This window comes from Streptomyces sp. NPDC005728, from assembly GCF_040630895.1.
Classification (GTDB): Bacteria; Actinomycetota; Actinomycetes; order Streptomycetales; family Streptomycetaceae; genus Streptomyces.
This window is the reverse complement of record NZ_JBEXYL010000007.1, coordinates 1-114,431: the sequence shown is the minus strand read 5'-3', so window position 1 is coordinate 114,431 and position 114,431 is coordinate 1. Positions and strand designations below refer to the sequence as shown.

Annotated in this window: 99 protein-coding genes, 4 tRNA genes and 1 pseudogene; 64 read left to right on the top strand and 40 right to left on the bottom strand. The window is 71.3% G+C overall.

What is annotated here, in order from left to right; all coding sequences use genetic code 11:
- Positions 1-557: 557 nt before the first annotated feature.
- Together ABZ471_RS07770 and ABZ471_RS07765 are read right to left on the bottom strand one after the other, a co-directional pair.
- A complete protein-coding gene (locus tag ABZ471_RS07770) occupies positions 558-1,847 on the bottom strand; it encodes a citrate synthase (RefSeq protein ID WP_359063565.1) in 1,290 nt (429 codons plus the stop codon).
- A gap of 241 nt (positions 1,848-2,088) precedes the next feature.
- A complete protein-coding gene (locus ABZ471_RS07765; protein WP_359063563.1) occupies positions 2,089-4,344 on the bottom strand; it encodes an ATP-dependent RecD-like DNA helicase in 2,256 nt (751 codons plus the stop codon).
- A gap of 139 nt (positions 4,345-4,483) precedes the next feature.
- Between ABZ471_RS07765 and ABZ471_RS07760 the strand changes: the two genes are divergently transcribed.
- From ABZ471_RS07760 to rbsD, 5 genes are all read left to right on the top strand, one after another.
- Positions 4,484-5,524, top strand: coding sequence for a LacI family DNA-binding transcriptional regulator (locus ABZ471_RS07760; protein WP_359063561.1), 1,041 nt, complete (start codon positions 4,484-4,486; stop codon positions 5,522-5,524).
- Positions 5,521-7,041, top strand: a complete 1,521-nt coding sequence (locus tag ABZ471_RS07755; RefSeq protein ID WP_359063559.1) for a sugar ABC transporter ATP-binding protein — start codon at positions 5,521-5,523, stop codon at positions 7,039-7,041. The genes ABZ471_RS07760 and ABZ471_RS07755 overlap by 4 nt, the downstream gene beginning before the upstream one ends.
- Positions 7,031-8,980: a substrate-binding domain-containing protein gene (locus ABZ471_RS07750; protein ID WP_359063558.1), complete on the top strand. Its 1,950-nt coding sequence runs from the start codon at positions 7,031-7,033 to the stop codon at positions 8,978-8,980. The genes ABZ471_RS07755 and ABZ471_RS07750 overlap by 11 nt, the downstream gene beginning before the upstream one ends.
- A 73-nt stretch (positions 8,981-9,053) precedes the next feature.
- On the top strand, positions 9,054-9,956 hold the full coding sequence (locus tag ABZ471_RS07745; protein ID WP_359063556.1) for a ribokinase: 903 nt from the start codon (positions 9,054-9,056) through the stop codon (positions 9,954-9,956).
- Positions 9,953-10,333: a D-ribose pyranase gene (gene rbsD, locus ABZ471_RS07740; protein WP_359063554.1), complete on the top strand. Its 381-nt coding sequence runs from the start codon at positions 9,953-9,955 to the stop codon at positions 10,331-10,333. Before ABZ471_RS07745 ends, rbsD begins: the two co-directional genes overlap by 4 nt.
- A gap of 47 nt (positions 10,334-10,380) precedes the next feature.
- Here rbsD and ABZ471_RS07735 read toward each other — a convergent pair whose 3' ends face one another.
- The 3 genes from ABZ471_RS07735 to ABZ471_RS07725 are packed head-to-tail and all read right to left on the bottom strand — an operon-like array spanning position 10,381 to position 13,513.
- Positions 10,381-11,181: a sugar phosphate isomerase/epimerase family protein gene (locus ABZ471_RS07735; RefSeq protein WP_359063713.1), complete on the bottom strand. Its 801-nt coding sequence runs from the start codon at positions 11,179-11,181 to the stop codon at positions 10,381-10,383.
- 32 nt (positions 11,182-11,213) lie between these two features.
- Positions 11,214-12,365 (bottom strand): dihydrodipicolinate synthase family protein, encoded by a 1,152-nt coding sequence (locus ABZ471_RS07730; protein WP_359063552.1) that lies wholly within the window; start codon positions 12,363-12,365, stop codon positions 11,214-11,216.
- On the bottom strand, positions 12,362-13,513 hold the full coding sequence (locus tag ABZ471_RS07725) for a Gfo/Idh/MocA family oxidoreductase (RefSeq protein WP_359063550.1): 1,152 nt from the start codon (positions 13,511-13,513) through the stop codon (positions 12,362-12,364). The genes ABZ471_RS07730 and ABZ471_RS07725 overlap by 4 nt, the downstream gene beginning before the upstream one ends.
- A 233-nt stretch (positions 13,514-13,746) precedes the next feature.
- Between ABZ471_RS07725 and ABZ471_RS07720 the strand changes: the two genes are divergently transcribed.
- Both ABZ471_RS07720 and ABZ471_RS07715 read left to right on the top strand, forming a co-directional pair.
- Positions 13,747-14,793, top strand: coding sequence for a LacI family DNA-binding transcriptional regulator (locus tag ABZ471_RS07720; protein ID WP_359063548.1), 1,047 nt, complete (start codon positions 13,747-13,749; stop codon positions 14,791-14,793).
- A gap of 90 nt (positions 14,794-14,883) precedes the next feature.
- Positions 14,884-15,273, top strand: a complete 390-nt coding sequence (locus ABZ471_RS07715) for a hypothetical protein (protein WP_359063546.1) — start codon at positions 14,884-14,886, stop codon at positions 15,271-15,273.
- Between the two features lie 124 nt (positions 15,274-15,397).
- Here the strand turns inward: ABZ471_RS07715 and ABZ471_RS07710 are convergent, their stop codons facing one another.
- Positions 15,398-16,822 carry an alkaline phosphatase family protein gene (locus tag ABZ471_RS07710; RefSeq protein ID WP_359063544.1) on the bottom strand — a complete coding sequence of 475 codons (1,425 nt, stop codon included), beginning with the start codon at positions 16,820-16,822 and terminating at the stop codon, positions 15,398-15,400.
- 237 nt (positions 16,823-17,059) lie between these two features.
- On the opposite strand from ABZ471_RS07710, the gene ABZ471_RS07705 reads away from it, so the two are divergent.
- The 4 genes from ABZ471_RS07705 (at position 17,060) to ABZ471_RS07690 (ending at position 21,056) form a co-directional block, all read left to right on the top strand.
- Complete coding sequence (locus ABZ471_RS07705; RefSeq protein WP_359063542.1) at positions 17,060-18,031, top strand: bifunctional helix-turn-helix transcriptional regulator/GNAT family N-acetyltransferase; 972 nt, start codon at positions 17,060-17,062, stop codon at positions 18,029-18,031.
- A gap of 16 nt (positions 18,032-18,047) precedes the next feature.
- Positions 18,048-18,848: a sugar phosphate isomerase/epimerase family protein gene (locus ABZ471_RS07700; RefSeq protein WP_359063540.1), complete on the top strand. Its 801-nt coding sequence runs from the start codon at positions 18,048-18,050 to the stop codon at positions 18,846-18,848.
- Between the two features lie 163 nt (positions 18,849-19,011).
- Positions 19,012-19,587 carry a lamin tail domain-containing protein gene (locus tag ABZ471_RS07695; RefSeq protein ID WP_359063538.1) on the top strand — a complete coding sequence of 192 codons (576 nt, stop codon included), beginning with the start codon at positions 19,012-19,014 and terminating at the stop codon, positions 19,585-19,587.
- Between the two features lie 191 nt (positions 19,588-19,778).
- Complete coding sequence (locus tag ABZ471_RS07690; RefSeq protein WP_359063536.1) at positions 19,779-21,056, top strand: MFS transporter; 1,278 nt, start codon at positions 19,779-19,781, stop codon at positions 21,054-21,056.
- A gap of 37 nt (positions 21,057-21,093) precedes the next feature.
- Here the strand turns inward: ABZ471_RS07690 and ABZ471_RS07685 are convergent, their stop codons facing one another.
- Positions 21,094-21,726 (bottom strand): hypothetical protein, encoded by a 633-nt coding sequence (locus tag ABZ471_RS07685; RefSeq protein ID WP_359063534.1) that lies wholly within the window; start codon positions 21,724-21,726, stop codon positions 21,094-21,096.
- Positions 21,727-21,838: 112 nt separating this feature from the next.
- The gene (locus ABZ471_RS07680) at positions 21,839-23,674 is read right to left on the bottom strand and encodes a glycoside hydrolase family 3 protein (protein ID WP_359063532.1); all 1,836 of its coding nucleotides are present in this window, start codon (positions 23,672-23,674) and stop codon (positions 21,839-21,841) included.
- A gap of 337 nt (positions 23,675-24,011) precedes the next feature.
- Here ABZ471_RS07680 and aroA point away from each other — a divergent pair, with 337 nt between their 5' ends.
- The gene (gene aroA, locus ABZ471_RS07675; RefSeq protein ID WP_359063530.1) at positions 24,012-25,247 is read left to right on the top strand and encodes a 3-phosphoshikimate 1-carboxyvinyltransferase; all 1,236 of its coding nucleotides are present in this window, start codon (positions 24,012-24,014) and stop codon (positions 25,245-25,247) included.
- Positions 25,248-25,308: 61 nt separating this feature from the next.
- Here aroA and ABZ471_RS07670 read toward each other — a convergent pair whose 3' ends face one another.
- From ABZ471_RS07670 to ABZ471_RS07650, 5 genes are all read right to left on the bottom strand, one after another.
- Positions 25,309-26,742 (bottom strand): S28 family serine protease, encoded by a 1,434-nt coding sequence (locus ABZ471_RS07670; RefSeq protein ID WP_359063528.1) that lies wholly within the window; start codon positions 26,740-26,742, stop codon positions 25,309-25,311.
- 87 nt (positions 26,743-26,829) lie between these two features.
- Positions 26,830-27,222: a hypothetical protein gene (locus ABZ471_RS07665; RefSeq protein WP_359063526.1), complete on the bottom strand. Its 393-nt coding sequence runs from the start codon at positions 27,220-27,222 to the stop codon at positions 26,830-26,832.
- Positions 27,223-27,333: 111 nt separating this feature from the next.
- Positions 27,334-31,092 (bottom strand): ABC transporter ATP-binding protein, encoded by a 3,759-nt coding sequence (locus tag ABZ471_RS07660; protein WP_359063524.1) that lies wholly within the window; start codon positions 31,090-31,092, stop codon positions 27,334-27,336.
- 91 nt (positions 31,093-31,183) lie between these two features.
- On the bottom strand, positions 31,184-32,209 hold the full coding sequence (locus tag ABZ471_RS07655) for an esterase-like activity of phytase family protein (protein WP_359063522.1): 1,026 nt from the start codon (positions 32,207-32,209) through the stop codon (positions 31,184-31,186).
- Between the two features lie 53 nt (positions 32,210-32,262).
- The gene (locus tag ABZ471_RS07650) at positions 32,263-33,186 is read right to left on the bottom strand and encodes a serine hydrolase (RefSeq protein WP_359063520.1); all 924 of its coding nucleotides are present in this window, start codon (positions 33,184-33,186) and stop codon (positions 32,263-32,265) included.
- A 160-nt stretch (positions 33,187-33,346) separates the two neighbouring features.
- Between ABZ471_RS07650 and ABZ471_RS07645 the strand changes: the two genes are divergently transcribed.
- From ABZ471_RS07645 to ABZ471_RS07620, 6 genes are all read left to right on the top strand, one after another.
- The gene (locus tag ABZ471_RS07645) at positions 33,347-35,629 is read left to right on the top strand and encodes a glycosyltransferase family 39 protein (RefSeq protein WP_359063518.1); all 2,283 of its coding nucleotides are present in this window, start codon (positions 33,347-33,349) and stop codon (positions 35,627-35,629) included.
- A gap of 159 nt (positions 35,630-35,788) precedes the next feature.
- A complete protein-coding gene (locus ABZ471_RS07640) occupies positions 35,789-36,595 on the top strand; it encodes an endonuclease (RefSeq protein WP_359063711.1) in 807 nt (268 codons plus the stop codon).
- A gap of 179 nt (positions 36,596-36,774) precedes the next feature.
- Complete coding sequence (locus ABZ471_RS07635) at positions 36,775-37,128, top strand: peptidase inhibitor family I36 protein (protein WP_359063516.1); 354 nt, start codon at positions 36,775-36,777, stop codon at positions 37,126-37,128.
- A 39-nt stretch (positions 37,129-37,167) separates the two neighbouring features.
- A complete protein-coding gene (locus tag ABZ471_RS07630) occupies positions 37,168-37,326 on the top strand; it encodes a hypothetical protein (RefSeq protein WP_359063514.1) in 159 nt (52 codons plus the stop codon).
- Positions 37,290-37,481 (top strand): hypothetical protein, encoded by a 192-nt coding sequence (locus tag ABZ471_RS07625; protein ID WP_359063512.1) that lies wholly within the window; start codon positions 37,290-37,292, stop codon positions 37,479-37,481. Before ABZ471_RS07630 ends, ABZ471_RS07625 begins: the two co-directional genes overlap by 37 nt.
- Positions 37,482-37,509: 28 nt before the next feature.
- On the top strand, positions 37,510-37,830 hold the full coding sequence (locus tag ABZ471_RS07620; RefSeq protein WP_359063709.1) for a DUF6210 family protein: 321 nt from the start codon (positions 37,510-37,512) through the stop codon (positions 37,828-37,830).
- Here the strand turns inward: ABZ471_RS07620 and ABZ471_RS07615 are convergent.
- Genes ABZ471_RS07615 through ABZ471_RS07605 form a run of 3 tightly spaced genes read right to left on the bottom strand, consistent with a single transcriptional unit; the run spans position 37,762 to position 41,941 of the window.
- Positions 37,762-39,447, bottom strand: a complete 1,686-nt coding sequence (locus ABZ471_RS07615) for a thiamine pyrophosphate-binding protein (protein WP_359063510.1) — start codon at positions 39,445-39,447, stop codon at positions 37,762-37,764. The genes ABZ471_RS07620 and ABZ471_RS07615 overlap by 69 nt on opposite strands.
- Complete coding sequence (gene speB / locus ABZ471_RS07610; protein ID WP_359063508.1) at positions 39,444-40,424, bottom strand: agmatinase; 981 nt, start codon at positions 40,422-40,424, stop codon at positions 39,444-39,446. The genes ABZ471_RS07615 and speB overlap by 4 nt, the downstream gene beginning before the upstream one ends.
- A 56-nt stretch (positions 40,425-40,480) precedes the next feature.
- Complete coding sequence (locus tag ABZ471_RS07605) at positions 40,481-41,941, bottom strand: sodium:solute symporter (protein ID WP_359063506.1); 1,461 nt, start codon at positions 41,939-41,941, stop codon at positions 40,481-40,483.
- A gap of 186 nt (positions 41,942-42,127) precedes the next feature.
- On the opposite strand from ABZ471_RS07605, the gene ABZ471_RS07600 reads away from it, so the two are divergent.
- The 3 genes from ABZ471_RS07600 (at position 42,128) to ABZ471_RS07590 (ending at position 44,970) form a co-directional block, all read left to right on the top strand.
- Positions 42,128-43,663, top strand: a complete 1,536-nt coding sequence (locus ABZ471_RS07600; RefSeq protein ID WP_359063504.1) for a PucR family transcriptional regulator ligand-binding domain-containing protein — start codon at positions 42,128-42,130, stop codon at positions 43,661-43,663.
- A 67-nt stretch (positions 43,664-43,730) separates the two neighbouring features.
- A complete protein-coding gene (locus ABZ471_RS07595) occupies positions 43,731-44,519 on the top strand; it encodes a phosphatase (RefSeq protein ID WP_359063502.1) in 789 nt (262 codons plus the stop codon).
- Between the two features lie 64 nt (positions 44,520-44,583).
- Positions 44,584-44,970 (top strand): hypothetical protein, encoded by a 387-nt coding sequence (locus ABZ471_RS07590; RefSeq protein WP_359063500.1) that lies wholly within the window; start codon positions 44,584-44,586, stop codon positions 44,968-44,970.
- Positions 44,971-45,323: 353 nt separating this feature from the next.
- Here ABZ471_RS07590 and tesB read toward each other — a convergent pair whose 3' ends face one another.
- The 3 genes from tesB to ABZ471_RS07575 all read right to left on the bottom strand — a co-directional run bounded on the left by tesB (position 45,324) and on the right by ABZ471_RS07575 (position 48,129).
- Positions 45,324-46,196, bottom strand: coding sequence for an acyl-CoA thioesterase II (gene tesB / locus ABZ471_RS07585; RefSeq protein ID WP_359063498.1), 873 nt, complete (start codon positions 46,194-46,196; stop codon positions 45,324-45,326).
- Between the two features lie 35 nt (positions 46,197-46,231).
- Entirely contained in the window at positions 46,232-47,389 is a 1,158-nt protein-coding gene (locus ABZ471_RS07580; RefSeq protein ID WP_359063707.1) for an acyl-CoA dehydrogenase family protein, read from the bottom strand.
- A gap of 137 nt (positions 47,390-47,526) precedes the next feature.
- Complete coding sequence (locus ABZ471_RS07575) at positions 47,527-48,129, bottom strand: TetR/AcrR family transcriptional regulator (protein ID WP_359063496.1); 603 nt, start codon at positions 48,127-48,129, stop codon at positions 47,527-47,529.
- 96 nt (positions 48,130-48,225) lie between these two features.
- On the opposite strand from ABZ471_RS07575, the gene ABZ471_RS07570 reads away from it, so the two are divergent.
- From ABZ471_RS07570 to ABZ471_RS07525, 10 genes are all read left to right on the top strand, one after another.
- Entirely contained in the window at positions 48,226-49,842 is a 1,617-nt protein-coding gene (locus ABZ471_RS07570) for a carboxyl transferase domain-containing protein (RefSeq protein ID WP_359063494.1), read from the top strand.
- 11 nt (positions 49,843-49,853) lie between these two features.
- Positions 49,854-51,809 carry a biotin carboxylase N-terminal domain-containing protein gene (locus tag ABZ471_RS07565; RefSeq protein WP_359063492.1) on the top strand — a complete coding sequence of 652 codons (1,956 nt, stop codon included), beginning with the start codon at positions 49,854-49,856 and terminating at the stop codon, positions 51,807-51,809.
- Positions 51,806-52,747: a hydroxymethylglutaryl-CoA lyase gene (locus tag ABZ471_RS07560; protein WP_359063490.1), complete on the top strand. Its 942-nt coding sequence runs from the start codon at positions 51,806-51,808 to the stop codon at positions 52,745-52,747. Before ABZ471_RS07565 ends, ABZ471_RS07560 begins: the two co-directional genes overlap by 4 nt.
- 5 nt (positions 52,748-52,752) lie before the next feature.
- Positions 52,753-53,913: an acyl-CoA dehydrogenase family protein gene (locus ABZ471_RS07555; RefSeq protein ID WP_359063488.1), complete on the top strand. Its 1,161-nt coding sequence runs from the start codon at positions 52,753-52,755 to the stop codon at positions 53,911-53,913.
- Between the two features lie 161 nt (positions 53,914-54,074).
- Positions 54,075-55,121 (top strand): ABC transporter substrate-binding protein, encoded by a 1,047-nt coding sequence (locus tag ABZ471_RS07550; protein ID WP_359063486.1) that lies wholly within the window; start codon positions 54,075-54,077, stop codon positions 55,119-55,121.
- Between the two features lie 44 nt (positions 55,122-55,165).
- Positions 55,166-56,008, top strand: a complete 843-nt coding sequence (locus tag ABZ471_RS07545; RefSeq protein WP_359063484.1) for a siderophore-interacting protein — start codon at positions 55,166-55,168, stop codon at positions 56,006-56,008.
- A gap of 155 nt (positions 56,009-56,163) precedes the next feature.
- Positions 56,164-57,630, top strand: coding sequence for a lysine decarboxylase DesA (gene desA, locus ABZ471_RS07540; RefSeq protein WP_359063482.1), 1,467 nt, complete (start codon positions 56,164-56,166; stop codon positions 57,628-57,630).
- A complete protein-coding gene (locus ABZ471_RS07535; RefSeq protein ID WP_359063480.1) occupies positions 57,614-58,900 on the top strand; it encodes a lysine N(6)-hydroxylase/L-ornithine N(5)-oxygenase family protein in 1,287 nt (428 codons plus the stop codon). The genes desA and ABZ471_RS07535 overlap by 17 nt, the downstream gene beginning before the upstream one ends.
- Entirely contained in the window at positions 58,897-59,427 is a 531-nt protein-coding gene (locus tag ABZ471_RS07530) for a GNAT family N-acetyltransferase (RefSeq protein ID WP_359063478.1), read from the top strand. Before ABZ471_RS07535 ends, ABZ471_RS07530 begins: the two co-directional genes overlap by 4 nt.
- On the top strand, positions 59,424-61,193 hold the full coding sequence (locus ABZ471_RS07525) for an IucA/IucC family siderophore biosynthesis protein (protein ID WP_359063476.1): 1,770 nt from the start codon (positions 59,424-59,426) through the stop codon (positions 61,191-61,193). Before ABZ471_RS07530 ends, ABZ471_RS07525 begins: the two co-directional genes overlap by 4 nt.
- Positions 61,194-61,256: 63 nt before the next feature.
- On the opposite strand, the gene ABZ471_RS07520 is transcribed toward ABZ471_RS07525, so the two are convergent.
- The gene (locus ABZ471_RS07520) at positions 61,257-62,858 is read right to left on the bottom strand and encodes a beta-N-acetylhexosaminidase (protein ID WP_359063474.1); all 1,602 of its coding nucleotides are present in this window, start codon (positions 62,856-62,858) and stop codon (positions 61,257-61,259) included.
- A 62-nt stretch (positions 62,859-62,920) separates the two neighbouring features.
- Here ABZ471_RS07520 and ABZ471_RS07515 point away from each other — a divergent pair, with 62 nt between their 5' ends.
- Entirely contained in the window at positions 62,921-63,802 is an 882-nt protein-coding gene (locus tag ABZ471_RS07515; protein ID WP_359063472.1) for a DUF4429 domain-containing protein, read from the top strand.
- A gap of 22 nt (positions 63,803-63,824) precedes the next feature.
- On the opposite strand, the gene ABZ471_RS07510 is transcribed toward ABZ471_RS07515, so the two are convergent.
- Complete coding sequence (locus ABZ471_RS07510) at positions 63,825-65,390, bottom strand: metallophosphoesterase family protein (protein WP_359063470.1); 1,566 nt, start codon at positions 65,388-65,390, stop codon at positions 63,825-63,827.
- 165 nt (positions 65,391-65,555) lie between these two features.
- Between ABZ471_RS07510 and ABZ471_RS07505 the strand changes: the two genes are divergently transcribed.
- A complete protein-coding gene (locus ABZ471_RS07505) occupies positions 65,556-65,813 on the top strand; it encodes a hypothetical protein (RefSeq protein ID WP_359063468.1) in 258 nt (85 codons plus the stop codon).
- 37 nt (positions 65,814-65,850) lie between these two features.
- A complete protein-coding gene (gene glmS / locus ABZ471_RS07500) occupies positions 65,851-67,668 on the top strand; it encodes a glutamine--fructose-6-phosphate transaminase (isomerizing) (protein ID WP_359063466.1) in 1,818 nt (605 codons plus the stop codon).
- Positions 67,669-67,737: 69 nt separating this feature from the next.
- Here glmS and ABZ471_RS07495 read toward each other — a convergent pair whose 3' ends face one another.
- Positions 67,738-68,298, bottom strand: coding sequence for a GPR1/FUN34/YaaH family transporter (locus ABZ471_RS07495; RefSeq protein ID WP_359063464.1), 561 nt, complete (start codon positions 68,296-68,298; stop codon positions 67,738-67,740).
- Positions 68,299-68,464: 166 nt separating this feature from the next.
- Positions 68,465-68,992, bottom strand: coding sequence for a universal stress protein (locus ABZ471_RS07490; RefSeq protein WP_359063462.1), 528 nt, complete (start codon positions 68,990-68,992; stop codon positions 68,465-68,467).
- A 313-nt stretch (positions 68,993-69,305) separates the two neighbouring features.
- On the opposite strand from ABZ471_RS07490, the pseudogene ABZ471_RS07485 reads away from it, so the two are divergent.
- From ABZ471_RS07485 to ABZ471_RS07465, 5 genes and pseudogenes are all read left to right on the top strand, one after another.
- A pseudogene (locus ABZ471_RS07485) lies at positions 69,306-69,509 on the top strand (hypothetical protein); the annotation flags it as partial.
- 432 nt (positions 69,510-69,941) lie between these two features.
- Entirely contained in the window at positions 69,942-71,162 is a 1,221-nt protein-coding gene (locus ABZ471_RS07480) for a helix-turn-helix domain-containing protein (RefSeq protein ID WP_359063460.1), read from the top strand.
- A gap of 133 nt (positions 71,163-71,295) precedes the next feature.
- A complete protein-coding gene (gene orn / locus ABZ471_RS07475) occupies positions 71,296-71,898 on the top strand; it encodes an oligoribonuclease (RefSeq protein WP_359063458.1) in 603 nt (200 codons plus the stop codon).
- 108 nt (positions 71,899-72,006) lie between these two features.
- Positions 72,007-72,079: transfer RNA gene (locus ABZ471_RS07470), tRNA-His, on the top strand.
- Positions 72,080-72,231: 152 nt separating this feature from the next.
- On the top strand, positions 72,232-72,819 hold the full coding sequence (locus ABZ471_RS07465; protein ID WP_359063456.1) for a TetR family transcriptional regulator: 588 nt from the start codon (positions 72,232-72,234) through the stop codon (positions 72,817-72,819).
- 6 nt (positions 72,820-72,825) lie between these two features.
- Here the strand turns inward: ABZ471_RS07465 and ABZ471_RS07460 are convergent, their stop codons facing one another.
- Entirely contained in the window at positions 72,826-73,881 is a 1,056-nt protein-coding gene (locus tag ABZ471_RS07460; RefSeq protein ID WP_359063454.1) for a LacI family DNA-binding transcriptional regulator, read from the bottom strand.
- Positions 73,882-74,176: 295 nt separating this feature from the next.
- Between ABZ471_RS07460 and ABZ471_RS07455 the strand changes: the two genes are divergently transcribed.
- The 4 genes from ABZ471_RS07455 to ABZ471_RS07440 all read left to right on the top strand — a co-directional run bounded on the left by ABZ471_RS07455 (position 74,177) and on the right by ABZ471_RS07440 (position 78,945).
- The gene (locus tag ABZ471_RS07455; RefSeq protein ID WP_359063451.1) at positions 74,177-75,505 is read left to right on the top strand and encodes an ABC transporter substrate-binding protein; all 1,329 of its coding nucleotides are present in this window, start codon (positions 74,177-74,179) and stop codon (positions 75,503-75,505) included.
- Complete coding sequence (locus ABZ471_RS07450) at positions 75,502-76,527, top strand: sugar ABC transporter permease (protein WP_359063449.1); 1,026 nt, start codon at positions 75,502-75,504, stop codon at positions 76,525-76,527. Before ABZ471_RS07455 ends, ABZ471_RS07450 begins: the two co-directional genes overlap by 4 nt.
- Positions 76,524-77,408, top strand: a complete 885-nt coding sequence (locus tag ABZ471_RS07445; protein WP_359063447.1) for a carbohydrate ABC transporter permease — start codon at positions 76,524-76,526, stop codon at positions 77,406-77,408. The genes ABZ471_RS07450 and ABZ471_RS07445 overlap by 4 nt, the downstream gene beginning before the upstream one ends.
- Positions 77,409-77,508: 100 nt before the next feature.
- Positions 77,509-78,945: a GH1 family beta-glucosidase gene (locus ABZ471_RS07440; protein WP_359063445.1), complete on the top strand. Its 1,437-nt coding sequence runs from the start codon at positions 77,509-77,511 to the stop codon at positions 78,943-78,945.
- Positions 78,946-79,007: 62 nt separating this feature from the next.
- Here ABZ471_RS07440 and ABZ471_RS07435 read toward each other — a convergent pair whose 3' ends face one another.
- The 3 genes from ABZ471_RS07435 to ABZ471_RS07425 all read right to left on the bottom strand — a co-directional run bounded on the left by ABZ471_RS07435 (position 79,008) and on the right by ABZ471_RS07425 (position 82,741).
- Positions 79,008-80,474 (bottom strand): cellulose binding domain-containing protein, encoded by a 1,467-nt coding sequence (locus ABZ471_RS07435; RefSeq protein ID WP_359063443.1) that lies wholly within the window; start codon positions 80,472-80,474, stop codon positions 79,008-79,010.
- A 186-nt stretch (positions 80,475-80,660) separates the two neighbouring features.
- Positions 80,661-82,037, bottom strand: coding sequence for a HAMP domain-containing sensor histidine kinase (locus ABZ471_RS07430; RefSeq protein WP_359063441.1), 1,377 nt, complete (start codon positions 82,035-82,037; stop codon positions 80,661-80,663).
- Positions 82,034-82,741, bottom strand: a complete 708-nt coding sequence (locus ABZ471_RS07425; protein ID WP_359063439.1) for a response regulator transcription factor — start codon at positions 82,739-82,741, stop codon at positions 82,034-82,036. Before ABZ471_RS07425 ends, ABZ471_RS07430 begins: the two co-directional genes overlap by 4 nt.
- A gap of 99 nt (positions 82,742-82,840) precedes the next feature.
- On the opposite strand from ABZ471_RS07425, the gene ABZ471_RS07420 reads away from it, so the two are divergent.
- A complete protein-coding gene (locus ABZ471_RS07420) occupies positions 82,841-83,347 on the top strand; it encodes a hypothetical protein (protein ID WP_359063437.1) in 507 nt (168 codons plus the stop codon).
- A 31-nt stretch (positions 83,348-83,378) separates the two neighbouring features.
- On the opposite strand, the gene ABZ471_RS07415 is transcribed toward ABZ471_RS07420, so the two are convergent.
- Both ABZ471_RS07415 and ABZ471_RS07410 read right to left on the bottom strand, forming a co-directional pair.
- Complete coding sequence (locus tag ABZ471_RS07415) at positions 83,379-84,248, bottom strand: fused MFS/spermidine synthase (protein WP_359063435.1); 870 nt, start codon at positions 84,246-84,248, stop codon at positions 83,379-83,381.
- Between the two features lie 34 nt (positions 84,249-84,282).
- Positions 84,283-84,696 carry a hypothetical protein gene (locus ABZ471_RS07410; protein WP_359063433.1) on the bottom strand — a complete coding sequence of 138 codons (414 nt, stop codon included), beginning with the start codon at positions 84,694-84,696 and terminating at the stop codon, positions 84,283-84,285.
- 266 nt (positions 84,697-84,962) lie between these two features.
- On the opposite strand from ABZ471_RS07410, the gene ABZ471_RS07405 reads away from it, so the two are divergent.
- The gene (locus ABZ471_RS07405; protein WP_359063431.1) at positions 84,963-86,432 is read left to right on the top strand and encodes a hypothetical protein; all 1,470 of its coding nucleotides are present in this window, start codon (positions 84,963-84,965) and stop codon (positions 86,430-86,432) included.
- 57 nt (positions 86,433-86,489) lie between these two features.
- Here ABZ471_RS07405 and ABZ471_RS07400 read toward each other — a convergent pair whose 3' ends face one another.
- A complete protein-coding gene (locus ABZ471_RS07400) occupies positions 86,490-87,086 on the bottom strand; it encodes a histidine phosphatase family protein (RefSeq protein WP_359063429.1) in 597 nt (198 codons plus the stop codon).
- Between the two features lie 213 nt (positions 87,087-87,299).
- Here ABZ471_RS07400 and ABZ471_RS07395 point away from each other — a divergent pair, with 213 nt between their 5' ends.
- The 7 genes from ABZ471_RS07395 to ABZ471_RS07365 all read left to right on the top strand — a co-directional run bounded on the left by ABZ471_RS07395 (position 87,300) and on the right by ABZ471_RS07365 (position 93,683).
- On the top strand, positions 87,300-88,244 hold the full coding sequence (locus ABZ471_RS07395) for a phosphatase PAP2 family protein (protein WP_359063427.1): 945 nt from the start codon (positions 87,300-87,302) through the stop codon (positions 88,242-88,244).
- Position 88,245: 1 nt separating this feature from the next.
- Complete coding sequence (locus tag ABZ471_RS07390) at positions 88,246-89,343, top strand: hypothetical protein (protein WP_359063705.1); 1,098 nt, start codon at positions 88,246-88,248, stop codon at positions 89,341-89,343.
- Entirely contained in the window at positions 89,334-90,932 is a 1,599-nt protein-coding gene (locus ABZ471_RS07385; protein WP_359063425.1) for a hypothetical protein, read from the top strand. Before ABZ471_RS07390 ends, ABZ471_RS07385 begins: the two co-directional genes overlap by 10 nt.
- Positions 90,929-92,266, top strand: a complete 1,338-nt coding sequence (locus ABZ471_RS07380) for an AAA domain-containing protein (protein ID WP_359063423.1) — start codon at positions 90,929-90,931, stop codon at positions 92,264-92,266. Before ABZ471_RS07385 ends, ABZ471_RS07380 begins: the two co-directional genes overlap by 4 nt.
- 292 nt (positions 92,267-92,558) lie before the next feature.
- Positions 92,559-92,930 carry a hypothetical protein gene (locus tag ABZ471_RS07375; RefSeq protein ID WP_359063421.1) on the top strand — a complete coding sequence of 124 codons (372 nt, stop codon included), beginning with the start codon at positions 92,559-92,561 and terminating at the stop codon, positions 92,928-92,930.
- A gap of 113 nt (positions 92,931-93,043) precedes the next feature.
- A complete protein-coding gene (locus tag ABZ471_RS07370; RefSeq protein ID WP_359063419.1) occupies positions 93,044-93,619 on the top strand; it encodes a bifunctional DNA primase/polymerase in 576 nt (191 codons plus the stop codon).
- Positions 93,610-93,683 (top strand) — tRNA-Lys (locus ABZ471_RS07365). The genes ABZ471_RS07370 and ABZ471_RS07365 overlap by 10 nt, the downstream gene beginning before the upstream one ends.
- Positions 93,684-93,757: 74 nt before the next feature.
- On the opposite strand, the gene ABZ471_RS07360 is transcribed toward ABZ471_RS07365, so the two are convergent.
- Positions 93,758-95,011 carry a M6 family metalloprotease domain-containing protein gene (locus tag ABZ471_RS07360; protein WP_359063417.1) on the bottom strand — a complete coding sequence of 418 codons (1,254 nt, stop codon included), beginning with the start codon at positions 95,009-95,011 and terminating at the stop codon, positions 93,758-93,760.
- Between the two features lie 325 nt (positions 95,012-95,336).
- Between ABZ471_RS07360 and ABZ471_RS07355 the strand changes: the two genes are divergently transcribed.
- On the top strand, positions 95,337-97,151 hold the full coding sequence (locus tag ABZ471_RS07355; protein WP_359063414.1) for a bifunctional diguanylate cyclase/phosphodiesterase: 1,815 nt from the start codon (positions 95,337-95,339) through the stop codon (positions 97,149-97,151).
- On the opposite strand, the gene ABZ471_RS07350 is transcribed toward ABZ471_RS07355, so the two are convergent.
- The 3 genes from ABZ471_RS07350 to ABZ471_RS07340 form a co-directional block, all read right to left on the bottom strand.
- On the bottom strand, positions 97,130-98,218 hold the full coding sequence (locus ABZ471_RS07350; protein ID WP_359063412.1) for an LLM class flavin-dependent oxidoreductase: 1,089 nt from the start codon (positions 98,216-98,218) through the stop codon (positions 97,130-97,132). The genes ABZ471_RS07355 and ABZ471_RS07350 overlap by 22 nt on opposite strands.
- A 98-nt stretch (positions 98,219-98,316) precedes the next feature.
- On the bottom strand, positions 98,317-99,048 hold the full coding sequence (locus tag ABZ471_RS07345) for a decarboxylase (protein WP_359063410.1): 732 nt from the start codon (positions 99,046-99,048) through the stop codon (positions 98,317-98,319).
- Positions 99,045-99,839 carry an aspartate/glutamate racemase family protein gene (locus tag ABZ471_RS07340; protein WP_359063408.1) on the bottom strand — a complete coding sequence of 265 codons (795 nt, stop codon included), beginning with the start codon at positions 99,837-99,839 and terminating at the stop codon, positions 99,045-99,047. Before ABZ471_RS07340 ends, ABZ471_RS07345 begins: the two co-directional genes overlap by 4 nt.
- 131 nt (positions 99,840-99,970) lie before the next feature.
- On the opposite strand from ABZ471_RS07340, the gene ABZ471_RS07335 reads away from it, so the two are divergent.
- Positions 99,971-100,924: a D-2-hydroxyacid dehydrogenase gene (locus tag ABZ471_RS07335; RefSeq protein WP_359063406.1), complete on the top strand. Its 954-nt coding sequence runs from the start codon at positions 99,971-99,973 to the stop codon at positions 100,922-100,924.
- A 16-nt stretch (positions 100,925-100,940) separates the two neighbouring features.
- Positions 100,941-102,329: an amidase gene (locus ABZ471_RS07330; RefSeq protein ID WP_359063404.1), complete on the top strand. Its 1,389-nt coding sequence runs from the start codon at positions 100,941-100,943 to the stop codon at positions 102,327-102,329.
- Here the strand turns inward: ABZ471_RS07330 and ABZ471_RS07325 are convergent.
- The gene (locus tag ABZ471_RS07325; RefSeq protein ID WP_359063402.1) at positions 102,310-102,804 is read right to left on the bottom strand and encodes a DUF3830 family protein; all 495 of its coding nucleotides are present in this window, start codon (positions 102,802-102,804) and stop codon (positions 102,310-102,312) included. The two genes, ABZ471_RS07330 and ABZ471_RS07325, sit on opposite strands and share 20 nt — an antisense overlap.
- A gap of 47 nt (positions 102,805-102,851) precedes the next feature.
- Between ABZ471_RS07325 and ehuB the strand changes: the two genes are divergently transcribed.
- The 6 genes from ehuB (at position 102,852) to ABZ471_RS07295 (ending at position 107,032) form a co-directional block, all read left to right on the top strand.
- Complete coding sequence (ehuB, locus tag ABZ471_RS07320) at positions 102,852-103,778, top strand: ectoine/hydroxyectoine ABC transporter substrate-binding protein EhuB (protein WP_359063400.1); 927 nt, start codon at positions 102,852-102,854, stop codon at positions 103,776-103,778.
- On the top strand, positions 103,775-104,494 hold the full coding sequence (ehuC, locus tag ABZ471_RS07315) for an ectoine/hydroxyectoine ABC transporter permease subunit EhuC (RefSeq protein ID WP_359063398.1): 720 nt from the start codon (positions 103,775-103,777) through the stop codon (positions 104,492-104,494). Before ehuB ends, ehuC begins: the two co-directional genes overlap by 4 nt.
- Positions 104,491-105,141, top strand: a complete 651-nt coding sequence (gene ehuD, locus ABZ471_RS07310) for an ectoine/hydroxyectoine ABC transporter permease subunit EhuD (RefSeq protein ID WP_359063396.1) — start codon at positions 104,491-104,493, stop codon at positions 105,139-105,141. The genes ehuC and ehuD overlap by 4 nt, the downstream gene beginning before the upstream one ends.
- Positions 105,131-105,913, top strand: a complete 783-nt coding sequence (gene ehuA / locus ABZ471_RS07305) for an ectoine/hydroxyectoine ABC transporter ATP-binding protein EhuA (protein ID WP_359063395.1) — start codon at positions 105,131-105,133, stop codon at positions 105,911-105,913. The genes ehuD and ehuA overlap by 11 nt, the downstream gene beginning before the upstream one ends.
- Before the next feature lie 210 nt (positions 105,914-106,123).
- Positions 106,124-106,882 carry an IclR family transcriptional regulator C-terminal domain-containing protein gene (locus ABZ471_RS07300; RefSeq protein ID WP_359063393.1) on the top strand — a complete coding sequence of 253 codons (759 nt, stop codon included), beginning with the start codon at positions 106,124-106,126 and terminating at the stop codon, positions 106,880-106,882.
- Between the two features lie 76 nt (positions 106,883-106,958).
- A tRNA-Lys gene (locus ABZ471_RS07295) sits at positions 106,959-107,032 on the top strand.
- A gap of 59 nt (positions 107,033-107,091) precedes the next feature.
- Here the strand turns inward: ABZ471_RS07295 and ABZ471_RS07290 are convergent.
- The 5 genes from ABZ471_RS07290 to ABZ471_RS07270 form a co-directional block, all read right to left on the bottom strand.
- On the bottom strand, positions 107,092-108,759 hold the full coding sequence (locus tag ABZ471_RS07290; RefSeq protein ID WP_359063391.1) for an AMP-binding protein: 1,668 nt from the start codon (positions 108,757-108,759) through the stop codon (positions 107,092-107,094).
- Positions 108,760-108,840: 81 nt separating this feature from the next.
- Complete coding sequence (locus ABZ471_RS07285) at positions 108,841-109,305, bottom strand: DUF3592 domain-containing protein (RefSeq protein WP_359063703.1); 465 nt, start codon at positions 109,303-109,305, stop codon at positions 108,841-108,843.
- A 153-nt stretch (positions 109,306-109,458) separates the two neighbouring features.
- Positions 109,459-110,073, bottom strand: a complete 615-nt coding sequence (locus ABZ471_RS07280; protein ID WP_359063389.1) for a lytic polysaccharide monooxygenase — start codon at positions 110,071-110,073, stop codon at positions 109,459-109,461.
- Between the two features lie 154 nt (positions 110,074-110,227).
- Positions 110,228-111,406, bottom strand: coding sequence for an SPFH domain-containing protein (locus ABZ471_RS07275; RefSeq protein ID WP_359063387.1), 1,179 nt, complete (start codon positions 111,404-111,406; stop codon positions 110,228-110,230).
- 125 nt (positions 111,407-111,531) lie between these two features.
- Positions 111,532-112,857, bottom strand: a complete 1,326-nt coding sequence (locus ABZ471_RS07270) for a peptidoglycan-binding protein (RefSeq protein WP_359063385.1) — start codon at positions 112,855-112,857, stop codon at positions 111,532-111,534.
- Positions 112,858-113,043: 186 nt separating this feature from the next.
- Here ABZ471_RS07270 and ABZ471_RS07265 point away from each other — a divergent pair.
- From ABZ471_RS07265 to ABZ471_RS07255, 3 genes are all read left to right on the top strand, one after another.
- Positions 113,044-113,117: transfer RNA gene (locus tag ABZ471_RS07265), tRNA-Lys, on the top strand.
- 171 nt (positions 113,118-113,288) lie between these two features.
- Positions 113,289-113,978 (top strand): FadR/GntR family transcriptional regulator, encoded by a 690-nt coding sequence (locus ABZ471_RS07260; protein WP_359063383.1) that lies wholly within the window; start codon positions 113,289-113,291, stop codon positions 113,976-113,978.
- Positions 113,979-114,242: 264 nt separating this feature from the next.
- The coding region (locus ABZ471_RS07255; protein ID WP_359063381.1) for a hypothetical protein at positions 114,243-114,431 on the top strand (189 nt) is incomplete at its 3' end.

Here is a 114,431-nt window from a genome sequence, read left to right as displayed (position 1 = left end):
GCGTCTTGGGGGGCGCTGACTGGCATCTGGGGATGTCTTGGGGGACTTCCTCAGAGATGCGTTGCCGGGGCACGTACACCGGGGAGCTTTGAGCGGCCCTCCCAGCGTGCGTTGTCCCGGCAGACCGCACCGCATCACTGGAGTACGACGGGTTTTGCTCGTTGTGCTCAGACAGCGATTCAGGCGCTGTCCTCTCCGAGCGCCCGGCCGGATCCCGTGGGGGGAATCCGTACCGGGACATGGGAAGGCGCCCTGGTCGTCGGCCCGTGGGGGGACTGGCGACTCAGGGCGCCTTCTGCTGTGCGCCTCGGCCACTGATTCAGGGCCCGCCGAACCGGCAGGCCCTGGCACTCAGCGTGTTCCGCACTCCTCGACCGGAACGAAGTCCCGCTCCACCACACCGGCGGCCGTGCTGCCCCGGAAGACAACCCCCGGACCCCCGGCCAAAGGCCCGGAGCCACCGCACTCCCAGACCGACAGACCCCGGCAGGCGTCCGCCGCAGGAGACCGCCCCAGTGACGGGGCACCAGGAAATCGGCGCCCCTCACCGGCAGGTGTCAGCGCTCCTCGACCGGAACGAAGTCCCGCTCCACCACACCGGTGTAGATCTGGCGCGGGCGGCCGATGCGGGAGCCGGGCTCCTTGATCATCTCGGTCCACTGGGCGATCCAGCCCGGGAGCCGGCCGAGGGCGAACAGGACCGTGAACATCTCGGTCGGGAAGCCCATGGCGCGGTAGATCAGGCCGGTGTAGAAGTCGACGTTCGGGTAGAGGTTGCGCGAGACGAAGTAGTCGTCGGAGAGCGCGTGCTCCTCCAGCTTGAGCGCGATGTCCAGCAGGTCGTCGGACTTGCCGAGGGCGGAGAGGACGTCGTGCGCGGCGGCCTTGATGATCTTGGCGCGCGGGTCGAAGCTCTTGTAGACCCGGTGGCCGAAGCCCATCAGGCGGACGCCGTCCTCCTTGTTCTTCACCTTGCGGATGAAGGCGTCGACATCGCCGCCGTTCTCCTGGATGCCCTCCAGCATCTCCAGGACGGACTGGTTGGCGCCGCCGTGCAGCGGGCCCCACAGGGCGGAGATGCCGGCCGAGATCGACGCGAACATGTTGGCCTGGGACGAGCCGACCAGGCGGACCGTCGAGGTCGAACAGTTCTGCTCGTGGTCCGCGTGCAGGATCAGCAGCTTGTCGAGCGCGGAGACGACGACCGGGTCCAGCTCGTACTCGTCGGCCGGCACCGAGAACGTCATGCGCAGGAAGTTCTCGACGTAGCCGAGGTCGTTGCGCGGGTAGACGAACGGGTGACCGATCGACTTCTTGTACGCGTACGCCGCGATCGTCGGGAGCTTCGCGAGCAGGCGGATGGTGGAGAGGTTGCGCTGCTTCTCGTCGAACGGGTTGTGGCTGTCCTGGTAGAAGGTGGACAGCGCCGAGACGACCGAGGACAGCATGGCCATCGGGTGGGCGTCGCGCGGGAAGCCCTTGTAGAAGTTCTTGACGTCCTCGTGCAGCAGGGTGTGCCGCGTGATGTCGTTCTTGAACGTGGTCAGCTCGTCGACGGTCGGCAGCTCACCGTTGATCAGCAGGTACGCCACCTCGAGGAAGGTGGAGCGCTCCGCCAGCTGCTCGATGGGGTAACCGCGGTAGCGGAGGATGCCCGCCTCGCCGTCGAGGTAGGTGACAGAGGATTTATAGGCGGCCGTGTTGCCGTAACCGCTGTCCAGAGTCACCAGACCGGTCTGGGCGCGGAGCTTCCCGATGTCGAAGCCCGTGTCACCGACGGTGCTGTCGACCACCGGGTAGGTGTACTCGCCGTCGCCGTACCGCAGTACTACAGAGTTGTCGCTCACGTCTTCCCTCACCCGACGTAGTGCCTCATCTTCGAGGTGCCCTGACTGTCTCTACCATCCCCCATTTGGCTCAGGAGAGTGCACTCGGGGTCGACCATTGGGCCTATTGGCGGCACTCAGTGCCGCCAACCTGCTCATCCTGCCCCCTCCGACCGGCATCTGGAAGTGCTCTGTGACCTTTGCGACTCGTTTGATCGATCATTTTTTGTGATGCAGGTCGCCGTCCCCTGGTCAGGGGCGGTCAGGAGCCGCGCAGTCTGAAGTCCAGTGCCGTACCGCGCCGCCCCGCCGACACCGTGCGCACCGCCTGTCCGATCGCCTTGCGTGAACCGACGAGGACGACCAGACGTTTGGCCCGTGTCACCGCCGTGTACAGCAGGTTCCGCTGGAGCATCATCCATGCACCGGTGGTGACGGGGATCACCACGGCGGGATATTCACTGCCCTGCGAACGGTGGATCGTCACCGCGTACGCGTGCGCCAGTTCGTCCAGTTCATCGAATTCGTACGGAACCTCCTCGTCCTCGTCCGTCAGCACCGTCAGACGCTGGTCGACCGGATCGAGCGAGGTGACAACGCCCACGGTGCCGTTGAAGACGCCGTTCTTGCCCTTCTCGTAATTGTTGCGGATCTGGGTGACCTTGTCGCCGACGCGGAAGACGCGGCCGCCGAACCGCTTCTCCGGCAGGTCGGGCCGGCCGGGCGTGATGGCCTGCTGGAGCAGGCCGTTGAGGGCGCCTGCGCCGGCCGGGCCGCGGTGCATGGGTGCGAGCACCTGCACGTCCCGGCGCGGGTCGAGCCCGAACTTGGCCGGAATCCGACGGGCGGCCACGTCCACGGTGAGCCGGCCGGCCTCCTCGGTGTCGTCCTCCACGAAGAGGAAGAAGTCCTTCATGCCGTCGGTGAGCGGATGCTGCCCGGCGTTGATCCGGTGCGCGTTGGCGACCACACCGGACTGCTGGGCCTGCCGGAAGACCCGGGTGAGCCGCACGGCCGGGATCGGGCCGCCCTCGGCCAGCAGGTCGCGCAGCACCTCCCCCGCGCCGACGCTGGGCAGCTGGTCCACGTCCCCCACGAAGAGCAGGTGGGCCCCCGGCGGCACCGCCTTCACCAGCTTGTTGGCGAGCAGCAGGTCCAGCATGGACGCCTCGTCCACGACCACCAGGTCGGCGTCCAGCGGGCGGTCCCGGTCGTAGGCCGCGTCGCCGCCGGGCTTCAGCTCCAGGAGCCGGTGGACCGTGGAGGCCTCGGCGCCCGTCAGCTCGGCGAGCCGCTTGGCGGCGCGCCCGGTGGGGGCGGCGAGCAGCACCTTGGCGCGCCGGGCGCGGGCCAGCTCCACGATCGAGCGGACCGTGAAGGACTTGCCGCAGCCGGGTCCCCCGGTGAGCACGGCGACCTTCTCGGTCAGCGCGAGTCTGACCGCCGCCTCCTGCTCGGGGGCGAGGTCGGCACCGGTGCGGGATCTCAGCCAGCCGAGCGCCTTGTCCCAGTTCACGTCCCGGAACGCCGGCATCCGGTCCTCCTCCGTGCGCAGCAGGCGCAGCAGCTGGGCGGAGAGGGCGAGTTCGGCGCGGTGGAAGGGCACGAGGTAGACGGCGGTGACGGGCTCCGCATCGCCGTCGGGCCCGGGCACCTTCTCGCGTACGACCCCGGGATCCTCGCCGTCCTCCGGTGTCCGGGCCAGCTCGGCGAGGCACTCGATGACCAGTCCGGTGTCGACCTGGAGCAGCTTGACCGCGTCCGCGATCAGCCGCTCCTCCGGCAGGAAGCAATGGCCCTGGTCGGCGGACTGCGAGAGCGCGTACTGGAGGCCCGCCTTCACGCGCTCCGGGCTGTCGTGCGGGATGCCGACGGACTGGGCGATCTTGTCGGCGGTGAGGAAGCCGATGCCCCAGACGTCGGCGGCCAGCCGGTAGGGGTGGTTCCTGACGACGGAGACCGACGCGTCCCCGTACTTCTTGTAGATCCGCACGGCGATGGAGGTCGACACCTCGACGGTCTGGAGGAAGAGCATGACCTCCTTGATCGCCTTCTGCTCCTCCCAGGCGTCGGCGATCTTCCTGGTGCGCTTGGGGCCGAGGCCCGGGACCTCGACGAGCCGCTTGGGCTCCTCCTCGATGATCTTGAGGGTGTCCAGGCCGAAGTGCTGGGTGATGCGGTCGGCGAAGACCGGGCCGATGCCCTTGACCAGCCCGGATCCCAGGTAGCGGCGGATGCCCTGGACGGTGGCCGGCAGGACCGTCGTGTAGTTCTCGACCAGGAACTGCTTGCCGTACTGCGGATGCGAGCCCCAGCGGCCCTCCATCCGCAGGGACTCGCCGACCTGGGCCCCGAGCAGCGCGCCGACCACCGTCAGGAGGTCGCCGGCGCCTCTGCCGGTGTCGACCCGGGCGACCGTGTAGCCGTTCTCCTCGTTGGCGTACGTGATGCGCTCCAGCACGCCTTCGAGCACGGCGAGCCGCCGTTCGCCCGTGGAGTTCCCCGCCTGTTGAGCCATGATCCGACGGTACCGGCGGGGTCTGACATCACGATCCGGTCTCAGCAAGTCGTTGAGGGCTTGATTAACAGCCGTGTAATCGATTCCAATCCTCCGTACATGGTGATGTAAACGATTCCACGAGGAGGTGGAGCGGCGCATGGCGAGCATCAAGGACGTCGCCGCCGCGGCGGGCGTCTCCGTCGCCACGGTCTCGCGCGTCCTGAACGAGCACCCGTCGGTCAGCGCGGACGCACGCGCACGCGTACTGGCCGCCGTCGAGGCGCTGGGCTACCGCCCGAACGCCGTCGCCCGTTCCCTGCGCACCGACCAGACCCACACGCTCGGCCTGGTCATCAGCGACGTACTCAACCCGTACTTCACCGAGCTGGCCCGCTCCGTCGAGGAAGAAGCCCGCGCCCTCGGCTACAGCGTGATCATCGGCAACGCCGACGAGCGGCCGGACCTCCAGGACCACCACGTACGGACCCTGCTGGACCGCCGCATCGACGGTCTCCTCGTCTCCCCCACCGACGGCGGCTCCCCGCTGATGCTGGACGCCGCGCGCGCGGGGACGCCGATGGTGTTCGTGGACCGGTGGATCCCGGGGGTCGAGGTGCCGGTCGTACGGGCCGACGGGCGCGAGGCCGTACGGGATCTCGTCGCGCATCTCCACGGCCTCGGGCACCGGCGCCTCGCGATCATCGCGGGGCCGGCGGCGACCACGACCGGCAGCGAGCGCGTCGAGGCCTTCCGGGAGGCGATGGCCGAGTACGGGCTTCCCCTCCCGGACGCCCACATCGGCCAGGGCGACTTCCAGGCCGAGAGCGGACGGCGGGTCACCGAGGGCTTCCTCGACCTGCCCGAGCCGCCCGAGGTCGTCTTCGCCGCGGACAACCTGATGGCACTCGGTGCCCTGGACGCGATCCGCGCGCGCGGGCTGCGCGTCCCGGACGACATCGCGCTGGCCGCGTTCGACGACATCCCGTGGTTCGTGCACACCGATCCGCCGATCACCGCGATCGCCCAGCCCACGGGCGAGCTGGGCCGGGCCGCCGTACGGGCCCTGGTGGACCGCATCGAGGGACGGGACGTCCCCTCGTCCGTCACCTTCGCCGCCCGTCTCGTCGTACGCCGCTCGTGCGGCGAGCCGGCTCCTCAGGAGCCGTCCCCCTCCCCCGTGCAAAGGAGCGCGTCGTGAGCGACCCGGACGAGTTGCTGCGCATCGAGGGCATCCGGAAGACCTTCCCGGGCGTGGTGGCGCTGGACGGCGTCGACTTCGACCTGCGCCGCGGCGAGGTGCATGTGCTGCTCGGTGAGAACGGCGCGGGCAAGAGCACGCTCATCAAGATGCTCTCCGGTGCCTACACGCCCGACGCCGGGCGGATCCTGGCCGGCGGCGAGGAGGTGCGCATCCACGGCGCGCCGGACTCCGAGCGCCTCGGGATCGCCACCATCTACCAGGAGTTCAACCTCGTACCCGACCTGACGGTCGCCGAGAACATCTTCCTGGGCCGCCAGCCGCGCCGGTTCGGGATGATCGACAGGAAGCGGATGGAGGCCGAGGCGGACGTCCTGCTCGCGCGCGTGGGCGTGGACGTGTCGCCACGCGCGCGTGTCCGTGAACTCGGCATCGCACGCCTGCAGATGGTCGAGATCGCCAAGGCGCTCAGCCTGGACGCGCGCGTGCTGATCATGGACGAGCCGACCGCCGTGCTCACCTCGGAGGAGGTCGAGAAGCTCTTCTCGATCGTGCGCGCGCTGCGCGAGGACGGCGTCGGGATCGTCTTCATCACCCACCACCTGGAGGAGATCGCCGCCCTCGGCGACCGGGTCACCGTCATCCGGGACGGCAAGAGCGTCGGGCAGGTCCCCGCGGCCACGCCCGAGGACGAACTCGTCCGGCTCATGGTGGGCCGTTCCATCGAGCAGCAGTACCCGCGGGAACGGGCCGAGCGGGGCGCCGCGCTGCTGTCCGTCGAGGGTCTCACCCGCGACGGTGTCTTCCACGACGTCGGCTTCGAGGTGCACGCCGGCGAGGTCGTCGGCATCGCGGGACTCGTCGGGGCGGGCCGTACCGAGGTCGTACGGGCCGTGTTCGGCGCGGACCCGTACGACGAGGGGGCCGTGCGGGTCTCGGGCACCGAGCTGAGGCGCCACGACGTGAACGCGGCCATGGCGGCCGGGATCGGGCTCGTGCCCGAGGACCGCAAGGGCCAGGGGCTGCTGCTGGACGCCTCCGTCGAGGAGAACCTGGGTCTGGTGACCATGCGGGCGGCGACCCGGGCCGGGCTGGTGGACCGCCGGGCGCAGCACACGGCGGCCGAGCGGATCGCGGGGCGGCTGGGCGTGCGGATGGCCGGGCTCGGCCAGCACGTGCGGACCCTGTCCGGCGGCAACCAGCAGAAGGTCGTCATCGGCAAGTGGCTGCTGGCCGACACCAAGGTGCTGATCCTCGACGAGCCGACGCGCGGCATCGACGTCGGCGCCAAGGTCGAGATCTACCAGCTGATCAACGAACTGACGGCCGCCGGCGCCGCCGTCCTGATGATCTCCAGCGACCTGCCCGAGGTGCTCGGCATGAGCGACCGGGTGCTGGTGATGGCCCAGGGCCGGATCGCGGGCGAACTCTCCGCCGACGAGGCCACGCAGGACGCGGTGATGTCCCTCGCCGTGAGCACCCCTACTACCGAACTGGAGGCTCCCCGTGGCCGCTGACACGCTCAAGAGCACGACGGGCGCGGGTGGCGCCCCGGGCGGCCTGCGCCGCCTCCTGCTCGACAACGGCGCGCTGACCGCGCTGATCGTCCTGGTCGTCGCCCTGTCGGCGCTGTCCGGTGACTTCCTGACGGCGGACAACCTGCTCAACGTCGGCGTCCAGGCGGCCGTGACGGCGATCCTGGCCTTCGGTGTGACCTTCGTGATCGTCTCGGCGGGCATCGACCTGTCGGTCGGCTCGGTGGCCGCGCTGTCGGCGACCGTGCTGGCCTGGAGCGCCACGCAGCACGGCGTGCCGGTCGCGCTCGCGGTCGTCCTGGCCGTCGCCACGGGCATCGCCGCGGGCCTGGTGAACGGTTTCCTCATCGCCTACGGCAAGCTGCCGCCGTTCATCGCGACGCTCGCCATGCTGTCGGTGGCGCGCGGACTGTCGCTGGTGATCTCCGGGGGCATCCCCATCCCCTTCCCGGACTCGGTCTCCCACCTCGGGGACACCCTCGGGGACTGGCTGCCGGTGCCGGTGCTGGTCATGGTCGTGATGGGTCTGATCGCCGCGCTCGTGCTCGGCCGGACCTACATCGGCCGGTCGATGTACGCGATCGGCGGCAACGAGGAGGCCGCCCGCCTCTCGGGCCTGCGCGTCAAGAAGCAGAAGCTCGCGATCTACGCCCTGTCCGGCGTGTTCGCAGCCGTCGCGGGCATCGTGCTCGCCTCCCGGCTGTCCTCCGCGCAGCCGCAGGCCGCCGACGGCTACGAGCTGGACGCGATCGCCGCGGTCGTCATCGGCGGCGCCTCGCTGGCCGGCGGCACCGGCAAGGCGTCCGGCACGCTGATCGGCGCGCTGATCCTCGCGGTCCTCCGCAACGGCCTCAACCTCCTGAACGTGTCCGCCTTCTGGCAGCAGGTCGTCATCGGTGTCGTCATCGCGCTGGCGGTGCTGCTGGACACCGCGCGCCGCAAGGCGGGGGCGACCGCGGTGACCACCGGCGGCGGGGGCGACAAGCGCAAGCAGGCGACGACGTACGCGCTCGCGGCCGTGGTCACCGTCGCGATCGTCGGCGCGACCTCCTTCCTGCACGGCGGCTCCGCGTCCTCGACGACCCCGAGGATGGGTCTGTCGCTGTCCACCCTCAACAACCCCTTCTTCGTGCAGATCCGGGCCGGTGCCCAGGCCGAGGCGAAGAAGCTGGGCGTGGACCTGACCGTCACGGACGCCCAGAACGACGCCTCCCAGCAGGCCAACCAGCTGCAGAACTTCACCAGCTCGAACCTCGGCGCGATCATCGTCAACCCGGTGGACTCGGACGCGGCGGGCAACGCGGTGAAGGCGGCCGACAAGGCGCGGATCCCGGTCGTCGCGGTCGACCGGGGCGTCAACAAGGCCTCGGTGGACGCCCTGGTGGCCTCCGACAACGTGGCCGGTGGCGAGCTGGCCGCCAAGGCGATCGCCGAGAAGCTGGGCGGCCGGGGCAGGATCGTGATCCTGCAGGGCCAGGCGGGCACGTCCGCCGCCCGCGAGCGCGCGCAGGGCTTCGCCGCCGGACTCAAGGCCTACCCGGGCATCCAGGTCCTGGCCCAGCAGCCCGCCGACTTCGATCGCACCAAGGGCCTCGACGTGATGTCGAACCTGCTCCAGGCCCACCCGGACGTCCAGGGCGTCATCGCCGCCAACGACGAGATGGCACTCGGCGCCGTCAAGGCGCTGGGTTCAAAGGCCGGCAGCTCGGTCCAGGTCGTCGGGTTCGACGGCACCCCGGACGGCCTGACCGCGGTCGAGGACGGCACGCTGTACGCGTCGGTGGCACAGCAGCCCACCCAGCTGGGCAGGATCGCCGTGGACAACGCGCTGAAGGCGGTACAGGGCAAGAAGGTGGAGCCGACGGTGAAGGTGCCGGTGAAGGTGGTCACGAAGGAGAACGTCGCCGGGTTCACCGGCTGAGGTACCCCGGAGGCGGCCGGTGGCTCATGGCGAGCCCCGGCCGCCCCAACTCGTTTCCCTAGGGAGTCCTTTCATGTACGACTACGACCTCCTGGTCGTGGGTTCGGCCAACGCCGACCTGGTGATCGGTGTCGAGCGGCGGCCGGCCGCCGGCGAGACGGTGCTCGGCGGCGACCTGGCCGTCCACCCGGGCGGCAAGGGCGCGAACCAGGCGGTCGCGGCCGCCCGGCTCGGCGCCCGTACGGTGCTGCTGGCCCGGGTCGGCGACGACGCGCACGGCCGGCTGCTGCTGGACTCGCAGCGGGCGGCCGGGGTGGACACGGTGGGCGTGCTGGTGGGCGGGGCGCCGACGGGCGTCGCGCTCATCACCGTCGACCCCTCCGGGGACAACAGCATCGTGGTCTCGCCCGGTGCCAACGCCCGGCTCACGCCCGCGGACGTCGGGGCCGCCGTCAGTCTCTTCCTCGCCTCGCGGGTGGTGTCGGCGCAGCTGGAGATCCCGCTGGAGACGGTCGTGGAGGTCGTACGGAACCTGTCCCCGGACAGCCGCTTCGTCCTGAACCCGTCCCCGCCGCGCCCGCTGCCCACGGAGGTGCTGGCCGCCTGCGACCCGCTGATCGTGAACGAGCACGAGGCGAAGGTGATCCTCGGCGACGCGTGCGTGAGCGGGGAACCGGCGGACTGGGCACGGCTGCTGCTGGCCAAGGGCCCGCGCTCGGTGGTGGTGACGCTCGGCGCCGAGGGGGCGCTGGTGTGCGACTCCTCCGGTGTGACGCGGGTGCCGTCGGTGAAGGTGGACGCGGTCGACACCACGGGCGCGGGCGACGCGTTCACGGCAGCCCTGGCCTGGCAGCTGGGCGCGGGTTCCGGCTTGCCCGAGGCGGCGGCCTACGCGGCCCGGGTCGGGGCGGCGGCGGTGACGAAGCGCGGGGCGCAGGAGTCGTACCCGACGGCCGCGGAGGTCGACGCGCTGTGAAGAAGGCGGGCATTCTCAACCGTCACCTGTCCGGCGCGCTGGCCGAGTTGGGCCACGGCGACGGGGTACTGGTGTGCGACGCGGGCATGCCGATACCGGACGGGCCGCGGGTGGTGGACCTCGCCTTCCGCGCCGGCGTCCCGTCCTTCACCGAGGTGCTGGACGGACTGCTGGCCGAGCTGGTGGTGGAGGGGGCCACGGCGGCGGAGGAACTGCGCGGTCCGAACCGCACCCTGCTGGAGGGCCGCTTCCCCGGCCTGGCCCTGGTCCCGCACGCGCGGCTGAAGGAGCTGGCGGCGGGGGCACGGCTCGTCGTACGCACCGGGGAGGCCCGGCCGTACGCGAACGTGCTGCTGCGGTGCGGGGTGTTCTTCTGACGCCGTGACGTTTCGGGCCGCCTGACGAACCACGCAGCACGCCTCCGTCACGGAGCGACGTGCGCCACGAAACGCTCCGCCGTCTCCGCCAGCACCTCCCGCCCGTCCCGCGCCCACAGCCCCTCGTTGAACAGCTCGACCTCGATCGGCCCGGTGTAGCCGGCCGCTTCCACGTACCCCTTCCACTCCCGCATGTCGATCGAGCCGTCCCCGATCTGGCCGCGGCCGTTGAGGACGCCCTCGGGCAGGGGGGTGGTCCAGTCGGCCAGCTGGAAGGTGTGGATACGGCCGCCCGCACCCGCCCGGGCGATCTGCGCCGGGGCCTGGTCGTCCCACCAGATGTGGTACGTGTCCACGGTCACGCCCACCTGGTGCGCGGGGAACCGCTCGGCCAGGTCCAGGGCCTGGGCGAGGGTGGAGACCACGCAGCGGTCGGACGCGTACATCGGGTGCAGGGGTTCGATGGCGAGGCGCACGCCGTGGGCCTCGGCGTACGGGCCCAGTTCCGCGAGCGCGTCCGCGATGCGTTCGCGGGCCGCCCGCAGGTCCTTCGAGCCGGGCGGGAGGCCGCCCGAGACCAGGACCAGAACCTCCGTGCCGAGCGCGGCCGCCTCGTCGACCGCGCGGCGGTTGTCGGCCAGCGCCGCCGTCCGCTCCTCGGGGTCGATCGCCGTGAGGAAGCCCCCGCGGCACAGGGTCGTCACCGTCAGACCCGCGTCGCGGACCAGCTTGGCGGTCGCCTCCAGGCCGTACGAGTGGACGGGCGCGCGCCACAGGCCCACCCCGGGCACGCCCAGCTGCACGCAGTTGTCGACCAGTTCGGGCAGCGACAGCTGCCTGACCGTCATCTGGTTGATGGAGAAGCGTTCGAGTCCGGTGCTCACTGGTCCACCCCGTACAGCGACAGCAGGTTCTTCATGCGTTCCTCGGCCAGTTTCGGGTCCGGGAACAGGCCGAGGCCGTCGGCGAGTTCGTAGGCACGGGCGAAATGAGGCAGGGAGCGGGCCGACTGGAGGCCGCCGACCATCGTGAAGTGGGACTGGTGGCCCGCGAGCCAGGCCAGGAAGACCACTCCCGTCTTGTAGAAGCGGGTGGGGGCCTGGAAGAGGTGGCGGGACAGTTCGACCGTCGGGTCCAGCAACCGGCGGAAGCCGTCCGTGTCGCCCGTGTCCAGGACCCGTACCGCCTCGGCCGCGAGCGGCCCCAGTGGGTCGAAGATGCCGAGCAGGGCGTGGCTGAAGCCCTTCTCGTCGCCCGCGATCAGCTCGGGGTAGTGGAAGTCGTCGCCCGTGTAGCAGCGCACGCCTTGTGGGAGGCGGCGGCGCAGGTCGATCTCGCGCTGGGCGTCCAGGAGGGAGACCTTGATGCCGTCGACCTTGTCGGGGTGGGCGGCGATGACCTCCAGGAAGGTGTCCGTGGCCGCGTCGAGGTCGCTCGACCCCCAGTAGCCCTCCAGCGCCGGGTCGAACATCGGGCCCAGCCAGTGCAGGACCACCGGCTCGGCGGCCTGGCGGAGGAGGTGGCCGTAGATCTCCAGGTAGTCCTCGGGGCCGGAGGCCGCGGCGGCCAGCGCCCGGGAGGCCATGAGGATCGCCTGCGCGCCCGCCTCCTCGACGACCGCCGACTGCTCCTCGTAGGCCGCGCGGATCTCGGCCGGGGTGCCGCCGGTGATCTGATCGGTGCCGACACCGCAGGCGATCCGGCCACCCACGCTGTGAGCCTCCGCCGCCGACCGGCGGATCAGCTCGGCCGCGCCCGCCCAGTCCAGGCCCATTCCGCGCTGGGCGGTGTCCATCGCCTCGGCGACACCGAGCCCGTGGGACCACAGGTGGCGGCGGAAGGCGAGGGTGGCGTCCCAGTCGACGGCGGCGGGCGAGTCGGGGGTCGTGTCCGCGAACGGGTCGGCGACGACGTGGGCCGCCGAGAAGACGGTGCGGGAGGTGAAGGGGGTGCCGGGTGTGACGGCGAGGGGCTCGGGGCGGGGCTCGTACGCTCTCAGCCCGCCCTTGAGGCCGGGGAGTCGGACGGTCACAGCGCGATCTCCGGTACGTCGATGCGGCGGCCCTCGGCCGAGGACTTCAGGCCCAGCTCGGCGAGCTGGACGCCGCGGGCGCCGGCCAGCAGGTCCCAGTGGTACGGGGCGTCGGCGTAGACGTGCTTCAGGAACAGCTCCCACTGGGCCTTGAAGCCGTTGTCGAACTCGGCGTTGTCCGGGACCTCCTGCCACTGGCCGCGGAAGATCTCGGTGGCGGGGATGTCCGGGTTCCAGACGGGCTTGGGGGTGGCGCTGCGGTGCTGGACCCGGCAGTTGCGCAGGCCGGCGACGGCGGATCCCTCGGTGCCGTCGACCTGGAACTCGACGAGTTCGTCGCGGTTGACCCGGACCGCCCAGGAGGAGTTGATCTGGGCGATCGCGCCGCCTTCGAGTTCGAAGACGCCGTAGGCGGCGTCGTCGGCGGTCGCGTCGTAGGGCTTGCCGTTCTCGTCCCAGCGCTGCGGGATGTGGGTGGTGGCCAGGGCCTGGACGGAGGTCACCCGGCCGAACAGCTCGTGGAGCACGTACTCCCAGTGCGGGAACATGTCGACGACGATGCCGCCGCCGTCCTCGGCGCGGTAGTTCCAGGAGGGCCGCTGGGCGGGCTGCCAGTCGCCCTCGAAGACCCAGTAGCCGAACTCGCCGCGGACGGACAGGATCCGGCCGAAGAAGCCGCCGTCGATGAGCCGCTTCAGCTTGAGGAGGCCGGGGAGGAAGATCTTGTCCTGGACGACGCCGTGCTTGATGCCCTTCGCGTGGGCCAGCCGGGCGAGTTCGAGGGCGCCCTGCAGGCCGGTGGCGGTGGGCTTCTCGGTGTAGACGTGCTTGCCGGCCGCGATCGCCTTCTTGATCGACTCTTCACGGGCCGAGGTGACCTGGGAGTCGAAGTAGAGGTCGACGGTCGGGTCGGCGAGGACGGCGTCCACGTCGGTGGCGACGTGCTCCAGGCCGTGCCGGTCGGCGATCTCCCTCAGGGCGTGCTCGCGGCGGCCGAGCAGGATCGGCTCGGGCCACAGCACTGTGCCGTCGCCGAGGTCGAGGCCGCCCTGCTCGCGCAGGGCGAGGATCGACCGGACGAGGTGCTGGCGGTAGCCCATGCGCCCGGTCACGCCGTTCATGGCGATACGCACCGTCTTGCGTGTCACGTCAGTCCCCTTCACAACTACAGCAGCAAGCGCTTTCTATCTGGAGAAGCTAGCCTCTGACAGAGGTCTGTACAAGACCGTGTCCTCTTCGAGTTGTTCGAGGAGGCGAACAACCGGGGGCGTTGGCCTTAAGGTCTGCACGACACCGCACGGAACCGTGACCCGGCCCTGCCTGTCTACGACGAAGTACGAGCACTTATGCGCGAGCAGATGCGCGACCGGAGGACGACGAGATGACGGTGACCCTGGCGGACGTGGCGGCCCGCGCGCAGGTCTCCCCCGCGACGGTGTCGCGCGTGCTGAACGGCAACTACCCGGTGGCCGCCTCCACGCGTGAGCGGGTGCTACGGGCGGTGGACGAGCTGGACTACGTCCTCAACGGTCCGGCCAGCGCGCTCGCCGCGGCCACCTCCGACCTCGTCGGCATCCTCGTCAACGACATCGCCGACCCGTTCTTCGGGATCATGGCGAGCGCGATCCAGGCCGAGATCGGCGGGCCGGGCGGCCGGGCGGGCGGCGAACGGCTGGCCGTGGTGTGCAACACGGGGGGCTCGCCGGAGCGCGAGCTGACGTACCTCACCCTGCTCCAGCGGCAGCGGGCGGCGGCCGTGGTGCTGACCGGCGGGGCCGTGGAGGACGCGCCGCACGCGGCGGCGGTGGCGGCGAAGCTGCGGAAGCTGGCGGACGCCGGGACCCGGGTGGTGCTGTGCGGGCGGCCGCCGGCGCCGGACACCGAGACCATAGCGCTGACCTTCGACAACCGCGGTGGCGCCCGCGCCCTGACCGACCACCTCATCGGCCTCGGCCACCGCCGGCTCGGCTACATCGCGGGCCCCGAGGAGCGCACCACGACCCGGCACCGCCTGGAGGGCCACCGCGCCGCGCTCCGGCAGGCCGGCATCGAGGAGGACCCGGGCTGGACGGTGTACGGCCGCTACGACCGCCGGTCCGGCTACGAGGCCACGCTGGAGCTGCTGCGCCGGGACCCGACCCTGACGGCGATCGTGGCCGCGAACGACTCCGTCGCCCTCGGCGCCTGCGCCGCCCTGCGCGAGTCCGGCCTGCGCATCCCCGAGGACGTCTCGGTGGCGGGCTTCGACGACCTGCCGTTCAGCATCGACGCGGTGCCTGCCCTGACGACTGTGCGGTTGCCGCTGTCGGAGGCGGGGGCTCGGGCGGGCCGCATCGCGATGGGGCGGGAGGAGCCGCCGCCCGGGGGGATCGCCTCGGTGCGAGGAGAGTTGATGGTGCGGGGGTCGACGGGGGTGCCGCGGGGCTGAGGTCCGGGGGTGGGGACGATCCTCGCATCGATCGGTGACGCGGTCCCCTGCCCGGACTGCGGAGCCCCGGCCCGGTGGCACGGTGTCCAAGTGCTGCGGGACGACGATTCCCTGCGCTGGGACACCGAGACGGTGTGCCCCGCATGCGGGGGCGCCACGGCCGAGTGCGGGACCGAGCTTCCCGGCGGGATGCGGGAACGGCTGCTCGCCGAACACGGGTGGGCGACGGTGCGGCTGGGCCCGGCGGCCGAGGGGGTGACCGTCCTGCGGGTGCTGCGTCACGAACTCGGCGTCGGCCTGGGCGAGGTGCGGGCCGTGCTGGACCGGGGATACCGCGGGACCCTGCCCGAGGCCGAGTCGCTCGCGCGCCGGCTGCGGGCCGCGGGCGTCGACGCCGTCGCCGTACGCGAGACGCCGGCCGGCATCCGGCCTGTCGGCGTCGACGGACTCCCGGAGCAGGACCGGTCTTCACGGCCGTGAGCCACAGGCACTGTCGGCAGCGCCGTGAGTCACGGGCACTGCCGGCAGACCGCGCACTGGGCCGCGGTACCGGACGGCTGCACTGCTGCCGCAGTACCTCGACGGCGATTCTGCCCCCGCTGTCCTACACGTGCGGCCTGTGTCCGCGCTCCTGGTGCGGGAACACCTGGTCCGCGCCCGGCAGCGTCGGCTTCGGGAGCGTGGCGACCTCCTCCTTCGCCTTCTCCAGCTGCTCCGCCGTGTCGTCCGGCAGGCGGGGCGGGCGGGGCCGGCCGTGGGAGAAGCGGAAGGCGCTGGTGAAGTCGCCGAACGCGGCACGCCGCCAGTCACTGACGTTCGGCTCCTCGACGCCCGTGAAGCTCTCCAGGAACTGCAGGGCCGAGGTGTGGTCGAAGGCCTCCGACGCGACCCAGCCGCCCACCGTCCACGGGGAGATGATGATCGCGGGCACCCGGAAGCCACCGCCGATCGGGAGGCCGCCGATGAACTCGTCCGGCGTCCCGGCGGGGGGCACCGGCGGGGCCACGTGGTCGAACAGGCCGTCGTTCTCGTCGTAGTTGAGGATGAAGGCCGTCTTCCTCCACACCTTCGGGTTGGACGCGATCGCCTCGATCTTCGACGCCACGAAGTCGGCACCGGCGGCCGGCAGGTAGTCCGGGTGCTCCGACTGGTAGCTGGTCGGCATGATCCAGCTCACCGCCGGGAGGCGGTCGCCTCGGGCGTCGTCCTCGAAGGTGCCCTCGGGCTGCGGGCGTACGCCGCGCTCGTAGAGGTCGGAACCCGGCCGGGCGTTCTTGAACGGGGCGAACTGCTCCAGCATGTTGCAGCCGTAGTCGTCGTCCTGCTGGTAGACCTTCCAGCTGATCCCGGCCGCCTGGAGGCGCTCGGCGTACGTCGTCCACCGGTACGGTGTCGGGGCCCTGTTGCTGATGACCGGGCCGCCCCGGGTGCCGCCGGGGTCGATCGAGCCGGTCATCCACATCAGCCGGTTGGGCCAGGTGGGGCCGAAGACCGAGCAGAAGTAGTGGTCGCAGATGGTGAACGTCTCGGCGAGCGCGAACTGGAACGGAATGTCCTCGCGCGTGTAGTAGCCCATCACGTAGGGGCCGTTGACGCCGTCGGCCTTGCGGTGGGCCGGCAGCCACCGGTCCATCCTGCCGCCGTTCCACGCCTCGTGCTGCACCGACCAGGCGTGGCTGGTGGACGGGATGGCCTGGGCACTGGACGTGTGGGTGTCGAGGTGGAAGGGGAGCAGGTACCCCTTCGGGTTCTGGGCGTCGGGCTGGTAGAAGACGCTGCGCCCGTTGTCGAGCTCCAGCGCGTGCGGGTCGGCGAAGCCGCGTACGCCGGACAGGGTGCCGAAGTAGTGGTCGAACGACCGGTTCTCCTGCATCAGCAGGACGACGTGCTCGATGTCGCGCAGCGAACGATGCGTGGGCGGATCGGCGGCGACCGCCTTCTGGACGCTCGGCGGGAGGAGGGAGAGGGCCGTCGCACCACCCAGCGCGGCGGCCGAACCCAGGAGTCTACGGCGCGTCAACTCTGCCATGGTTGCCCCTTCTTGAGCGTGCTCGCGAGGTGGACCATGGGCCACTGTCCGCCCGGGCGGCAAGCGCCATCAGGGGGAGGTCGGTGAACTTGTGGTCAACGTGCGGCATGAGCTTGGCCAAGCCATGACAGTCGTGACCGGCCGGCCGCCCGCACGTTGCCGTGTCTTCACGCGGGGCCGGGCGGCGGCGTAGGCTCGAAGCACATCTCTGACTCGGTCAAGTATCCGGAGGCGATCATGACCGTCGAGGACGTCCGCGCCTTCAACCGCTTCTACACCGGCGTCATCGGCGCCCTCGACTACGGCCGCCACCTGTACGCGCCGTACACCCTCACCGAGTCCCGCGTCCTGTACGAACTCGCGCACGCCCGGCAGCTGGACGCGGCCGACCTGCGCACCCGGCTCGCGCTGGACGCGGGCTACCTGAGCCGCATCCTGAACAGGTTCGAGGAGGCGGGGCTGATCGAGCGCGGGCCGTCCGAGGCGGATCCGCGCCGCAGGAGCGTCACGCTCACCGCGCGCGGACGCGAGGCCGCCGGGCTGCTGGACGAGCGGGCACGGGAGACGGTCGGGGCGCTGCTGGACACCGTGGCACCGCAGGAGCGGCCGCGGCTGGCGGAGGCGATGCGGGCCATCCGCGACATCCTCGGGGACGAGGAGCGGGCGACGGGTGCCGGGGAACTCGCCCTGCGTGAGCCCCGGCCCGGCGACCTCGGCTGGATCGTGCAGCGCAACGCCGCCCTGTACGCGGCCGAGTACGGCTGGAACACCGGCTACGAGGGGCTGGTGGCACGGATCGTCGCCGACTTCGCCGAGGACCACGACCCGCATCTGGAGCGGGTCTGGATCGCGGAGCGACGGGAATCCCCCCGATCGAGCGAAGCCGAGAGTGGGGGAGGGCGGCCGGTGGGGTGCGTCATGTGTGTGCGGGACGACGTTCCGGCCACGGCGCGGCTGCGGCTGCTCCTCGTGGAACCCGACGCGCGCGGGCACGGCGTCGGCGACCGGCTGGTGCAGGCGGTGGTCGACTTCGCGCGCGGGGTCGGCTACCGCGATCTGGTCCTGTGGACGAACGACGTGCTCAGCAGCGCCCGCCGCCTCTACCAGCGGCACGGCTTCGTCCTGGTCGCCGAGAAGCCGCACCGCTCCTTCGGCCAGGATCTTGTGGGCCAGGACTGGCGGTTGGATCTGCGCGGATCGGGCGTGTGACGAGTAGGGTCCGAGCATGAAGCTGGCGTTCTCCACTCTCGGTGTCCCCGGCCTGCCCGTCCCTGAGGTCCTCGCGCTCGCGACCGCGCACGGCTACCACGGCGTCGAACTGCGCGCCCATCCGGAGGAGCCGGTGCACCCGGGCCTCACCCCCGCCGAACGGGCCGAGACGGCCGCGCTGTTCAAGGCCGCCGGGGTCGAGGTGCTGGGCCTCGCCGGATACGCGCGGGTCGCCGCACCCGGCGACGACACCCCCGTCCTCGACGAGATGCGCGCACTCCTCCAGCTGGCCCACGACCTGGGTGCCCCCTTCGTGCGGGTCTTCCCCGGGGCCGACCCGGACCGGCCCCGCGAGGAGTCCGACGCCGTCGCCGCCCGGCGGCTGGGCGCCGCCGCCGAGGACGCCTCCGCGCTCGGTGTCCGGGTCCTGCTGGAGACCCACGACTCGCACCGCACCGGCGCCGACGCGATCCGCGTCCTGGGCCCGGTCGGCCACCGGCAGGTGGGCGCCCTGTGGGACGTGATGCACACCTGGCTGGGCGGCGAGCAGCCCTCGGACAGCTACGCGGCACTCGCCCCGCACCTCGGCTACGTCCAGGTCAAGGACATCGCCTCGGCCGAGGACACCACCCCGGTCCCGCTCGGCGCCGGCGTCCTCCCGCTCACCGAGTGCGTGGACGTCCTCTGCCGGCACGGCTGGGACGGCTGGCTGTGCTGGGAGTACGAGAAGCGGTGGTACGAGTCGGTCGCTCCGCTCCCGGACCTGCTGAGCGCGGGCCGCGACCACCTGGTACGCCTGCTCGGCGAGGCGGCCTGACGATTGCCACACGCCATATAAGTGGACATTTCTGCCAAGAGTCACAGAAAAGTACGGGAACCGTAACAAGCTGCGCGCTTCCGTCATCGATTTCGCGCGTGGCGACAAGGTGCGGGTGTGCGGCCGTCCGGTCGCGCACCCCCACCTCGTAGAGGGAGACCTCGTGTCCGCTTCCGTTCTTCTGACCGCGCGCCGTGTCGCCGCAACCGCCGCAGCGGCGGCCGCCATCGTGGGCGCGGTGGCACTGCCGGCGTCGGCCGACGACCACGACCGCGACCACGGCCGCTCGTACCGCCCGCAGGTGGCGATCGGCGCCGTGCAGACCAGCCCCCTGGAGCGCCACAACCCTTCCAACCGATTCCTGAACCAGGAGTGGGTGGAGGTCACCAACGGCGGCCGCCGTGCCGTCGACCTGGACGGCTGGACGCTGTCGGACAAGGACGGCAACGCCTACACCTTCCACCACTACCGGCTCGACGGCCGCTCCAGCGTCCGCGTCCACACAGGGGCAGGCCGGGACAGCGCCACGGATCTGTACCAGGACCGCCGCCGGCACGTGTGGGACACCCGCGACACCGCGACCCTGCGCAACGACCACGGCGGGTTCGTCGCCGACGCGTCCTGGGGCGGCGACCGGGACCGCAGGGACGGCGACCGCTGGGGCGGTGACCGCGACCAGCGCGGCGACCGCTGGGGCGGCGACCGCGGCATGAGGCACCACGGCGAGTACCGCCACTGACCCGCACCCTCCCTTCGGTCCGGCCCGTCACCCCCCGTGGTGGCGGGCCGGACCGCACCACGTACCGGTCGCGAGAACGGGGCACCGGTGGTGCGGCCGCAGGGTAATTCGCTGGCCGGGCCGCCCCTGCGCGGATAGCCTCCCCCGGTGATTCCGCAGCCCGCACCGTGCACCCTCCCCCGTCCCCGCTCATGAGTCTCACCCGCTCGCTCATCGACGTACGGCCGTTGCGCGCCTCGCCGGTCTTCCGGCGGCTGCTGATCGGCAGGACCGTGTCCGTGCTCGGCGGGTTCATGACCATGGTGACGGTCATGTACCAGGTGTGGGACATGACCCGCAGCACGGCCTGGACCGGCGCGGTCGGGCTGGCGCAGGCGCTGCCGCTGATGGCGTTCGGGCTGTTCGCGGGCGCCTGGGTGGACCGGGCGGACCGGCGCCGGATCTACCTGACGGCCACCGTGGGCCAGGCCGTCTGCTCCCTGCTGCTGGCCGTGCAGGGCTTCACGGGGCACGTCCCGGTGGCGGGCGTTCTCGCACTGGTCGCCGTGCAGTCGGCGTTCGGCGCGCTCGGCGCCCCGGCGGCCGGGGTGTTCGTCCCGCGGCTGCTCCCCAAGGACCAGGTGGCCGCCGGTCTCGCCCTGAACCAGGTCACCGGCCAGGCGATGATGCTGCTCGGCCCCGCCCTGGCCGGTGTGCTGCTGGGCCGGCTGGGCATCGGCGCCTGCTATCTGCTGGACGCCCTCAGTTTCGCTGTCGCCTTCTACGGCGCCTTCGGACTGCCCGCACTGCCGCCGGAGGGCGAGCCGTCGCGGGCCGGCGTGCACGGGGTCCTCGACGGGCTGCGGTTCCTTGCCGGGCACCGGGTGGTGCGGGGCGCGCTGATCACCGACCTCGCCGCCACCGTGCTGTCGTTCCCGGTCAGTCTGTTCCCGCTGGTCAACGCGGAGCGGTTCGGCGACGACCCGCGCACCCTCGGCCTGTTCCTGTCGGCCCTGGCGGTGGGCGGCGTCGCGGCGACGGTCCTGTCCGGAGCGCTGACCCGGCTCGGCCGGCCGGGCACGGTGATGCTGTGCGCCTCCGCCTCCTGGGGCGCGGCCCTGGTCTTCTTCGGCCTGTCGGCCAGCCCGTGGATCGGCCTCGCCCTGCTCGCGGTCGCGGGGGCGGCGGACGCCACCTCGGTCGTCTCCCGCTCCACGATCGTGCAGACCCGTACCCCGGACGCCTTGCTCGGCCGGGTCACGGCGGCCGAGCAGATCGTCGGCCAGGCGGGCCCCAGCCTCGGCAACGTACGCGGCGGCCTGCTCGCCGGCTGGACCTCGGGCACGACCGCCCTGGTCACGGGCGGCCTGATGTGCGCCCTGGCAGTGGGGGCGGTGGCGGCGACGACGCCGGAGCTGAGGGACAGGGGCGCGGGCGGAGACGGAGGGCGACCCGGGCCTGCAGCCGGTGAGCCGGCCGGGGGCGGCTGAGGGGAGCAAGGGGAGCAAAGGGGAGCAAGGGGACCCCTCACAGCCGCCGGGCGCAGCCCACCGGGTTCTGGCCGCCCAGTTGGACGTAGAGGACCGTCGACGCGGGGCAGGCGTTGCGGACGTCCACCGCCTCGGTGACCTTGTACCGGGGTTGGTGGCGGCCGCTGCCGTCGCACGCCGTCTCGCGCACCTGGCCGTCGCCCGAGTCGTACACGCAGTCGCCGGGGATCGTGCGCGGGCCGCCTCCGCCGCCCGGGTCGCCGGGATGCGGGGGTTCCAGGTTGCGCATGCAGGCGTAGCCCTGGGGAACCGTGCCGTCGCCGTCCTCGTCGTCCTGCGGCCGCTGTTCGCTGATGTGCAGGACGAAGTCGGCGGCGGGCGGGCACGGCGGGCCGTCGGTCACCGTGCCGTCGTAGCGGGCCGCGACCCGGGCGGCGGCCCGCTCGCTCGTACAGGGCACCTCGGTGAAGCTGACGGCGCCGAAGGAGCTGCACTCGCCGACCGCCAGGAACTGGGCACCGTAGCCGGAGGGGCGGGTGGAAGCCGGCCGGGCGTCGCCCACCGGGGCGTCCGCCGGGCCCTGGCAGCCGGTGAGCAGGGCGGTCAGGGCGAGGGCAGGGACGGTCGGCAGCAGCCGGTACGCCCTCTTCACGGCACCTTTCCCGCGCATCCCACTCCCCCAGACACCCCCGTCCAGCGTGGCCCCCGGCGACGGGGCCACGCCAGACACGCGGGAGGGTTTCCGCCCTTTGGGTGCATTGTGTCCGGAGTGTGACGTACGTCTAGTACGTCAGCCCATGACCGACGGGATACAGCACCTGCGCCGGATCGTCCGCCCGCTGCACCGGCACCGGGAGCCGCCCGCGCGGGGCCACCCGGCCGGCGATCACCCGTGCGGCGGCGCGCAGTTCGACGTCGGTCCAGGAGTAGGCCGCCAGGCAGGCCTTCACCGAGGGGAGCTGGGCCACGTCGTAGGGGTTGCGGACGGCGACGGCCACCACCGGCCTGCCGGTGGCGAGCAGCCGCTCGACCAGGGTCCGCTGGGTGCTGCCCGCCGTCACGTTGTACGTCCCGACGACCACCGCGTCCGCGTCCCGGGCCGCCGCCACCGCCTGGTCGATGACCGTCGCGGAGGGCGCGGTCCCGGTGGACAGAGCGGTGGCCGTGAAGCCCAGTTCGGTGAGGGCGCCGGCCAGGACCCCGGTGGGCGGTCCGGTGGTGCCGGACGGGGAGGCCGGGTCGGCGCCGACGACGAGGATCCTGGGCCGGGTGCGGCGGTCGAGCGGGAGGAGGCCGTCCTCGTTGACCAGCAGGGTCGTGGTCCGCTCGGCGATCCGGTCGGCGGCGGCCAGATGAGCCCTGGTGCCCACCGTGCGGTCGACGCCGGACCGGGTGACGTGGGCCCGGTCGAGGAGCCCGAGCCGGGCTTTGAGCCGCAGGATCCGCAGGATCGATTCGTCCAGGCGGGCCTCGGTCAGCTCGCCGCCGCGCACGGCCTCCAGGACCGCGTGCCACGCCACGTCGACCGACGGCGGGTTGAGCAGCTGGTCGACGCCGGCCTTCAGGGCCAGCACGGGCACCCGGTCGTCGCCGTACTTGGTGCGCACGCCCTCCATGCCGAGGGAGTCGGTGACCACGACCCCGTCGTAGCCGAGTTCGCCGCGCAGGATGCCGGTGAGGATCGGACGGGAGAGGGTGGCCGGGTCGCCGGAGTCGTCGAGGGCCGGGAACTGGATGTGGGCCGTCATGATCGAGTCGATGCCCGCTGCGACCGCGGCCCGGAAGGGCACCGCGTCCAGTTTCTCCCAGAGTTCCCGGCTGTGCGTGATGACCGGGAAGCCGGTGTGGCTGTCGACGGCGGTGTCGCCGTGCCCCGGGAAGTGCTTGGCGGTCGCCGCGACCCGGGAGGCCTGATAGCCCGACACCTCGGCCGCCACCAGGCCCGCCACCGCCTCCGGGTCGGCCCCGAAGGACCGTACGCCGATGACCGGGTTGGCCGGGTTGACGTTCACGTCGGCGTCCGGGGAGTAGTCCTGGTTGATGCCCATCGCACGCAGTTCGGCGCCGGAGATGCGGCCGAGGGCGCGGGCGTCGGACCGGGAGCGGCCCGCGCCGATCGCCATCGCGCCCGGGAACAGCGTGGCCGGCTTGCCCACCCTGCACACTATGCCGTGCTCCTGGTCGGTGGCGATGAGCACCGGCAGACCGCGGGGCTGTTCCAGGGAGGCCTTCTGGATGCCGTTGGACAGCTCGGCGATCTGGTGGGGATCGCGGGCGTTGTGGGCCCAGGTGAAGTAGATGATCCCGCCGACCCGGTACTTCTCGATCAGCTCGGCGGCCGTGCGGACCCCGATCTCCTTGAGGTTGGCGTCGATGTCGGCCTGGTCGGGGGCGGTGGCGGAGTGGCCGTAGACCCGCATCACGAAGAGCTGGCCGACCTTCTCCTCCAGGGTCATGCGGGAGACGAGGGCGCGGAGCCCGCGGTCGTCGGGGGTGGCGGCATGGGCGGCGGTGGCCGGTACGGTCAGCGCGGCGGTGAGACCCGCGGTGGCGGTGAGAACGGTCCGTCTGGACGGCCGTGCGGTGTTTCCCGTGCTTCCCGTGCTGCTGTCGTGCACGTGCGCTCCTTCCGGAGGAGAACCGCTGAAGGAAACTTCCGAGGAGTCACCAATATCCGGGAAGTTTCTTTCCGTCAAGGGACTGCACAGTAAGCCAGGATGGGGCCGCCATCGGCGCATGGGAGGGGGGCGCGCCGATGGCGGTGGGCTGTCGGGCGTGGTGCGGCGGAGAGGGTGCGTCGGCGTTCGCGGCCTGCGGCGAGGGCCGACACCGCACCACGGACTCGTCCGGCAGCCTGACGTTGGACGGGCGAGGGCGCCGCCGGGTTCCCGCGGCCCGGGTCCAGCCCCTGGACGTTGTGCCCAAGCGTCCGGCCCACCGGCCATCATGGCCGCCATGCCCGCAGTCGACATCCCCGGTTCCAAGTCCATCACCGCCCGCGCGCTCTTCCTCGCGGCCGCCGCCGAAGGCGTGAGCACCCTCGTACGGCCCCTGCGCTCCGACGACACCGAGGGCTTCGCCGAGGGCCTGGTCCGGCTCGGCTACCGGGTGGGCCGCACTCCGGACACCTGGCAGGTGGACGGTCGCCCGCAGGGCCCGGCGCTCGCCGAGGCCGACGTGTACTGCCGCGACGGCGCCACCACCGCCCGCTTCCTGCCCGCCCTGGTGGCCGCCGGACACGGCACCTACCGCTTCGACGCCTCCCCGCAGATGCGCCGGCGCCCCCTCGGCCCGCTCACCCGGGCGCTGCGCGACCTCGGTGTCGACCTGCGGCACGAGGAGGCGGAGGGCCACCACCCGCTGACCGTCCGGGCGGCCGGGGTCGAGGGAGGCGAGGTCGTGCTGGACGCGGGCGACTCCTCGCAGTACCTGACCGCGCTGCTCCTGCTGGGCCCGCTGACCCGCACGGGCCTGCGGATCCGGGTGACCGACCTGGTCTCGGCGCCGTACGTGGAGATCACGCTCGCGATGATGCGGGCGTTCGGTGTCGAGGTGGTCCGGGACGGCGAGGTCTTCGAGGTCCCGGCGGGCGGCTACCGGGCCACCACCTACGCGATCGAGCCGGACGCCTCGACCGCGAGCTACTTCTTCGCCGCCGCGGCCGTCACCCCGGGCCGCGAGGTGACCGTGCCCGGCCTGGGGTCCGGGGCGCTCCAGGGCGACCTGCGGTTCGTCGAGGTGCTGCGGCGGATGGGCGCGGAGGTGGAGGTGGCCGCGGACCGGACGACCGTGCGCGGCACGGGAGTTCTGCGTGGGCTGACCGCCACCATGCGGGACATCTCCGACACCATGCCGACGCTCGCCGCGATCGCGCCGTTCGCCTCCGGCCCGGTCCGCATCGAGGACGTCGCCAACACGCGGCTGAAGGAGTGCGACCGGCTGGAGGCCTGCGCGGAGAACCTCCGCCGGCTCGGCGTGGAGGTGGCGACCGGCCCCGACTGGATCGAGATCCGGCCCGGTACGCCCCTGCCGGACATCGGGATCAAGTCCTACGGCGACCACCGCATCGTGATGTCCTTCGCGGTGACCGGGCTGCGTGCGCCCGGGCTCTCGTACGACGATCCCGGCTGCGTACGCAAGACGTTCCCGGGCTTCCACGAGGCGTTCGGGGCGCTGAGCGCGGCCGGGTGACCGCACCCGGCCGGTGCCGGCCCCCTCGTACGGGAGGGCCGGCACCGGGAACTCCGGGAACCTACGGGCGCAGCGCGGGCTCGCGCTCCACGTCCCGTACGTCCAGCTCGGCGTCGTAGCGGGCGAGCGGCTTCGCCGCCGACGGGTCGCCCTGGACGGCGGGGGACGCGACCCCGGCCCACTCCAGGATCCGGGCCGTGGCGAGTGCCTTCTCGTCGGCCACCAGACCCGCCACGTTCGCCCCGTGGTTCATGCCGGGGGCGGTGAAGACGTAGGAGTCACGGGCGCCCGTGCCGGGGCGGAACCGCTCCGAGCCCCACGGGTCGTTCTGCCCGTACACGAACAGCATGTGCCGGGCGTGGTGCCGGACCCAGGTGTCCACGTCCCGCATCACGCCCGGCTGGAAGCGCATCGGGATGGAGCGGGGCACGAAGTTGCGCGGCGGCTGGTAGCCGTAGCGGATCAACTTCCGCTCGATGGCCGGGAACTGGATGGTGGGGGCGCCCAGCTGGGTACCCGCCTGGTAGTAGTACGGCGTGTACTGCTCCAGGCCCTGGTCGGCGTAGGAGGAGAAGCCGACGACGGACTCGACGGAGTTCCAGATCATGTCGTCCGTCGCCCCCGCCGCGTCGGCCGGGACGGAGTCGCAGTCCTTCAGCAGGCTGTACTGCCAGAAGGTCCAGACGTAGTCGAGCACGACCGCCTCGTAGGCCTGGTCCAGGCTGCCGACGGTGGCGAAGGTGTAGCCGTTGTCGGCGGCGTACTGCGCGTACTTCTCCTCCAGGGGCTCGCGCCGCACGAGTGCCTCCCGCTGCACGGCGTTCAGCCGGTCCCGGCACTCCTTGGTGCCGACGGCGGCGAAGAAGCGGTCGTAGGCCGAGTCCTCCTTGTCGACGACGTCGTTGGGGGCGACGTAGGCGACCACGCCGGCCATGTCGCGCGGGTAGAAGCGCTCGTAGTAGGTGGCCGTCATACCGCCCTTGGAGCCGCCGGTCGCCAGCCAGTTGGCGGAGTAGACCGGCTTCAGCGCCTCGTAGACGCGGTGCTGGTCGCTCGCCGCCTGCCAGATGTCCAGCTTGGACCAGTCGGCCGGGTCGGGGCGGGACGGGGTGAAGAAGCGGTACTCCAGGGAGACCTGGTTGCCGTCCACGATCTGGGTGGGCTCGCGGCGGGACGGGGTCGTGGAGACGTTGTAGCCGCTGGTGTAGAAGACCGTCGGGCGGCTGGTGTCCTTGTGCAGCACGGTGATCCGCTGCTGGAAGGTACCCCGGTCCGGGTGGCGGTGGTCGACCGGCTGGGTGAAGTTCAGGACGAAGTACCGGTAGCCCGGGTACGGCTTCTCCTGGACCAGGCTCATGCCGGGTATCGCCAGGAGCCGGTCCTTGATGTCGGTGGGCCCTGGCTGTGCGGACTGGGCGGCGGTGGCCGCGCCCGCTGTGCTCAGCGTGCCTATGAACACCGTGAGCGCCAGCAGCCATCTGAGCGCCTTGCGCATGCAGACTCTCCCCTGTGAGACAGATGTGCGCCGGAAGCTATCGGAGCAACTGCTGTCGCACCAGGGGGGATTGACCGGTGTTCGCGATCAGCACAGGATCCAGCCGGAGCTGACCGAGTCGCGGCCCACCGAGCCGCGCACCCACACGCAGCGCTGCCCGGCGTGGACGGTCACCGGGCCCGCGTGGTACTTGTACCTGCCCTTGTCCACGACCGGCCGGTTGCCGCGGGCCTGCAGACTGACCGACATCACCCGCTTGACGCCCGGATCTCTGGGGACGGTGACGGCACAGACGTAGCCGCTGCGCTTGTAGACGTGCACGGTGCCGGTGCTGAAGGGGAGGGTCCGCACCTCGCGCCCGCCGCAGGAGCGGTCCCCCGCCGCCTGGGCGGTGCCGGGCACCGCGAGGGCGAACCCGAGGGACGCGGCCAGCACGGCCGCGCCGAGCACCACCCGCCGGCGTATCGCACCACTGTCCACTGTCGTCCTCCCCGCACCGCCGCCACACCTCGCCGATGAACGTACTGATGTACGGACGCACGACATGTGTCGGATGGTTGCACGACCGTCAGCGGAACGTTTCGGCCGGCCTCAGCGGTACACGCCCACCGGCTCCTCCGGTTCGGGCCGGCCCATGAAGGTCCGCCACAGCTCGGCGTAGTGCCCGCCCCTCGCCAGAAGCTCCTCGTGGGTGCCGTCCTCCGCCACCCGGCCGTGGTCCATGACCACCACCCGGTCCGCGCGGGCGGCCGTGGTCAGCCGGTGGGCGACGATCAGGGTGGTGCGCGCCGAGGGGTGGTGGTCGGGCGCCTCGCGGTCCGTACGGCGGCCCGCCAGGCGGTCGGTGGCCTGGTTGACCTGGGCCTCCGTGGCCAGGTCGAGGGCGGCCGTGGCCTCGTCGAGGAGGAGGACGTCGGGGCCGACCAGTTCGGCGCGGGCGAGTGCGATCAGCTGGCGCTGGCCGGCCGAGAGGTTGCGGCCGCGCTCGGTGACCTCGTGGAGGTAGCCGCCGTCGAGCGTGGCGATCATCTCGTGCGCGCCGACCGCCCGTGCCGCCGCCTCCACTTCGGCGTCGGTGGCGTCGGGACGCCCGTAGGCGATGGCGTCCCGGACGGTGCCCTGGAACAGGTACGCCTCCTGCGGGACGACGCCGAGGCGGTGACGGTACGAGGTCAGGTCCAGGGCGCGCAGGTCCGTGCCGTCGGCCGTGACCCGGCCGGAGGTGGGGTCGTAGAAGCGGGCCACCAGCTTGACGAGGGTCGACTTGCCGGCGCCCGTCTCGCCGACGAAGGCCACCGTCTGCCCGGCCGGGATCCTCAGGTCGATGCCGCTCAGCGCCTCTTCCTCGTTGCCGTACGCGAAGTGCACGTCCTCGAAGGCGATGTCGCCGCGCAGGGACAGGACGTCGAGGGGTTCGTCGGCGGACTTCGTGGAGGTCGGCTCGACCAGCAGCTCCTGGATGCGGCCCAGCGAGACCGTGGCCTGCTGGTAGCCGTCGAAGACCTGGGAGAGCTGCTGGACCGGGGCGAAGAACAGGTCGATGTAGAGGAGGTACGCCACCAGCGCACCTGTGGTCAGCGTGGCCGCCTCCACCCGGCCGGCGCCCGCGATGAGGACGGCGGCCGCGGCGACCGAGGACAAGAGCTGGACGAAGGGGAAGTAGACGGATATCAGCCACTGGCCGCGGATGCGGGCGCCCCGGTAGCTGTCGCTGCGCTCGGCGAACCGCCGGCTGCCGTCGCCCTCGCGCCGGAACGCCTGCACGATCCTGAGCCCGGCCACCGATTCCTGGAGGTCGGCGTTCACCGACGACACGCGCTCACGGGCGAGTTCGTACGCCTTCACGCTCGCCCGGCGGAAGAAGAAGGTGGCCACGACCAGCGGCGGCAGGGTGGCGAAGACGACGAGAGCGAGCTGCACGTCGAGCACCAGCAGGACGCCCATGATGCCGAAGAAGGTGACGACCGAGACGAACGCGGTGACCAGACCGGTCTGCAGGAACGTGGACAGGGCGTCGACGTCCGTGGTCATCCGCGTCATGATCCGGCCGGTCAGCTCGCGCTCGTAGTAGTCGAGACCGAGCCGCTGGAGCTGGGCGAAGATCTTCAGGCGGAGGGAGTAGAGGACCCGTTCGCCGGTACGGCCGGTCATCCGGGTCTCGCCGATCTGCGCCGCCCACTGCACCAGCACGGTGAGCAGGCCCAGCAGGGAGGCCGCCCACACCGCGCCGAGGGCCGCCTTCGTGACGCCCTGGTCGATGCCGTGCCGGATCAGCACCGGCAGCAGCAGACCCGCGCCCGCGTCCACCGCGACCAGCAGCAGGCTGACCAGCAGGGGCAGCCCGAAGCCGCGGAGCAGACGCCTGAGGCCGTACGACTCCTCGGGACGGACCGCGCCGGCCTCGTCGATGTCGGGGGTTTCGGTGGCCGGGGGCAGCGCCTCGACCAGGGCGAGGAGTTCGGGAGTGGCCGGGGTGCCCGACATCGCCTGGTCCCTGGGCTCCCGGTCGCCGGTCCACAGCCGCGGAGTGACCCCGCGCTCGGCGTCGAACTCGGCGTCCAGTTCCTCGCGGACGGACGTGTCCTCCTGCGGCTCGGCCGGACGGTCGTGGCCCGGGGAGACCGCGCCCAACTCGTCCGGGTCGGTCAGCAGGCGGCGGTAGAGGGCCGAGCGTTCCTGGAGCTCCTCGTGGGTGCCGAGGTCGGCGAGGCGGCCGCCGTCGAGGACGGCGATGCGATCGGCGAGGTTGAGGGTGGAGCGGCGGTGGGCGATGAGAAGGGTGGTACGGCCCTGCATGACCTGCTTCAGCGCCTCGTGGATCTCGTGTTCCACGCGGGCGTCCACGGCCGAGGTCGCGTCGTCCAGGACCAGCAGACGCGGGTCGGTGAGCAGGGCGCGGGCGAGCGCGACACGCTGGCGCTGGCCGCCGGAGAGGGTCAGGCCGTGCTCGCCGACCTTGGTGTCGTAGCCCTCGGGCAGCTCGGCGATGAAACGGTCCGCCTGGGCGGCGCGGGCGGCGGTCTCGATCTCCTCCTGGGTGGCGTCCGGGCGGCCGTAGGCGATGTTGTTGCGGACGGTGTCCGAGAAGAGGAACGAATCTTCGGGGACCAGTCCGATCGCGGCCCGGAGCGAGTCCAGGGTCAGCTCGCGCACGTCGTGGCCGCCGATCAGGACCGCGCCGTGGGTGACGTCGTAGAAGCGCGGCAGGAGCAGGGAGAGGGTGGACTTGCCGGAGCCGGAGGAGCCGACGACGGCGAGGGTCTCACCGGGGCGGATCTCGAAGCTGAGCCCTTCGAGGACCGGCCGCTCATGGTCGTACCCGAAGGACACGTCGTCGAACTCGACGGCCGCCGGCACGTCGGCCGGCAGGGTCCTGGTGCCGTCCTTCATCGTCGGCTCGGTGTCGATCAGCTCCAGGACGCGCTCGGTGCCGGCGCGGGCCTGCTGGCCGACGGTGAGGACCACGGCGAGCATGCGGACCGGGCCGACCAGCTGGGCGAGGTAGGTGGAGAAGGCGACGAAGGTGCCGAGGGTGATGTGCCCCCGCACGGCCAGCCAGCCGCCGAGCGCCAGCATGGCGACCTGGCCGAGGGCCGGGACGGCCTGGAGAGCGGGGGTGAACCTGCTGTTCATCCGTATGGTGCGCAGGCGCCCCGCGAAGAGGCGGCGGCCGACCTCCCGGAGCTTCCCGGTCTCCTGCTCCTCCTGCCCGAACCCCTTCACCACGCGTACGCCGCTCACCGCGCCGTCGACCACTCCGGCCACGGCGGCGGCCTGGGCCTGGGCGTACCAGGTGGCGGGGTGGAGCTTGCTGCGGCTGCGCTTGGCGATCCAGCCGAGGGCCGGGGCCACGGCCAGGGCGACCAGGGTCAGCGGCAGCGACAGCCAGGCCATGATCACCAGGGAGATCAGGAAGAGCAGGACGTTCCCGATGGTCATCGGGAGCATGAAGAGCAGGCCCTGGATCAGCTGGAGGTCGCTGGTGGCCCGGCCGACCACCTGCCCGGTGGACAGCTCGTCCTGGCGGCGGCCGTCGAGGCGGGTGATCGTGTCGTACATCTCGGTCCGCAGGTCGTGCTGGACGTCGAGGGCGAGCCGGCCGCCGTAGTAGCGGCGGACGTAGGTGAGCGCGTAGACCGCGACGGCGGCGCCGAGCAGGGCGCCGGCCCAGGGGGCCATGGAGCGGGTGTGGCCGCCGATGACGTCGTCGATGATCACCTTGGTGATCAGCGGGACGAGGGCCACCACCGCCATGCCGGCCAGAGAGGAGCCGAGGGCCAGGACGACGTCCTTCGGATACCGCCAGGCGTAGCCCGCCAGCCGTCGTGCCCATCCCCGTTGCGCCGCCACGCCGGTGCCTCCCTCTGGACCTGATCTACCGGAAGGCACCAACGCCGACAGATGCGATTTTCATCCCGCCGTAACAAAACGAGGGCGCATGTCAGACACGTACTCGCAGGTAGTAGAACCGGGTCGTCTGTGCCTTGTTCTCATTGTCGTCGCTGACCAGCAGGACCCGCAGGCGGCCGGTGTGGTCACGCCCCGTGATCGTCATGCCCTCGATGTTGTCGAGCAGGGGGTTCGGCTGTGGCTGCTTGGCCGTGGCACCCAGGGAAGGGCAGGTGGCGATGTCCGCGAGCAGGGTCTTCTTGATCAGGCGGACGCCAGGCCGGCCGGTCAGGTTCTCGATGCCGCTGGTGTCCGTGGCGTGGCGGGGGTCGGCCAGGTAGAGGCGCACGGTGTTGCCGACGCCCGCGGTGAAGCCGCGCTCCAGGACGAGGAGGCGGCCGTCGGGGGTGGCCTGGACCTCCGGGACGCCGAGGCCGGCGTCGGTGCGGTAGGCGTACTGGGCGGCGAGCCGGAAGCCGCCGTGGTGGCGGGTCCAGGTCTGGAAGCGGACGATGTCGCCGGAGTCGCCCGAGAGCGCGCCCTCCATGGAGGCCAGCAGGGTGTGGCTGCCGGGCAGCAGGGTCAGGCCCTCGAAGGTCTGGTTGCGGGTGGCGCGGCCGGCCGGGGCGGCCAGGAGGGAGGACGGGACCGGGAGGCGGTCGAGGATCTTCCCGTCCCAGGAGTAGCGGCGCACGGACGGCTCGGTCTCGGAGGAGATCAACCGGGTGCCGTCGCGGTCGATGACGAGCCCCTCGGAGTCGAGGACGGCACCCCTCTCGTCGGCGAGAGGGACGGCCGAGGTCGGCTGGAGGCTCTTCGGGTCCAGACCGAACAGCACCGAGCGGTCCTCCAGCGCGGCGAGGGAGCCGTCCCGGTCCACCGCGAGCGCGGAGAAGTTGCCGACGACGGTGCCCTGGTACGTCGTCTTGTCGAGCACATCGGAGAAGCGGTCGATGGAGACGGCGGGCGAACAGGCGTTGCCCTGGACGGAGTTGGCGCTTGCGGGCCCGGCGGCGGTCAGGCAAGTGGCCGCCGCCAGGCCGGCGGTGAGCGTGGCGAGTACGGTTCTCAGGCGCATGGGCGTCACCGTAGAACGGTCCGGTGACCGGCGGGAGACCGCCTCGTGAAGGCTCAGCCCTGCGGCGGTACCGCCACGAACGCCTCGCTGGGCGCACTGGTCGGGGTGTACCGCGTGACGGAGGACGTCGTCGGCACCAGGTCCTTGTGGATGGCCTTGGCGACGTTCTGGATGGTGGTCACGCCGTAGTCCATGGTGCTGTTGTCCTGCGTCAGCACGCTGACCATGTAGTCGTGGCCGCCGCCGTTGAAGGTGCCCAGGCTGTGCACCCGCCAGCCGTGCGTGGCGCGCTGCAGCCAGCCGTTCTTGACGTGCACGGCGACCGAGGAGGGCGCCCCGGCGGGCGTGCCCCAGCGCTGCGACGAGATGACCTTGCCCATCAACTTCAGGATGTAGGCGCGGGAGTTGTCGCTCAGCACGGTGTTCTTGGCGGTGACGAGCTTGAGCAGCTTCTGCTCGTCGGTGACGTTGATCTGGGTCAGGCCCCAGTAGCCGCCCGCACCCGGTGTGGTCTTTGTCATGCCGGCGGCGGACAGGAAGCCCTTGATCTTCGTCAGGCCCAGCTGCTTCCACAGCTTGCTGGTCGCGTCGTTGTCGGACTTGGTGATCATGGCCGTGGCGAGCGACTGCTCGGTGCTCGTCAGATACCGGTTGTGCTTCTTCGCGTCCCACAGCAGCGTGGCGAGGACGGTGACCTTGACCGTGCTGGCCGAGTCGTAGGCGCTGGTGGCGCGCAGGGTGCAGGTGGTCTTGGTGGAGCGGTCGTACAGGCCGATCGCGACGGTGCCCTTGCGGTTCGCGAGCGCCGCCGTGATGTCCTTCTGCAGCTTGGTGGCCAGGCCCGCCTTGGCTGACGTACAGCTGACGGCGGGCGCGACCGCCGCGGCCGGAGCGGCGACGGTGACGGCCGGTATGAGCACCACGGCGCCGAGGGCGGCTGCGAGCGCACCGGCGCGTATGGAGGTACGGGAAGTCATACCTGTGTTGACACACAGAGCCGGCCAAAAGTTGCACGCGTGTTCCTAGTTCGGGAGTTCGATCAGTGCGAAAGTCTCGACCGGTGCCGGGCGGGACACCCACAGGCTCTCCCCAGGCGGGCCACAGCCGTCACCCATCGCCGCACTGCACGGTGCACTGGTGACATCTGCCACCGATCCCCTCTCCCACCCGACCGTGACGCCCGCTCCGCCGTCCCCGGCCGCGGACCCGGCGCCCCGCTGGTCGCTCCCCGCACTGGTCGCGATCATGATCCTGGCCGCGGTGCTCTACTCCTGGAACCTCTCCGGCTCCGGCCTCAACAGCTTCTACAGCGCGGCCGTGCTCAGCGGCACGCAGAGCTGGAAGGCGTGGTTCTTCGGCTCGCTGGACGCGGGCAACTTCCTCACCGTCGACAAACCGCCCCTCGCCCTCATGGTCATGGGCCTGTCCTGCCGCGTCTTCGGCTTCGGCACCTGGCAGATGATGGCTCCGATGATCGTGGCCGCACTGGCGACGATCTGGGTCCTGCACGCCTCGGTGAAGCGGGTGTGGGGCCACGGCGCGGCGGCACTCGCGGCCCTGGTCCTGGCGCTGACCCCGATCACCGTGGCCATCAACCGGGACAACAACCCCGACACGCTGCTGGTCCTGCTGATGGTCGGCGGGGCGGCCCTGGCCCTGCGCGCGGCGGCGGGCGGCCGTCTGCTGCCGCTGCTCGGCTCGGCGGTCTGCTTCGGTCTCGCCTTCAACGCCAAGATGCTGCAGGGCTACATCGCGCTGCCCGCGGTCTTCGCGGTCTACCTGTACGCGGCCCGCATCCCGCTCACGAAACGGATCGTCAATCTGCTGCTCGCGGCCGTGGCGCTGGCGGTGTCGAGCTTCTGGTGGGCGGCCGCGGTGTCGCTGGTCCCCGCCGCCGACCGCCCCTACATCGGTGGTTCGACGGACGGCACGGCCTGGAACCTGATCATGGGGTACAACGGCCTGGGCCGGGTCTTCGGCGGCGAGGGCAACGGCGTAGGCGGTGGCGGCGGAGGCGGCTTCTCCGGTTCCGCGGGCATCGGCCGGCTCTTCAACGACATCCTCGGCGGCCAGATCTCCTGGCTGATCCCCTTCGCGGCCCTCGCCTGCGGCGGCGGTCTGATCCTCCGCGGCCGCGCCCCGCGCACCGACCTCGCCCGAGCCGCACTCGTGCTGTGGGGCGGCTGGACGGCCCTGCACTACCTGACCTTCGCCATGGCCGAGGGCACCATGCACCCGTACTACACGACCGCGCTCGCGCCCGGCATCGCCGCGCTGTGCGGAGGCGGCGGCGTGATGCTGTGGCGGGCCTTCCGGACGGACAAGCGCTGGGCGTGGGTCCTGCCGGCCGCTCTCACGGTCACGGCACTGTGGGCGATCGTCCTGCTCCGCCGGGCATCCGGCTGGAACACCTGGCTGTGGCCCACGATCGGCGTGGTCATGGCGGCGGCCGTGGCGGGCCTGCTCCTCTTCCGCACCGGCAACCGGGCACGGCTGCTGGCGGCCTCCGTGGCGGCGGCGGTCGTGGCGGCCGCCGCCGGACCGGCAGCGTACGCGTGGTCGGTGCCGTCGGAGTCCGGCGGCGGTGGCATGGGCGGTACGAATCCGACGGCGGGCCCCTCGACGGGGAGCGGCTTCGGCGGCGGCCCCGGTGGGGGCAACCGGGGCGGCTTCCCCGGCGGCGGGAACGGCGAGCTGCCCGAGGGCGGCCAGAACGCCCGGGCGGGCGGCGGCTTCCCGGGCGGGGCCGCACCGAGCGGCGCCCCCGGCGCGGGAACGCAGGGAGGCAACCAGCAGGGCGGGGGCTTCCCCGGCGGCCAGAACGGTGAACTCCCGGGCGGAAGCAGCGGATCGACGGGCACCGCCCCAGGCGGTACGGGGACCGGCTCCGGCAGCGCAGGCGGTCAGCGGTCCGGCCGCACGGGCGGCTTCGGCGGTGGCGGCATGGGCGGCGGCGCGAGCACCGAACTGATCTCCTACCTGAAGAAGCACCAGGACGGCGCCGAGTGGCTGCTGGCGGTGTCCAACTCACAGAGCGCCGCACAGATCGAGCTCAGCAGCAACGTGCCCGTCATTTCCATGTGGGGCTTCACCGGCACCGACAACGCGATGACGGTCGCCAAACTGAAGGAGCTCGTGAAGAAGGGCGAGCTGCACTACATCCAGATCGGCAGCGGCGGTGGCATGGGCGGCGGGCCCGGCGGCGGCGGCAGCCTCAGCACCGAGGTGTCGAACTGGGTGAAGAAGCACGGTACGGCGGTGAAGGAGAGCGCGTACAGCAAGAGTTCGAGCACGTCGAAGTCGTCTTCGGACTCTTCGGGCTCCTCGAGTTCCTCGTCCTCTTCTTCGTCTTCTTCGTCTTCTTCGTCGCAGAGCAACAGCTCGACGCTCTACCGTCTGGACCCGTCGGACGTCAGCTGACACAACTCTCTTGAAAACGGCCCCCGATCACCGGATCGGGGGCCGTTTGTCGTGTTCCTTCACCTGATGGAAACGTCCCGCTCATTGCACAGGCTGCATGCCCATGCCACGCTCCCGGTTGCCGCCTCCATTCAACCCGCGTAGAACGGACCCCACATGATGCTGGCGACACCCCCACGCCGCTGGAAGGCACTGGCGCTGACCACGGCAGCCGTGCTGGTCGGCCTCACCGCCCCCACCCTGACCGCGACCCCGGCAGCGGCGACCACGACCGCGTACGACTCGACGTACTACAAGAACGCCGTCGGCAAGACCGGCACGAGCCTGAAGTCGTCTCTGCACACGATCATCGGCTCGGGTGTGACGAAGCTGTCGTACTCGGCCCTCTGGGACGCCCTGAAGAGCACGGACCAGGACCCGAACAACAGCAGCAACGTGATCCTGCTGTACTCGGGCATCTCCCGCAGCAAGTCGCTCAACGGCGGTGACAGCGGCGACTGGAACCGCGAGCACGTCTGGGCGATCTCGCACGGTGGCCTCACGACCTCGACCGGCCCCGGTACCGACCTGCACCACATCCGCCCGGAGGACGTGGCGGTCAACGCCAAGCGCGGCAACCTCGACTTCGACGCGGGCGGCAGCACGTTCACCAACAGCGGCGGCAGCAAGGCCGACTCCGACTCCTTCGAGCCGCGCGACGCCGTCAAGGGCGACGTCGCCCGCATGATCCTCTACATGGCGGTCCGCTACGAGGGCGACGACGGCTTCGCCGACCTCGAACCCGACGACAAGGTCGGCAACGGCAGCAACCCCTACATCGGCAAGCTGTCGATCCTGAAGAAGTGGAACGACGAGGACCCGCCGGACGCCTTCGAGGAGCGCCGCAACCAGGTCATCTACGACTCCTACCAGCACAACCGGAACCCGTTCATCGACCACCCGGAGTGGGTCGACGAGATCTGGTAGGCGGGCGGCAGCCAGCGGCTGTCAGAACGGAGTGGGCGCCGGTTGTACTAGTTCTACTAGTTCGCCCACACCGGTGACGTCGATCTTGGGCCCGGGCGTGTCCCCGATCCGGAACAGGAGCATGGCGATGCCTCGGCACCTCCGCCGAGACATTCCAACTCCCCTTTCTGGAGAGGCTCGTGAAGATTCGCTCTTGGTCGCTGGCCGCCGCTCTCGCCCTGACCGCCCTGCTCCTGCCCGCCCAGACCGCCTCGGCCCAGGCCGCCGCGCCCTCCTGTCCCGACGGCTCGGTGTGCTTCTGGAGCGGGGACGGCTTCGGCGGGGACTACTGGGAGTGGACGTCCCGCAGCGGCTACCGCGACATGCCGCCCAACCTCCACGACAACGTGGGCTCCTTCGTCGCCTCCACCCGCGCCTGCTTCATCAACTGGGACCCGGTGGAGAAGCGGGACGTCTTCAACGGCGACTGGCGCTCCCAGTACTCCGGCGACTTCGGCGGGCGGATCGACGGGGTGGGCGCGGGCGCCTGCTGACCCCGGGCAGCCGCGGACCGGCGCGGCATGCTGATCCACATGCCTGATGACCCGGGCGGACGCTGGTCCTTCGAGACGGCGCGCGAGCCTGCCCGGTTCGACGCCGGCCAGGTCGACGGCGTTTCTGGAACGGAACACGCCGTGGACGCCGACGGGACGCTGTGCGGCATTCCGGAGCAGCGACCGCCGACACGCTGAAGACCGAACGCGCCAAGGGCCGGCAGGGCCCCTGGCGCGTGGTGTGGTCCGTCCGCGTCACCGACCACCGGTGCACGCCCCACGGAGACGGCGACAACTGCGAGCCGTACGACACGGTCCTGGACGCCGGCACCGGAGAGATCTACGGCTGGTGAGGCGCCGTATGCCACGCTCCCCTCATGGCTGACGCGGACGACAGCCGGCGGCACGTCTTCCTCGACCCGGACGGGACTGGCCGGTGGAATTGCTCGACCGGCTCAGGGCCGCCGTCGCCCTCCACATCTACGGCTCCGGGAACCGGCACGACCTGTTCCTTGCCCGCCGGCTATCGACGAGACCCGCCTCGCCGAGTTCGACGAGGCACGGGTTCCGGTCGTGACACCTGACGGGCCCGGGGTGCTGGTCCGGGAGAACTCCGGCTGGGCAGTAGGCGTCCTAGCCCAGGTGCGTAGGCGCGAACATCCGCAGGACCGCCGGGAGTACGACCACCGACGGGCCCGGTGACGCGAGCGCCTTCGCCAGGTCCGTCTCCAGGGTCTCCGGGCTCGTGCGGATCCCGGGGACGCCGAAGGACTCGGCGAGCGCCACATAGTCCGGGCGGGTCAGTTCCGTGGCCGTCGCCTGGCCGAAGGCGTCCGTCATGTACTCGCGCAGGATGCCGTAGCCGCCGTCGTCGACGATCAGCCAGGTGACCGGCAGGTCGTACTGCTTCGCCGTCGCCAGCTCGGCGATCGAGTACAGGGCACCGCCGTCGCCGGACACCGCCAGGACCGGGCGGGTCGGGTCCGCGGCCGCCGCGCCGAGCGCCGCGGGGAAGCCGTAGCCGAGGCCGCCGGCGCCCTGGGCCGAGTGCATCAGGTTCGTGCTGCGCGGGTCGAAGGCCGACCATGCCCAGTACGCCAGGATCGTCATGTCCCAGAGCGACGGGGAGCCGTCGGGCAGCGCCCGGCGGACCGACCTCAACACGTCCTGTTCCAGGGTCAGTTCCTGGGAGGCGATGCGCTCACCGACACGGGACAGCACCTCGCGCACCCGCTGCTGCACCGACTCGTCCGTGCGCTCCTCCACCGTCTCCAGCAGGGCCTGGAGCGCCAGGCGGGCGTCCGCGTGGATGCCGAGCGCCGGGTAGTTGGACTCCAGCTTGCCGAGGTCCGCCTCGATCTGGATCACTCGGCCCCGGGGCTTGAACGTGTGGTAGTTCGAGGAAAGTTCGCCGAGGCCCGAGCCGACCACCAGAAGGACGTCCGCGTCCTCCAGGAAGTCCGTCGTGTGGCGGTCCTCCAGCCAGGACTGGAGGGAGAGGGGGTGCTCCCAGGGGAACGCGCCCTTGCCGCCGAAGGTGGTGACGACGGGTGCGTCCAGCTTCTCGGCCAGTTGCAGAAGCTTGCCCGAGGCGTCCGAGCGTACGACCCCGCCGCCCGCGATGATCGCCGGGCGGGCGGCACAGGACAGCAGGTCCGCTGCCACCGCGGTGAGTTCGGGGCGCGGGGCCAGGTCGTCCGGGGTCGCGTCCATCGCCGTCACCACGGGCAGGGCGGTCTCGGCGAGCAGGACGTCCTGCGGGATCTCCACCCACACCGGGCCGTGCGGAGCCGTCAGCGCCGACTGCCAGGCCGCCGCGACGGCGGAGGGGATCTGGGACTGGGTGCGGACCGTGTGGACCGACTTCACCACACCCCGGAACGAGGCCGCCTGGTCCGGGAGTTCGTGGAGGTAGCCGTGGCGGCCACCGCCCAGACCGGCCGTCGGGATCTGGCTGCTGATCGCCAGGACGGGCGCGGAGGCGGCGGCTGCCTCCTGCAGGGCGGCCAGCGAGGTCAGCGCGCCGGGGCCCGTCGAGAGCAGCAGCGGTGCCGCCTCGCCGGTGATCCGGCCGTACGCGTCCGCCGCGAAACCCGCGTTGTTCTCCACCCGCAGGCCGATGTAGCGGAGGGCGGAGCGGCGCAGGGCGTCGAACATGCCCAGGGCGTGCTGGCCGGGCAGACCGAACACCGTCGTGGCGCCGAGCCCGGCCAGGGTCTCCACGACCAGGTCTCCGCCGTTGCGCCCGGGGGGCGGGTTCAGCGCGGTCGAGATCTGTGCCGCCGTCGGGCGGAGTACCAGGTCGTGGTCGTGAGTCACTGCGCTTCCGCGTCCTTCCGTGCCGCCGCGATCTGGCGGCTCATGATGGTGGTCAGTTCGTAGGCCGTGTGGGAGGCCGCGACCGAGGTGATCTCGGCGTGGTCGTACGCCGGCGCGACCTCGACGACGTCCGCCGAGACCAGGTTGCACGATGCCAGCCCGCGCAGGATCTCCAGGAGTTCGCGGGAGGTCATGCCGCCCGCCTCCGGCGTGCCCGTGCCGGGCGCGTGGGCCGGGTCGAGGCAGTCGATGTCGATGGAGATGTACAGCGGCCGGTCGCCGATGCGCTGGCGCAGCTGGTCGGCGACCTCGTCGGCGCCGCGGCGGTAGATGTCCGCGGAGGTGACGATGCCGAAGCCCATCTTCTCGTCGTCGGTGAGGTCCTGCTTGCCGTACAGCGGGCCGCGGGTGCCGACGTGGGAGAGCGCCTCGGTGTCGAGGATGCCTTCCTCCACCGCGCGGCGGAACGGGGTGCCGTGCGTGTACTCGGCGCCGAAGTAGGTGTCCCAGGTGTCCAGGTGGGCGTCGAAGTGGAGCAGGGCGACCGGGCCGTGCTTCTTCGCGACCGAGCGGAGGAGGGGGAGGGCGATCGTGTGATCGCCGCCGAGGGTCATCAGACGGGCGCCGGTGCCGAGGAGGTCGTCGGCGGCCGCCTCGATCGTGTCCACGGCCTCGTTGATGTTGAACGGGTTCACGGCGATGTCGCCGCCGTCCGCGACCTGGGCGAGGGCGAAGGGAGAGGCGTCCTGCGCCGGGTTGTAGGGGCGCAGCAGCCGGGACGCCTCGCGGATCGCGTTGCCGCCGAAGCGGGCGCCCGGCCGGTACGAGACGCCGGAGTCGAACGGCACGCCCACGACGGCGACGTCGGCGGTGCCGACCTCGTCCAGGCGGGGCAGCCGGGCGAAGGTCGCGGGGCCGGCGTACCGCGGGATGCGGGAGGAGTCGACGGGGCCGCGGGGCGTCTCGTTGCTGCTCATGGTGAAATGCCTTCTTTCCTGCGCTTCATCGCGCATGTACTGCTTTCCCTACGACTCTACTGGTGAGCCGGGACCGGTTCGGACGCAAGTTCGGGGGACCGTCCCGCCAGGCGCTCGCGCCAGGTGGTGAGGACGGCCTCGTCGGTGGGCTTCGTGGCCAGGGAGACGGCCACGTAGACGGCGAGGGAGGCGAGCAGGCCGTAGTAGACGGGCTCGTTGGCGAGGATGCCGTAGCCCGCCATCAGGCCGATCACGGCGAGGCCGCCGACGATCACGGAGGCCAGCGCACCCTGCACGGTGCCGCGCTTCCACAGCAGTCCGCCGAGGATCGGGACGAGCAGGCCGGCGACGAGGAGGTTGTAGGCGACCGTCAGGGCCTCGACGACGTTGTTCAGCGCGATCGCCGTGCCGATCACCCCGATGCCCATGATCAGGATGAAGACGCGGTTGCCCTTGACCTCGTCGTGTTCCTCGCCGTCGCGGCGCACCACGCCGCGCAGCCGGGACCAGATGTCGTTGTTGGCGACGGTGGCGCAGGCGATCAGGGCGCCGGAGGAGGTCGACATCACGGCGGCGAGGGCGGCGGCCAGCACCAGGCCGCGCACGCCGACGGGCAGTTCGTCCTTGACGATGGTCGCGAAGGCGTCGTCCGGGCTGCCGAGCTTGGGGTAGAGCACCTTGGCGGCGGTGCCGATGACGGCGCCGGCGAGGGCGTAGGCCAGACAGTAGGTTCCGGCCACCGTGCCGCCCCACCTGGCGGTCTTGTCGCTGCGCGCGGTGAACACGCGCTGCCAGATGTCCTGGCCGATCAGCATGCCGAAGGTGTAGATCAGCACGTAGGTGAAGATCGTCTCGCCGCCGATGCCCAGCGGGTCGAAGTACGAGGTCGGCAGCTTGGCCTTCATCTCGGAGAAGCCGCCCGCCTTGACCACCGCGATGGGCAGCAGGAGCAGGAGCACGCCGATCGTCTTGACCACGAACTGCACCATGTCGGTGAGCGTGATGGACCACATGCCGCCGAGCGTCGAGTACGCGACGACGATCGAACCGCCGAGGATGATCGCGACGGTGCGGTTCATGTCGAACAGCACGTCGAAGATCGTGGCGTAGGCGATGGTCGAGGTGACGGCCAGCATGAGGGTGTACGCCCACATGACCACGCCGGAGATGACACCGGCCCGGCCGCCGTAGCGCAGGTCCAGCATCTCGGAGACCGTGTAGACCTTCAGCCGGGCGATGCGCGCGGAGAAGAAGACCGACAGGGCCAGCAGGCCGAGGCCGATGGTGAAGACCATCCAGGCGCCGGAGAGGCCGTACTGGTAGCCGAGGCCGACGCCGCCGATGGTGGACGCGCCGCCGAGGACGATCGCGGCCATGGTGCCGGAGTACATGGCGGGCCCGAGGCGGCGGCCCGCCACCAGGAACTCGCTCTTCGACTTGGCGCGACGCATGCCCCACCAGCCCATCGCCAGCATGCCGGCGAGATAGACGACGATCACTGTGTAGTCGACGGCCATGGGGCCCTCCTTCGCGCACTGTCGGTGGCGTGTCGTGCAGATACATGGGGGCGCCGGCAGCGGATCGCGGGGACATCCGCCCGTACCCGCGGCTGCCGTGCTGACTTGACACTAGGTGGCCGGAAAGCGACTGCGAAGTGTACGTTTCATCCATACGAACGGGGCGGGATGGAGGAAACGCACATCATGCCCGAGACGATCACCCCAGCCGTCCCACCGACCCCACCCGTACCGCTCTCGGCGCTGCTGGCCCGGGAGGATCTCGCGCTGCGCCAGATCGCGGGCCCCTCGGACCCGGACATCGTGATCCACTGGGCGCACACCTCGGAGATGGCTGACCCGTACCCGTACCTGCTGGGCGGCGAGCTGCTGCTCACGGCCGGGGTGCACATCCCGGAGGCGGCGGGCTCGGGGACCTACTTCGACGACTACGTCTCGCGGATCGTGGCCGCGGGCGGGGCTGCCCTCGGCTTCGGCCTGGCCCCCGTGCACGACACGGTGCCGCGCGCCCTGGTCGCCGCCTGCGACACCCACGGCCTCCCGCTCCTGGAGGTCCCGCCGCAGACGACCTTCTCCGGCGTCGCCCGCGCGGTCTGGCAGCTGATGGCGCAGGCCCGCCTGGCCGAGCTGCGCCGGGTCACGGAGGCCCAGCAGAGCCTCGCGGCCGCCGCCTCCCGCCCCGACCCGGTCCCCTCGGTCCTGCGCCAGCTGGCCCAGCGTCTGAGCGGCCACGCGGCCCTGTACGGATCCGACGGCACCGAGATCGCCGGAGCGGGCCGGGAACAGGCACAGGGGGTCCAGGAGGCACTGTCGGCCCTGACGGCGGTCGTACGGCCGCCGGGCCGGCCGACTCCCCCGCCGGACCACGAGCCGGACGGCGTCTCCCGTCCCGCCCCCGTCCCCACCTCCCCCACCCCCACATCCGCCACCGACACCCTCGGTGACACCCACCTGGCCGCCTACGCCCTCGGCGCCGGAGGCGGGTTCGTGCTCGGGGTGGCCAGTGCGAGGCGTGAGCCGGGGGACCACACCATCGCCTCCGTCGCCGCGGTCCTGCTCTCCCTGCTCACCGGTGAGCACCACAGCGGGGCCGGAGCGGCTCGCTCCTCCGCGCTCGTGCGGCTGCTGCTCGGCTCGGCCCCGGAGGAGGTGGCACCGCTCGTCGGAGAGGGGCGGTGGGTCGTGGTGCACGCGCGGCCGGAGTCGCAGCTGCCGGACGCCGTGGCCGCCTCCGCGCTGGGCGCGGCCCTGGGCTCGCCGCTGGTCGACCTCGCCCGTGACGTCGTACGGGTGCTGGTGCCCGCCGAGCGGGAGCCGGTCGGGCAGCCGGGCTGGACGCTCGGGGTCAGCGCGGCCGTCGGCCCGCGGGAGTGGCCGGCCGCGGACACCCAGGCGGCCCGTGCCCTGGCCCGCGCCCGTGCCACCCGCGCTCCGCTGGTCCGGCACGGCGCCCGCCCCGGGCTGGAGGACCTGGTGCCCCCGGCGGACGCCCAGGCGCACGCGCGTGCGCTGCTCGCCCCGCTCGCCGCTCAGCCCGCGCTCGCCGAGACCTTGCGCGCCTGGCTGTCCCTGCACGGCAGTTGGGACCGTACGGCGGTGGCGCTGGACGTGCACCGCAACACCGTGCGGCAGCGGATCGCCCGCTGTGCGGCGTTGTTGGAAGCCGACCTGGACGACCCGGACGTACGGATGGAGTTGTGGTTCGCGCTGCGGCAGCGGTGAGTGACCCGTGTCCCAGGGGGCGATATGCCGGAGACGCGCCGAGCCCGCTGGCCTCACAATGGGAGGCATGCCGATATCCGGGACACCCAGCCGCGCCCAGCTCGTCGACCACCTGGTGAGGACCCGTATCGCGGGGGACGTCGCCACACCCCGCGAGAACAACCTCTCCCACTACCGCAGGCTGGCCAACGGCGAGCGCAACTTCTGGTTCGGGCTGGAACTTGACGACCGCTGGACGGACGAGCAGGACGTGCTCGCGGTCATGGCCGAACGGGTGGGTGTCAACGACGATCCCGAGTACCGGTACGGACAGGACACCATCGACCCCGAGCTGACCGTGGACGCCCTGGAGCGCCTCGCGCTCAGACTGCGCAAGGCGGCCGACGGGCAGCAGCGGGTGCTGTTCGCCACCGGCCACCCGGGCGGCCTGCTGGACGTGCACCGGGCCACGGCCGCCGCGCTGCGCGCCACCGGCTGCGAGATCGTCGTCATCCCGGACGGGCTGCAGACGGACGAGGGGTACGTCATGCAGTTCGCGGACGTGGCCGTGCTGGAGCACGGGGCGACGCTGTGGCACACGCACTCCGGCGAGCCGATGCGGGCGATCCTGACGGGACTTGAGCGTGAGGGGCGTCCGCTGCCCGACCTGGTGGTCGCCGACCACGGCTGGGCCGGGTACGCCGGACAGCACGGCGTCGACTCCGTCGGGTACGCCGACTGCAACGACCCCGCACTGTTCCTCGCCGAGTCCGAGGGCACCCTCCAGGTGGCGGTCCCACTCGACGACCATGTGCTCAGTCCGCGCTACTACGACCCCATGACGGCGTATCTGCTGGCGGAGGCGGGCCTGGCCTGACGGTCCGCCACACACGAGGTGCGGCCCCGCCGGCGGGGCCGCACGCCGCGCTCAGTGTGTGGTCGTGTCTCGGACCTCAGTGACCGCCTCCTCCGCCGCCGTGGCCTCCGCCACCGCCGCCGTAGCCTCCGCCACCGCCGCCGTAGCCTCCGCCGCCGTAGCCTCCGCCGCCGTAGCCTCCGCCGCCGTAGCCGCCGTGGTCACCTCCGCCGTAGCCGCCATGGTCACCGCCGCCGTAGCCGCCGTGGTCACCTCCGTAGCCGCCGTAGTCGTCGTCATCGTCGCCCCACCAGCCGTGGTCGCCGTGACGTCCGTCGTCACCACGGTCCGAGCTGCAGGAGCCGTGGTCGGACGAGGTCGCCGAGGCGGTGCCTGCCGCGCCCACCGCGGCTCCACCGGCCAGAAGCAGACCGGCTGCGGACATCGCGACAAGGCGCCTCGTGCGCTGTGATCGCATGGGAAATACCTTCCGTCTCCATCGTCTCTCGCGGCTCCTGGAGGGAGCCCGAGGTGATGGCCGTCGCCGCGGGATGAGGAAGAGAGCGGCGCGGTCTTCAGGTGTCGCCGCGGCATGTCGGGCCGCACGGCGCATGCCATCGATGCCGACGCCTGCAGCCACCCGTGCGTGGTCGCGCGAGCCTGCGCTGCGGCTGAGGTCCGAGGGGTACGGATCCTCGTCGGCCGAGCGTGCCGTGCGCTGCGGCTTTCACTCGAAGAGCCTAGTACCCCTTGCGTCACTCGTCATTTCGGGCGAAGGTCCGCCGAGCGGGTCCCGGAGTGGGATCCGGACGGACCCGGTGTGCCTCAGTCCGACCGGGGGACGCGGACCACGCCCTCCTGGATGACCGAGATGGCGAGCTGGCCGTCCCGCGTGTAGATGCGGGCCTGGCCGAGGCCGCGGCCGCCGTGCGCGGACGGTGACTCCTGGTCGTACAGCAGCCACTCGTCGGCGCGGAAGGGCCGGTGGAACCACATCGCGTGGTCCAGGGACGCCCCGACAACGTCCCCGACGGCCCAGCCGCCGCGCCCGTGCGCGAGCAGCACGGAGTCGAGGAGGGTCATGTCGGAGACGTAGGTGGCGAGGACGACATGGAGCAGCGGGTCGTCGTCGAGTTTGCCGTTGGTGCGGAACCACACCTGGCTGTGCGGTTCGCGCGGCTCGCCGAACTTCCCGTACGGCGGCTCGTCCACGTACCGCAGGTCGATCGCCTCGCGGGCCTCCAGGAACTTCTCCACGACCGCCGCGCCCAGGTGGTCGTAGCCGCCCAGCCGCTCCTCGGAGGTGGGCAGGGTCTCCGGGTCCGGGGCGGGCGGCATGGGGGTCTGGTGGTCCAGGCCCTCCTCGTACGTCTGGAAGGACGCCGAGAGGTGGAAGATCGGCTTGCCGTGCTGGACGGCCACCACGCGGCGGGTGGTGAAGGACCGCCCGTCGCGGATGCGGTCGACGTTGTAGACGATCGGCGCGCCGGGGTCGCCCGGGCGCAGGAAGTACGCGTGCAGGGAGTGGGCGAGCCGGTCCACGGCGACCGTGCGTCCGGCGGCGACCAGCGCCTGCGCCGCAACCTGCCCGCCGAACACGCGGGGTACGACGGCGGAGCGGGACTGGCCGCGGAAGATGTCCTCCTCGATCTGCTCCAGGTCGAGCAGATCGAGGAGGTCCTGAAGTGCCTGGCTCATGACGTTAGTTGTACCGGCCAGTGATTGCGGAGACCTTACAGACCCATGTCCTTGGCGATGATCGTCTTCATGATCTCGCTGGTGCCGCCGTAGATGCGGTTGACGCGGTTGTCCGCGTACAGGCGGGCGATCGGGTACTCGTTCATGAAGCCGTAGCCGCCGTGCAGCTGGAGGCAGCGGTCGATGACGCGGTGCGCGACCTCGGTACAGAAGAGCTTCGCGGAGGCGGCCTCGGCGGGGGTCAGCTCGCCGGCGTCGAGGGCCTCCGTCGCGCGGTCGGCGACGGCCTCGGCGGCGTCCACCTCGGCCTGGCAGGCGGCCAGCTCGAACTTGGTGTTCTGGAAGGCGGCGACGGGCTTGCCGAAGACGACACGGTCCTGGACGTACTGCTTGGCGAACCGGACGGCCGCCTTGGCCTGCGCGTAGGCGCCGAAGGCGATTCCCCAGCGCTCGGAGGCCAGGTTGTGGCCGAGGTAGTAGAAGCCCTTGTTCTCCTCGCCGAGGAGGTCCTCGACCGGGACCTTGACGTCGACGAACGCCAGCTCGGCGGTGTCGGAGGTCTTCAGGCCGAGCTTGTCGAGCTTGCGGCCGACGGAGTAGCCCTCGGCCTTGGTGTCCACGACGAAGAGGGAGATGCCGTGGCGGCGGTCCTCGGCGGTGGGCGCGGCGGTGCGGGCGCAGACGATCATGCGGTCGGCGTGCACGCCGCCGGTGATGAAGGTCTTGGCGCCGTTGAGGATGTAGTGCGTGCCGTCCTCGGAGAGCTTGGCGGTGGTCTTCATGCCCGCGAGGTCGGAGCCGGTGCCCGGCTCGGTCATCGCGATGGCCCACATCTCCTCGCCGGAGACGAACTTCGGCAGGTAGCGCTTCTTCTGCTCGTCGGAGGCGAGCAGCTTGATGTAGGGCAGGCCGAGCAGCACGTGCACGCCGGAGCCGCCGAAGGAGACACCCGCGCGGGCGGTCTCCTCGTACAGGACGGCCTCGAACTTGTAGGAGTCGATGCCGGCGCCGCCGAACTCCTCGTCGACCCGGATACCGAAGACGCCCAGCTCGGCGAGCTTGTAGTAGAACTCGCGAGGGGCCTGGCCGGCGGCGAACCAGTCGTCGTAGACAGGGACGACCTCGGCCTCGATGAAGGCGCGGATGGTCTCCCGGAACGCCTCGTGATCCTCGTTGAACACCGTACGGCGCACGCCGCCCACCTCCACGTACCTCGGCAAGACATCGGGCATGTCTAAGCGCTTGCTCAGACTCAAAGGTACCGGTGAGTACGTTCATGCGTCCAGGGTGACCTTGCCCACCCCCCGCGAGGGCCGGCGGGCGGTCGGCGTCAGTCCCCCGTACCCGCCGCCGCGAACGCCCCCCGCGCCATCCGGTGCAGCAGCGCCGCAGTGGTCCCGCGGCCCGGCAGGGTGCCCGCGCGGCCGAGGTGGGGCGTGGAGTTCAGCAGGCCGAAGACCGAGTGGACGGCGGACCTGGCGGCGGCGTCCGTCAGGTCCGGATACACCTCACGGACCACCTCCACCCACAGCTCCACGTACTGGCGCTGCAGCTGCCGCACCAGCTTGCGGTCGCTGTCACGCAGACGGTCCAGCTCGCGGTCGTGCAGGGTGATCAGGGGGCGGTCGTCCAGGGCGAAGTCGATGTGGCCCTCGATGAGCGAGTCCAGGACCGCCTCGGCGCCGGTCTGCCCGTCGGCCTCCGCCAGGCGCCGCTTGGCCCCCGTCAGCAGCTGGCCGCTGATGCCCACCAGCAGCTCCGCGAGCATCGCGTCCTTGCCCGGGAAGTGCCGGTACAGGCCGGGGCCGCTGATGCCGACCGCGGCACCTATCTCGTCGACACCGACACCGTGGAAACCGCGCTCGGCGAAGAGCCGCGCGGCCTCCTTGAGGATCTGCTCGCGACGGGTGGGGGCGTCGGTTCTGGTGACCATGCCAGCAATTCTAGACAGCGAGGTTAGCGGTCGTTAACCTGAAGGAAATGGTTAACGCTCATTAACAGTACGACCACTGGGTGAGGGGACCGCAGGATGCACGAGGCACCGGAGCTGACGAGCGCGGCCGATCCCGCGTCGGAAGCCTGGCGGGCCAATGAACAGGCCCACCTCGCACTCGGCGAGGAGCTGCGCGCCAAACTGGCCGCCGCGGCCCTCGGCGGCGGCGAGAAGGCACGCGCCCGGCACACCGCGCGCGGCAAGCTGCTGCCCAGGGACCGGGTGGACACACTGCTCGACCCCGGGTCGCCCTTTCTGGAGCTGGCCCCGCTCGCGGCCGACGGGATGTACGACGGTCAGGCACCGGCCGCCGGAGTGATCGCCGGAATCGGGCGGGTCAGCGGGCGCGAGTGCGTGATCGTCGCCAACGACGCCACCGTCAAGGGCGGCACCTACTACCCGATGACGGTGAAGAAGCACCTGCGCGCGCAGGAGGTGGCCCTCGACAACCGGCTGCCGTGCGTCTATCTCGTGGACTCCGGCGGCGCCTTCCTGCCGATGCAGGACGAGGTCTTCCCCGACCGGGACCACTTCGGGCGGATCTTCTACAACCAGGCGCGGATGTCCGGCGCCGGGATCCCGCAGATCGCGGCCGTCCTCGGTTCGTGCACGGCCGGCGGCGCGTACGTCCCGGCCATGAGCGACGAGGCCGTGATCGTGCGCGGCCAGGGGACGATCTTCCTCGGCGGCCCGCCGCTGGTGAAGGCGGCCACCGGCGAGGTCGTCACCGCGGAGGAGCTGGGCGGCGGCGAGGTCCACTCCCGGATCTCCGGCGTCACCGACCACCTCGCCGAGGACGACGCACACGCCCTGCGGATCGTGCGGAACATCGTCGCCACGCTGCCCGCGCGGCAGTCCCTGCCCTGGGAGGTGCAGCCGGCGGCCGAGCCGAAGGTGGACCCGTACGGACTCTACGGCGCGGTCCCCGTGGACTCCCGCACCCCCTACGACGTGCGCGAGGTCATCGCGCGCGTGGTGGACGGCTCCCGCTTCGCCGAGTTCAAGTCCGAGTTCGGGCAGACCCTGGTCACCGGCTTCGCCCGGATCCACGGCCACCCGGTCGGGATCGTCGCCAACAACGGCATCCTGTTCTCCGAGTCCGCCCAGAAGGGCGCCCACTTCATCGAGCTGTGCGACCAGCGCGGCATCCCGCTGGTGTTCCTGCAGAACATCTCCGGCTTCATGGTGGGCAAGGACTACGAGGCAGGCGGCATCGCCAAGCACGGCGCCAAGATGGTGACCGCGGTCGCCTGCACACGCGTACCGAAGCTGACGGTGGTGGTCGGCGGCTCGTACGGAGCGGGGAACTACTCGATGTGCGGCCGTGCCTACTCCCCCCGCTTCCTGTGGATGTGGCCCAACGCCAAGATCTCCGTCATGGGGGGCGAGCAGGCCGCCTCCGTCCTCGCGACCGTCAAGCGGGACCAGCTGGAGGCCCGGGGCGAGGAGTGGCCCGCGGAGGACGAGGAGTCCTTCAAGGCGCCCGTCCGCGCGCAGTACGAGCGCCAGGGCAACGCCTACTACGCCACGGCCCGGCTCTGGGACGACGGCGTGATCGACCCGCTGGAGACCCGTCAGGTGCTGGGCCTCGCCCTGACCGCCTGTGCCAACGCGCCGCTGGGAGACCCCCAGTTCGGCGTCTTCCGGATGTGAGGAGGGGAACCGTGTTCGACACAGTGCTGGTGGCCAACCGGGGCGAGATCGCCGTACGCGTCATCCGTACGCTCCGCTCGCTGGGCGTGCGCTCGGTGGCGGTCTTCTCCGACGCCGACGCCGACGCGCGGCACGTACGGGAGGCCGACACGGCGGTACGGATCGGTCCGGCGCCGGCCGCCGAGAGCTATCTGTCGGTGGAGCGGCTGCTGGAGGCCGCCGTCCGCAGCGGCGCCCAGGCGGTGCACCCCGGGTACGGCTTCCTCGCCGAGAACGCGGGCTTCGCGCGCGCGTGCGAGGAGGCGGGACTGGTCTTCATCGGCCCGCCGGCGGACGCGATCGCCCTCATGGGCGACAAGATCCGCGCCAAGGAAACGGTGCAGGCGGCCGGGGTACCGGTCGTGCCGGGTTCCAGCGGCAGCGGCCTCTCCGACGCCGAACTGGCCGACGCCGCCCGGGAGATCGGGACCCCCGTGCTGCTGAAGCCCTCGGCGGGCGGCGGCGGCAAGGGCATGCGCCTGGTGCGGGACATGTCCGCGCTGGAGGAGGAGATCGCGGCCGCCCGCCGTGCGGCCCGTGCCTCCTTCGGGGACGACACCCTGCTGGTGGAGCGGTGGGTGGACCGGCCCCGGCACATCGAGATCCAGGTGCTGGCGGACGGCCACGGGGGCGTGGTCCACCTCGGCGAGCGCGAGTGCTCGCTGCAGCGGCGGCACCAGAAGATCATCGAGGAGGCGCCGAGTGTGCTCCTCGACGAGGCGACCCGGGCGGCGATGGGCGAGGCGGCCGTACAGGCGGCGCGCTCGTGCGAGTACCGGGGCGCGGGCACGGTGGAGTTCATCGTGCCGGGCGGCGACCCGTCCTCGTACTACTTCATGGAGATGAACACCCGCCTCCAGGTGGAACACCCGGTCACCGAGCTGGCTGTATCCATTGGTGCGGCCGGCGCCGCGGGCGGGATCGACCTGGTGGAGTGGCAGCTGCGGGTGGCGGCCGGGGAGCGGCTGGGCTTCGCGCAGGAGGACGTCCGGCTGACCGGGCACGCGGTCGAGGCCCGGATCTGCGCCGAGGACCCCGCCCGCGGCTTCCTGCCGTCCGGCGGCACGGTGCTGCTGCTGACCGAACCCCAGGGCGACGGCGTCCGCACCGACTCCGGGCTCAGCGAGGGCACCGAGGTGGGCAGCCTGTACGACCCGATGCTGTCCAAGGTCATCGCGTACGGCCCCGACCGCGAGACGGCGCTGCGCAAGCTCCGGGCCGCCCTCGCCGAGACCGTCACGCTGGGCGTGCAGACCAACGCGGGCTTCCTGCGGCGGCTGCTGGCCCATCCGGCGGTGGTGGCGGGCGAGCTGGACACCGGGCTGGTGGAGCGGGTGGTGGACGAGCTGGTCTCCACGGACGTACCGGAGGAGGTGTACGAGGCGGCGGCGGCCGTACGGCAGGAGGCGCTGCGGCCTCGGGGCGAAGGCTGGACCGACCCCTTCTCGGTGCCGAGCGGCTGGCGGCTGGGCGGGACTCCGAAGCAGCCCGCCTTCGGCCTGCGCGTGGCCGATCCGGTCACGTACACGCCACGAGGCACCCACACCGTCGCCGAGGACCGGGTGTCCGTCACCCTGGACGGCGTCCGGCACTCCTTCCACCGGGCCGCTGACTGGATCGGCCGGGACGGCGACGCCTGGCAGGTGCGCGACCACGACCCGGTGGCCGCCTCCCTCACCCGGTCCGCACACGCGGGCGCCGACTCGCTCACCGCACCCATGCCCGGCACGGTGACCGTGGTGAAGGTCGCCGTCGGCGACGAGGTCACCGCGGGACAGAGCCTGTTGGTGGTCGAGGCGATGAAGATGGAGCACGTCATCTCCGCGCCGCACGCGGGCACGGTCGCCGAACTGGACGTCACACCGGGCACGACGGTCGCCATGGATCAGGTGCTGGCCGTCATCGCGCCCAAGGAGGCGGCGGAGTGAGCTCCGAAGGACTGCCCATGGTCGTACCGGCGCAGGCCCTGCCCGCGCGGGTGCGGATCCACGAGGTCGGCGCGCGGGACGGACTGCAGAACGAGAAGACGGCCGTGCCGACGAAGGTGAAGGCGGAGTTCATCCGCCGGCTGGCCGACGCGGGCCTGACGACGATCGAGGCGACGAGCTTCGTCCACCCCGCGTGGGTGCCCCAGCTCGCCGACTCCGAGCAGCTGTTCCCGCTCGTCGGCGGCCTCGGTGTCGACCTGCCCGTGCTGGTGCCCAACCAGCGCGGCCTGGAGCGGGCGCTGGCGCTCGGCGCCCGCCGGATCGCGGTGTTCGCGAGCGCCACGGAGTCGTTCGCGAAGGCCAACCTCAACCGCACGCTGGACGAGTCGCTGGCCGTGTTCGACCCGGTGGTGCGGCAGGCGAAAGACGCCGGCGCGCACGTGCGCGGCTATGTCTCGATGTGCTTCGGCGACCCTTGGGAAGGGGCGGTCCCGCTCCACCAGGTGGCCCGCGTCTGCACGGCCCTGCGCGACATGGGCTGCGACGAGCTGAGCCTCGGCGACACCATCGGGGTCGCCACCCCGGGCCACGTCCTCGAACTGCTCTCCCTGCTGAACGAGGAGGGCGTGCCGACGAACACGATCGGCGTGCACTTCCACGACACCTACGGCCAGGCGCTCGCGAACACCTTCGCGGCCCTGGAACACGGCGTGACCACCGTCGACGCCTCGGCCGGAGGCCTCGGCGGCTGCCCGTACGCCAAGTCCGCCACCGGCAACCTCGCCACCGAAGACCTCGTATGGATGCTGCACGGCCTCGGCATCGAGACAGGGGTCGACCTCGGCCGTCTGACCGCCACCAGCGTGTGGATGGCCGAACAGCTGGGCCGGCCCAGCCCGTCCCGTACCGTCCGCGCTCTCTCCCACAAGGACCAGTGATCAGCATGGACCACCGACTCAGCCCCGAGCTGGAGGAACTCCGCCGCACGGTGGAGGAGTTCGCGCACGATGTCGTGGCGCCGAAGATCGGCGACTTCTACGAGCGGCACGAGTTCCCGTACGAGATCGTCCGCGAGATGGGCCGCATGGGTCTGTTCGGGCTGCCGTTCCCGGAGGAGTACGGCGGCATGGGCGGCGACTACCTGGCCCTCGGCCTCGCGCTGGAGGAACTGGCCCGGGTGGACTCGTCCGTGGCCATCACCCTCGAAGCGGGCGTGTCCCTGGGCGCCATGCCCCTGCACCTGTTCGGCACGGAGGAGCAGAAGCGCGAGTGGCTTCCCCGCCTGTGCTCCGGCGAGATCCTGGGCGCCTTCGGGCTCACCGAGCCGGACGGCGGCAGCGACGCCGGGGCGACGCGCACCACGGCCCGCCTGGACCCTTCCACCGACGAATGGGTGATCAACGGCACGAAGTGCTTCATCACCAACTCGGGTACGGACATCACGGGTCTGGTGACGGTCACCGCGGTCACCGGCCGCAAGCCTGACGGCAGGCCGCAGATCTCCGCGATCATCGTTCCGTCGGGCACGCCGGGCTTCACGGTGGCGGCCCCGTACTCGAAGGTGGGCTGGAACGCCTCGGACACCCGCGAGCTGTCCTTCGCCGACGTCCGGGTGCCTGCCGCCAACCTTCTGGGCGAAGAGGGCCGCGGCTACGCCCAGTTCCTGCGCATCCTCGACGAGGGCCGCATCGCCATCGCCGCCCTGGCGACGGGCCTGGCCCAGGGCTGCGTCGACGAGTCGGTGAAGTACGCCAAGGAACGCCACGCCTTCGGCAGGCCCATCGGCGCCAACCAGGCCATCCAGTTCAAGCTCGCGGACATGGAGATGAAGGCCCACACGGCCCGTCTCTCCTGGCGCGACGCGGCCAGCCGCCTGGTCGCGGGCGAACCCTTCAAGAAGGAGGCGGCCCTGGCCAAGCTGTACTCCTCCACGGTCGCGGTGGACAACGCCCGCGACGCCACCCAGATCCACGGCGGCTACGGCTTCATGAACGAGTACCCGGTGGCCCGTATGTGGCGCGACTCCAAGATCCTGGAAATCGGCGAGGGCACGAGCGAGGTGCAGCGGATGCTGATCGCCCGGGAGTTGGGGCTCGCGGGCTGACGCAGAACCCGACGGCCGCGGCACCCTGTGGGGTACCGCGGCCGTCGCCGTCTCCCGGCCGGCGCAGGCGCCCCACCCCCTGGACATCAGCTGAGGTTAGGCTAACCTACCTTCGAACTTGTCCGGCGGGCGCCACGCCCCGGTCGAAAGCAGTCATATCCATGCCCCATGCCCGTGCCACCCACCTCACTCGCCGCGGCCTGCTCGCCGCGGGCGGCGCCCTCGGACTCGGTGCCGCGCTCGCCGCCTGCGGGGACGACAAGGGCAAAGACGGGGACTCCGGCAAGGCTGCCGAGAGCGGCAAGTCCGGCCCCTGGAGCTTCAAGGACGACCGCGGTACGACCGTGAAGCTGGACAGGATCCCCGCGAACATCGTCGCGTTCACCGGCGTCGGCGCCGCGCTCCACGACTACGGCATCCAGGTCAAGGGCGTCTTCGGGCCCACGAAGACCACCGCGGGCAAGGCCGACGTCCAGGCCGGGGACATGGACATCAGCAAGGTGACGATCCTCGGCAACACCTGGGGTCAGTTCAACATCGAGAAGTACGCGGCCCTCGCGCCCGACGTGCTCATCACGACGATGTTCGACAACGTCGGCACCCTCTGGTACGTCCCCGAGGAGTCGAAGAAGAAGATCGCCCAACTGGCCCCCGGCGTCGGCCTCTCCGTCTACGACCGTCAGCTCACCCAGCCGCTGCGGCGCATGTGGGAGCTGGCCGAGTCGCTGGGCGCGGACATGAAGGCCGCCGCGGTGACGGACGCCAAGAAGCGGTTCGAGGACGCGGCCGCCCGGCTGCGCGCCGCCGCCAAGGCCAAGCCCCAGATCAAGGTGATGGCCGGTTCCGCGAGCGACCAGCTCTTCTACGTCTCCGGCACCAACCTCTCCATCGACCTGGAGTACTTCAAGTCCCTCGGCGTGAACTTCGTGGAGCCGCCGGAGAACGCCAAGAAGCAGGGCGGCGGCTGGTACGAGTCGCTGAGCTGGGAGAACGTCGACAAGTACCAGGCCGACATCATCATGATGGACGACCGCTCCTCGACCATCCAGCCCGCCGACATCACCAAGGCGACCTGGAAGAAGCTGCCCGCGGTGAAGGCGGGGCAGGTCATCGCCCGGTCGCCGGAGCCGATCCTCTCGTACGACAAGTGCGTGCCGCTGCTGACGAGCCTGGCGGAGGCCCTCGAAAAGGCCAAGAAGGTCAGCTGACCGCCTTTCACATCCCTTCCTGAATCCCGAGCTCAGGAGCACATATGACGACGGCCGTAGCCGCCCCGTTCCGTTTCTTCTCGCTTCAGGTCGTACGGACGAGGCGGCTCGGACCGTCTCTGGTCCGGGTCACCTTCGCGGGAGCCGATCTGCACGCCTTCCACTCGGAGGGACGGGATCAGTCCCTGTCGCTCTTCCTTCCGCATCCGGGGCAGACCGAGCCGGTCGTACCGCTGGAGCTGGGGGACGGCTGGTGGCAGGGCTGGCGCGAACTCCCGGACGACGTACGGGCGGTGATGCGCTCGTACACGCTCCGTGCCCTGCGCCGGGAGCCCGACGAGATCGACATCGACTTCGCGCTGCACGGCGTCGGACCCGGCTCCGGCACCCGGGCCGGGCCCGCCTCCCGCTGGGCCTCCCGGGCCGCCGCGGGCGACCGTGTCCTGCTGCTCGGCCCGGCGATCGCAGACAACCGGGCGATCCGGTTCCGGCCCCCGCAGGACACCGATCTCGTCGTTCTCTGGGGCGACGAGACCGCCGTGCCCGCGGCCACCGCCATCCTCGAATCGCTCCCGGCCGGCACGCGTGCCCGCGCCTGGCTCGAGGTGCCGCACGCCGGTGACATCCAGGACGTGGCGACCGAGGCGGACGCGGAGATCACGTGGCTCGTACGGCGCGACGGGGCCCCCATGGCCGTCGACGCCGTGCGCGCAGACCCGCTCCCCGCCGCCGAGCGGCCGTACGTCTGGATCGCGGGTGAGTCCGGTCAGGTCAAGGCGCTGCGCCGGCACTTCGTCGGGGAGCGCGGGGTCGACCGGCGGCGGGTCACCTTCGTCGGCTACTGGCGCCAGGGGATGACGGAGGAGCAGCTGCGCGCGGCGGAGTAACTCCCGCCGAAGTGACGGCAGTCACGGGAGGGGTGCGGTTCCGAGTTCATTACTTAGGTTAGGCTAACCTAAGTTGAAGCCGCGGAACTTCACCCCTCGCCCCTTTAATCCCGCACGGATCTCCCGCACGGACAGTCCCCTCGGAGGACCCCCACATGCGCTCGCACCTGCTCAATGGCCTCACCGCGGAGCACTACCGCCGCTCTGTGACCGAAGGAGTCGAGCGCGTGGCGGCCAAACTCGCCACCACCGACCGCCCGTTCACCGGCGTCACCGTCGACGCCCTCACCCCCCGCATCGACACGATCGACCTCGACCGGCCGCTGGGCGACACCGCCGCGGCCCTGGACGAGCTGGAGGACGTCTACCTCCGCGACGCGGTCTACTTCCACCATCCCCGCTACCTCGCCCACCTCAACTGCCCGGTCGTCATCCCGGCCGTGCTCGGCGAGGCCGTGCTCTCCGCGGTCAACTCCTCCCTGGACACCTGGGACCAGTCGGCCGGCGGCACCCTCATCGAGCGCAGGCTCATCGACTGGACCACCGCCCGCATCGGCCTCGGTCCGGCCGCCGACGGCGTGTTCACCTCCGGCGGCACCCAGTCCAACCTGCAGGCGCTGCTGCTGGCCCGCGAGGAGGCCAAGCCGGGGCAGGACGGGTGGGAAGGGCGGCCCTCGCCCGGCAAGCTGCGCATCTTCGCCTCCGAGGTCAGCCACTTCAGTGTGAAGAAGTCCGCGAAACTGCTGGGCCTCGGCCAGGAGTCCGTGGTCGCCGTCCCCGTCGACCACGACAAGCGGATGCAGACCGTCGCCCTCGCCCGCGAGCTGGAGCGCTGCACGCAGGACGGTCTCGTCCCCATGGCCGTCGTCGCCACCGCCGGCACCACCGACTTCGGCTCCATCGACCCGCTCCCGGAGATCGCCGAGCTGTGCGCCCAGTACGGCACCTGGATGCACGTCGACGCCGCCTACGGCTGCGGACTGCTCGCCTCGCTGAAGTACCGGGACCGCATCGACGGCATCGAGCGGGCCGACTCGGTCACCGTCGACTACCACAAGTCCTTCTTCCAGCCGGTGAGTTCCTCCGCGGTGCTGGTCCGGGACACGGCCACCCTGCGCCACGCCACCTACCACGCGGAGTACCTGAACCCGCGCCGCATGGTGCACGAGCGCATCCCCAACCAGGTCGACAAGTCCCTGCAGACCACCCGCCGCTTCGACGCGCTCAAGCTGTGGATGACGCTGCGGGTGATGGGCGCCGACGGCATCGGCGAACTCTTCGACGAGGTCTGCGACCTGGCGGCCGAGGGCTGGAAGCTGCTGGCGGCCGACCCGCGCTTCGACGTCGTCGTCGAGCCGTCCCTCTCCACCCTCGTCTTCCGCTACATCCCGGCGGCCGTCACCGACCCGGCCGAGATCGACCGCGCCAACCTGTACGCCCGCAAGGCCCTCTTCGCCTCCGGCGACGCCGTGGTCGCGGGCACCAAGGTCGCCGGCCGCCACTACCTGAAGTTCACCCTGCTCAATCCCGAGACGACGCCGGCCGACATCGCCGCCGTCCTCGACCTGATCGCCGGCCACGCCGAGCAGTACCTGGGAGAGTCCCTTGACCGCGCGTCCTGAAACCCCGAACAAGACCTACGACTTCGTGGGGATCGGGCTCGGCCCGTTCAACCTCGGCCTCGCCTGTCTGACCGAGCCGATCGCCGAACTGGACGGCGTCTTCCTCGACTCCAAGCCCGACTTCGAGTGGCATGCCGGCATGTTCCTGGACGGCGCCCACCTCCAGACCCCGTTCATGTCGGACCTGGTCACCCTGGCCGACCCGACCTCGCCGTACTCCTTCCTCAACTACCTCAAGGAGAAGGGCCGGCTGTACTCGTTCTACATCCGCGAGAGCTTCTATCCCCTGCGGGTCGAGTACAACGACTACTGCCGCTGGGCGGCGAACAGGCTCAGCAACGTCCGCTTCAGCACCACGGTCACCGAGGTGACGTACGAGGACGACCGCTACGTCGTCCGCACCGACACCGGAGAAACGTTTCGCGCCCGGCATCTCGTCCTCGGCACGGGAACGGTCCCCTATGTTCCGCAGGCGTGCCAGGGACTGGGCGGCGACTTCCTGCACAACGCGCAGTACATGCACCGCAAGGCGGAGCTGCAGGCGAAGAAGTCCCTCACGATCGTCGGCAGCGGCCAGAGCGCGGCGGAGATCTACTACGAGCTGCTCTCCGAGATCGATGTACACGGATACCAGCTCAACTGGGTCACCCGGTCACCGCGGTTCTTCCCGCTGGAGTACACCAAGCTGACCCTGGAGATGACGTCCCCGGACTACATCGACTACTTTCGCGCGCTGCCCGAGGACACCCGCTACCGGCTGGAGAAGCAGCAGAAGGGCCTGTTCAAGGGCATCAACTCGGATCTGATCGACTCGATCTTCGACCTGCTCTACCAGAAGAACGTCGAAAGCGGCGACCGCCCGGTCCCCACCCGTCTGCTCACCAACTCCTCGCTGACCAGTGCCCGTCATGAGGACGGCTCGTACACGCTCGGCTTCCACCAGGACGAGCAGGACAAGGACTTCGAGATCCGCACCGAGGGCCTGGTGCTGGCCACCGGCTACCACTACGAGCCGCCGGCGTTCCTCGACCCGATCCGCGACCGCCTGTGCTTCGACGGCCACGGCCGTTTCGACGTCGCCCGCAACTACGCCGTCGACGTCACCGGCCGCGGCGTCTTCCTCCAGAACGCCGGCGTCCACACCCACAGCATCACCAGCCCCGACCTGGGCATGGGCGCGTACCGGAACGCGTACATCATCCGTGCGCTGCTCGGCACGGAGTACTACCCGGTCGAGAAGACCGTGGCCTTCCAGGAGTTCGCCGTATGACCTTCACGTTCCGCCCCCTCGACCCCCTGAAGGACGCCAAGCTGCTGCACGGCTGGGTCACGCATCCCAAGGCGGCGTACTGGATGATGCAGGACGCGAAGCCGGAGGACGTGGAGCGTGCCTACATGGAGATCGCGGCCGACGCTCACCACCACGCCTTCCTCGGGCTGCTGGACGGCGAGCCCTCCTTCCTCATGGAGAAGTACGATCCCGCCCACCGCGAACTGGTCGGGCTGTACGAGCCGGAGCCCGGGGACGTCGGCATGCACTTCCTGACCCCGGCCACCGGCACACCCGTGCACGGGTTCACCAGGGCCGTCATCACCGCCGTGATGGCGCACCTCTTCGAGGACCCGGCGACGCGGCGGGTCGTGGTCGAGCCCGACGTCGGCAACAAGGCCGTGCACGCCCTGAACGAAGCCGTCGGGTTCGTGCCCGAGCGGGAGATACAGAAGCCGGAGAAGAAGGCGTTGCTGAGTTTCTGCACGCGGGAGCAGTTCGTCGCGGCGGCGGGGGTGGCCGCATGAGCCTCGCCGACGCCGTGGCCCATCTGTCCCCCGAGCACTGGGACACCGCCAACCGCCTGCTGGTGCGCAAGGCGCTCGCCGAGTTCGCCCATGAGCGGCTGATCAGTCCCGAGAAGGACGGCGACCGGTACGTCGTCCGCAGCGACGACGGGCTCACCGCCTACCGGTTCGCGGCCACCCTGCGCGGCCTCGACCACTGGGCGGTCGACGCCGGCTCGATCACCCGGCACCGTGAAGGCAGCGAACTCCCCCTCGCCGCACTGGACTTCTTCATCGAGCTGCGGCAGGCGCTGGGGCTGAGCGACGACGTCCTGCCCGTCTACCTGGAGGAGATCTCCTCCACCCTGTCCGGCACCTGCTACAAGCTCACCAAGCCGGAGGTCACCTCCGCCGAGCTGGCGCGGAGCGGCTTCCAGGCGATCGAGACCGGGATGACCGAGGGCCACCCCTGCTTCGTCGCGAACAACGGGCGGCTCGGGTTCGGCGTCCACGAGTACCTGTCCTACGCGCCGGAGACCGCGAGTCCGGTCCGGCTGGTGTGGCTGGCCGCGCACCGCTCGCGGGCCGCCTTCACGGCGGGCGTCGGGATCGAGTACGAGACCTTCGTCCGGCAGGAGCTGGGCGCCGCGACCGTCGAGCGGTTCCACGGGACGCTCACCGGCCAGGGCCTCGACCCCGCCGACTACCTGCTCATACCCGTCCACCCCTGGCAGTGGTGGAACAAGCTCAGCGTCACCTTCGCCGCCGAGGTGGCCCGCCGGCACCTGGTGTGCCTGGGCGAGGGCGACGACGAGTACCTGGCCCAGCAGTCCATACGGACCTTCTTCAACTCCTCCGACCCGCACAAGCACTATGTGAAGACGGCCCTGTCCGTGCTCAACATGGGCTTCATGCGCGGGCTGTCGGCCGCCTACATGGAGGCGACCCCGGCGATCAACGACTGGCTCGCCCAGCTCATCGAGAACGACAGCGTGCTGAAGGCGACCGGGCTCTCGATCATCCGGGAGCGGGCGGCCGTCGGCTACCGGCATCTGGAGTACGAGCAGGCCACCGACCGCTACTCGCCGTACCGCAAGATGCTGGCCGCGCTGTGGCGGGAGAGCCCGGTGCCCTCGCTCGGCGAGGGCGAGTCGCTCGCGACCATGGCGTCGCTGCTGCACGTGGACCGCGAGGGCGCCTCCTTCGCGGGCGCGCTGATCGAGCGGTCGGGCCTCGCGCCCGCCGAGTGGCTGCGGCAGTACCTGCGGGTCTACTTCACCCCGCTGCTGCACAGCTTCTACGCCTACGACCTGGTCTTCATGCCGCACGGCGAGAACGTGATCCTCGTGCTGAAGGACGGGGTCGTGCAGCGCGCGATCTACAAGGACATCGCCGAGGAGATCGCCGTCATGGACCCGGACGCGGTCCTGCCGCCCGAGGTCCGGCGGATCGCCGTCGAGGTGCCCGAGGACAAGAAGCTGCTGTCGGTCTTCACCGACGTCTTCGACTGCTTCTTCCGGTTCCTCGCGGCCGACCTCGCCGCCGAGGGGATCCTCACGGAGGACGGCTTCTGGCGCACGGTCGCGGAGGTCACCCGCGAGTACCAGGAGGCGTCGCCCGAACTGGCCGAGAAGTTCCGCCAGTACGACATGTTCGCGCCCGAGTTCGCGCTGTCCTGCCTGAACCGGCTCCAGCTGCGCGACAACCGGCAGATGGTGGACCTCGCCGATCCGTCCGGCGCGCTCCAGCTGGTGGGGAACCTGAAGAACCCGATCGCCGGGTTCTGACGGCCCGCGCAGACGGACGGGCACCCCGGAGTACGGTCCTCCGGGGTGCCCGTCGGCCTTCGCTCAGTGCGTCGGCCAGGGAACCTGGGGCGACTTGTAGTACGTGATCCCGAGGGCGTCCCAGCGCGGGCCCTGGGCGGCCAGGCGGACCTGGTAGCGCGCCCAGTCGTGGGTGTCCGCCGGGGACCAGCCCAGCTCGGCCGCTCCCGCGAGGCGCGGGAACGCCATGTACTCGATGTCGGACGATCGAGTGAGCGTCTCGGACCACAGGGGTGCCTCGACGCCCTTGACGGCCGAGGCGGGTGCGCCGGGGAGGTAGGCGCCCGGGTCCCAGTCGTAGGAGCGCTTCACCTCCACCAGGCCCGCCCAGTCCAGGCCCAGCTCGGTGTCCTTCGTGTACTTCATGTCGAGGTAGATCCGGTCGGCCGGAGACAGGATCAGCCCGGTGCCGTTCTGGGCGGCCTTGGCCACCTGGGCCTTCTCCGCCGCGCTGGTGCCGTCCAGGCCCCAGTACTGGGCGAGGGCGCCCTTGGCGGGGGTGGCGCCGGTCAGCTGGTGCCAGCCGATGACCGTCTTGCCGTATTTGGCGACGATCGGCTGCACGCGGTCCATGAACTTCACGTAGTCGGCGTGGCTGGTGGAGTGCGCCTCGTCACCGCCGATGTGCAGGTAGCGGCCGGGGGTGAGCTCGGCCAGCTCGCGGATGACGTCGTCCGCGAACAGGTACGTCACCTCCTCGGGCACGCACAGCGAGCTGAAGCCGACCTCGGTGCCGGTGTACAGCGGGGGTGCGGTGCCGTCGCAGTTGAGCTTCGCGTAGGAGGCGAGGGCCGCGTTGGTGTGGCCGGGCATGTCGATCTCGGGGACGACCTCCAGATAGCGGGAGCCGGCGTAGCGGACGATCTCCCGGTAGTCGGCCTTGGTGTAGTGGCCGCCCGGGCCGCCGCCGACCTGGGTGGAGCCGCCGTAGGTCGCCAGGCGCGGCCAGGAGTCGACGGCGATGCGCCAGCCCTGGTCGTCGCTGAGGTGCAGATGCAGAGTGTTGATCTTGTACAGGGCCAACTGGTCGATGTAGCGCTTGACCTGGGCGACCGTGAAGAAGTGCCGGGAGACGTCCAGCATCGCGCCGCGGTAGCCGTAGCGCGGGCGGTCCTCGATGGTGCCGCCGGCGATCCGCCAGGGGCCGGGTTGGACGCTCTTCTTCTCGACGGACGCCGGGAGCAGCTGGCGCAGGGTCTGGACGCCGTGGAAGAGGCCGGCGGGCGTGCTCGCGGTGAGGGAGACGCTTCCGGGTCCGCTGGTGAGGCGGTAGCCCTCGGCGCCGAACGGCCCGTCGGTCAGGTGGAGCCGGATGCCGTCGGCGCCCTGCCCGGTGACCGGCAGCGGGTAGCCGGTGGAGGGCCGCAGGATGCCGGCGAGGTAGGTGCCGATCCCGCGGACCTCGGCCGAGTCGTCGACGCGGACGCGGGTGGCGGCGGTGATGCGGTACGGGGATCCGTCGGGGCTGACCGAGGCGGGTGCCGGGACCACCTGGTCCAGCGGGGTCGCCGTCGTGGCCTTCGGTGCGGGCGCCGCGCCGACGGTGGACACGCCTGCCGCCGCCAGAAGCAGCAGCGAACCGAGGACGCGGGTCAGTCGGGGAGTCGTGCTGTGGTTCCGTCTCACATGCGCTCCCTTCACGAGTGGTAAAGACCACTCTCCCGCAGATCCGGTGAAACAATCCCCGCATGGCGGAAATCATCCAGAAGGACGGCACCTGGACCTTCGACGGCGACGCCCTGCGGCTGACTCCCGGGCGGGACAAGAACATCGGCCTGTTGCGCCGGACGCTGGGTGAACTCGTCGTACCGCTGGGCGCGTTGGCGGGTGTCTCCTTCGAGCAGGGGAAGAAGTCGGGGCGGCTGCGGCTGCGGCTGCGCGACGGCGCCGATCCGCTGCTGCACGCCACGGGCGGCCGGCTCGCCGAGCCCCACGACCCCTACCAGCTGACCGTGGAGTCCGACCGGTACGGCGTCGCCGAGTACTTCACGGACGAGGTGCGCAACGCCCTGCTGCTGGACGGGGTGTCACCGGACCCGGTCGCCGCGTACCTGCTGCCCGGGCCGTCGGTGCCGCTGTCCGCCTCGGCCGGGGACGGTACGGCGGGCTTCGACGGCGAGCTGGTGCGTCTGGAGTGGAACTGGAAGACGGAGGACGCGAAGGCCGCCACCGGGCCCCGTGCGATCCCCGTCACGGAGGTCACCGCCGTGGAGTGGCAGCCGGCGGCCGGGCTGGAGAACGGCCACCTGCGCTTCACCGTGCGCGGTGCGCCCGCCACCGCACCGCCGAAGTACGACCCCAACGCGGTCGAGCTGTGGGGCTTCAAGAAGGACCCGCTGATGGCCCTGGTCGCGGCCGCCGTGCAGGCCCGGCTGCCGCACCCGTCGGCGCCGGCCGACGGGACGGACGTACGGCCGGGGCCGCCGCAGCTCGCGAAGGCGTCCCCCTCCGAGGACGACCACGACGCGCTGCTGCGGCGGCTGCGTGAGCTGGGCGAGCTGCACCGCTCGGGGGTGCTGACGGAGGAGGAGTTCGCTCTGGCCAAGCAGGCGGTCCTCAGACGCATGTGAGGACCGCCCGCTCCCGGAGGGCCTACTTCGCCCTGCGGGCCACGGTGAAGTGGTCGATCCGGTCACCGGTTTCGGCGATGCCCTGGACCTTCAGGGTGGTGTAGCGGCCCGTCGGCGCGGGGGTGACGTCCACGCGCAGGAAGGAGTAGTTCAGGTAGCGCACGCGCGACCAGGTGACGGTCTCGTTCTGCTTGCCGTCCTTGAGGTTGACGAAGGAGGCCACGGAGTCGACCTCGTGCTCGTGGCCCTCGTACGAGTCCGGGGCGGTGAAGGCGTAGAGGCTGCGACCGGCCGCGCCGGCCGTGACGTACACCACGCCCTCGGTGTCGGAGTACGCCGTCTCGCCGATCGGCAGCTTCTTGACGACCTGGTTGCCCTTGATGACGTCCGTGCGCTCGTACTGGTGGTTGTGGCCGTTGATGACCAGGTCCACCTGGTACTTGTCGAACAGCGGCACCCACTCCTGGCGCACGCCCCCCTCCGAGGCGTGCGCGGTGGAGGTGCAGTACGCGCAGTGGTGGAAGAACACGATGATGAAGTCGATGTCCTTCGCGGCACGGAACTTCTTCAGCTGGCCCTCGAACCACTTCGTCTGAGTTCCGCCAGATATGCCCAGGTTCGCCGGGATCTCGAAGGAGACGTCGTTGGGGTCCAGCGAGATGATCGCCGTGTTGCCGTAGACGAAGGAGTAGACGCCCGGGAGGTTCTCCTTGTCCGGACCGTTGTCGGGGAGGCTCCAGCGGGCCTCCTCGCCGCCGTAGCCGTTGGGCGAGTACCAGGCCTCCATGTCGTGGTTGCCGTACGAGACCATCCACGGGATCTGCTTGGCGACCGACTCGGTCTGGTACAGGAACTGGTCCCAGGTGCGCGAGTCGAACCCGGTGTCGGTGGTCTTGCCCGCGCCGGACGGGTCGCCGTAGGCGATGTCGCCGGCGTGCAGGTGGAAGGCCGGGTTCTGGCCGAGGATCAGGCTGTCGTTGGCCAGGGCGTGGTAGCTGACGCCCTGGTCGCCGAAGGCCGTGAAGGTGAACGGCTCCTTGTGGGCGGGGGCGGTGGTGAAGGTGCCCAGGGTGCCCAGCAGGTGCGGCTCGGCCGGGTCGAAGCCCTGGTGGCCGACGCCGTAGTAGTAGGTCCTGCCGGGGCGCAGGTGGGTGAGCTTGGCGTGGATGTAGTACTGCGTGTGGTCGCCGCTCGCGCCGACACCGGCCGGGGTGTAGAGGGCGCGGACCTCGGCGGGGATCTTGCGGGAGAGGTCACACGGGTGGGCGCCGATGCGGATGAACGGGTCCTTCACCGCGACCGGGACCTGCCAGGAGACGGTGATCTCGGTGCGCGGGTCGTTGCCCCAGGCGAGGTGGCGGCCGAAGGGGGCGACGTGGGCGCCGTCGACCGACTCGGCGGCGGGGGCGGTGCGCTGGGTCGGTACGGCGGCCTGGGCCGTGCCTCCCGCGACGAACGCGCCGCCGGTGACGGCGCCCAGCGTGACGGCGCCGCCCCTGATCATGGTGCGCCGCGAGAATCTGGCGCGCAGGTACTCATGCTGCTCGGCCATGCTCATGCGCTCGGCCAGCTTCTCGGGTACTCCCATACGAGGAATGTCCATGGCGTCTGAAACTCGTGCGTCCGGGCAACGCGGCACAAGACGCAGGATGGACAGCTTGCGAACAGAGCACCATAAGAGTTTCAACAGGCCGTTGCCCGAAATCGGGCACGATTCTTGCGAAACCGGCGCCGGTACCCCAGGATCTACCGGGTGCACGAGGAACTTGTCGATCACCTGACGCGGTCCACGCCCCTGAACCGGGGCGAGGCGCTGCGGGTGATCCAGGACGTGCTCGCCTTCTTCGACGAGACGACGCAGGACTACGTCCGTCGCCGCCACCGCGAACTGCAGGCCCAGGGCCTGCAGAACACGGAGATCTTCGAACAGATCGAGGCGGATCTGAAATACCGGGCGGTGGCGCCGCCGGAGCTGACGCTCAGGCAGCTGCGCCGCATGGTCTACGGCTGAGAACCAGTCGAGACGACAGGCTGAGGGATACCTATATATGTGCGGAATTGTCGGATACATCGGGAAGCGTGACGTGGCCCCCCTGCTCCTGGAGGGCCTGCAGCGCCTGGAGTACCGGGGCTACGACTCGGCGGGCATCGTCGTCACCTCCCCGAAGACGGCCGGCCTGAAGATGGTCAAGGCCAAGGGCCGGGTGCGCGACCTGGAGGCCAAGGTCCCCGCGCGCTTCAAGGGCACCACCGGCATCGCCCACACCCGCTGGGCCACCCACGGCGCCCCCTCCGACGTGAACGCCCACCCGCACATGTCGGCCGACCAGAAGGTCGCCGTCGTGCACAACGGCATCATCGACAACGCCTCCGACCTGCGCCGCAAGCTGGAGGCAGACGGCGTCGAGTTCCTCTCCGAGACCGACACCGAGGTCCTCACCCACCTGATCGCCCGCTCCCAGGCCGAGACCCTGGAGGAGAAGGTCCGCCAGGTCCTGCGCCTGATCGAGGGCACCTACGGCATCGCGGTGATGCACGCCGACTTCTCCGACCGCATCGTGGTGGCCCGAAACGGCTCCCCGGTGGTCCTCGGCATCGGCGAGAAGGAGATGTTCGTCGCCTCGGACATCGCCGCCCTGGTCGCCCACACCCGGCAGATAGTGACGCTGGACGACGGCGAGATGGCCACCCTCAAGGCCGACGACTTCCGCACCTACACCACGGAGGGCACCCGCACCGCGGCCGAGCCGACCACCGTGGAGTGGGAGGCCGCCTCCTACGACATGGGCGGCCACGACACCTACATGCACAAGGAGATCCACGAGCAGGCCGACGCCGTGGACCGCGTACTGCGCGGCCGCATCGACGACCGCTTCTCCACCGTGCACCTCGGCGGGCTCAACCTGGACGCCCGCGAGGCCCGGCAGATCCGCCGCGTGAAGATCCTCGGCTGCGGCACCTCGTACCACGCGGGCATGATCGGCGCCCAGATGATCGAGGAGCTGGCCCGCATCCCCGCCGACGCCGAGCCGGCCTCCGAGTTCCGCTACCGCAACGCGGTCGTGGACCCCGACACCCTCTACGTCGCGGTCTCCCAGTCGGGTGAGACGTACGACGTGCTGGCCGCCGTGCAGGAGCTGAAGCGCAAGGGCGCCCGGGTCTTCGGCGTCGTCAACGTCGTCGGCTCGGCGATCGCACGGGAGGCGGACGCCGGGATCTACGTCCACGCGGGCCCGGAGGTCTGCGTCGTGTCGACGAAGTGCTTCACGAACACCACGGTCGCCTTCGCCCTGCTCGCGCTGCACCTGGGCCGCACCCGCGACCTCTCGGTCCGCGACGGCAAGCGGATCATCGAGGGGCTGCGCAGGCTGCCGGAGCAGATCACCGAGATCCTGAAGCAGGAGGAGGAGATCAAGAAGCTGGCCGAGCAGTACGCCGAGGCCCGCTCGATGCTCTTCGTCGGCCGCGTCCGGGGCTACCCGGTGGCCCGCGAGGCCTCCCTGAAGCTCAAGGAGGTCTCCTACATCCACGCCGAGGCCTACCCCGCCTCCGAGCTGAAGCACGGCCCGCTGGCCCTCATCGAGCCGGCACTCCCCACGGTCGCGATCGTCCCCGACGACGACCTGCTGGAGAAGAACCGTGCGGCCCTGGAGGAGATCAAGGCCCGCAGCGGCAGGATCCTCGCGGTGGCCCACCAGCACCAGGAGAAGGCCGACCAGACGATCGTCGTCCCGAAGAACGAGGACGAACTGGACCCGATCCTGATGGGCATCCCGCTCCAGCTGCTGGCTTACCACACGGCCAAGGCCCTGGGCAGGGACATCGACAAGCCGAGGAACCTCGCCAAGTCGGTGACGGTGGAGTAGCCGACCCGGACAGAACGGACCCCCGCGTGCGCCACCGATCACGCGGGGGTCCCTTCAGTGCTGCACGATTCAGCCGGCGGCCGTCACCCCCCGGCCCGCAGCACGCCCCGGAAGCGCCGTCGGCCAGTGAGCCAACGCCGCAGTCGCCGCGTACCAGGCGACCGCGCCGGAGAGGGCGGCCGCCCAGCCGCCCACCTTCGCGAGAGAGGAACTGTCGGCGAAGGTCGCGACAGCCAGCAGCACCATCGCCACGAACAGCAGTCCGTGCATGGCCTGTCCGAGGGTGTCCCCGCCCGCGAGGGTCAGGGTGAGAGCCACGAGGGCGAACAGAAGCAGGAAGAGTCCGGCCGCGTTGGCCGACATCTGACCCGCGACGGCCCAGGTGAACCAGAGGGCGCCGAGGGCCACGAAGCCGGTGCCGGAGGCGCTGTCACCGGCCCGGAAGGCCAGCAGACCGACGAGGAAGAGGGCGACTCCGCCCACGTAATGAGCCAGTGACACGGCGTCGGAGGCCCCCACGCCGTCGATCACGCCGGTCGTACCGAGCCCGAACGCCAACAGGGTTATCCCCAGGGCGAGTCGGCCGACCACGGTGGTGTTTCCGCTTCCCGCGGAGACGTCGTTGTCCACTGCGGGCTCCCTTCATGCATGTGCAGTTGCGCGAGTGACCGATATATGCCCTTCACAAGGGCACAAACACCTCTACGCGCGAGTAGTTTCGGGCTGCACCAAGGGAGTTGACGGAGAGTCGGGCCAACCGGAGAACTCAGGGAAAACGCAGGGGAACCGCGGGAACTCAGGGGATGACGATCACGGGCCGCTGGGCCCGCTTGGCGAGCCGCCCGGCCACGGAGCCGAAGATCCGGCCCACGATCCCGTGCGTCGAGCCGACCACGATCGCGTCGGCCTCGTACTCCCGCCCCACCTCTTCGAGTTCGTGGCAGATGTCACCGCCGCGCTCGACCAGGATCCAGGGCACCTCGGCCAGATAGTCCGCGCAGGCCAGTTCCAGACCGAGCACCTCGGTGCGGTGGTCCGGCACGTCGACGAAGACGGGCGGTTCACAGCCGGCCCACACGGTGGTGGGCAGCCGGTTGGCCACATGGACGATGATCAGGCCCGAGCCGGAACGGTGGGCCATGCCGATCGCATAGGCGAGAGCGCGCTCACTGGACGTCGAGCCGTCGAAGCCGACGACCACACCGTGCTTGAAGGCGGGATCGCAGGAAGGGCGTGACTCTGGCGCCGCGAGGGGATCGGCCGCCGTGGGATCGGCGACCGGTCGCTTGCGGTCCGCGGGTTCGAAGAATTCGTGACCGGCCATGGCTGTCTCGGCGTTGTGATCCTTTGTGGGTGGGGGGTGACTCGTGCTGCGGAGCTGTGTCCGGGATTCGTCTTCCCAACCCCATACCCCCAAGGGTACGGCGGCACGCCTCCTCTGCCCAGTTCCTGCACACGCTCCGTAAGCGGTCCCCCGATGTCCGTAGGGGTTCCCCGGAGCATGCACGAGCCGCGCCCGTAACGCAATGGTTGCTGCCCCGTACAGGCGGTTTGCACGGGATTCCCGAAGCGACGCCCGGTGACCCACTGATCGAACAGGCGTTGAACCCGGTGAGCCACCGCCACAGGGAGTACGAATGTCCGGACCCCGCTCCACCACCGACCCGCGCCCCGCTCCGGACACCACGAGCGATGTGATCCGCTGGGCGGCCTTCAGCTGCGTCCTCGTACCCGTGATCCTCCTCTGGTACGGCACCTCGCTCGCCGGCGCCGCCGGCACCGCCTTCGGCCTCGCCGCCGTCACGGCCGTCTGCCGCGTCCTGCTGCGATGGTCCGAGCGTTGCGCCACGCAAAGCAGCGGACGTCACAGCAAGAGGGAGACACCGGTCGACTGACCGGTTTTTGCGCCTCTGAGCGCTTCTTTTCGGCCAACTTATGGATACCACCGGGGAGGGGCCCTACCCACCCCCCAACCCCCGTTCCACCTGCACGGAAAGGGTCCTGGGCGACCCGCGCACCCTACGCGGTTGAGCCACTGCGACAAGGCGCACTTCCCTGCACGGCCCACGAGTGCAACCCTTCGTGATCGAATGCTTCACGCCAAGTTGTCATGTCGACAATGTCCGGCGTGTCGAACCGGCCACCGTGAGACCGCGGTAGCCAGTAGATTCGATCTTGACTGTCTTACGGCGGGGGACTCGTGCAGGACCAAGGGGAAACGTGCAGGAGCGACACAACCGAGGAGCCGCGACCACCGAGGGGGGCTTAGCAGGATGAGCCACGACTCCACTGCCGCGCCGGAAGCCGCGGCCCGGAAACTCTCCGGGCGACGCCGCAAGGAGATCGTCGCGGTGCTGCTGTTCAGCGGCGGCCCCATCTTCGAGAGTTCCATACCACTGTCGGTGTTCGGGATCGACCGCCAGGACGCCGGCGTGCCGCGCTACCGACTGCTGGTGTGCGCGGGCGAAGAGGGCCCGCTGCGGACCACAGGCGGCCTGGAACTCACCGCACCGCATGGGCTCGAGGCGATTTCGCGCGCGGGTACGGTCGTCGTACCGGCCTGGCGCTCGATCACCTCGCCGCCGCCGGAGGAGGCGCTCGACGCGCTGCGCCGCGCGCACGAGGAGGGTGCCCGCATCGTCGGGCTGTGCACGGGTGCGTTCGTCCTCGCGGCGGCGGGCCTGCTGGACGGCCGCCCGGCGACCACACACTGGATGTACGCGCCGACACTGGCCAAGCGCTATCCGTCGGTGCACGTGGATCCGCGCGAACTGTTCGTCGACGACGGCGACGTACTGACCTCGGCCGGTACGGCCGCGGGGATCGACCTGTGTCTGCACATCGTGCGGACGGACCACGGCAACGAGGCGGCAGGCGCACTCGCCCGCCGGCTGGTGGTCCCGCCGCGCCGCAGCGGCGGTCAGGAGCGCTACCTCGACAGGTCTTTACCCGAGGAGATCGGCGCCGACCCGCTCGCCGAGGTCGTCGCCTGGGCGCTGGAACACCTCCACGAGCAGTTCGACGTGGAGACCCTGGCGGCACGCGCCTACATGAGCCGCCGTACGTTCGACCGCCGGTTCCGTTCGCTCACCGGCAGCGCACCGCTGCAGTGGCTGATCACCCAGCGGGTGCTGCAGGCGCAGCGGCTGCTGGAGACGTCGGACTACTCCGTGGACGAGGTGGCGGGCCGCTGCGGCTTCCGCTCCCCCGTGGCGCTGCGCGGGCACTTCCGCCGCCAGCTCGGCTCGTCCCCCGCCGCCTACCGGGCCGCCTACCGGGCCCGCCGGCCGCAGAGCGACAGGCCGGGTGACCCGGACATGCCGCTGACCCAGTCCGGCCCGACGGGCGCACCCGTCGGCCTGCCCGGTCACGGACCGATGGGCGCCCCGCCTTCCGTGCTGCACACGGAGCGGGACAGCGGGGTACCGACGCAGAGCCGCCGCCAGACCGCCGGCGCGGTGAGCCTGTTGCCGGGGCCGCGCAGCGGCAACTGAGCGGATCATGTGAACAGGGGGGCGGAGTCGTACTCCGCTCCCCTTCTTCATGAGCCTCGCGTGACGGCCCACCGACAAGGTCGTCACCGCACACTCGGTCCGGCTCGCGGCAGCTCGCCGTAAGGTGAGACACATGAACGATCGCATGGTGTGGATCGACTGCGAGATGACCGGCCTCTCGCTGTCCGACGACGCGCTCATCGAGGTGGCCGCCCTCGTCACCGACTCCGAGCTGAACGTGCTCGGCGAGGGGGTGGACATCGTCATCCGTCCGCCGGACTCGGCGCTGGAGACGATGCCGGAGGTGGTGCGTCAGATGCACACCGCGTCCGGGCTGCTGGACGAGCTGGCCGGCGGCACGACGCTGGCCGACGCCGAGGCTCAGGTCCTCGCCTATGTCCGCGAGCATGTGAAGGAGCCCGGCAAGGCCCCGCTGTGCGGCAACTCCGTCGGCACCGACCGCGGCTTCCTGCTGCGGGACATGCCGACCCTGGAGGACTACCTCCACTACCGGATCGTGGACGTCTCCAGCATCAAGGAGCTGGCCCGGCGCTGGTACCCGCGGGCGTACTTCAACAGCCCGGAGAAGAACGGCAACCACCGCGCCCTCGCCGACATCCGTGAGTCGATCGCCGAACTGCGCTACTACCGCGAGGCCGTCTTCGTCCCGCAGCCCGGCCCGGACTCCGACACCGCCAAGGCGATCGCCGCCAAGCACGTCCTGCCCGCGCAGTAGCGGCGGCGTCGAAGGGCCCCGCGAAAACCTGTGCGCGAGCACCCCTTAGGACCCTGTAGACTTCTTCTCGGCCGGTCGGGGAAACGACAAGTTCCACCACCGGTCATGGTGGGTGTAGCTCAGCTGGTAGAGCACCTGGTTGTGGTCCAGGATGCCGCGGGTTCGAGTCCCGTCACTCACCCTGAGTAATCAGCCGGTGACTCCGTCGAAGGACGGGTCACCGGCTGATTCGTTTTCGGCGCCTTCCGTACCGCGCCGAGGCCCCTATGCGACTCGAAGAGTGCAACGAGTCAACTTTTCAATTGAGGCAACCGAAGAGGGTACGCTGCGGGCATGACGGAGACGATGGGGCGCCGCGAGCGCAAGAAGGCGGCCACCCGGCAGGCGCTGGCCGACGCGGCACTGGAGCTGTTCCTGGAGCACGGCTACGACAAGGTGAGCATCCGGGACATCGCCGAGGCCGCGGACGTCTCCACGACGACGTTGTTCAAGCACTTCCCGAGCAAAGAGGCGCTGGTCTTCGACTTGGACGCCGACCAGGAGGCGGCCCTGGTCGGCGCGGTGCGGGACCGGGCTCCGGGCATGTCGGTCCCGCAGGCGCTGCGTGCCCACGTACTGCACTCACGGCTCTTCGCGTCGGAGCACGACGAGCAGATCACCGCGTTCGTGGAGCTCGTCCGCGGCACCCCCGCGCTGGCCGACCACCAGCGGCACATGTGGATGCGGCACGAGCACGCCCTCGCCGAGGCGATCGCGGCCGAAACCGGTGCCCCCGCCGACGACCCCCTGTGCACGGCCCTGGCCCACTTCGCCCTGGAGGCCCGTAGCCTCGGCGGAGCCTCCCCCACCCCGCTCGCGGCGGTCAACGCGGCGTTCGACCTGCTGGAGAAGGGGTGGGCGGCCGCCCGTCCCGACAAGTAGGGGCGGTCACGACGACGCCCGCATCACCAGCTCCGTCGGCAGCACCGCATGCCGCCGCTCCAGCCCCCGGGACACGGCCGGGCGGCGATCGGCGACCTCCGCGAGCAGTAGGTCGATCATCGCGCGGCCCATCTCCTCGATGGGCTGGCGGACGCTGGTCAGCGGCGGGTCCATGTGGCGGGCGATGGCCGAGTCGTCGTAACCGACCAGCGCCACGTCGTCGGGGATGCGGCGGCCCGCCTCCCGCAGCACCTGCCGGGCGCCCGCCGCCATGACGTCGGAGCCGGCGAAGACCGCGTCCAGGTCGGGGTGGTGCTCCAGCAGCGTCGTCATCGCCCGCCGGCCGCCCTCCTCGGTGAAGTCCCCCGGCTCGATCATGAGGTCGTCCGTCTCGCGGCCCGCGTCCCGCAGCGCGTCGCGGTAGCCGTCGACACGGCACTGGGCGCCGTAGACGTCGAGGCGGCCGGTGATGTGGGCGATCCGGCGGCAGCCCCGGGCGAGCAGGTGCTCCACGGCCGAGCGGGCCCCGCCGTAGTTGTCCGAGTCCACCGAGGTCAGCGTCTCCGCGGCCGAGCGAGGACCGCTGATCACCGCCGGGATCTCCAGCTGGGCGAGCAGATCGGGGAGCGGATCGTCCGCGTGGACCGAGACCAGGAGGACGCCGTCCACGCGGTGGGCCGCCAGGTACTGCGCGAGCCGCTGTCGCTCCCGGTCACTGCCCGCGAAGATCAGCAGCAACTGCATCTCCGTGTCGGAGAGTTCACTGCCGACACCGCGCAGCATGTCCGAGAAGTAGGGCTCCGCGAAGAACCGGGTCTCCGGCTCCGGGACGACCAGCGCGATGGCGTCGGTGCGGTTGGCCGCGAGGGCACGGGCCGCGGTGTTGGGGACGTAGCCGAGTTCGGCGACCGCGGCCTCGACCGCCGCACGGGTCGCGTCGCTGACCCGGGGCGAGCCGTTGATCACGCGCGAGACCGTGCCCCGGCCGACCCCGGCCCGGGCGGCAACCTCCTCGAGCGTGGGCCGCCCGCCGCTCCGGCCTCGCGCTCCGTGGCTTGCCATGGACTCCGCCTTTCTCGACTGTGTCCTGATGCTGGCTGGAATGTAACAGCGCCGTCCACGACTCAGGCGGCTCCGCCTAACAGCCCGATAACTGAACGCGGTTGCCCTCGCCCACTCCCTTGACACCCCGCCCCGAACCGACGACTCTTCAACACATCACACGTGGGAGCGCTCCCACGGTACCTGACACCTACACATCCCGCACGTTCCCCGCCCGAGCCGCAGCGAACACGAACGGGCCCGATTTCCATGCAGTTGGCCGGGGGGTCGGCACGTCAGGCAACAGGAGGACGCAATGCGCACGAGCATCCGCGGGTCCCGCAGACTGGGAGCGGTCGTGGCCGTGGCCGCGCTGACCACGGGACTGCTGGCCGGCTGCGCCAGCGATTCGGACGACGGCTCGTCGAACTCGGACGGCGGCAACGGCAGTGGCAAGGGCAAGATCACGCTGACCGTCGGGACCTTCGGCGTCTTCGGCTACAAGCAGGCCGGCCTCTACGACGAGTACATGAAGCTCCACCCGGACATCAACATCAAGGAGAACGTCACCACCCGCACCGACGTCTACTGGCCGAAGGTGCTCACCCGCCTGCAGGCCGGGTCCGGCACCGACGACCTCCAGGCCATCGAGATCGGCAACATCACCGAGGCCGTGCAGACCCAGGGGTCCAAGTTCGTCGACCTGGGCAAGGAGGTCGACAAGTCCCAGTGGCTGGACTGGAAGAACGCCCAGGCCACCACCAAGGACGGCAAGCTGATCGGACTCGGCACCGACATCGGCCCGATGGCGATCTGCTACCGCAAGGACCTGCTCCAGAAGGCCGGGCTGCCGACCGACCGCACCAAGCTCGCCGAGACCTGGAAGGGCGACTGGGCGAAGTACGTCGATCTCGGCAAGCAGTACATGAAGAAAGCGCCGAAGGGCACGAAGTACGTCGACTCCGCCGCCTCCGTGTACAACGCGGCGGTGGGCGGCGCGAGCGAGCAGTACTACGACAAGGACGGCAACGTCGTCTGGGACAAGTCCGAGGGCGTGAAGAAGGCCTGGGACGCCGCGATGACCGTCGCGACCAGCAACATGTCCGCGAAGCTGAAGCAGTTCGACCCGACCTGGGACCAGGGCTACGCCAACGGCACCTTCGCGACCGTCGCCTGCCCGGCCTGGATGATCGGCTACATCGAGCAGAAGTCGGGTGACTCCGGCAAGGGCAAGTGGGACGTGGCGGCGGCCCCGACCGCGGCCAACTGGGGCGGTTCCTTCCTCGGCGTGCCGACGGCGAGCAAGCACCAGAAGGAGGCCGTCGCGCTGGCCAAGTGGCTGACGGCGCCCGAGCAGCAGGCCAAGGTCTTCGCCAAGCAGGCGAGCTTCCCGTCCACCCCGGCGGCGTACGCGACCCTGAAGCCGGCCGCCGACACCACCACGTACTTCTCGGACGCCCCGATCACCCAGATCTTCTCCGACTCGGCGAAGACGATCCCTACGCAGTACCACGGCGTCAAGGACCAGCCGATCGGCACCGCGATCACCGACGTCGGCATCCTCCAGGTCGAGCAGAAGGGCAAGTCGCCCGAGCAGGGCTGGGAAGCGGCCGGCAAGGAGATCAAGGACGTGCTCGGCCAGTGACCAGCCCCGACAAGGCACTCGCGCACTCCGCGTCGAGCGTCGAGGCCGCGCCCGGCACCCCGCCGGGCGCGGCCCGGGGCGCTCGCGACCGCGGCACACCGGCGGGCACCGACTCCTGGCGCAGCCGGCTGTACCGCTGGGACATGAAGGCGTCGCCGTACGCGTTCGTCGCCCCCTTCTTCGTCCTGTTCGGGGCCTTCACGCTGGTCCCGCTGCTGTACACGGCGTGGTACTCGCTGCACGACGTGCAGTTGTCGGCGCTGGACCACCAGACCTGGGCGGGCCTGGACAACTACCAGAACCTGCTGTCCTCGGACTTCTTCTGGAACGCCCTGACCAACACCTTCACCATCGGTCTGATCTCCACGGTCCCGCAGCTGATGGCGGCGATCTGGCTGGCCCATCTGCTCAACTACAAGCTGCGCGGCTCGACCGTGTGGCGGGTGGTGATGCTGACGCCGTACGCCACGTCGGTGGCAGCCGCGACCCTGGTGTTCACGCTGCTGTACTCCTGGGACGGCGGCATGGTCAACTGGGTCCTGCACTTCTTCGGGGTGGATCCGGTCAACTGGCGTGAGTCCGACTGGGGTTCGCAGTTCGCGGTCTCCTCGATCGTGATCTGGCGCTGGACCGGGTACAACGCGCTGATCTATCTGGCCGCGATGCAGGCGATCCCGGCCGACCTGTACGAGTCGGCGGCGATCGACGGCGCGAACCGCTGGCAGCAGTTCCGGCATGTGACGATCCCGCAGCTGCGGCCCACGATCCTGTTCACGATCGTCGTCTCCACCATCGGCGCCACCCAGCTCTTCGGTGAGCCGCTGCTGTTCGGCGGGGTCAGCGGGTCCAAGGGCGGCTCCGAGCACCAGTACCAGACGCTCGGTCTGTACATGTACGACCAGGGGTGGATCATCGGCAACCTCGGCAAGGCGTCCGCGATCGCCTGGTCCATGTTCCTGGTCCTGCTGATCGTGGCCGCGGTCAACCTGCTGCTCACCCGACGGCTGAGGAAGTCCCTATGACGACCGGTGAACTGACTCTGCCCGCGACGAAGACGAAGCGTCGCCGGGTGATGGGCGCGGGCAAGCAGCTGCACGCGGGCCCGGTGACGTACGTCGTGCTGACCGTGTTCGCGCTGGTCTCGCTGGCCCCGCTGGTGTGGACGGCGATCGCGGCCTCGCGCACCGACCGGCGCCTGGCCCAGACGCCGCCGCCGCTGTGGTTCGGCGGCAACCTGTTCAAGAACCTGGAGACCGCCTGGGACCAGGCCGGACTCGGCACCGCGATGTTCAACTCGCTGCTCGTGGCGGGCACGATCACGGTGAGCACGGTGCTGTTCTCCACGCTGGCCGGCTTCGCCTTCGCGAAGCTGCGGTTCCGGTTCTCCGGCCTGCTGTTGCTGCTGACCATCGGCACGATGATGATCCCGCCGCAGCTGGCCGTCGTACCGCTGTATCTGTGGATGTCCGACCTCGGCTGGTCCAACCAGCTGCAGACGGTGGTCCTGCCGAGCCTGGTGACCGCCTTCGGTACGTTCTTCATGCGGCAGTACCTGGTGCAGGCGCTGCCGTCGGAGCTGATCGAGGCGGCCCGGGTCGACGGGGCGAGCAGCCTCCGGGTCGTCTGGCACGTGGTCTTCCCCGCGGCACGGCCCGCGATGGCCGTCCTGGGCCTGCTGACCTTCGTGTTCGCCTGGAACGACTTCCTGTGGCCGATCATCGCCCTGAACCAGCAGAACCCGACCGTGCAGGTGGCCCTGAACTCGCTCGGCACCGGCTATGTCCCGGACCAGGCGGTGATCATGGCGGGCGCGCTGCTCGGCACGCTGCCGCTGCTGATCGCCTTCCTGCTGTTCGGCAAGCAGATCGTGGGCGGGATCATGCAGGGCGCGATCAAGGGCTGACCGTCCTCCCCAGGGGGCCGGGCCACCGCCGCCCCGGCCCCTCTCCCTCTCCTCCCCACCCCCTCCTCCGGTCTCCTACGACCTCGATGGGAGCGCTTCCATGCCTGACTCCGTTTCCCTCTCCCCCGTGACCTTTCCGCCCGCCTTCCTCTGGGGCGCCGCGACCTCCGCGTACCAGATCGAGGGGGCGGTGCGCGAGGGCGGCCGCACCCCCTCGATCTGGGACACCTTCAGCCATACGCCGGGCAGGACGGCCGGCGGCGAGACCGGTGACGTCGCCGTCGACCACTACCACCGCTATCGCGAGGACGTGGCCCTGATGGCGGAGCTGGGCCTGAACGCCTACCGCTTCTCCGTCTCCTGGTCCCGGGTGCAGCCGACCGGCCGGGGCCCGGCGGTCCAGGTCGGCCTGGACTTCTACCGCCGCCTGGTGGACGAGCTGCTGTCGCACGGCATCAAGCCCGCGATCACCCTCTACCACTGGGACCTGCCGCAGGAGCTGGAGGACGCGGGCGGCTGGCCCGAGCGGGACACCGCGTTCCGGTTCGCCGAGTACGCGCAGCTGGTCGGCGAGGCGCTGGGCGACCGGGTGGAGCACTGGATCACCCTCAACGAGCCCTGGTGCAGCGCCTTCCTGGGCTACGGCTCGGGTGTGCACGCCCCCGGCCGCACCGACCCGGCGGCCGCCCTGCGCGCGGCCCACCACCTCAACCTGGCCCACGGCCTGGGCACGGCGGCCCTGCGCTCGGCGATGCCGGCCCGCAACCAGATCGCCGTCAGCCTCAACTCCTCGGTGGTACGGCCGCGTTCGCAGGACCCGGCAGACCTGGCGGCGGCCCGCCGGATCGACGACCTGGCCAACGGGATCTTCCACGGCCCGATGCTGCACGGGTCGTACCCCGCAACCCTGCTCTCCTCGACGGCTTCGGTCACCGACTGGTCGTACGTCCTCGACGGCGACGTCCGCGCGATCAACGCCCCGCTGGACGCCCTCGGCCTGAACTACTACACGCCGACCCTGGTCTCGGCGGCCCCCGGCAGGGTCGAGGGTCCTCGGGCGGACGGCCACGGCGCCAGCGACCACTCGCCCTGGCCGGCCGCCGACGACGTGCTGTTCCACCGGATTCCGGGCGAGCGCACGGAGATGGGCTGGACGATCGACCCGACGGGCCTGCACGAGCTGATCATGCGGTACACCCGGGAGGCGCCGGGCCTGCCGCTGTACGTGACCGAGAACGGCGCGGCCTACGACGACAAGCCGGACCCGGACGGCCGGGTCCACGACCCCGAGCGCATCGCCTACGTGCACGACCACCTCGCGGCGGTCCGCCGCGCCCTCACCGACGGCGCGGACGTCCGCGGCTACTACCTGTGGTCCCTGCTGGACAACTTCGAGTGGGCGTACGGCTACGAGAAGCGGTTCGGGGCGGTGTACGTGGACTACACGACGCTGGAACGGACGCCGAAGTCGAGCGCGCGGTGGTACGGCGAGGCGGCGCGGACCGGGGTGGTCCCGCCCGTGGAGCGCCCGGCGTAACGGCCGTGGGCGCGGCACCCCGGAGGGAGTGCCGCGCCCCTTCCTGTCCGCGGGGCGTCGGGTCAGTTGAAAGCGCCGAACGCCTTCGAGAACGCGAACCTGTCCTGGGTGATCGAGCTGCACGTGGCGTCGGCGGTGGGCTTGGTGCCGCCGTCGCACTGCTTGTCGCGGGTGGCGGACCACATGGAGAGCCAGCCGAGGCCCTTGGACTTGGCGAAGTTCACCAGCTGGGTGGCGTCGTCGACCTTGAAGACCTCGGAGGAGACGTCGTTGACGCCGATCATCGGGGTGACCGCGACCGCCTTCCAGGCGGCGGAGTCGGACAGGCCCAGCACGCTCTTGACCTGGGCCTGGGTGGCGGTGGCCGCCTGCTCGGCGTAGGTGCCCATGTCGCCGCTGTAGGAGGGGCCGTAGTCCATCGCCATGATGTTGACGGTGTCGGTCTTCACGCCGTTGGACTTGGCGTTGGACAGGAGGTTCACGCCGTCCTGGGTCAGGCCCTCGGGCATCACGGGGAGGGTGAAGGAGACGTCCAGGCCGGGGTGCTGGGCCTGGAGCTTGGCGATGGCCTGGGCGCGGCGCGTGTTGGCGGCCGTGTTGGGCAGCGCGCCGCCCTCGACGTCGAAGTCGACCTTGGTCAGCTTGAAGGCGTCGACGACCTTGCCGTACGCCGCCGCCAGCGCGTCCGCGGAGGAGCAGGCGGTGGCCAGCTCGGAACCGGAGGCGCCGCCGAAGGAGACCCGGACGTCACCGCCCTTGGCGCGCAGGGAGCCGATCTGCGCGGCCACGCCGTCGCTGGTGACGTCCGTGACGCCGCCCCACTTGGGCGTGCAGTTCCCGCCGTCGGTGATGAAGGCGAGGTTGAAGTTCTTCACGCCGGTTGCGTCCGCCGCGGCGAGGAGGTCGAAGGCCGGGTAGAGGGAGGTATCGACGTAGGGGGCGAAGCCGGCCGAGGCGGTGGTGCCGCTGCCGGTGCTCCCCGTGGGGGTGGGCGTCGCGCTCTGGGTGGGGGTGGCGCTCTGGGTCGGCGTCGGGGTCGCGGTCTTGGTGGGGGTCGGCGACGGGGTCTGGGTCGGGCGGCCGCTCGGCTCGGGGGTCGCGCCGTCGTCCGCGGAACACCGTGCGTCGTCGATACGGCAGCCCGTCGGTTCACCGGTGCCACTGACCACGAAGCCGACGGTGACCGACTTGCCCGGCGCGAGGCCCGCCGTGTCCCACTTGGCGGGATGCACCGTGACGTGCTGTCCGCTGACGCTCGACTCGCCGTTCCACAGCGAGCTGAGCTTCGCACCCGCGGGGAGGTCGAACTCCAGCGTCCAGGTCTTCTCCGTCTGGCCGCTGTTGTTGGTGACGACGTACTGCGCGGTGTACCCGGTCGACCAGTCGCTGGTCCTGGTGTACGCGGCGCCGACGCCGGCCGCCTGCGCGGTGCCGGTCAGCAGGACCGCGCCGCCACCGACCACGGCCGCGGCCACCAGGCCGCCGATCGCCTTGTTCCTGCCACTGATCCTGCGCCGGTGCGTGCTCATGCGCCTGCCTGCCTTCGGTGTTCACGGGGAGTGGGGTGCGGCAGCACGCTAGCGATCCGGAATCGGACAAACGGCTTGATAGGGACGGCCGTTGAAGTCCTTAGGGTGCGCTTAAGGAAGGCATCGGGGACGGTTAAAGGTCGAGACCAATTTGCCGGGTCCGGGTGGGGGCGGCGGGCCGGCCGGTCAGCGGGCCGCGGCCGTGCGCCGGCGTCTGCGCACGCTCCCGCGGTGCCCCCTGCGCACGGGCCCCCGCCCGTCCAGCTGGAACCAGATCCGCACCTCGGTGCCGCCCAGCACCGAGGAGCCGATGCGGACGTCACCGCCGGTGGACTCGGCGAGCCGGCGCACGATGTCGAGGCCGAGACCGGTCGAGCCGGCGCTGCCGGAGCCGCGGCCGCGGGCCATGGCCGCCTCGGGGTCGGGTATGCCGGCTCCCGCGTCGGAGACCAGCACGATCACCGCGTCCTCGCCGTTGTGCACGTCGACCGCGAAGGCGGTGCCCTCGGCGGTGTGCCGGAAGACGTTGCCGAGCAGCGCGTCGAGCGCGGCGGCCAGGTCGGCGCGGGCCACGGGTGTGCGCACCGGCCGCTCCACACCCGCCACCCGCCACTTGCGGCCCTCGTCCTCGGCGAGCGCGGACCAGAACTCCATGCGCTCACGGACCACTTCGGCCGCGTCGCACCCGGCACCGGGTCCGGCCGCCGCGGTCTGCGGCTTGGCCTCCCTGGCCGTACGGATGATGGCGTCGACCTCCCGCTCCAGCTGGGCGACGGCGGCCCGGGTCTGGTCGGCCGCCGGACCGCCGCCGAGGGAGGCCGCGTTCAGCCGGAGCACGGTGAGCGGGGTGCGCAGCCGGTGCGAGAGGTCGGCCGCCAGCTCGCGCTCGTTCGCCAGGAGTTGGACGACCTGGTCGGCCATGGAGTTGAACGCGACGGCCGCGAGCCGCAGTTCGGTCGGACCGTCCTCCGGCACCCGGGCCCCCAGCTTGCCCTCGCCCAGCTCGTGCGCGCCCTTGACCAGCCGCTGTGCGGGCCGCACCATGCGCACCCCGAGCCGGTCGGCGACCGCGACCGAACCGACGATCAGCGCGAGGCCGACGGCGGCGAGCACGGCCCAGGCCGTGCCGACGCCGTTGCTCACCTCGGACTCGGGGACGTACACCTCGACGACCGCGATCGCACCGGAGCTGAGCGCGACCGGCTGGAGCAGCGTGGAGCCGCCGGTGACCGACGTGGTGGAGGCGCGGCCCAGCTTCCGCACGGCCTCGATGTCGCGGTAGGCGGCACGTTGTCGGCCGAGGTCGAACGCGGTCCGGCCGTCGGCGGCGGGCAGGTGCACGGCCATGCCGGAGTCCGCGCCGGCGGAGGCGACCACCCGCTCCAGCTTGTTCCGGTCGGTGGTGATGGACAGTGCGGGAGCGACGGCTGCGGCCTCCCGCTCGGCGCCTGCGAAGGCACGGTCGCGGGCCATCTCCTTGACCACGAGGCCGAGCGGCACGGCGAACGCGACCACGACCATCGTGGTGACCGCCAGGCACACCTTGACCAGGGCCCATCTCATCGCGGCGGCTCCCCTTCCCCGGGCGGCTCCAGCTTCACGCCGACACCCCTGAGGGTGTGCAGATAGCGCGGCCGGGCGGCCGTCTCTCCCAACTTCCGGCGCAACCAGGACAGATGTACGTCAATGGTCTGGTCGTCGCCGTAGGACTGCTGCCAGACCTCGGCCAGGAGTTCCTTGCGCGGCACCACGACACCGGGGCGGCCGGCGAGGAAGGCGAGCAGGTCGAACTCGCGGCGGGTGAGGTCGAGCCGGACGCCGTCCAGTTCGGCCTGGCGGCGCAGCGGATCGACGGTCAGCCCGCCGACCCGGAAGACGCTGGACGGCGGAGCCTCCGCGCCGCCGGCGCGGGCCCGGCGCAGTACGGCCGCGATCCGCGCCGAGAGGTGCTCGACCGAGAACGGCTTGGTCAGGTAGTCGTCCGCCCCGGCGTTCAGCAGCCGGACGACCTCCGTCTCGTCGTCCCGGGCGGTGGCGATGATGACGGGCACGTCGGTGATGCCGCGCAGCATCTTCAGCGCCTCGGAGCCGTCCAGGTCGGGCAGTCCGAGGTCCAGGATGACCACGTCGAAACGGAGATGGGCGACCTCGCGCAGCGCCTCCAGCGCCGTACCGACGCTGCGCACGGTGTGCGAGGCGTCGGTCAGATGCCGGATGAGCGCCGAGCGTACGAACTGGTCGTCCTCGACCACGAGCACACTTGCCATGCGCCGCACCGTACGCCATGTGGTGGACAGGGGTCCGGCGCCTGTGGATAACTCGGGTCATGTGCGCACGGCGGTACCGCTGAGGCAGTATGGCCCGCGATGCGCAGAGGACTCGTACACGTACTGGCGTGGCTGCTCGCGACGGGAGCGGCGGTCACGCTCTCGTGGTGGGGTGTGCACACGGTGATGGCCGCAACGGCGTACGACCCGCCGCGCGCCCTGCCGATCACGGCGGCGGACACGACCACGCAGCGCTCGAAGCCGCTGGACACGCCGACCCCGCGGCCGTCGGCCTCGAAGAGCCGGTCGGTCGAGCCGTCGGCCCCCACGCCCTCCCGGACGCCGGCCCAGAGCACCAGCCCCTCCTCCACCGCCACAGCCTCCGGCCACGTCAAGGCCTACGACACCGACGGCGGCCGGGCGGTCTTCGACCTGGGCAGCACGAGCGCGACGCTGGTCTCGGCGACTCCGGGCACCGGCTGGTCGATGCAGGTGTGGAAGACGGAGACGTGGATCCGGGTCGAGTTCGGCCAGGGCGCGGACCGGGTGTCGGTGTTCTGCACCTGGCACGACGGGCCGCCGCGTGTGGAGGTGGGCACGTACTGACCGCGACCGGGTGAACCGGGCCGCGGACGGCTCAGCGGAACACCGAGGGCGGCGGGGCCGGCGAGGCCACCGCCGCCTCGTCGGTCACGGGTACGGCCCCGCCGGTGAAGTCGGTGAGCTGTCTGCCGTGTTCGACCCGGGCGGGGTGGGGGTCGGAGGCAGCGCGGCGGGTGAGTTCGGCGAGCGGGAGCGGGAGGCCGGAGGCCGCCAGGATGGCGTTGCCGAAGCGCTTGCCGCGGAGCACGGCCGGGTCCGCGATCAGGGCGAGTTCCGGGAACCGGGCGGCGGCGGTGGCGATCTGGCCGCGCAGGTGGGCGAGCGGCGGGCCGTCGGCGAGGTTGGCGGCGTAGACGCCGGAGGGCTTCAGGGCCCGGCGGACCTCGTCCAGGAACTCGGTGGAGGTGAGGTGGGCGGGCGTCCGGGCGCCGCTGAAGACATCCGCGATGACCAGGTCGGCCCAGCCGTCGGGCACCTTGGCAAGGCCCTCGCGGGCATCGGCCGACCTGACCCGGATCCGGGCGTTCGGGTCCAACGGCAGCTCGCGACGGACCAGTTGTACGAGGGCCGCGTCCCGCTCGACGACCTGCTGGGTGGAGCGGGGGCGGGTGGCGGCGACGTACCGGGCGAGGGTGAGGGCGCCGCCGCCGAGGTGCACGGCCTGCACCGACTTCCCGGGCGGGGCGACGAGGTCGATGACATGGCCGAGGCGGCGCTGGTACTCGAAGGAGAGGTACGCCGGGTCGTCCAGGTCGACGTGCGACTGGGGCGCCCCGTCGATCAGCAGCGTCCAGGCCCGGGAGCGGTCCGGGTCGGGTATGAGCTGCGCGAGCCCGCCGTCGACCGCTTCCACCACGGCCTCGACGGCGGCCGACCTGCGCCGGTTGTTCCTGGACCTGCCCATCGGTCCATTTTCGCAGCTGCCGCGGGCAGGCGCTTCACCGGCGGCTGTCGGCCGCCTCGATCAGCCGGGCGGCCTCTCCGAGGGCACGGCGCAGCACCACCGGGTCGGTCGCGAGATCGGCCTCGCCGGGCGGCAGCAGCCAGTCCGAGCCCTCCACCGGAGGCTCCGGGTTGAGCCGCAGGCCCCGCCCGTCCGTCTCGGTGCAGGTGCTGCCCGGCACGTCCCAGCAGGCGGCGGTGCCCGCCGGCACCAGGAAGCCCAGGGTGTCGCAGCCGTCGTCGTGCAGTACGGGACCCACGGCCTCCGCGGCCCCCCGCCGCAGGATGTCGACAGCCTCCAGCCCCTGCCGGGCCGGCACCGTGACGAGGTCGCACGCCGTGTCGCCCGCCGTCATCGACGGCGACGTACCCGACGACATACAGGGATCGTTGCTCTGGCTGGTCTCCATTCCGACCTCCACCACGCTGCCCTCTTGCAGTCCACGGAATCCAACGCGCAAGCGCGTCAACGGCTACGGCACAAGTGCGCCGCAAAGGATGGCAGTTCATGGCAGATCAGGGATGAGATATCCGGTTTGTAGCTAAACACTGCGTGAGGGGTCCGACACAGCAGGTACGTTCTTGCTCGCCGGAACCAGGGTGTCACACGGACAACTCAGCCCGAATCCGCCCCGGATCCGGCATGGTTCGACGGTTCGCACGAGAGGACCCGGCCATGGCGTCGTCAACCGAGACCTCGTCACAGCCCGAACGGCCACCCCGGCCGAACCTCGCCTTCCGGCAGCTGCGCGGCCGGCGCTCACCGGCCGAGTTCGCGGCGCTGGTGCGGCGGGCCGCACGCGAGATCGGCGAGCGGGTGAGCTGTGACGCGCGCTACATCGGCAGGGTCGAGGCGGGTGAGATCCGCTGCCCGAACTACGCGTACGAACGGGTGTTCCTGCATATGTTCCCCGGTCGCACGCTCACCGACCTCGGCTTCGCGCCGCGCTCGTCCGTCCGCGGACGCGCGGCGCGCACGACCGGGGACGCGCCCCCGGTGCCCGGTACCGCTGAGACGCAGGGGGCCCGCGAGCCGTATGACCCGCAGGACAGGCACGACCCGCAGGACCCGTACGACCCGCACGAGCCGTACGAGAACGACCCCCTGAACCACGAGGAGAGCGACGTGCTGCGTCGCGCATTCATGACCGGCGGAGGCGCCACAGTGGCCGCCGCCACGCTGAGCCCGCTGGGGCTCACCACCGACGCCGCGGCGGCGGCCCGTCCGCTGCGCCGTGCCGGAAGTCCCGAGGCTGCCGCCCTGGAGGAGGCCGTCCGCCGCATCCGGCTGCTCGACGACCGGCACGGCGCGGACGGCCTGTACCGGCGCGCGGCGGCGCCGCTGCGCGCCGCCTACGTGCTCCTGGACGCCGGCGCGACCCGGCAGACGACCGCCGAGCGGCTGCACTCGGGCGCCGGTGAACTGGCCATCTCGGTGGGCTGGCTGGCCCATGACTCCGGTCGCTTCGACGACGCCCGCTCGCACTATGCGGAGGCGCTCGCGACCGCCCGGATGACCGGCGACCCCGGTCTGGAGGCCCACGCCTTCTGCAACACGGCGTTCCTGGCCCGCGACGCCGGCCGGCCCCGCGAGGCGGTGCGCGCCGCGCAGGCCGCCCAGCGTGTCGCCCGCCCCCTGGGATCTCCGCGTCTGATGTCCCTGCTCGCCCTGCGGGAGGCGGGCGGCTGGGCGGGGCTCGCCGACCGGGCCGGCTGCGAACAGACGCTGGCCCGTGCCCAGGCCCTCTTCGAGCGGGGCCTCTCGGACGCCGACCCCGAGTGGATGAGCTTCTACGGAGAGGCCGAGCTGGAGGGTCTTGAGGCGCAGTGCTGGTCGACGCTCGGCGACTGGCGGCGCGCGTCCCGCCACGCGCGCCGGGCGGCCCAGCTCCAGGACCCCCACTTCACCCGCAACATCGCCCTCTACACCGCCGAGCTGGCCGACGATCTCGCGCGCGAGGGCCGCCCCGACGAGGCGGCGAGCGCCGCGCTGCACGTCCTGTCCCTCCTGGACCAGGTCCAGTCCTCCCGCATCCAGACGATGCTGGCGGGCACGGCCCGCGTCCTGCTGCCGCACCGGCGGGCGTCGGGGGTCTCGGACTTCCTCGAACGGCACGCGTCACTGCCACGGGCGGGTCGGGCGTGACGACGAGGCTGCGGGTGCGTGGGGGCTGATCGCGCGGTTCCCCGCGCCCCTGGGGAGTCAGCCCGCCAAGTGCCCCAAGTCGTTCCAGCTCTCGATCGCCGGCTCCCCGTAAGCCCAGCCGAGCACCGACAGCGAGGTCGGGTTCAGGCGTATGCGGGCCGCGAAGTCCAGCGGGAGGCCCAGCCACCGCGCCCCGATCGACCGCAGGATGTGCCCGTGGGCGAAGACCAGCACGTCACGGTCGGCCGAGCGGGCCCACGCCACGACCTCGTCCGCGCGCGCGGTGACCTCGGCGAGACGCTCCCCCTCGGGGACACCGTCCCGCCAGATCAGCCACCCCGGCCGCACGGCCTGGATCTCGGCGGGCGTCATGCCCTCGTACGCGCCGTAGTCCCACTCCATGAGCGTGTCCCAGGACTCGGCACGCTCACCGAACCCGGCCAGCTCGCACGTCTCACGCGCGCGTGCCAGCGGACTGGTCCGCACCTCCACCCCGGGCAGCCCCTCGAAGGGCGCCCGGTGCAGCCGCTCACCGAGCAGCTTGGCCCCGCGCCGGCCCTCCTCCAGGAGCGGCACGTCGGTCCTGCCGGTGTGCTTGCCGGACAGCGACCATTCCGTCTGTCCGTGCCGGGCCAGCAGGATGCGCGGTGCCATGGGAGACCTTTCCGGGGAGAGCGACGCCGAGCGGACGCCTGAAGAACGAGGGGCGGGGTGCCTCCATCATCGCTCACCCCGGGCAGGGGCAACCCGCCGGGCGATCTCGGCGTCTTTGAGGGCTGAAGCGCCCGCATGGCCGGGATATGGACCGCGTAAAGTGGCACGGTCGCCCGTCTGGGCGCCGCACAGCAGGAGGGGGAGGGCGATCGGATGCCGCAGACCGAGATACCGGGCACCGAGGTGGCCCCGCGAACCCGGCTGCGGTGGTGGACCGAGCTGCCCCTGATCCTGCTGGTCTACGGCTGCTACTCGGCCGGCCGGCTCCTCGCCCGCGGCGACGTCTCCTCGGCCGTCGACCACGGCCTGGCGATCCTGCGCATCGAGAAGGCCCTGCACCTCAACGCCGAGCACCCGCTCAACCGGCTGTTCACGCGCGAGGCGTGGCTCGGCGTACCGGCCGACTTCTGGTACGCCTCGCTGCACTACCTGGTCACGCCCGTCATCCTCGTCTGGCTGTTCCGGGCCCGCACCGAGCACTACCGCGCGGCCCGCACCTGGCTGATGTCGTCCACCTTCATCGGCCTGATCGGCTTCACCCTGCTGCCCACCTGTCCGCCCCGGCTGCTCTCCGCGGACCACGGCTTCGTCGACACGATGGCCCAGTACAGCTCGTACGGCTGGTGGGGCGGCGAGGCCAGCGCGCCGCGCGGCATGGGCGCCATGACCAACCAGTACGCGGCGATGCCCAGTCTGCACGTCGGCTGGGCGCTGTGGTGCGGGGTGATGCTGTGGCGGTACGGCGGCACGCGCCTCACGAAGGTCCTCGGCGTCGCCTACCCGCTGCTGACCGCGCTGGTCGTGATGGGCACCGCCAACCACTACTTCCTGGACGCGGCCGCGGGCATCGCCGTGATGGGCGTGGGCCTGCTGCTCGCGCCGCTCGTGATGCGCGGTGCGGATCGGGTGCGGGCCCGCCTCACCGCCCGTACCCCGGCGGTCGCCACCGGCACGGGTTCCCCGATTGTCAGTGCCGGATGCCAGACTTCCGCGGGTGAGCGAATTCCACGGCAGCGCGAGTCGCACCTCGCATCCGCAGCCGGACCGGACGCCTCCCCGAGCGACGCAGGGGACGAGGCTCCGGCAGCGGCTCGCTGAGCTGCGCGGCCCCGACGTACCGGCCAAGGCCCTGGACGCGCGCGCCCTCGCGGCGCTCGCCGCGAACCCCGGGTGCCGCAGGCGGGCGATCCTGGACGGCGCCGGAGTGGACAAGGCGGCGCTGGCGAGCGCGCTGGGCGCGCCGTCCGGGTTCGGGCAGTCGCAGTTCGCGCTGACCCGGGGCAACGCGTTCGAGGCGCGGGTGAAGGCGGACGGCGGCGCGGAGCTGCTGCGGCTGGTCCACTCCCGGCTCGACCCAAGTGCCGAGCCGCCCGCCGGGGCGGCCGTACCCGACCTGTCCGCGCTCGGCCCCGAGGGCCGTACGGCCCGTACGGCGCTGGCGCTGCGCGAAGCCGTGACGGCCGGCGGCTGGACGCTGCTGGACCACCCGATGCTGGCGCTGGACGTGGCGGGCTCGCTCGCCTTCCTGGAGCCGGACGCGGTGGTGGTGCACCCGGACGGCAGCTGGACGGTCGTGGAGATCAAGTCCTTCCCGATGCTGGACGGCTCCGCCGATCCGGCGAAGGTGGGCGCGGCCGCCCGGCAGGCGGCGGTGTACGTGCTGGCCCTGGAGGAGGTCGCGGCCCGGCTCGCCGAGGACGACGCGCCGGCGGCTCGGGTACGGCACCGGGTGCTGCTGGTGTGCCCGAAGGACTTCTCCAACCTGGCCACCGCCTCCGCCGTGGACGTGCGCAAGCAGCGCGCGGTCACCGCCCGCCAGCTGGCCCGGCTCACCCGCGTCGAGGAGATCGCCGACGCCCTGCCCGAAGGCATGTGCTTCGCGCCGAACCGCCCGGCCGAGGAGCTGACGGCGGCCGTCGAGGCGGTCCGGGCGACGTACGCGCCGGAGTGCCTGTCGGCCTGCGAACTGGCCTTCCACTGCCGGGAACGCGCCCGCGCGGCCGGCGCGGTGACCCGCCTCGGCCGGCCGCTGCGCGCCGAACTTGGCGGCCTCACCACGGTCGAGGACGTCCTCGCGGCGGCCCGCGGCGAGAACGGCGACGCCGACGACCCGGCCGTGGCGGCCCTGCGCCGGGCAGCGGCCCTGCGCGCTCAGGCGCTGGCCCCGGCCGGCCGGGCGGTGGCCCCGTGTCCCTGATCGCCACCCTCGCCCGGCTCGAGGCCGTCAGCACCGGGCGCGCCCAGCCCGCCGCGACGGTCCGCCACCGGCACCTGTCCGAGCGCCCCCTGGTGTTCGTGCCGCTCACCACCGCCGGTGAGGCCGGCGCCCCGCTGGGCGCGCTGGTCGGCACCGACCGGGACGCGCCGCGGCTGCTGGTCGTACCGCAGCCCCGCGACCGCGACCTGCGCTTCGCGTTCCTCGCCGAGCTGGCCGACGTCGTCCTGCCGTACATCGACTCCTGCGCGGAGGCCGTCGAGGCGGCCGAGCGCACCGAGAGCGACCCGGAGACCGGCAAGCGGGTCAAGGTCGAGGTCGAGTTGTGCGCGGACGCGCCCCAGCTGATCGTGCCGAGCCGGGCGGGCCTGGACTTCGTACGGCTGCTCGGCCGCTCCATGCGCTTCCGCCGCACCGCTGAGCAGGACCCGGAGGCACCCCACCCGGCGCCTCCCCGGGTCCCTCTGCTCGGCCGGTGGCTCACCCACTACGGCGAGCGGTCCCGCGTACCCGGTTCCTCGCTCCTCCTGGCCCTCACCGACGTGCTGTCCCGGCACTGGGCGACCGGCCAGTCCAGCCTGGAGGACCAGCACCTGGGCGCGCTGCTCGCCTGGATCGACCCTCCCGGCGACAGCACGGGCTCCGAGGCCGCCCGCCGGGCCGAACTCGCGCGCGATGCCGACGGCCAGCTGCTGTGCCCGCCGGCCGGCCCGGCCACCGACCCGGCGTTCGACAACAAGCTCCTGGCTCCCGCCATCGAGCGCTACGACCGTGCCCGCACCGCCCTCGCGGCCGCCGAGGACGCCCTGGAGGCGGACGACCGGCTGGCCGCCCTCACCGCGGCCGAGCGGGAGGTCCGCGACCTGGTCGCGAGCCGCACCCGGCCCACCTGGGACTCGGTGTGGCAGGGCCTGGACCTGCTGCGGGCGCTGCCGGAGGGCGCGCACACCGAGGAGCGCTGGACCCGGGACCGCTGGTCGTTCACCAGTCACCGGGACCGGGTCGTGGCCGGCGAGCCCCCGCAGCCGCGCCGCGACGACGCGGTGACGGCGGCGAACAAGCTGGCCACGCGCGAGCGCGAGCAGGGCCGGCTGGAGGCGCAGGAGGCACTGGACGACCCGCTGGTGATGGCGGGGCGGCGGCTGGCCGGCGAGGCCTTCGCGGGCGAGGTGACCGATGTCGTCATGGCGTACAGCAAGGGCAAGCGGCCCAGCCCGCGCCCGCTGGTGACCGTCCGCACGGACGACCGGCCGCATCTGGCGGAGCGCACGAAGGTGTACCGCTCACTGGGCGGCAAGCCGCAGACGGCGGAGTTCGCCGGATACGAGGGCGCAGCGGACGAGGGCGTGCTCGTCCTGCGGATCGTCGACAAGATGGGCCGGGGCAAGGAGCCCGAGCCCGGATCCGTGCCGGAGAAGGGCGACGCGGTCTGTTTCACGCTCTTCGAGCACGAGCAGCGCGGCAGCGCGAAACTGCCCGACCCGGAGGAGACCCCGTGGACGCACGGCGGCCCGCCCGGCGAGGCCGCGCCGGAGGCCCCCGACACCGTGACCGAGGAGGACGTCCTGTGACGACGGTCGATTTCGACCCCGGAGCCGCTGCCACCCGGGCCACCGCCGCGATCCTCCACGACACCCTCCAGGGCACCGAGCGGGGTGTGGTCGTGGACTCGCCGCCCGGCGCCGGCAAGTCCACGCTGGTGGTCCGAGCGGCCCTCGAACTCGCTGACGCCGGGCGCCCGTTGATGGTGATCGCGCAGACGAACGCCCAGGTGGACGACCTCGCCCTCCGCCTCGCCGAGAAGAACCCGGACCTGCCGGTCGGCCGCCTGCACAGCAGCGACACGGACCCCTACGACAAGGCACTGGACGACCTGCCGCAGGTCCGCACCTCGGCGAAGGCGGCCGACCTGAACGGCCTGCCGGTCGTCCTGTCCACGGCCGCGAAGTGGGCGCACGTCAAGGTGGACGAGCCCTGGCGGCACGCGATCGTCGACGAGGCGTACCAGATGCGCTCGGACTCCCTGCTGGCCGTGGCCGGCCTGTTCGAGCGGGCACTGTTCGTCGGCGACCCGGGCCAGCTGGACCCGTTCGCGATCGTGGGCAGCGAGCAGTGGGCGGGCCTGTCGTACGACCCCTCGGCCTCGGCGGTCACCACCCTCCTGGCCCACAACCCGGCCCTCCCCCAGCACCGCCTCCCGGTGTCCTGGCGCCTCCCGGCCTCCGCGGCCCCGCTGGTCTCGGACGCCTTCTACCCGTACACCCCGTTCCGCAGCGGCACCGGTCCCGAGGACCGGCGCCTCGCCTTCGCCGTCCCCTCCGACGGCTCGGGCCCGGACCGGGTGATCGACGAGGCCGCGCAGTCCGGCTGGGGCCTGCTGGAACTGCCCGCCCGGCACACCCCGCGCACGGACCCGGAGGCGGTACGGGCAGTGGCGACGGTCGTACGGCGCCTGCTGGACCGGGAAGGCGCGGCCGTGTCGGAACGCTCCCCGGCCCCCTCTCCCCTGACCCCTGACCGCATCGCCGTCGGCACGGCCCACCGCGACCAGGCCGCGGCGGTCCGCTCGGCGCTCGCGGACCTGGGCGTCACGGACGTCACCGTGGACACGGCCAACCGCCTCCAGGGCCGTGAGTACGACGTCACGGTCGTCCTCCACCCCCTCTCCGGCCGCCCCGACGCCACCGCCTTCCACCTGGAGACGGGCCGCCTGTGCGTCCTGGCCTCCCGCCACCGCCACGCCTGCATCGTCGTGTGCCGCGCCGGCGTGGGCGACCTGCTGGACGAATACCCGTCCACGGAACCGGTCCAGCTGGGCACGCTGGTGAAGTTTCCTGATGGCTGGGAGGCGAACCACTCGGTGCTGGCACATCTGGCGGAACACCGGGTGAGCTGGCGGCCATGACCCACTCATCAATGCCCGACCGACAAACCTCCGACCCGACACCACCCACCCGCCGGACGGAGTCCGGCACACCGCCGCAGGCGGCCGATGGACACAGCCCTGATGGCTGGGAGGCGAACCACTCGGTGCTGGCACATCTGGCGGAACACCGGGTGAGCCGGCGGCCTTGAGGTTCTTCGGGGGCACTCGGGATGTCCGGCGACTCCGAGGGCCCCTTGCGCGCACGCGAGACAATGGACGGTGGCCCACCTGAAGGCGGTGGCCACCGAACCGTACGAGGAGGAGACAAGACATGGCGGAGCCCACGCCGCGTCGGAACGAACCGCGGCTACGCCCCGCGCCCCTGCTCTTCGAGCCCGCGGAGGCGGCCTCCGACCCCGAGCACTTCTTCGACCTGGAGTCGATGGACGATCCGCGGGAGCTGCTGGCGCGGGCGACGGAGCTGACCCAGGCGTTCCGTGCGGCGGCCGACCGGGCCGTGGAGTTCCAGGCCCTCGCGGCGGCCCAGCTCGCTGATCCGCGCCGGTTCGACCGGCTGACCCCGGCGGACATCGCCGAGCGGGCGGAGTGGACCGAGGACTATGCCAAGAAGATGGTGGAGTTCGGGCGGGACCTGATGCGAGGGGCCGACACCGAGGGCCGTACGCCCGTCGATCCCGTCTAGCCCGCCCGCCTGGCATATGCCAGGCGGGCAAGATACTCCTCCCCGCTCCCTCCTGTCCCGAGTTTCCGCAACCCAGGAGAACCGCTCGCTCACGGCCGGTAGATGTAGTCGGCATGAGCAGCCCGCCGAACGTCACCTGTGCCACCTCCGACGGAGCCGCCTGGCTCGCCTCGGCAGGAACGTATCCACGAAGCACGCTCGCCCTCTGGAGAGACCGCCCGGACGCCCCGGTGGTCCTGCCCTGCGGCACCGTCTTCGACGTGGTGAGCGCCCCCGCGATCTTCGGGCGCCGGATGCTGGACCGGTTATGGGGCGAGGGGCCGGGGTCCGGTCCGGTCGCGGTGTTCCGGGGCCGGATGCTGCTGTTCGCCGCCCCGGGCACGGCCCAGCGGCTGCCCTCGCTGCTGGCATGGGAGGAGTGGGGGTCCACCCGTACGGAGGCCGTACCGCCCCTGCTCTGCCACGGCACCGGAGACGCGGTGACCGTCCCGGCGCCGAGCGGCGGCGACTCCCCCACCTCGGGCAGCTGCCGCTGGCTGGTCGCCCCCGACACCCGTCACCCCTGGCTGCCGGGCCCCGAGGTGGTGCTCTGGGCGGCCGTCCGGGCGGCCCGCGCGGCTGTGCGGATATCGATTTTTCCTCCTGCCGACCAGGATGCTAAGGTCTACGACGTCAGCAGGCGCCGCTAGCTCAGTTGGTTAGAGCAGCTGACTCTTAATCAGCGGGTCCGGGGTTCGAGTCCCTGGCGGCGCACGTGACGACGGCGGGTCGGTTCGAAAGAATCCGGCCCGCCGTTTTCGTATACACAAGACCTGCGCCGGGCGCGCTCAGCCGGTCACACCGGGCGTGATCTTCACCGTCCACGCGCCGGACGCCGTCCGCCCCTCCGCCTCCACCTTCACGCCCTCCCCGGGCACCGTGAAGCTCTCCCCGAGGGCCACGGGAGCGTCGGCCAGGGGCGGGTAGACCGAGTTCTCCCAGCACGCCTCGGTGTCCGGGTGAGCGTCCACCACCTCGACCGGGCCGGCGCCGGACGCCGCGCTGCCGTGCACCCGGTACACCAGGACGCCCTGCCGGCAGCCCGCATGGTCGTTGCCCGCCGGGCCACGCGCCTCGACGGCCAGGACACTGTCCGCGCCGGTGCGCACCACCGCCAGCTTCGCGCCGTGCCCGAGACCGAAGGCCGGGGCGCCGGCCGTACCCTGCGCCGGGATGCCCGGCCCCGCGGCCAGCGGCTCCAGGGTCAGCCGGGTCGGACCCGCGCCCCGTACGCACACCACCTGGCGCGGATCCAGCCATCCCAGCTTCCACTTGTGCCAGGCGAACAGGTCCGGGGACAGTCCGAACTGGCTGCCCATCAGGTCCCAGTCGCCGACGTAGGTGTCCCAGTCGCCCTTGCCGTCGACCGGGCGGTGGTAGAGATCGGGCAGGTCGAAGACATGGCCGGTCTCGTGGGCGAGGACCAGACGGTCCGGCGGGTGCTTCTCGAAGACCGTGACGACCCGCCGCACGTCCGTGCCGTCCACGTGTACGGGGGTGTCGAGGTTGACGACCTTCGTCGCGTCCGAGTCGACGCCGGGCGCATCCGGGTCGGCGACGAAGTAGACGACGTCGTAGCGGGCGAAGTCGACCTCCTTGTCGGCCACGGCGAACGCGTCGCGCAGGTAGGCGGCACGGTTGTCGGCGCTCCAGTCGCGCCTCATGGCGTACGCGGTCGACCGCTGCGGCATGCGCAGCCAGTGCGCGAGCGCGTGCGGGCGCAGCGTGAACCTGCCGTAGGAGGCCTGCTCGAAGAAGCGGCTGGTGGCCGGGAAGTGGTCGGCGGCCAGCTCCGCGGGTCTGGTGTGCGGGGTGGCGTCCGGGAAGGACAGGAAGATCATGACGGCGTGGAGTGCGCCGGTCGGGCGGGTGTAGTCGGGGTTCCAGGTGTCCACGCCCTCCGAGTGGTGGGCCTCACTGCGGTGCAGGGCGCACGGGGCCGGCGAGAAGGGTTCGGCGACCGACGGGCCGGTGAGGATCGAGGTCGCGGCGAGCGCCGACATCGTGGTGAACACGGCGGCGGTGCTGCGCAGCTTGGGCACGGAAGGACCTCCGGATGCGGTTCACGGGACACCGCATCCAGACTGTGATAGTTCATTACCATTCGTCCTGTTTGCCTGAACCAGAAGGGTGAGTACGCCCGTTTGGGCGCCGGCGTGCATCGGCGGCCGACACCCCGAAACACTCACGGAACGTCACAACTGGTCGGGGGCCTGAAGAACCCGTCCAGGTGCGGGCAGAAACGATCTGTCAGAACCTGTGGTCTGTCCGGGACACTGGAGAGTAGGTGGAAGGCCTCCGGGCCAGCCTCTATGATCGGCACACTTTCCGGCACGGACAGAGATCGAGTGCACGCGGGAGCGAGCGGTGAGCGGAACGTCCGAAGGGCCGACGCCCGCGGCAGACCTCGACCGGTCAGCCGTCACAGACAGTGATCACAACACCTATCACCGTGTCTTCGCGGCCGCCACGCTCGCCATGGTCGTCGTTGACCGCGAGGGCCTCTGCGTCAGCGCCAACGCCGCCTTCGGCGAGCTGCTCGGCACCGACCCGGACACGCTGGCCGGGCGGGTCGCCGCCGATCTGGTGGACCTGGCCTCGGACACCCGCACCTGGCACGCCTATCGCGAGGTCCTGCGCGGCCGCCAGGCGCGGCTGCGCTGCACCCGGCGGCTCAAGCACCCCGACGGGCACTCGGTGTGGGTGCAGGTGACCGTCACCCCGCTGGCCGGCGACGGGCCCGGGGTCCTGCTCTCGGCCGCCGACATCAGCGCCCGGCGCGAACTCCAGGCCCGGCTGCGGCACTTGCAGATGCACGACCCGGTGACCCGGCTGCCCAACCGCACCCTGTTCTTCGAGCGGCTGACGGCCGCGCTGGAGGCGGAGTCGTACGAGCAGAGCGGCACCGGCCGGATCGGCCTGTGCTACCTGGACCTCGACGGTTTCAAGGCCGTCAACGACACCCTCGGCCACCGTGTCGGCGACCGGCTGCTCGCGGCCGTCGCCGAGCGGCTGACCCGGGTCGCCGACGAGACCGGGTACGCCCGCGCCGGCACCCCCCTGGTGGCCCGGCTCGGCGGCGACGAGTTCGCTCTGCTGGTCGAGGACTCCACCGGCACCGAGCAGCTCGCCGACCTCGCCGAGTCCGCGTTGAAGGCCCTGGAGGCGCCCTTCGACCTGGCCGGGCAGCGGCTGTCGCTGACCGCGTCCATCGGTGTCGTGGAACGGCATGCGTCCGGCACGACCGCCACGGGTCTGATGCAGGCGGCCGACACCACGCTGTACTGGGCGAAGGCGGACGGCAAAGGCCGCTGGACCCTGTTCGACCCCGAGCGCAACGCGCACCTGATGACCCGCCAGGCCCTCTCCTCCACCCTCCGCCCGGCCATCGAACGCGGCGAGTTCGCGCTCGAGTACCAGCCGTTGGTCGGCATGGAGGACGGCCGCCTGAGCGGCGTCGAGGCGTTGATCCGCTGGAATCATCCTCAGTTCGGCACACTGACGCCGAATCGGTTCATCGGACTGGCGGAGGAGGACGGCTCGATCGTGCAGCTCGGCCGCTGGGCGCTGGCGACCGCCTGCCGCCAGGCCCGCCGCTGGCAGCTGGACCACCCCGGCGAGCCGCCCATCTTCGTCAGCGTGAACGTGGCCGTACGCCAGGTGTGGGACTCCGACCTGGTGGCGGACGTGGCTCAGACCCTGGCCGAGACCGGGCTCGCCCCGCACCTGCTCCAGCTGGAGCTGACCGAGTCGGCCGTGATGGGCTCGGCCGGCCGCCCGCTGCAGGCCCTGCAGGCCCTCAGCGACATGGGCGTACGCATCGCGATCGACGACTTCGGCACCGGCTACTCGAACCTGGCCTATCTGAGCCGGCTGCCGGTGTCGGTGCTGAAGCTGGACGGCTCCTTCGTACGCGGCTTCCAGTACGAGGTGGACACCGCGAGCACGGTGGCCGTGCCGCCCAACCCGGCCGACGAGGTGATCGTGGAGGCGATGATCCAGCTGGCCCACCGGCTCGGCCTGACGGTCACCGCGGAGTGCGTGGAGACCTCGGCGCAGGCGACACGGCTGCGCCGGATCGGCTGCGACACCGGGCAGGGCTGGCTGTACTCCCGTCCGGTGCCGCCGGATCGTATCTCCGAGCTGCTGGGCGATCAGACCTACGCGGTGGGCAAACCGTAGGCGTCGGCGATCAGTTCGTAGGAGCGCAGCCGCATCTCACCGCGGTGGGCGTGCGAGGTGAGCATCAGCTCGTCGGCGCCGGTGCGCTTGTGCAGGTCGTCCAGGCCGGCGCGGACCTCGTCCGCCGTGCCGTGCACGATGTTGCCGGTCCAGGAGGCGACGAAGTCCTCCTCCATCGGGCTGAACTCGTACTTCTCGGCGTCGTCCGGGTCGGGGAACAGGCCCGGTCGGCCGGTGCGCAGCCGGACCATGTTCAGCGCTGTCGCGCGCACCTGCCGGCGGGCCTCGCGCTCGTCGTCCGTGGCGAGCGCGGAGACGCCGATGAGGGCGTACGGCTCGGCCAGCACCGCGGAGGGCCGGAAGGTCTGCCGGTACAGGTCGAGGGCCGGGATGGTGTTCTGCGCCGAGAAGTGGTGCGCGAAGGCGAAGGGCAGCCCGAGCAGGCCGGCCAGGCGGGCGCTGAACCCGGAGGAGCCGAGCAGCCAGACCGGCGGGCGGTGCGGGGACTGGACACCGCCGGGGCTGCTGCCCTGCACCGGGCCCGGGATGGCGTGAATGCGCCGGTACGGATGCCCGTCGGGGAAGTCGTCGTCCAGGAAGCGGGTGAGTTCGGCCAGCTGCTCCGGGAAGTCGTCGGCGCCCTCGTTCAGGGTGCCGGTGCGGCGCAGGGCGGCGGCGGTGGCCCCGTCCGTACCGGGCGCCCTGCCCAGGCCCAGGTCGATCCGCCCCGGCGCCATCGCCTCCAGCGTGCCGAACTGCTCGGCGATCACCAGGGGCGCGTGATTGGGCAGCATGACGCCGCCCGAGCCGAGCCGGATGCGGTCGGTGTGGGCGGCGAGGTGGGCGAGGATCACGGCGGGCGAGGAGGAGGCGACGCCCGGCATGGAGTGGTGCTCGGCGACCCAGTACCGGTGGAAGCCGCGCGACTCGGCGAACCGGGACAGTTCCACGCTGGTGCGCAGCGCCTCGGTGGCGGTGCTCCCCGCGCCGACCGTCACCAGGTCCAGTACGGAGAGGGGGGCGGGGGCGGTGCCGTACGTCGTGCCCCGGATCTCGTCTGCCGCCACGGTGTGTGCCTCCTGTTGTCCGGCCGTGAGCTGTCGTTCCCGGCGATAACAGGAGGCTGTCTCCGTTTATTCCGGCACAGCCGGGCGGTGTCGTCCCCTCAGACCTGCACGACCGGCTCGCGGGTGAACAGCTTGCCCAGGCCGGGAGCGTTCACCCGGCGGTCGGCCAGCCTGAGCCCCTCCCACACCGACACCTGGTTCGCCGTGAGCACCGGTTTGGACAGCGCCTTCTCCAGCACCGGAAGGTGCGCGGCCGTGTGCAGCGCGGTGTCCGGCAGCAGGACCGCCTCGGCGTCCGGGACGTCGGCGACCCTGGCCAGCGTCAGCACCTCCTCCTCGCCCCACGTCCCGACCTCCGCCGCCGTGATGATCCCGGACGAGCGCACCGCGACCACCTCGAGACCCCCGGCCCGCAGGAAGTCCGCGAACAGGACGGCCACCTCCTCCGGGTAGGTCGCGCCCACGGCGACGCGTCGTACGCCGATCTCCCGGGCCGCGTGCACGAAGGCGAACGACGTCGAGGAGGCCGGCATCCCGGCCACCCGGGCCAGCGCCCGCACCTGCTCCTGGGCGCCCTCCCAGCCGTACACGAAGCTGCCGCTGGTGCACGCCCACACCACCGTCTCGGCGCCGGTCAGCCGCAGCTCCTCCATGCCGGCGGCGAGCCGCTCGGCCGAGCCCATCTCGCGCAGCGCGTCCACCCGGTGCGCGTCCACGCCGATGTCGGTGTGCACCAGGTCCACCCGGATGTCGCTGCCCAGGAGCTGCTCGATGCGCGGATAGTCGTCCTCCCCGGAGTGGCCGGGGTAAAGGAGTCCGAGTGCAGTCATGACGGCCCTTCTTGGTGTTCCTGCGTCTCTTCGGGCAGTACGGGCCACTCCCGCGCGGCTTCGTCCAGCAGCGCCTGATAGGGCCCCACGGCTCGGGTACCCAGTCGGCGCAGGGCTGCCCACATCGTGACCTGGTTGGCCGACAGGACGGGGATGCGCAGCTCTGCCTCCAGCTGGGGGATGACGTCGTACGTCGGAAGGTTGGTGCAGGAGATGAACAGCGCGTCGGCGCTGCCGGGGCGGACCGCGGAGCGGGCCATCGTGACCACCTCCCGGTACGGCACCTGCCAGATGTGCCGGGTCAGCCCCATGAAGGCGCAGCCGGTGACCCGGACGCCGGCCTCGGCGACGTAGTCCTCCAGGGCCCGGGTGACGGACATCGTGTACGGGGTGACGAGGGCGACGCGGCGGATCCGCAGCTCCGCCAGGGCCTCCAGCAGGGCGCCGGAAGTGGTCACCGAGGGCAGCTCTCCGGCGCTGCTCATCGCCGCGCACATCGCCCGCTCGCCCGCGATCCCGTCGACGAAGCTGCCGGAGGTGCAGGCGTAGGCGACGACCTCGGGGGCTACGGCGGTCAGCGCGCGCACCGCCTCGCCGAGGGTCTCGTGCTCACTGACCAGCCGGGCCAGGTCCAGGCTCACCTCGACCGGCACGAACGGGGTCCGGGTCAGATGCAGCGACACCTCGTCGGGCACCCAGCGCCACAGCTCGCGGTCGAGGGCGAAGTCGAAGGGAGCCACGACACCGACACCGCGCTGGTGGCGGGGGCCGCCGAGAAAGGAGACGTCCATGGCAGTGCACCGGCCTCACGCTGGGAAACGACGAGGGAGGAACGGTCGGTGGATACGCCCGTGTTGACGAAGGTAGGTTCCGGTGCGAGCGTGGTCAATCCGCGCATGTCAGACGCCCGGAGCGGCCCCGAATGACGCTGACCCTGCCCACTCTCCTCGTCCTGGACGCCGACCCGCCACCGCGGCTCGGCCGTCTCACCGGCCGTGCCCGGATCGTGCACACCGACGCGGCCGGTCTCGCCGGTCGGCTGCCGGAGGCGGACGTGCTGCTGGTGTGGGACTTCACCTCGCACGCCGTGCGGGAGGCCTGGCCCGGGGCGGGGCCGCGGCCGCGCTGGGTGCACACGGCGAGCGCGGGCGTGGACCATCTGATGTGCCCGGAACTCGCGGCCTCGGACACGGTGGTGACCAACGCGCGCGGGATCTTCGACCAGCCGATCGCCGAGTACGTGGCCGCCCTGGTGCTGGCGGTCGCCAAGGATCTGCCGCGCACGCTGGAGCTGCAGCGGGAGCGGACCTGGGGGCACCGGGAGACCCGGCGGGTGGCGGGCACGCGCGCGTGCGTGGTGGGCTCCGGGCCGATCGGCCGGGCGATCGCGCGCACGCTGAAGGCCCTGGACGTGACGACGGCGCTGGTGGGGCGGGTCCCGCGCACCGGAATCCATGGCCCGGGCGATCTGGACCGGCTGATCGCCCGCGCGGACTGGGTGATCGCCGCCGCACCGCTGACCGAGCAGACGTACGGCATGTTCGACGCCCACCGGTTCGGCGTGATGCAGCCCTCGGCGGTCTTCGTGAACGTCGGCCGCGGGCAGCTGGTCGACGAGGCCGCGCTCACCCGGGCGCTGCAGCGGCGCTGGATCGCGGGCGCGGCCCTGGACGTGTTCGCCGCCGAACCCCTGCCCGGGGACAGCCCGTTGTGGGGACTTCCGGGCTTGATCGTGTCTCCCCACATGAGCGGGGACACGATCGGGTGGCGGGATGAACTCGGCCTTCAGTTCGTGGAGTTGTACGAGCGGTGGGCGGCGGGCAGATCCCTGGTGAACGTGGTCGACAAGAAACGCGGCTACGTCCCCGGTCACTGATCCACCAGGAGGGTGCATGCAGCTCACCGACCTGACCGCCGTACAGCTCCTCGACGGCTACCGCAAAGGCGAGTTCAGTCCTGTGGAGGCGACCGAACAGACACTGGAGCGGGCGCGCCGGATCCAGCCGGAGGTGAACGCGTTCGTGCGGTTCACCGAGGAGGACGCGCTCGCGCGGGCGCGGGAGTCGGCGGAGCGCTGGCGGCGCGGTGCGCCGACCGGGCTGCTGGACGGGGTGCCGGTGACGGTGAAGGACATCCTGCTGCTGCGCGGCCACCCCACCCTGCGCGGCTCGAAGACCGTGTCCGAGCAGGGCCGTTGGGAGGAGGACGCGCCCTCGGTCGCCCGGCTGCGCGAGCACGGCGCGGTCTTCCTCGGCAAGACCACGACACCCGAGTTCGGCTGGAAGGGCGTCACCGACTCCCCGCTGACCGGCGTGACCCGCAACCCGTACGACCCCGCGCGCACCGCGGGCGGCTCCAGCGGCGGCAGTGCGGCGGCCGTCGCGCTCGGCGCGGGCCCGCTGTCACTGGGCACGGACGGCGGCGGCAGCATTCGCATCCCGGCCGCGTTCTGCGGGATCTTCGGGCTGAAGCCGACGTACGGCCGGGTGCCCCTGTATCCGGCGAGCCCGTTCGGCACGCTCTCGCACGTCGGCCCGATGACCCGGGACGCGGCGGACGCGGCGCTGCTGCTGGACGTCATCGCCGCCCCCGACGCCCGTGACTGGTCGGCGCTGGCCCCGCCGCCGCAGTCGTTCACCGCGGGCCTGGAGCAGGGCGTGCGCGGGCTGCGGGTGGCGTACTCACCGTCCCTGGGCGGGCAGGTGGCCGTCCGCCCGGCGGTCGCGGCGGCCGTGCGGCGGGCGGTGGCCCACCTCGCCGATCTCGGCGCCTACGTCGAGGAGACCGACCCGGACTTCAGCGACCCGGTGGACGCCTTCCACACCCTGTGGTTCAGCGGCGCGGCCCGGCTCACCCAGGGCTTCTCACCGCACCGGCGGCAACTGCTCGACCCCGGCCTGCGGGAGATCTGCGCCCAGGGCGCGAGGTCGAGCGCGCTGGACTATCTGGCCGCGGTGGACGTCCGCATGGACCTCGGCCGCCGGATGGGCCGCTTCCACGAGCGGTACGACCTGCTGGTCACGCCCACGCTGCCGATCACGGCGTTCGAGGCGGGCGAGGAGGTGCCGCAGCGCTCCGGCTTCCGGCGCTGGACCGGCTGGACACCGTTCACCTACCCCTTCAACCTCACCCAGCAGCCGGCCGCAACGGTCCCCGTGGGCACCGACGGCGACGGTCTGCCGGTCGGGATGCAGATCGTCGCGGCCCGGCACCGGGACGATCTGGTGCTGCGGGCCTCGCACGCCCTGTGCGAGGCGGGACTCACGCTCTCCGGAAGCTGAGCGTCTCCCCCGCCGCCCCGTTGCGCCACAGGTCGTTGCAGGCCTCGGCCATCGGCTCCAGGCCGTCCACGACCTGGCCCCAGACGATCCCGGGCACCCAGCCCACGTCGCCGTTGAGCAGCAGGTTGTTGCGCTCGTAGAAGAGGGCCAGGTCGACCACGGTGGTGCCGGGGCGGACCTCGCGGTCGTAGCCGTAGGCCTTCGTGCCCAGTTCGGTGCCGGTGAAGGAGAAGTAGCAGAGGTCGCCGGGGATCGGGGTGACCGTCGGGTTCTCCAGTGGGGGTTCCGTGGAGGCGAAGGGCGGGAAGAGGGCGTAGATCTCGTTGCGCGCGTACTTGGCGTGGAAGACGTCCCCCGCGAGCGGCAGCGCCTCCCACACTGCCGCGCAGGTCAGGGGCGCACGGTCGGCCAGCAGTCGTGCCGTGCAGTGCACGTCCCGCTGGTCGAGGGAGACGGTGACGAGTCGATCGGCCATGAAATCCAGGGTGCATACGACGGGTGCGCTTGGGTAGCCGCGCCGCCATGGCTCCACCACTTGGGAACGACGTACACACGATCCGGTCGGAACACAGACACAGTAGACGCTCGGTGCTCACGGGAGTCGCGGCACTCGGTGCGGTGGGCGCGCTGGGTGCCGCGGGCTGTACACGGGTGGCCTCGGCGTCCGGCAGGAGCGGCGGTGACCTGCTCGAACGGCTTCGTGCGCAGGGGGTCGTACGGCTCGGGATCGCCGGTGAGATCCCCTTCGGGTACATCGACAAGGACGGCCGTCTCACCGGAGAGGCGCCCGAGCTGGCGAAGGCGATCTTCAAACGGCTCGGCGTGGACCGGGTGCAGCCGGTGCCGACCGAGTTCGGCTCGCTCATTCCCGGGCTCAACTCCCAGCAGTTCGATGTCGTGGCCGCCGGGATGTACGTCAATCCCGAGCGCTGCCAGCAGGTGATCTTCGCGGACCCGGACTACCAGATGCTGGATTCGTTCATCGTCCGGAAGGGGAATCCGAAGGGGCTGCACTCCTACCGGGACGTGGTCGAGAAGAAGGCGAAGTTCGCCACCGGGACGGGGTACGCCGAGATCCAGTACGCGGTGGAGGCCGGGTACCGGGAGAGCGACATCCTGATCGTCCCGGACCAGGTCGCCGGGCTGAACGCCGTCGAGGCCGGGCGCGTCGACGCCTTCGCCGGTACGGCGCTGACCACCCGCGCGGTGGTGAAGAAGTCCGCCAAGGCGGAGGCAACCAAGCCCTTCACACCGCTGGTCAAGGGCAAACCGCACGTCGACGGCGGGGCGTTCGCGTTCCGGCCGACCGAGACGAGGCTGCGCGACGCCTTCAACGGGGAGCTGCGCAAGCTGAGGAGGAGCGGGGAGTTGTTCCGGATCCTGCGGCCCTTCGGCTTCACCAAGTCCGAGCTGACGGACCTCACCGCGAAGGAGCTGTGCGGCGGATGACCCCGGGGCTCTGGGAACTCGTACTGAGAGGCATATGGACCACGGTCCAGCTGCTGGTGTTCGGCGCGCTGCTGGCCACGGCGGTGTCCTTCGCCGTCGGCGTCGCGCGCACCCACCGGCTGTGGATCGTGCGCTTCCTCGCCGGCTTCTACACCGAGGTGTTCCGCGGGACATCGGCGCTGGTGATGATCTTCTGGGTGTTCTTCGTGCTGCCGGTCGCCTTCGGCTGGCAGCTGGTGCCGCTGTGGGCGGGCACCCTGGCGCTCGGGCTGACGTACGGCGCATACGGCTCGGAGATCGTGCGCGGCGCACTGAACGCGGTCGATCCGGCGCAGCGGGAGGGCGGGGTCGCACTCGGCTTCACGCCCTGGCAGCGGCTCCGGCTGATCGTGCTGCCGCAGGCGGTGCCGGAGATGATCCCGTCCTTCTGCAACCTGCTGGTCGAGCTGCTCAAGGGCACCGCGCTGGTGTCGGTCATGGGCATGGGCGACCTGACGTTCAGCGCCAACCTGGTGCGTCTGGCGCTGCAGCAGAGCGCGGAGATCTACACGTACGTGCTGCTGATCTACTTCGTGATCGCGTTCGTGCTGACCCGGCTGATGCGCGGTCTGGAGAAGCGGCTGAAGGCCGGGGTCGGCAAGGACGCCGGTACGGAGTCGGCTGCGCGTGAGCTGAAGCGGGCGCAGACGACCGGAGTGGGGGGTCGAGTCGCATGAAGTGGGACTGGAACGCGGTCGGCGACTTCATGCCGCTCTTCTGGGACGGACTGCTCGTCACCCTGCAGGCCCTGGCCCTCGGTTCGCTGCTGTCCTTCTCCCTGGGCCTGGTGTGGGCGCTGCTGATGCGGACGCCCAGCCGGTGGGTGCGCTGGCCGGTCGGGGTGGTCACGGAGTTCGTGCGCAACACCCCGCTGCTGGTGCAGCTGTTCTTCCTCTTCTACGTGCTGCCCGAGTGGGGCCTGACCTTCTCGGCCCTGGCCACCGGCGTCTTCGCCATCGGCCTGCACTACTCGACGTACACGATGCAGGTCTACCGGGCCGGTATCGAGGCGGTGCCCGTCGGCCAGTGGGAGGCGGCGACGGCGCTGAACCTGCCCGGGCGGCGGACCTGGATCGCGGTGATCCTTCCGCAGGCGATCCGCCGGGTGATCCCCGCGCTCGGCAACTACGTGATCGCCATGCTCAAGGACACGCCGATGCTGATGGTGATCACCGTGCTGGAGATGCTCGGGCGGGCCAGGCTCTTCTCCCAGCAGCACTTCCAGTTCACCGAGCCCCTCACGGTGATCGGTGTGGCCTTCATCCTCATCTCCTACCTGGCCTCCCTTCTTCTGCGAGCCCTGGAGCGACGCCTTGTCCGTTGAGACCCGCACACAGCCAGCCACCACCGACGCGCATCCGACCGAGCTGGTCCGCCTGGAGGGGGTGACCAAGCGGTTCGGGGACAACACGGTCCTCGACGGCCTCGACCTCTCCGTGGACGCGGGCCGGCACGTGACCCTGATCGGCCCCTCCGGCTCCGGCAAGACCACGATCCTCAGGCTGCTGATGACCCTCACCGAGCCGGACGAGGGCACGATCAGCGTGGACGGGCAACAGCTCTTCCCGGCGCCGGAGAAGCAGGTCCGGGAGGTCCGCAAGAAGATCGGGATGGTGTTCCAGCAGTTCAACCTGTTCCCGAACATGTCCGTGCTGCGGAACATCACCGAGGCGCCGGTGCAGGTGCTCGGCCTGTCCAGGGACGAGGCCGAGGCGCGGGCGCGGGAGCTGCTGGACCTGGTGGGACTGGCCGACAAGTGCGACGCGCGGCCCACCCGGCTCTCCGGCGGACAGCAGCAGCGGGTGGCGATCGCCCGGGCGCTGGCGATGCGGCCGCGGGTGCTGCTGCTGGACGAGGTGACCTCGGCGCTCGACCCCGAGCTGGTCGCGGGCGTGCTCGATCTGCTCAGGGACATCGCCCGCAGCACCGACATCACGATGCTGGCCGTGACCCACGAGATGGGTTTCGCCCGGGACATCTCCGACCAGGTCCTGATGTTCGACGCGGGACGGGTGATCGAGTCGGGTCCCCCGGAGAAGATCTTCAGCGATCCGGAGCAGGACCGTACCCGGGAATTTCTCAGCGCGGTGCTGTGACTACGCGGTGTGAAGACGGGAAGTGTCGAGGTCCGAGCGATGGGTGATGACCCTGGCATATGCCACCGGGTCTGCGCCCCAGTTGAGAGGGGTCGGCAAGGGCCACAATCTCGCCAACACCCTCTCCCTGAAGGCCCTTTGCCCGTTATCGTGGTACGGATCCGCCGACCGGATTTCGCGGCCACAGACAGGCGAGCGCAGGGGGACACCGTGGCGCTGATGCACGAGCCGACCGCCCCGTACCACTCCGCCCAGGACGCGCTGCGCGTCCTGGAGACCGTGGCCCGTCACCCCGCCGGCGTCACCGACACCGAACTGGCCCGCCGCACCGGCCTGGGGCCCGAGCGGCTGACCGCCCTGCTGCGCATGCTGCGCCGCGAGGGCTACGTCGAGCAGATCACCGACGGCGCGTACGTCACCGGCGACACCCTGCGCCGCCTCACCTCGGCGCACGACCGCGAGCGCGCCCTGCGGGACAAGCTCCAGCACACCCTGGACCGGCTGCGGGACTCCGTCGGCGCGGCCGTGTACATGAGCCGGTACGTGGACGGCGAGGTCAGGGTCACCCAGTACGCCGCCGGGCCGACCACCCCGGCGGTCAACGAGTGGGTCGACTTCCGCTACTCCGCCCACGCCACCGCCGTCGGCAAGAGCCTGCTGACCCAGCTGGACCACAACGGCCGCCGCGACCACCTCTCCCGGCACAAGATGGCCCGCCTCACCTCGCGCACCATCACCAGCGACAAGCTGCTGCTCTCCCGCCTGGAGTCCCAGCCGCCGACGGTGCCGGTGCTGGACCTGCAGGAGTACGCGATCGGCACGGTCTGCGCGGCCGTCCCGATCACCGCCGGCGCGTCGGTCGGCTGCCTGGCGCTGTCCCTCCCGGTGGAACACGCCCACCGCCTCCGCCAGGCCGCGGACGCCCTGAACCGGAGCGCGGCACCGGTGCTGCTGTCCCTGGCGATCTAGGTGGTCACCAACACTGCTCCGGACCAGGTACTATTTTCTTCGTCGCCGGCCGCGAAGAGCGGAAGGCGAGAGTCATGCGCCGCTAGCTCAGTTGGTTAGAGCAGCTGACTCTTAATCAGCGGGTCCGGGGTTCGAGTCCCTGGCGGCGCACAATGACGATGGCGAGCCATGTCCGCAAGAAACGCGGATCTGGCTCGCCATCTCTGTTATTACGCGGCTGCGCCGCGCGCAGTGGGGGCTCCGCCACCCACACCCCCCACTGAGGGGCCCTTCGCGGAAGCGAGGGGCCCCTCGACGTCTTCCGTGGTCAGCCTTCGGTAGGCGTCCTCTCCCGGCGGCCGCCACCACACCGGATCGGCGCACCGGAACCCCTCCTGCCGCAGCAGCGCCCGATGGATCTTGTTGGTGGCCGTCACGGGCATCCGCTCCACCACGCGCACGAACCGCGGCGCCATCTTCGTCCCGAGGTCGGGCTGGGCCCGCAGGAACTCCGCGAAGCCGGCCGGCTCGAACCGTCCGGCCAGGGTCGCCATCACCTGGTCCCCGGTCACCGGATCCGGCACCCCGTACACGGCGGCGGCCACCGCACCCTCGTACCGGGCGACGATGTTCTCGATCATCGCGGCGGCCAGGTTCTCCCCGTCGACCCGGATCCGGTCGTCGGTGCGCCCGGCGAAGTACAGGTACCCCCCGGCATCCCGGTAGAAGAGGTCCCCGGTCCAGTACGCCCCTCCCCGCCGGCGCTCGGCCTCGGCGGCCGGGTTGCGCCAGTACCCCTCGAAGGGGTTGGGCCCCCGGTTCACCAGCTCCCCGATGGCCTCGTCACCGTTGAGCAGCCGCCCGCCGGTATCGAAGACGGCTACCGGACACTCCCGCCCCGTGCCCGGATCGAGCACCACCAGGCCGGCCCCCGCCGGCCCCACCGCCCCCGCCGGAGTTCCCGGCGCCCACTGGACGGCCGCCCCGCCCTCCGACGACCCGTACCCCTCCACCAATCGCACCCCGAACCGCCGCTCGAAGGCGGCCGCGTCCACCGCGCCGGCCTCCGTACCGAAGCCCGTCCGCAGCGGATTGTCCCGGTCGTCGGCCCGCGCCTCGGTGGCGAGGAGGTACTGGATCGCCCGCCCGACATAGGTGAAGTACGTCGCCTCGTACCGGCGCACGTCCGCCAGGAACCCGGACGCCGAGAACCGCCGCCGCAGCGCCACCCCGGCCCCGGCGGCCAGCGCGGGCGCCCAGTCCGCTATCACCGCGTTGCCGTGGAACATCGGCATGCAGACGTAGTGCACATCGTCCGCCCGCACCCCGAACTGCCCCACCAGCGCATGTCCCGCCGCGGCCAGCCGACCCTGGGAACAGATGGCGGCCTTGGGCGCGCCGGTCGAGCCGGAGGTGAAGTAGAGCAGCATCCGGTCGGCCGGGCCGGGCCGGGACGGATCGGGCACGGCGCCGGCGTAGGGGGCGAGAAGAGCGCCGTACTCCTCGGAGTCGGTCACGACGATGCGCACGCCCGGCAGCTCCAGCTCGGCCAGCAACGGCAGGTGCGCCCGCTCGGTGACCAGCACCGGGCACTCGGTGTGCCGGATGTCCCTGGCCAGCTCGGCGCCCCGCCGGGTGGGGTTGATCCCGGCAACGGCGGCTCCGGCCAGCGCGGCCGCCCCGAGCCACAACGGGAACTCCTCGGTGTTGTCGAGCAGCACGCCGACGTGCGGTACGGCACCGGCGGGCAGCAGGTCGGCCAGCAGCGCCGCCCGGGCCGCCGCCCCCGCGGCCACCTCGTGATGGCTCAGCACCCGCTCCTCGCACCACAGTCCCGGCCGGTGGTCCCCCCACCGCGCCGCGACCAGCTCGGCGACCGTGCGCATCCTGGACTCCATGGCGGAGTACGGTAACTGACGGATCATCAGATAGGGAGAGGTCCGGGCTCACCGACTGCCCGCGCACACCCTGCCCGAGGGCTACGGGAGCAGGCCGTCCGACTCCGTGAACATCATGTGGGCGACGGTGATGAAAACGACGCAGAAGCTGATGGCGACGCCGAGGAACGCGAGGCCGCAGCCCGTACCGAGCGCGAGCTTGGTGCGGGACGGGGGCAGGGCGGTGGCCCGCTCGGGGTACTCCGGGAGGTAGCGCACGGTGACAAAGTCGCCCTCCACGATCGTCGAGGGGCCGTTCCCCTCGTCGAAGCGGACCGTGCGGCCCTCGCGCGTGGTGAACTCGTAGACGTGGTGGAGGGTGGTGTGCACGGAGGTGTCCCCGCCGCCGCCACTGGTCGTCGTGTACGACCGCAGGCAGCGGGCCTCGGCCGTCAGGCCGTGCTGCCAGGTCCTGCTGATCCTCCTGGCCCGGCGGACGAGCAGGTACGCGGCGTACGCCATGAAGCCGATCATGATGACCGGTACGGCGTAGAAGAACAGTTCCATGAGGTCCCCCGAGGTCACTTCGCCGTTCCGATCGACCGGCATGGCGGGAACCTACCCACGCCGCAGGCCGGTCGGCCTCAAGTGAAGCTCAGAATCAGGTCCCGCGTGCGCCGACGACGGCGCCGGCGCACGCGGACCCTACCCGCGGGGGGATCAGAAGGTGACGTCGGAGCAGGCGTAGAACGCGTTGCCCGTGTCGGCGATCGTCCACACGGCGAGGATGACGTGGTGACCGCTCAGCCCGGACGGCAGGGTGCCGCTGTGACTGAGGGTGGCCGGCGGGCGCTGGCCGTTGTACGGCACCGTCAGGAACGGCGTGGTGGTGAGGTCCGAGCGGGACAGGGCGTGGTTCTGGTTCCAGCCCTGCTTGGTGACGTAGTACTTGAAGTCGGTCGTGGCGTGCATGGCGGTGAACTGCCAGCGGAAGGTGTACGACTGACCGCCGGTCACCTTCGTGGTGGGCCAGGCCGCGCCGGACGGCGTCGCCGGCGAGCTGAGCTGGGCGAACCGGCTCAGTCCGCCGCTGCAGATCTGGCCGTCGGCGGGTCCGGCGGCCGGGAAGCCCTTGGGGCCCTCGACACTCTGCGGCTCCCACTGGATGTCGCCGCAGTTCGCCACGGTGCCGTTCTGGCAGAGCTTCTGCCTGCTGATGGGGAGGTCGGTGTAGCCGTGCCCGCTGGCACCGCCGGTGGAGAGCGCGAAGGCTCCGGCGGTCACCACACCCAGCACGACTGCGGATAACGCAGAGAATCTGGTCTTGGTGCGCATGCTGCCGCTCCTGGAGAACGTGGGGGAGGTTCACTGAGCTGAGCCGTGCAGTAGGTCTAGACCAAGTCCCAGATTATTGCCGTTAGTTGGCCGTGTCTATATCAAGACGTGTCCATACCGATCGCGAGGCCTGTCCCACGCCGCTGCCGGGCCGTCACATAGGCTCCCCGCGCCCCGAGCAGAACGCGACCGTCAGGTCCCGGACGAGCACCTTGCGCTCGTAGTCGTCCAGTTCGACCAGACCGCGCATGGTCAGCCGGGTCACCGTGTCCTCCACCGAGTCCACGACCGAGTTGAGCATCGTGGCCCGCTGCCGTGCGTCCAGCGCGGCGATCCGGCGCCGGTGCATCGCGGCCGCGATCTCGGGCGCGTACTCCACCCGGACCGGCTGCACCGAGAACACCTCCAGGCCGACCGGCGCCGCGTCCGCCGCCACCAGCCGGGTCAGCGTCTCCCCCGCCGCCGCCACCCCGCCCGGCGTCCCGCCCGGCAGATCCACCGGCACGCGGACGAGTGCCGCCTCCACGCACTCCCGCAGATAGGTCTCATGGTCGTCGATGCCGAGCACGGCCCGCGCGGTGTCCCGCACCCGCCACACCACCAGCACCACCACCCGCAGGGCCACCCCGTTGGCGTCCGACGCCGGCATCGCCTCGCTGCGCCAGTGCCGCAGTCGCACATTCACCCGGCGGCGCACCAGCAGCGGGTTCACCCAGAGCAGGCCGGTGCGCCGGACCGTCCCCCGGTAGCGGCCGAACAGCCCGAGCAGCCTGGCCTGTCCGGTCCGGCCCCGGGCGAGCCCGCCGAAGCCGAGCACCCCGAGCGCCCCGGCCCCGGCGTACGCCGCCCACTGCGCCGGCCCCAGCCCCGCGCCCGTGTACGACGGCAGGCCCAGCGCCTCCCCCGTGAGCGACGGCAGCACACCCGCCCACCACGAGGTGGCCAGGCACCCCACGATGCCGCCCGCGCCGGCCAGCACCCCGGCCAGGCCGGGCAGCACCCGCGCCGGACGCTCCACCAGGTCGGGGTCGACCTGCGGCACCGTCCGGCTGCGGGCCGGAGCCGGGCGCCGCAGCCGGGGCTGTTCCCCGGTGCCCTGCCGGCGGCCCACCACGGCGGGCTTCACCGGCACCGACACCGGCTCGGGTTCGTCGCGGAAGAGCAGATGGACGGGGATCTCGGTGGTCGCCTCGTTCTGGATCAGCCGGACCGGACGGGTGGCCGTACCCCCCGTACCTCCCGGCCCCCCGGAGCCGCAGTCCGGGCCCTGCGCGCCCGTCGAGCCCTCCGGCTGCTCCTCGGACTCGGACGTGTGTGACGTGGTTGTGCTCATGCGTGCCTCCAGCCTCCGCGCCAGATGCGTCATGCCAGTGGGAGTGGGATCAGGGGCGCGCGCCTGCGCGCACAGACAGTCGGGTCCGTGCAGGCAGACAGCGGGCCTGCGCGCACGGAGCGCGCCTACGCGAACAGCCGGCGCCAGGTCTCCGGGCCCGGGTAGCCGTCCGCCGCGCCGCCCCGCCAGCCCTGGCTGCGCTGGAACGCCTGCACGGCCCGCCGGTCCGCTTCGCTCCAACTCGACCCCGGGCCGGTGTCGTAGAACCTGCCGAATCCTTTCTTCACCAGCTGCTTCCCCAGCTGGGTGACGTACTCGTTCTCCGCACCCGGGCGGAAGAGGTTCCGGCCGGGATAGCCGGGGACGCCGTGCGAGGCGGGCCGGGCGGAGGGACTGCCGGGCCGGGCCGGGCTCGCGGCTCCTGGCTTGATGTCCTTGCCCTGCCCGGTGACGAGCAGGCTCCAGGTGCGCGGGCCGGGCAGCCCGTCGGCGTCCTTGTCCTTCCAGCCCTGGGCCAGCTGGAACGCCTGGGTCGCCTTCCGGTCCGCCTCGCCCCAGACCGGACCCGGACCGTTGGCGTAGAAGGAGCCGGCGCCGCGGGCGATCAGCATCCGGCCGAGCTGGGTGACGTAGGTGTTGTTCGCGCCGGGTCCGAAGTGCTCGGCGCCCGGGAAGCGCACCGGCGCCTTGCCGTCGGCCTCCCCTTGCGCGCCCGCGGTGCCTGCGGTCACACCCTTGTACCGGTAGGGGACGTACTTGTCGGCGTTGGTCCAGTAGGGGTAGGGGGTGGCCTGGCGGCGGGTGTTCGGGGGCGTCTGTTCGTAGACCGTGTAGGAGGCGTGCGTGTAGTCCGTCCAGCCGCCGAAGATCACGACGTGGGAGCCTTTCTCGGGGTTGGCCGGGTTGTGGAAGAGGAGGATGTCGCCGGGCTGCAGCTCCTCCTTGGTGATCTTCACGCCGAACTGGTCGAGGCTGCCCGTCCACTCGTTGGTGCCCAGCCCCCAGGCCATGGAGACGTAGCCCGAGCAGTCCTGCCGGTAACCGTCGGACCAGTAGGCGCTCATGCTGTACGGCACCTTCGCGGCGACCCAGACCTTGGCCCGGTTGATGATCTCGGTCCGGGTGGCGGGGGGAATCCGGGGCGCCGAAGGCTTGACCGGCTTGCCGGCCGGGCCGTGCAGCGGGGCCCTGGCGCCCTGCGGGGTGGCGGGGTTGCCGTCCGCCGCCGGGGTGCCGGGGCGGGGCGAGGGGTGGGGGGTGGCGTGGGCTGCGGCCGGAGGGGTTGCGCCGAGGGCGGCGGACGCGGCGGCGGCCACGACCACGACCCCTCGGGCCGCCGAGTGGCCACCGAGGCGGCCGGACTGCGGGCGGGGGCTCGTCCGCCCGTGGACACAGCCGGGGCAGCCGCAGTCGCTCACGGGGTCGACCTCCTCGAACACCGGAGCGGTCATGCGATCTGCCTCACATTCTGAGTGGATTTGTCCGCGAGTGTGCACATTGATCAGTTTCACAACTGTCGTCGGGGCGCGCATGTTGACGGTCCGAATGATGTACAAGCCCCCTCGACCCCCTCCCCGGGGCACCCGGGCGTGGTCGGGAGCACCCCTCCAGGTCAGGTAGAGTTCTCTTGTCAGCAAGCGCCGCTAGCTCAGTTGGTTAGAGCAGCTGACTCTTAATCAGCGGGTCCGGGGTTCGAGTCCCTGGCGGCGCACAATGACGATGGCGAGCCACGTCCGCAAAAAACGCGGACCCGGCTCGCCATCTCTGTTATCGCGCGACTGTGTCGCGCGCCGTGGGGGCTCCGCCACCCACACCCCCGTCGAAGAAGGTCCCCCGTGCGAACGGGGGACCTTCTTGTTGTTTGGCCGGATACCCTCTGGCCATGGCAGCTCGCGACCTCCAGGAGCGGATCAAGAAGCTCATCATCGACCGCAGGCTGCCCTCGGGCGCCCCACTGCCGACCGAGCCCGAGCTGATGGAGTTCCTCGGGGCGAGCCGGAACTCGGTGCGGGAGGCGCTGAAGGCGCTCCAGGCGATGGGGATCGTGGAGATCCGGCACGGGTTCGGGACGTACGTCGGCCCCATGTCGCTCGCCCCGATGATCGAGGGACTCGCCTTCCGCACGGTCGCCGGGCACTACCGGGGCGAGGACTCCCTGCTCCAGCTGCTGGAGCTGCGTGAGGCCGTGGAGACGGGACTGGTCTCGCGGCTGGCCGGGCGGCTGCCGGAGGGCGACCTCACCGAACTGGACGACCTCGTGACCCGGATGGAGCGGGAGGCCGCGGAGGGCCGCGGCCTCGCCGAGACCGACCGCGCGTTTCACGCCACCCTCTACCGGGGGCTGGACAACGTGTTGCTCAGCGAGGTGCTGGAGGCGTTCTGGGACGCCTTTCACCGTGTCCAGCAGGATCTGCTGGACGTGCCGCAGGATCCGCGGGTCACCTGCCGCCAGCATCGCGAGATCCTCGACGCCGTGCGCTCCGGTGATTCCATACGGGCGGAGAACGCCATAAGAGACCACTTCGGCAACATCCGTGCACGGCTGTCCCCAGCAGCCGTGTTTGACCGGTAAACATCCCGTTTCGCGACTTGCGATCACACGGAACACCGTAGAACCCTGGTTGTTCAACGTGCCGCTGATTCGCGGTGGTTGGGGGGCCAGTAGCCGGTTGCGGAGTTTATGGGGCGGGGGTCCCGTTTCGCGAACGGATACCGAGGGGAGCAGTCCGTAACCGGATGGGCACGGTTCCGCGTCTCCGAGACGTGGAAGAGATGGTGACGGTGACCCACCAGGACCGCACAGACACGCACTGAGCTGCGTGTGGGGGGATGACTCATGACGTCGACGCCGACGGGCGCCGGGCATAGCCATAGTTCGTCACAGTACGCACACAACCGATCACAAACGATGCATCTTCGGCCGTCCGGGTACCGGACCGGCACCACGGGGGCTTTCCGCAGGATCAAGAAGAGCCTGCCGAGATACGACTATGAGCACTACAGCCGACTCGCCGGTCCCCTCACC

Coding starts and splice junctions, on each gene's coding strand:
- ABZ471_RS07765 (WP_359063563.1), bottom strand. CDS start 4,344: ATGGCTCAACAGGCGGGGAACTCCACGGGCGAACGGCGGCTCGCCGTG.
- ABZ471_RS07760 (WP_359063561.1), top strand. CDS start 4,484: ATGGCGAGCATCAAGGACGTCGCCGCCGCGGCGGGCGTCTCCGTCGCC.
- ABZ471_RS07745 (WP_359063556.1), top strand. CDS start 9,054: ATGTACGACTACGACCTCCTGGTCGTGGGTTCGGCCAACGCCGACCTG.
- ABZ471_RS07735 (WP_359063713.1), bottom strand. CDS start 11,181: ATGACGGTCAGGCAGCTGTCGCTGCCCGAACTGGTCGACAACTGCGTG.
- ABZ471_RS07720 (WP_359063548.1), top strand. CDS start 13,747: ATGACGGTGACCCTGGCGGACGTGGCGGCCCGCGCGCAGGTCTCCCCC.
- ABZ471_RS07710 (WP_359063544.1), bottom strand. CDS start 16,822: ATGGCAGAGTTGACGCGCCGTAGACTCCTGGGTTCGGCCGCCGCGCTG.
- ABZ471_RS07705 (WP_359063542.1), top strand. CDS start 17,060: ATGACCGTCGAGGACGTCCGCGCCTTCAACCGCTTCTACACCGGCGTC.
- ABZ471_RS07700 (WP_359063540.1), top strand. CDS start 18,048: ATGAAGCTGGCGTTCTCCACTCTCGGTGTCCCCGGCCTGCCCGTCCCT.
- ABZ471_RS07690 (WP_359063536.1), top strand. CDS start 19,779: ATGAGTCTCACCCGCTCGCTCATCGACGTACGGCCGTTGCGCGCCTCG.
- ABZ471_RS07685 (WP_359063534.1), bottom strand. CDS start 21,726: ATGCGCGGGAAAGGTGCCGTGAAGAGGGCGTACCGGCTGCTGCCGACC.
- aroA (WP_359063530.1), top strand. CDS start 24,012: ATGCCCGCAGTCGACATCCCCGGTTCCAAGTCCATCACCGCCCGCGCG.
- ABZ471_RS07670 (WP_359063528.1), bottom strand. CDS start 26,742: ATGCGCAAGGCGCTCAGATGGCTGCTGGCGCTCACGGTGTTCATAGGC.
- ABZ471_RS07655 (WP_359063522.1), bottom strand. CDS start 32,209: ATGCGCCTGAGAACCGTACTCGCCACGCTCACCGCCGGCCTGGCGGCG.
- ABZ471_RS07650 (WP_359063520.1), bottom strand. CDS start 33,186: ATGACTTCCCGTACCTCCATACGCGCCGGTGCGCTCGCAGCCGCCCTC.
- ABZ471_RS07640 (WP_359063711.1), top strand. CDS start 35,789: ATGCTGGCGACACCCCCACGCCGCTGGAAGGCACTGGCGCTGACCACG.
- ABZ471_RS07630 (WP_359063514.1), top strand. CDS start 37,168: ATGCCTGATGACCCGGGCGGACGCTGGTCCTTCGAGACGGCGCGCGAG.
- speB (WP_359063508.1), bottom strand. CDS start 40,424: ATGAGCAGCAACGAGACGCCCCGCGGCCCCGTCGACTCCTCCCGCATC.
- ABZ471_RS07605 (WP_359063506.1), bottom strand. CDS start 41,941: ATGGCCGTCGACTACACAGTGATCGTCGTCTATCTCGCCGGCATGCTG.
- ABZ471_RS07600 (WP_359063504.1), top strand. CDS start 42,128: ATGCCCGAGACGATCACCCCAGCCGTCCCACCGACCCCACCCGTACCG.
- ABZ471_RS07595 (WP_359063502.1), top strand. CDS start 43,731: ATGCCGATATCCGGGACACCCAGCCGCGCCCAGCTCGTCGACCACCTG.
- tesB (WP_359063498.1), bottom strand. CDS start 46,196: ATGAGCCAGGCACTTCAGGACCTCCTCGATCTGCTCGACCTGGAGCAG.
- ABZ471_RS07575 (WP_359063496.1), bottom strand. CDS start 48,129: ATGGTCACCAGAACCGACGCCCCCACCCGTCGCGAGCAGATCCTCAAG.
- ABZ471_RS07570 (WP_359063494.1), top strand. CDS start 48,226: ATGCACGAGGCACCGGAGCTGACGAGCGCGGCCGATCCCGCGTCGGAA.
- ABZ471_RS07555 (WP_359063488.1), top strand. CDS start 52,753: ATGGACCACCGACTCAGCCCCGAGCTGGAGGAACTCCGCCGCACGGTG.
- ABZ471_RS07550 (WP_359063486.1), top strand. CDS start 54,075: ATGCCCCATGCCCGTGCCACCCACCTCACTCGCCGCGGCCTGCTCGCC.
- ABZ471_RS07545 (WP_359063484.1), top strand. CDS start 55,166: ATGACGACGGCCGTAGCCGCCCCGTTCCGTTTCTTCTCGCTTCAGGTC.
- desA (WP_359063482.1), top strand. CDS start 56,164: ATGCGCTCGCACCTGCTCAATGGCCTCACCGCGGAGCACTACCGCCGC.
- ABZ471_RS07530 (WP_359063478.1), top strand. CDS start 58,897: ATGACCTTCACGTTCCGCCCCCTCGACCCCCTGAAGGACGCCAAGCTG.
- ABZ471_RS07525 (WP_359063476.1), top strand. CDS start 59,424: ATGAGCCTCGCCGACGCCGTGGCCCATCTGTCCCCCGAGCACTGGGAC.
- ABZ471_RS07515 (WP_359063472.1), top strand. CDS start 62,921: ATGGCGGAAATCATCCAGAAGGACGGCACCTGGACCTTCGACGGCGAC.
- ABZ471_RS07510 (WP_359063470.1), bottom strand. CDS start 65,390: ATGGGAGTACCCGAGAAGCTGGCCGAGCGCATGAGCATGGCCGAGCAG.
- glmS (WP_359063466.1), top strand. CDS start 65,851: ATGTGCGGAATTGTCGGATACATCGGGAAGCGTGACGTGGCCCCCCTG.
- ABZ471_RS07490 (WP_359063462.1), bottom strand. CDS start 68,992: ATGGCCGGTCACGAATTCTTCGAACCCGCGGACCGCAAGCGACCGGTC.
- ABZ471_RS07480 (WP_359063460.1), top strand. CDS start 69,942: ATGAGCCACGACTCCACTGCCGCGCCGGAAGCCGCGGCCCGGAAACTC.
- orn (WP_359063458.1), top strand. CDS start 71,296: ATGAACGATCGCATGGTGTGGATCGACTGCGAGATGACCGGCCTCTCG.
- ABZ471_RS07465 (WP_359063456.1), top strand. CDS start 72,232: ATGACGGAGACGATGGGGCGCCGCGAGCGCAAGAAGGCGGCCACCCGG.
- ABZ471_RS07460 (WP_359063454.1), bottom strand. CDS start 73,881: ATGGCAAGCCACGGAGCGCGAGGCCGGAGCGGCGGGCGGCCCACGCTC.
- ABZ471_RS07455 (WP_359063451.1), top strand. CDS start 74,177: ATGCGCACGAGCATCCGCGGGTCCCGCAGACTGGGAGCGGTCGTGGCC.
- ABZ471_RS07445 (WP_359063447.1), top strand. CDS start 76,524: ATGACGACCGGTGAACTGACTCTGCCCGCGACGAAGACGAAGCGTCGC.
- ABZ471_RS07440 (WP_359063445.1), top strand. CDS start 77,509: ATGCCTGACTCCGTTTCCCTCTCCCCCGTGACCTTTCCGCCCGCCTTC.
- ABZ471_RS07435 (WP_359063443.1), bottom strand. CDS start 80,474: ATGAGCACGCACCGGCGCAGGATCAGTGGCAGGAACAAGGCGATCGGC.
- ABZ471_RS07430 (WP_359063441.1), bottom strand. CDS start 82,037: ATGAGATGGGCCCTGGTCAAGGTGTGCCTGGCGGTCACCACGATGGTC.
- ABZ471_RS07425 (WP_359063439.1), bottom strand. CDS start 82,741: ATGGCAAGTGTGCTCGTGGTCGAGGACGACCAGTTCGTACGCTCGGCG.
- ABZ471_RS07420 (WP_359063437.1), top strand. CDS start 82,841: ATGCGCAGAGGACTCGTACACGTACTGGCGTGGCTGCTCGCGACGGGA.
- ABZ471_RS07415 (WP_359063435.1), bottom strand. CDS start 84,248: ATGGGCAGGTCCAGGAACAACCGGCGCAGGTCGGCCGCCGTCGAGGCC.
- ABZ471_RS07410 (WP_359063433.1), bottom strand. CDS start 84,696: ATGGAGACCAGCCAGAGCAACGATCCCTGTATGTCGTCGGGTACGTCG.
- ABZ471_RS07405 (WP_359063431.1), top strand. CDS start 84,963: ATGGCGTCGTCAACCGAGACCTCGTCACAGCCCGAACGGCCACCCCGG.
- ABZ471_RS07400 (WP_359063429.1), bottom strand. CDS start 87,086: ATGGCACCGCGCATCCTGCTGGCCCGGCACGGACAGACGGAATGGTCG.
- ABZ471_RS07395 (WP_359063427.1), top strand. CDS start 87,300: ATGCCGCAGACCGAGATACCGGGCACCGAGGTGGCCCCGCGAACCCGG.
- ABZ471_RS07375 (WP_359063421.1), top strand. CDS start 92,559: ATGGCGGAGCCCACGCCGCGTCGGAACGAACCGCGGCTACGCCCCGCG.
- ABZ471_RS07370 (WP_359063419.1), top strand. CDS start 93,044: ATGAGCAGCCCGCCGAACGTCACCTGTGCCACCTCCGACGGAGCCGCC.
- ABZ471_RS07345 (WP_359063410.1), bottom strand. CDS start 99,048: ATGACTGCACTCGGACTCCTTTACCCCGGCCACTCCGGGGAGGACGAC.
- ABZ471_RS07340 (WP_359063408.1), bottom strand. CDS start 99,839: ATGGACGTCTCCTTTCTCGGCGGCCCCCGCCACCAGCGCGGTGTCGGT.
- ABZ471_RS07335 (WP_359063406.1), top strand. CDS start 99,971: ATGACGCTGACCCTGCCCACTCTCCTCGTCCTGGACGCCGACCCGCCA.
- ABZ471_RS07330 (WP_359063404.1), top strand. CDS start 100,941: ATGCAGCTCACCGACCTGACCGCCGTACAGCTCCTCGACGGCTACCGC.
- ABZ471_RS07325 (WP_359063402.1), bottom strand. CDS start 102,804: ATGGCCGATCGACTCGTCACCGTCTCCCTCGACCAGCGGGACGTGCAC.
- ehuB (WP_359063400.1), top strand. CDS start 102,852: ATGGCTCCACCACTTGGGAACGACGTACACACGATCCGGTCGGAACAC.
- ehuC (WP_359063398.1), top strand. CDS start 103,775: ATGACCCCGGGGCTCTGGGAACTCGTACTGAGAGGCATATGGACCACG.
- ehuD (WP_359063396.1), top strand. CDS start 104,491: ATGAAGTGGGACTGGAACGCGGTCGGCGACTTCATGCCGCTCTTCTGG.
- ABZ471_RS07290 (WP_359063391.1), bottom strand. CDS start 108,759: ATGGAGTCCAGGATGCGCACGGTCGCCGAGCTGGTCGCGGCGCGGTGG.
- ABZ471_RS07285 (WP_359063703.1), bottom strand. CDS start 109,305: ATGGAACTGTTCTTCTACGCCGTACCGGTCATCATGATCGGCTTCATG.
- ABZ471_RS07280 (WP_359063389.1), bottom strand. CDS start 110,073: ATGCGCACCAAGACCAGATTCTCTGCGTTATCCGCAGTCGTGCTGGGT.
- ABZ471_RS07275 (WP_359063387.1), bottom strand. CDS start 111,406: ATGAGCACAACCACGTCACACACGTCCGAGTCCGAGGAGCAGCCGGAG.
- ABZ471_RS07270 (WP_359063385.1), bottom strand. CDS start 112,857: ATGACCGCTCCGGTGTTCGAGGAGGTCGACCCCGTGAGCGACTGCGGC.
- ABZ471_RS07260 (WP_359063383.1), top strand. CDS start 113,289: ATGGCAGCTCGCGACCTCCAGGAGCGGATCAAGAAGCTCATCATCGAC.